This is a genomic window from Rhizobium sp. RM, from assembly GCF_013390595.1.
Taxonomy (GTDB): Bacteria; Pseudomonadota; Alphaproteobacteria; order Rhizobiales; family Rhizobiaceae; genus Agrobacterium.
Genome location: NZ_JACAWV010000023.1, coordinates 1 through 114,265 on the forward strand (window position 1 = coordinate 1; position 114,265 = coordinate 114,265).

Here is a 114,265-nt window from a genome sequence, read left to right on the forward strand (position 1 = left end):
AATCCGTCCAACGTAATGTCAAACATGTGCATGAGGATGTCTTCGCTTTGTCGGATTGGGGATCTTCGAACAAACCGAAGACGGAAAGGTTCACGGACCCTATGACGTGATCCGCGCAAATTTCGACCTCCGAGCCACAGCCTGATCCAAGCCGGGGCAGCCTATGCCCAGACGGCCATCGCACGTAGCCATCATTCGCCGACCCATGAGGCAAGAACCCAAACATTCGCGTGCCAACTCATCATCGATGGCTACAGTGGCCTCATCGGATCTCAATTGCGTCATCTGGAAATGGGGCAGTGTCGCTCCTTCCAGCCTGATAGGGATCGACGACGAACGTCGTTTGTCGGACTGACGGGCAAGGCGCGCGTTCAGATTCAACTAGTTCAGCCATTCGCAGCGGTAGGCTAGAACCGGCTCAGCAAAACCTTTCAGCCGGAAGTGACTGCCCTCCACAGCCACGTCAACGCTACCATATTCCTGTAGAATCCTGTCCGAGAAGAGTATCTGATCACCATCTGCCGCAGCGCAAAGCCGTGCCGCCAGTTGTACTGTCGTTCCGAAAAAATCATTGCTGTCTTCAACCGGCTCACCACAGTCCAGCCCGATGCGAACGTGGATTGGTTCTCCATTGTCCCGGTTATAGCGATGAAACGCGCGCTGGATATCAATGGCGCAATCAACCGCGAATGGCGTCGTCGAAAACACGGCCATGATGCCATCACCCGTGTGCTTCACCACCCGTCCTGATCGTCGCGCAACGCATCCTCTCACAAGCGCATCATGTGCCCTGATAAGTTCGGCTGCCATGAGATCACCTAGGCGGGACGTCATTTCCGTCGAGCCGACAATGTCCGTAAAGAGTACCGCCCGGTGACCCGCATCCATCTTTCTTGAACCGGTGCAGCTTCCGACAGGATCCTGTATTCGCCCCAGAAATGCTTCGACAGCCGAAAGTGCGACTTCCACGACTTCACTGGCGATGAACCCGTGCGCCTCCCGATGCACGCATTGAGCAGTTTCCGCATCCGGCGCATCCATCAGGCAAAACGCCGTACCACGATGATCATCGAACCAGTAGGTCAGAAACCTGACGCCGTACTGATCCTGAATATTGAGGTCCTTGAGATGAGCTGCAGCGATATCTGCAGCAGAAACTCCGGCAAGATCGTGCCGGTCCATAAAGATAGGCATACGCTTCCTCCCCGAGAATGAAGTGCCTCTCCTACATCAGTTTACGACCTCTGAAAACAGCCGTCCATCGCCCGTCCGGGTGACCCTCAGAGCCACTCCCTAACCGAAATGTACGCCCCCGTTTACGTGACAATTTTGGGATCTCCGGCTATACTGCGTTCTATACGAGCATTCACTGGCGCGGATTTCTGTCGCCAGCCTTTGCCCGCCAACAGATGATTTGGGGGGAATGCAATGACACAGCTCGACGAAGCAAAACTCAACTCTTTCATTGGAAAAATGCTGGGCGATCTCGGCGGCGCCTTTAGCGTGCCGACCGTCAGGATTGGCCTGCGATTGGGGCTCTTTGACGCGCTGCACCGCTCAGGTCCCGTGACCTCAACGGGCCTAGCAGTGGCAGCTGGCAACCTTTCCGAGCGATACGTGCGTGAATGGGCCTTAGCACAGGCTGCAAACGGATACATAGATTACGACAGCGCTTCTGAAACCTTCAGTCTTTCCCCTGAACAGACAATGGTATTCGTCAACAAGGATAGCCCGGTCTACCTGGAAGGCGCCTTCGATCTGGCAGCCGCCATGATCGAGGGAGAACCAAAGGTCGAGAAATCGTTTCGAACCGGCGGCGGCGTACGCTGGGGTGATACTGCCGGCTGCCTTTTCTGTGCGACCGGGGCATTTTTCCGCCCAGGCTATGTCAACAATATCGTTCCCTGCTGGATACCCTCACTACAAGGGGTCGAGGAAAAACTCAGCAAAGGTGCGAAGGTGGCTGACGTTGGATGCGGCGTCGGTTTCTCCACCATCCTCATGGCCGAGGCCTACCCGAATGCAAGTTTCATCGGTTACGATTTCCATCAACCATCGATCGACGAAGCCAACAAGCATGCCAAAAACCACGGCGTTGGCGATCGCGTCAAATTCGTCGCAGCAACCGCCAAAGACATCATGGACACCAATTTCGATCTCGTCACCAGCTATGACTGCCTACACGACATGGGAGATCCGCGTGGATGCGCCGCGCACATGTCGCGGATCCTCAAAAACGATGGTACATGGATGATTGTTGAGCCGATCGCAGGCGATCGCCCGGCAGACAACATGAACCCGGTCGGCAGGCTCTACTACAACGCGTCGACCATGATCTGCGTACCGACATCACTCGATCAGGAAGTCGGTGAAGGACTGGGGGCCCAGGCTGGGGAAGCTAGGCTCTCCCACGTCATTCGTTCAGGAGGGTTCAAAAACGTCAGGCGCGCATTTACAGGACCGTTCAATATGGTCCTTGAGGCCCGACCGTGAGAGCACACTCAAAAGGCAACTGATCCATGCCAATGAAATGGATCGCTCGGACACGCTCACGCCGAAAACAACCGATCTCAAGAGGGATATCAACTTACAGACGAAAGTTTCGGACAATAAACGTGTGATTAAAACACTCCCACGAGGAGTACGCATGCCCGATAAACAAGACGATATTACCGAGGAAATCTTGATGCTGGCTTGGGCGATCACCGCCAAGCATCTGACACGCGGAGAAAAAGACGTCACCAGAATAGTTGCGGACGCTATCCTACAGGAACGATTGCGTTGGGAAAACCGTCTTCACCAACCTCAACAGGGATGAGACATCCACCGCACAACGAATGCATCGCACCTATGCTCAGTCATTTGCTTTAGCCGTTTCAAGCAGCGTGGCGATTGCCGACAGCCCACGCGCCCGGGCGTGGGCCAACGCATTCTTTCCGTCAGTGTCCTTGATGTCGACGTCAGCTCCGGCCTGCAGCAATGAGCGAACGATGCGCTGGAAGGTCGGACTACCATCCGTCAAGATCGCAACTTCGAGCAAGGCTGTCCATCCAAGCCTGTTGACATGATCGACATTAACCCCAGCCGCAATCAGCAAGTCGACTCCATCAGGGTGGCCCTTCTCCGCAGCAGGGATTAGAGCGGTGCCGCCAAATCGGTTTGTGCTCGTCAGATCGGCCTCGTGCGCGAGGATCATACGCAGAATGTCCACAAGGCCTTGAGCTCCGGCCACAAGAAATGGGCTATCTTGAATGCTGTCCTTGGCATTTACATCAGCTCCGGCGGCAAGGAGCAGACGCGCGGCATCGATATCGTTTTTCCAGACCGCCACCAGAAGTGCTGTTTGGCCCCGTGCGTTTTTCTCCTCGACAGAGCTGCCCATAGCCAACGCCTGCTCCAGTCCAAGACCGTCGCCACGTTCCACAGCACCCAACACCGTGGCTGACGCGTTACCGCCCAGTGCCATCATCAAAACTCCCACTATCAGAAATCGTCGCATTCTGTGCTCGACACGTCAGGCTGCGTTTTCGAGCTTTTCAAGATGCTCCTCGCAAACGATCTTCACCAGATCGAGCAGATGTCCAGTTCGCTCCACGAGTCACACGAGCGCGTCCTCGCTGATCTCGAAATGTTTTGAGTAGCAGGCTTTGACGTAGGCTTCGTTGAGGGTGTTGAACCAGGCCCGTTTCCGGTGCTGATCTCCTGGAAAAGCATCGGCCAGCCGGCGATCCTGCTCCTCTGCAAGCGACCGCAAAAACTTGATGTTGTGCGACGCGGGACCGTAGTTTGTCAGCGTCAGTAGAACACAGGAGTACGCCTGCTCCAACGATTGATGAAGTAGAAAGGAAGCTCTTTTTGCAAAGCCCTGTTCTCGCGCATGGATCGCGAGAGAGAAAAACTCATTGAGTGCCTCAAAGCGATCATCAAAATGTTCTCGTGCTACCCGCAAACGTTCTTCCGGCGTCAGCGGCTTCGGCTCGACCAGCGGCTGCTCATCCAGTTCATAGAGAGCAATGCCTTCCTTGCTAGAAGTACTGGCCTTCCCTGAGGTTGGTATTCACCTCGCGCAGCGAATGCACGATGAAGCTGACAGGCGTCTCGATAAAGCTGTCGCGGATCAGGCGGTCGGCTGCCTTGTACCAGTATTCGGCAAAGTCCGTGAGCTTGCGGTTGTTGACGATCACCAGCAGATCGAAGTCGGAGCGATAGCCTTTCATCGTATGCGGCTCGTCGACAAAACTGCCGCGCGCATAAGAACCGAACAGGATGATTTTCAAAATGCGTCCGCACTTCTTGACGCGTCAGATGTTCCTTTCTTCAGCGCGTCCTCAAACTCTTCGTGCAGGATCTCCAGCGCGCGCGTCAGTTCTCGCTGCTTTCGAGGCGGAATATGATCGAGGGAGGAATTCATCATGGGCAGAATATCTGATCAACTCTGGTGGAAATCATTGACGCAAATTGCTTGGTGCCCCGGACCTTACATGCTTCGTCCAAAAGCACAAATGACAGAAGTGCCAGCGAGATCTTCCACTGAGACAACGATAATTGACGATCGGATCGACGCGAACGGATCAACGCGAACGGACCGGTGCCGACCCTTTGCTTCTGGCAATCTCGGGTTTACAGCGTACTGCAGATAGCAGTGATCCCGCCATGCGCGCAAGCGTGCCATCCTTCAGGGCCAGTTGATGGAACAGCGCCATGACGATGTGCCCGGCAATCAAGGCTGACAGGCACCACGACAAAACCCCATGCAACAGGTTGGCAGGCGCCACCATCCAGTCGATCCTGACACCGGTTGCCGGTATCCACGGCATAAAGCCACGACCGTTGCCGTAGGCCCTTAGAAGCGCCAGCGCAGGAATGACAAATCAGCCCATAGAAACTGAAATGGACAACAGCGGCAGCCCGGCCCGACCAGCCTGAAGCGCGTTCCGGCCGTCTCCCGCGATTGATCCGCGTCCAGATGACACGAATGACGACAAGGATAATCGTCAGCAGGCCCACTGCTCCATGGCCCGGTCCGAACGATGTCACGCTCTTTACCCAGTCAGCCGGACCGAAGACACGCCACATGACGATAACGGCAAACTGCCAGATCAGCAAGTAGGCCATGCCCCAATGCAAGAGACGGCTGATCAGTCCGTAACGACCCGGCGAATCCAGCCACATGTTCATTGCTCTATCCTTCATGCGCTGCATCTACCCGCGAAGGCAGACAGAGACAATGCTGCCGACACCAACCCATGCCTGCGTCCCAATAAACATTGCTCATGGAGGTGCATTGAACGTCGCAGCGGTCTGGCGCTACTCGCACTTCTGTCAGTCGTCAGCCCCTCGACCCGGTGCTAGCCATGTCTGCGGATATCAAAAAGGGCGCACTTACGAGTTGGACCGGTCTTGCTCCTCACATGTGCGCCTTCCCCGGCAGTGGAGGCAGGCATGGCGATCTACCACTGCAGCATCAAGCTGATCTCTCGCGGTGCCGGCAGAAGTGCGGTTGCGGCCATCGCCTATCGCACCGCAAGTCGCATCAAAAACGAGCGCGAGAATGTGCTCTATGACTTCACCGCAAAGCGCGGCGTTGGCCACTGCGAAATTGTCCTTCCCGACGGTATGGAGGCACGTTGGGCACTTGACCGATCGCCCCTGTTGAGTGCGGCTGAGAACACTGAGCGCCGCCTTGATGCCCGCGTTGCCCGCGAGTTTGAGACCCCCTTCCGCATGAGCTTGAGACTGCCGCTAACACGCGCCTTTACCCGCTATCTCGCCAACAAATTTGGCACCGCCGTCGACTTCGCAATCCACGAGCCTGTCGAGACCTGCCAGGGTCAAAACGACGGAACATCAAAGCTCACGCGATGATGACCACGCTGACGCCTTCCACACCGCCATTGCAGACGTCATGGGCATCATAGCAACTGGTCAAACTCCAGGCAGAACAGCATAGCGAGCCAGCGCGCTTTCCACCATTGCCACGGTGGTCGGCTTTGCCGGTGCTGGCAAATCAATCGTGCGGGCCGCCACAAGGCACCTAGGCGGGCAAAGGGCAGATGGCACCTGCCACAGGCGGTGGGTGATCACGTTCTCCAAAAGAAGCGAGCCGGCGGTCTGAAACGAAGGACGGGACGATCATCAAATCAAAGTGCGTTGTCGCCCGGCAACTTCGACTTCAATGAAGCGTATGCGATTGCGGTTACTGAGTATATTGCCTGCCGGAAGCTCGCTCCACAGCAGCGCAAGGCTCATCATCAGGTTACCACAAGCCGTGGGGTTTCTCTTTCACGAGGTCCTCTTCAAAACGTCTAACTCGTAACCGCCTTGTTCTCGAAGCGCACCCGGAAATTTCGCCTCTGGAAATCTTCCTTGAAACAGACGAAAACCAGTTCTAGGTCCCTGGAAGCGTCGCGCTTGCCAAGAAGACTGAGCGACGCAACGATCACTTCATTGTAACCACGAGTCAGGCGAAAGGCAGCATTGCGTATCTCGGTCGCGTCGGGATCCCGGCGCTCTTCACGGCGTTCATAGACGATCCAGAACCTGGCATTGTCCCAGGCAAGCTGCAGCATCTCTCTGACCAGCGCATGAAATTCTTCGGCACTCATCGAAGGGGCCCATGACAATGGCGTCTCGCCCAAATCGCTCGCAGCATTGAAATAACCATCGTATTCATGATCGGCAGTGAGTGCCTGCTCGATCATTTCGAATGCCGCGCCTTCGGAGATTGGCGTCTTGAAGAATATTGCCATGCAACTGAACCGGCCTGCGATACGACTATTGAATCGAGACTACAGACAGCGGTGAAAAAGGGCAATATTTATGCCGAAAAGGTTGTCGCGTTTGAAGCAGTCGCTCACCGCCGAGATGCTTAAACTGAACGTCGCTCTCAACGGAGGAAGACCATTCAGAAGGCAAAACCACGCATGTTCATCGAGGTCGATAACGTCAATGCAGCGGCTTTCGACCAATGGGTCGTTGAGAACGACTACGAGAAAATAGCCCGCTTCAAGCGCTATCCCTCAAACGAGAACTTCATGATTGCCCATCGCAGCAGTCCGCATCTGGTTTAGCGACGTGATTGGCGGCGCGCGAACACCTTTCGAATGAAAGAGAGGCTAGACCTTACCGTCTAGCCTTTCCGTAACAAAATCGTGCCAGATCAATCCATCTGGACGTTGGCGTCTTTCACGACGGGCCCCCATTTGGCGATTTCCGCCGAAACATGGGTCTTCAATTCTTCAGGTGACGAGCCAACGATTTTCGCGCTGAAATCGGCCATACGGGCAGCGACGGCAGGGTCAGCCAGGGCCTTCTTTGCGGCTGCATTGAGCTTGTCGATCACATCGGCTGGCGTGTTGGCCGGCGCAAAAAGCGCATTCCAGGTATAGGTCTCATAGCCCGGCACCGTCTCGGCAATCGTTGGCACGTCCGGGAAGGACGATGCACGTTCGGCAGTCGTCACGCCAAGCGCCCGAAGTGTCCCCGATTTGATATGGCTGGAGGACGAAGGCAGATTGTCGAACATGATCGAGATCTGGTTGCCGAGAAGATCGTTCAGTGCTGGCCCGGCGCCCTTATAGGGAACATGCTGCATGCTGACGCCGGTCATGCTTTTGAAAAGCTCGCCTGAAAGATGAAGGGGTGTGCCGTTACCGGATGAGGCGTAGGCATATTTGTCGGGCTCCGCTTTGAGCAGCGCGATCAGTTCCGCGACATTGTTGACCTTGAGTTCCGGGTTGACGACCAGCACGTTCGGAACGACGACGAGCAGCGATACGGGGGCGAAATCCTTTTCAGGGTCATAGGGCTTCGTCTTGAGAATGAGCGGGTTCAATGCGTGGGTCGCGACGGTCCCCATCAAGATCGTGTACCCATCCGGGTCCGCTCGTGCCACACGATCGGCGCCGAGATTTCCACCTGCGCCAGCGACGTTTTCAACGACAATTTGCTGGCCAAGCTCATCCCCCATTTTCTGGGCGATGACGCGCGCCACAACATCCGTCGATCCGCCCGCTGCAAAAGGCACGACCAGCGTGATCGTTCGTTCTGGAAAACTTTGGGCGCTCGCTGGCATTCCTAGGAAAGATAACGATGCTGCTCCGGCGGCAAGTTTCAGCAACATCCGCCGTTTCGAAAACCGGTTATTCATGAACCCTCCTCGTGTGTGGCCTCCTCGCCACGCCGGTATAGTAGCCCAACTTGCCTCAAGGGCAACCCGCAGGAAGTCTTATGCTTCCCACGGGTCCGAGAGATGCCCGCTGAGGAAAGTGTGTGCTTAAGCCGCTATACGTTCTTCAATGACCCGCCAGTTGATCAGCTTGTCGAGAACCGCTGCAATGTGATCGGCCTTCCGGTTTTCATAGTCCACGTAATAGGCATGCTCCCAGATATCGATGCCGAGATAGGCCGGACGGCCAACGGCGACGGGATTGTTCCCGTCTTCGTATCCGATAAGCGCGAGCCGATCGTCGTCACCGCGCGTAAACCAGACCCAACCGGTTCCAAATACAGTGTCTGAAACGTCGACTGCGCGCTTGATAAAGCCGTCATATCCCCCGAATGCGGTTTCTATTGAAGTTGCAAGATCGCCTTGTGGTCTGTTCGGTCCACCTGGAACAAACTGGTCCCAATAGGCGACGTGGTTCCAGGCCTGGGCAGCGTTGTTGAAAATCTTGACATCGCCCTCGGCTTTGGACGTCGCAGACTGCCGAACAGTTTCGTCCAATTCCATATCAGCATAGCGGGTGCCTTGTGCGAGCGCATTGAGCTTATCGAAATAGGCCTTGTGATGTTTGCCGTAATGCAAACCCACGGTTTTGGCAGAAATAACCGGCGCCAAATCCCCTTCCCCAAACGGAAGCGGTGGCTGTTTCAGGGGCAAGGCCGCACGCGCGACATGGGGTTGGGAAAACATCGTGGAAGCTGCCGCTGCCACACCGGCTGCAAGAACTGTTCGTCTTGTGATCGTCATGGGGTCCTCCTGAGGAAACTAAGCCAAGGAGAACCAACAAAGTCAGCACAGGTTGCCTTCACGATCCCGTGCTGGTGTTATTCTGGACATTAAACGGCTATCGGGCACCGCCCTGGCTTCTCATCCAAGGGAGTGCCCGAAGCATGTTCGCCGAACTTACCAGCGATAATGATCGCGGCCGTCTCTCCAGTCCCTGCGGTCGCGCCATTCGCGCCACTCGCGTCGGGCCTGGCGTTCGCGCCACTCGCGACGGGCTTCCCAACGGTCTCGGCGATCCCAACCACGCTCATAGCGAGGAGGACCGTTCGGACGGCAGTAGCCCCGTGGCGACAGGTGAAACCCACGGCCGCATGCATAGTCCACCTTCTGGACGTGGGATACCGAAGGGGCAGAAGGTTGACCGACGAGCATCGCGTTTGCGGCCGTGCCAAACAGGGTGCCGAACAGCAATCCGGCGGTGATAAACATCTTATGCATCTCATCTCCCTCCTTGTGGGATGAGTGCGATTTAGCGCTACGGCCAGTGAACTGCAGGTGAATGAAAAGTGATCTTTTCGTGGCACAGCCACCGGACCGCCTCAGTTGCATCCGCGGCATTTTTCTGGTGGTGATCTTTGCCAGATTACCTGCGAATACTCCCTAGCGATTGCGAAACACGGTGCAGGATCCACCGCCGCTTTTGATCCGTCCGCACAGCTCGTTGGCCTCTGCTCGCGTCTCCCGACCAATGCGTGCGGCGTAACGCGGACGCGAACCGAAGTTCCCGCCGCGCTGGCGAACGAGGAGCGCACGTTCCGCATTCAACGGTTCGGGCAGCCTGACGATTGCTCGTGTAAAGAGACGGCTTGCGACAGACGGATTATAATGCGCCGAAAGTTGCACACCCCAAGGTGCCCAGTCTGCTGACGCCAACAGAACGGGGTCCCGCATGGTTCGGGTGACTGAGAGCCGGACACAGGCTTCAAGGAAAGGCCTGTTATCATCGAGGGCGGGAGCAACGCGCTCAGGCGGCGTATCTTTCCAGGTTTCGACGGGATAGCCGGTGATTGCGAAGACATAGTCGCGTGTCTCTGTGGGAAGCCGCCCCTTATCGATGAAGGTCCGTAGTCCCGCCTCGCCGGCGTTATACGCTGCGGCAGCCAGGCCGTAATTTCCGAACCTTGCGTTCAGTTCGGCAAGGTAGGCTGCTGATTTTTCCAACGCCTCGACAACGTTGAAGCTATTTTCAAGTCCGCGCAATTTCGCAGTCCCGGGCATAAACTGTGCGATACCTTCTGCCCCTTTCGGGCTGACCGCGTCGGCGCGAAACAGGCTTTCCCGCCATATCAGCCTCGCGAAATAATCCGGGGGCACAGCGTGGCGCAACGCCAGGACCTCGATTGCGTGACAAAGATCATTGTCATAGCTCTCTGCCCGGATGCAGAGCTCGGGAGCGACCTCATGTGTCGAAAGACAGGAACCTTCGTTCTCATTTTTTGGCCCCGAGGCCGCAGCATCTGTAACGATGACCAGCGCGCAGACGCTCAGAACCAGTAGGCTGCCTAGAACGCGATTGACCACGCCATCTCCCCTATCATTCAAGGCGCAACACGCTCACTATCCAACAATCTTCGGTGTCTGCCTAGTCTTTGCCAGCAACAGGGGCCCGGCATCCCATCTCAGAAACCCGCCCTTCCAGAACAAAAAACCGGACACGTTTCTTAATCCTCCCGAAACCGGCGTTTTCTATTATGAGCATATGCGAATAAGTACGATCACCAATTGGGCCTATGGCATAACCGTTGTCCTGACTGCCCTGTCGGCAGGGGCATTCATCATGGCGTCTCGAAGCGCCAACGATGAGCGGCTTGCTGTTGAGGAGCGACTGCGGCTCGACGAACTGGTCGAGGATCTGGAAATCGGCGCTGAAGTTCGCAGCGACGAAGCGCGTCTTTATGTAATGCGCGGCGAAAAGCGCCATCTGCAAGCCTTCGAGAGTGGCGAGAATAACGTGAAACGTCTTGAGGAAGCGGCCGCGCGGCTTGAGGAGCATGGCCTCAATCAGACCGAATCCAACGCCTTGAAGCAACTGACGGTCGATGCAGACGCTCTTGATGCCCTCGAGCGGTCTGCAATTGGAGCCTACGGGAACGGCGACACAACCGGCGCCCAGCAGACGCTTTTCGGTCCGGAGCATGAGAGGCTACAGTCCGATCTTCTCGGTCAGGTCAACACATTCCGGGCTCTTGTCGATGCGCGCACGGGTGCCGCCTTTAACACTGCACGCGAATTTGCAGATTGGTGGAGCCTGGCCGCTCGCGCGATCCTCGGCCTGACTGGCGCCCTCTTCCTGGCGGTGCTTTATTTCATCCTGAGGCGGCGCATCACCATGCCGCTCGCGCGCATGACCGGGATTGTAAGCCGTCTGGCAAAAGAGGATTACGCAGTCGAAGTACCACAGGACCGGCGGCTCGATGAGATCGGCGAGATGAACAAGGCGATCCTCGTTTTCCGGGAAAACGGACTGGAGCGGGAACGTCTGGACGCGGAGCGGCGTGCGGATCAGCAAACGAAAGACCTGCTGCTGCAAATGATGCACAGGCTTCAGGCCTGCCAGACGGAAGCCGAACTCGCAGATATTGTCGCCCGTTTTGCGCCGCAGATCTTTCCCGACCATGCCGGCGGCCTCTATATTTTGAGCAACGACAAATCGATGCTGAATAGGACTGGAAGCTGGCTAGACCCGCAACATTCAGATCCCGCCTTTACCACGGATGCCTGCTGGGCCCTGCGTCGCGGCCGCCCACATGTGAGCGGTGTCGCCGCCACAGATGTTCCCTGCCTGCACCTCCACGGCGAAGAGGCGGAAACCTTGTGCATCCCATTGACGGCAATGGGCGACATGATCGGGCTTCTCTATCTGGAGAGGCCAGAAAACAGGCCAACTGCCAATGCCGGTGCACAGCTTTATCTCGAATTGATTGCCGAGAATGTCGGGCTTGCCATCGCCAACCTGCAACTGCGCAACACGCTGACAGACCTCGCTGAAAGGGATGCGCTGAGCGGGCTCTATAACCGTCGATTCCTCAATGAGAGGCTCGAGCATTATAGAAAATCCACATCGGAAAACAGCCTCGCCTGCCTGATGATCGATATCGACCACTTCAAGCGTTTCAACGACATGTTCGGTCATGATGCGGGGGACATGGTGATCCAGCATGTCGCTCAGATCATCCTCAATACGCTCCGTGATCGGGGCACCGCCTTCCGGTTCGGGGGCGAGGAATTCACCGTCCTCATTCCTGATCGTGGAGAAGATGACTGTTACGCATTGGCCGAAGAACTGCGTGAGAACGCCGGCCGCGCACATCTTTCGCACGACGGACGCCCGCTCGGCCGGATTTCCATTTCGATTGGCCTAGCCATTTCACCCGAAGATGGACCTGCACAAACGCTTGTAAGCCGCGCCGATGCAGCGCTTCTGATGGCGAAGGCGAAGGGCCGCAATCAGACTGTCCGAGCGGCCGAAACTGGTGAGCTATAAAGCGAGGGCCATCTTTAAGGGTGATGCATTCTTGCAACTATATGTGCGAATTTCGTGGAAAACTAATATTTATAGCAGAATTCCTGCTTGGCAGGTCCTCTTCGCCACGCAAGTATGAGTCGACCGCGGACGTCTGTATGGAGGTTTTTATGACGTACGATTGGGACGGACGAAAGACACGCAGCCTGAGGGCCGTGAAACTGACGATCATCAGCCTGACAGCACTTTTCGTGCTGACGGCACCGATACTCGCCTACCATTGAGGCGAACCAATTCCGATTAAAAAATTCAGGCAGTCTGACGGCTCGTGGCTCTCGCCCTGAGCCGTTTTTTCAACCATGCCTGCACAGGTTGGTCGTACCAGACCGTAAGAGCCCATGAGAAAACCACAACAGCAGCAATAAAGGCGTAGCCGTAGAGGCTCGCGGCGTTGCCCTGGGTAAGGCTGGGCAGAAGGAACACGGTCCAGGCAAGGAGCGGGATATGCAAGACGTAAACCGCGTATGATGCCGTACCGAGAAACGATGAGAGGGCGCCGACAATCTTGTCCGGCACCGTTCTGCTCGCCAGATAAAGCAGGACCGGCCACCCAGCCACGACCATAGCCAGATCGTAGAACGGCCGCACGGCGCGCGATATCGGCAAAGCAAGCACGAGACACACAAAGGCCAGGTAGAGCAACGCGCTCACTGGCGCAAATTTGGGGACGTGGTCGCGAAAACGATAGATCAACACGCCAACCAGGAAGGAAAAGAACACCCGTCCCATGCCGGCGTACATTTCATGCCAACGGAAACCGGCGTGAAGCTTGCCGAATTCAATGGCGGCAACGACCAGCAGGCAAAGGCTAAAAAACACAATGCACAGAATGAAGCGCAAACTCGCACGCACACCCCAGCGCGCGTAGAAGGTGTTTACCACCAGTTCGTTGAATAGCGACCAGGCCGGGCTTACAAGAAAAAGCGCACCGTTGAGAGTAATCGTGAAGGGTGCCGGGAGGAAAAGCAGACCTGTCAGGAGCACGACCCCAAGCTCGGAAAGATTTATTGGCCTGTGGAGGTCATCAATCGGGGTCGGCAGTCCGAGCACATAGAGGCAGATGAAAAACGCTGCCATCAAAAGAAGTGAAAGAACATATAGCGGATAGAGACGGAAGAAACGCGCTGTCATGAATGTAGCGGGCGACGTCGTTCCGTCGGCAAGCTTCTTTCCGTAGGCATGTGCGAGGACGAAACCGCTCAAGGCGAAAAACAGGTCGACAGCAAGGTAGCTGGATTCCTCAGGCCTTCCGAAAAATAGCTCTGCATGCCGGTGTACGATAAAAAGGGCGGCCACGCCCCTAATCCCATCCAGCAGAACGAACCGTTCCGGCACCGATATGGCCATCTTCAAAAACCCGAAGCAGAAAGACTGTTGAACAAACGGCGAATGCCTACTTTCGGTTCATTGCACCGTCTCGACGGACGTTCAAGACACGATCCGTTGTAAATAAAAAAGACGCCGGAAACCGGCGTCTCATGATCTCAAGGGGCCTGTTGGCCGCCATGTCGCATCAGGGACAGTTTATCCCCGTTTGCGGAGTGTTCTGGTGCCGGTATCAACGAGGTTCTGAGCAGCCTCATCGACGCTTGCGCGCCCGAATGCGAGTGAATCGGCGATCGGCCGCATAACACCGCGATCAAATTCGTTTGCGCCGATCGGTGCGGGTTCCGGGTATGGATCAAGCTTTCCGGAGAGACCTTCAATATAGTCTACCGTCTTGCGCTCAGTCTCGTTGAGGCTCGGCAGTACGGCCTCGCGCACCATCTTGGAAGGTGGCACGCCACGCTCGACACCGAGGACCTTGCCCGCAGCAACGTCATTGACAAAGAAGCTGATGAACTTCGCCGCCTCTTCCGGTTTGGTTGAAGTGGATGAAATAGACCAGATCAGCCCGGGACGGTAATAGTGACCGGTGGGCTTGCCTTCACCTTCGCCTGGCAACATGCCCACCGAAAGCGTCTTCTTGTTCAACTGCTGATAACCGACCAGCTGATTGGAGTAGGCAAATCCGATTGCCGAATTGCCAAGTGTCAGGGAATTGGATTCGATCGTATTGTCATCGCGGGTCTGAATGTCGGCCGAAACGGCGAGACCGGCCTGCCTCAGATCTTCCCAATAGGCGAACCACTCTTTTGCGTCTTCCTTGTTGAACCCGATGGTTCCGTCCTGGAAGAGCAGCTTGCCGCGCTGGCGCAGCCAAACGTCGAAGACGTAGTGGTAGCGTCCACCATAGGGGACGGCCCAGTAATTGCGCCGTGCAGGCGCATTTTTCTTGTAGTCCTTTGCCAGTTCGGCAAGCGCCTTCCAGGTGATTTGTTCCTTTGGAATGGAAACGCCGCCCTCTTTCAGCGTCTCAGCGTCATACATCATGCAAAACGAGTTCAAGCCGAGACCGACGCCATAGAGCTTTCCGTCAATGCGGCAAAGGTCGACTTCTGTCTTGCCGAAACCTGACAGATCAAGCGAGGAACCGACGAACTTGTCGAGCTCCATGCAGGCTCCACGGCCGGAGTAGTCAGCGATCGTCGAGGGCTCGAGCTGGAAAATATCCGCCACATTGCGACCGGCCATAGAGGTTGCAAGTTTAGTCCAGTAGTCGGAGCCGGCGATCATTTCGCCGCTGATCGCCGTCTTAGGATCTGCTTTCTGATAAAGCGAGATCACCTCATTGGTGCGCCGGCTTCGATCGGCCGATCCCCACCAGACACACCGCAACCGGTTTTCCTGGGCCTGCGCATTGAAGGCGCCGACCGTTGCACCAAGCCCCAGGGCCCCTACCCCCATTGCTGCTGTCATCAAAAACTTACGTCTGTCGATAGTTTGCATCTGCTCCTCCCGCGTTTTGCAAAATTTGCATAAATAAGTTATTTCTTGCAAATTTTCTATCATTGCAATATTTGCATCATTATTGCTTCGTTTGCAAGCACAGGAGTCACAATGCCAGACGCCACCGATATCAACCGTCCCCGCCAGGCTGACATTGCCCAGCGCGCGGGTGTTTCGATCAGCACAGTTTCTCGCGTGCTTGCGGGAGAAAAGGGCATAAGCGCCTCTATCCAGACGAAGGTTCTCGGCGTTGCTGCCGAACTCGGATACCCGTTAAGACCGGCAAATTCTGGCGTGGCCATGCCTCTGGATGGCAAACGCATTATCGCCTTCATGTCTGCAGAACGGGCAACGGGCGATATCGGGGCGTTTTACCATGACATCCTCGACACGTTGCGCGGCCTTTCTCAAAGCGAAGGGTTCGAACTCGACATCAAACTGCTGCATCAGGCGCAGATCGACGAAACAATGATGCAGCGCGCCTGTGAGGCCGATGGTCTTCTCGCAATCGGCCTAGATCCCGAAGACGACAAGATCAGCCGTATGGCGCAGGGCGTGTTGCCGACGGTCCTTGTCAATGGTGCGGACCCAGCCATGGCGTTCGACTGCGTCTCTCCCTCCAACTTCTACGGTGGACGACTGGCTGGAACCCACCTGACGGAACTCGGCCATCGCAAGGTCGCCTATATCGGTCCCGACCATCGTCACACGGTGCGGGAGCGAATTCGAGGCTTCCGTCACGCCATCCGCACGACAGAAGGTACGGATTATAACGAAGTACTCCTTTCGACGACTGAGAGCGGCTTTGCGCAGGCTGGCGAAGCCGTCCGCCGGTTACTTGCCGAAAAGCCGGAAATCACCGGCCTTTTCTGCATGAACGATGCGATTGCTCTCGGTGCGCTCGGTGCAGTCCAGGAACTTGGACTGAGCGTTCCCCAGGATATTTCGGTGATCGGTTTCGACGACCTGCCATTTGCGGAGCTCTCTACGCCAAGGCTGACAACCATTCGCGTCGACCGTCGCGAAATTGCCCGTGAAGCAATCGACCTCATGCGACGCCGGCTGCTCGAGCCGTCCGCCAATTCCCGGCAGGTACAGCTCGCTGTGCATCTCGTCGAAGGTCAGACCGCAGATGTTGCGGGAAAGGCAAAAACCGATGACTGATCCCAACATCCGCTTCAACCCACTCCACGGAAATGCCTTGCAAAGCAGAGCCGACGTGAGGAAGGCGCTCGACGATTGCTTTGCACCGCTCCTTCCCTATTTTTCGGACGGAGCCGGGCGCGTGACGCTCAGCGGAACGGCTGCCCATTTCGATCGGGCGGCAGCGGATCTGGAGGGATTTGCACGTCCGTTATGGGGCATTGCGCCACTTGCCATCAGTGGCGACCATTTCGAACATTGGCCGCTTCTTGCCAAGGGCATAGCAAACGGCACCGATCCGAAACACCCGGACTATTGGGGCGATGTCCGCCAAAAGGACCAGCGGCTCGTAGAGCTTGCCGCAATCGGATTTGCGCTTCGACTTGCACCACAACACCTCTGGGAACCGTTATCCGATGCGCAAAAAGCAAATGTCAGCCATTATTTGCTGACGGCGCGCGAGCGGACCTATGCCGACAACAATTGGAAGTTTTTCCGGATCATGGTCGATATGGCGCTCGACCACCTCGGCATTGCGTTCAATCGCGACCTCACGGAGACGTTCCAGGCTGAGCTCGACGGCTTCTATATTGACGATGGCTGGTACCGGGACGGAAACTACCGCAGGATCGATCACTACATTGCATTCGCCATGCATTTCTACGGTCTGATTTATGCAAAGCTCTGCAAACCGGATGATGTCTACGGACAACGGTACAGGGAGCGGGCACGCCTTTTTGCCGGTGACTTTGCGCAATGGTTCGATGAAGACGGCGGTACGCTCGCCTTCGGTCGCTCGATGACCTATCGTTTCGCCTGCGGCGGTTTCTGGGCAGGTCTGGCCTTTGCCGATGAGGAGGCGCTCCCCTGGGGCAAGATAAAAGGTCAATATCTGCGACACTTGCGCTGGTGGGCGCAAAAACCGGTCGCCGATCGCGATGGCGTGCTTTCGATAGGATACGGCTATCCGCAACTTACCATGTCAGAAAGCTATAATTCTGCCGGCTCACCCTACTGGGCCTTCAAGGCGTTCCTGCCGCTTGCGTTGCCCGAGCATCACCCATTCTGGCAGGCGAAGGAGGAACCTATCGAGCGATCGCAAAAAGTGACGCCGCTTCTCCACCCCGGCATGGTGACGATGCGCTCGAACGGTACTGTCACGGCATTGAGCTGCGGCCAGGAAAACCTGATGATGCGTGGCGGGCCGGAGAAATATGCCAAATTTGCATACTCCTCCCGATATGGCTTCGGCGTGGAAGTTGACGAGCGGGGGTTCAAGACCAACGGCTTCGACAACATGCTCGCCTTTTCGGACGACGGTTTGCACTACAGGGTCAGAGAAACCAATGAAACTGCGGTCCTTGCGCAGACAAACTTGCGCGCGACATGGCGGCCCTATCCCGACGTTTCTGTTGAGACGACGCTTGTTCCAGCAGGCGATTGGCACATCCGGCTGCACAGGATCGTTTCCGAGCGACCTCTCTGGGTGACGGAAGGCGGATTTGCGATCGAACGCAACGATGGCGACCGCGATCCTTCGGTTGAGGCGACAGGGCGGGCAACAGCAGATTGCGGTTCGGACCTCTCGGCAATTGTCGATCTCGGCTCGACGATCGAAAGACAAGGCGTTGCCTTGAAAGCGCTGCCGAACACCAACCTCATTCACGCAAAAACCACGGTCCCGCAGTTGCGGGGAAAAATCCCGGCCGGGGAAAGTTTCCTAGCCTGCGCAGTCTTTGCCGCGAAAAAGGACACACAGAACGGTGACGCTTTGCCAGACGCCCCTGATCTTCCGGATTTGGAAGCGTTGGACAGGGTGTTTTCGCAAGACGGCAGAACCGTGAGCGCGATCGCCGTCATCGGGGATGGCACATGACGAAGAGGCTTGCCCGCCTGAGCTTTGCGATGGCTCCAGAAAGAACCAGACACGTCCTGGCGCCGGCGACTGTCGAGCGGCTTGCCCGGTCGGTGGATATTCTTGGGCACGCCGCCGTTACCGATTTCCACGATCCGAGATACCGGGCACAGCTTGAACAAACCGAAATCCTGCTGACCGGGTGGGGATGTCCGCAAATCGGTGAGCATGAATTGTCACTGATGCCCAACCTCAAGATGATTTCGCACGCAGCCGGGACAGTCAAATATTTCCTGTCACCGGTCGTATTCAGACACGGCATTATCGTCTCGAGTGCCGCCGAGGCCAATGCACAGCCTGTTGCAGAGTTTTCACTTGCGATGATCCTGCTTGCCGGAAAACGTGTGTTCAGCTTCCGGCGGATTTATGCGGACGATCGGGGACGGGAAAACGTCGACAGGCTGCAGTCGGAGGCTATCGGTAATCTCGGGCTGACGGTTGGGATCATCGGCGCGTCACGCATCGGGCGGCGCGTTTTGAAGTTGCTTCAGCCGTTTGATTTCGACTGCATTCTTTTTGATCCCTTCCTCACAGACAAGGACGCAAACGCCCTTGGTGCACGTCTGGTCACGCTCGACGAGTTGATGGCGACAAGCGACGTAATCTCGCTGCACGCCCCATCTCTTCCGCAGACACGCCACATGATCGGCAAAGCCATGTTGTCCCTGATGAAGGACGGCGCAACGCTGATAAACACGGCACGCGGCGCACTGGTGGATGACGACGCATTGCTGAGCGAACTTCAGAAAGGCCGTATCGAGGCCGTGATCGACGTAACAGACCCGGAGGTACCGCCGCGTTCGTCGCCCTTTTATAGCCTTCCGAATGTCTTCCTGACGCCCCATATTGCCGGCGCTGTCGGGCTTGAGCGGGCGCGCCTCGGCGAAATGGCGGTTGACGAGATCGAACGCTACTGTCGCGGAGAGGCGCTTGCGCAACAAATCCAGATCGAACATCTCGAGATGATTGCATGAGACCGTTCGAACCCGGCCTTTGCTCCGTTACCTTCCGCTCGATGGAGCCGCAAAAACTAATCGGCCTCGCAGCTGCAAACGGTCTTTCGGCGATTGAGTGGGGTGGCGACATCCATGTGCCTCCGGGCGACCTTGTCAAAGCGAGGGCGGTCGGCGCTCAGACGGCGGACGCAGGCCTTCGGGTATCGTCTTACGGTTCTTATCTTTTCGCGCCAGATTTCGAGTTTGCAGACGTCGACGCCGTACTCGACACGGCTGAGGCATTGAACACCCGTCACATTCGTGTCTGGGCGGGCAGCCGCAAACGCCCTTCTGCCGACTATCGCCCGAATGAACGAGAGGCTGCGACAACGGCCCTCGCAAAGATCTCTGAGAGCGCCGCCAAACGTGGCATGACGATTGGCCTCGAATACCATCCGAATTCGCTGACGGATAATCTGGTATCGTCGCTGCAACTGGCAAACGATCTGCCGTTCGACAATCTCTTTTTCTACTGGCAGCCCGCTCCCGGATTGCCCCTTGAAGAGGCATTAAAGGAGATTGCGGCGCTCGGATCACGTGTTTGCCATCTCCATGTCTTCGCGTGGCTTGCCGACGCAAGCAGGCTTGCCCTTTGCGAACATGAAAACTACTGGCGCGCCTGCATCGAAGCGATGCCTCAAAGCACCTGGCAATCGGCGGCTTATACCATGCTCGAATTCGTGAAAGGCGACGATCTCGCTCAATTCGAGCAGGATGTCGCAACGCTCAAGGCAATTCTTGGGCGATCCTGAGAGCACCGTCAACGCGCCAGGGTCGAACGGAGCGAAGACGCAACGCGGATCAACGCCGCGTTGCGCGTAACGAAGGGTATCAGGTCAGGCTGGCGAGGAAGCGATCGATACCGGCCTGCGCACACTGGCTATCCTGCGCGGGTGTACCGGAACTTAGCCCAATGCCGCCGACAACGTCGCCGTCCACAATCACGGGGAGACCACCGGCCACGACGAGAAGCCTTCCCCCAATTGCCGAATTGATGCCGTAAGCGGGCTGGCCGGGCTGACTTACCGTCCCGTAGCTTTCTGTCGATCTCTTAGCGCCGGCTGCGGTGTAGGCCTTGTCCTGCGCAATGATGCTGCTCGTAAGCTTGCCGCCATCCATGCGTTCGAATGCAATCAACTGACCGGATTCGTCGGTGACGGCAACGCACATCGGGACGCCGATCTCCTCGGCTTTTGCCACCGCACCCGCAATGAGGACGCGTGCATCCGCCAGACTAAGGCGCTTGATGGTCAGCATGAATTTCTCCTTGGTTCAAATGAAACGTCATTGGAGGGTTCAGGTTACAGGGACCGTCATGCCACGAATATTGGAGATAATGGAGATTGATTTGTTCAAATTCGGAAAGCATCAGCCGTCGCAGCGCTCTAATGTGGCGAGGCGTAGGCCATCGGTTTGCGACGCCGCGTCATGGTAACAGATCTTCATCTATCCACGTTCGGCTCCGACATCCGCGCTCTTGCGAGTGCGTCTGCCTGATCGTTGCCATCAAGGCCGGAATGCCCTTTGCACCACTCTATGACGATCTCAGGGTTCGAAAGGAGGAGCCTGTCCACCTCCTGCCATAGCTCTTTGTCGGGTATCGCCCGTTTGCGCACACGGCTGTTTGCGTTGATACGCTTCCATCCATTGCCTCGCCAGATAGAGCGCCAGCGTTGACATCCCTCGACAACATGACGGGAGTCCGTCCGAATGACAGCACCCGTTTTCTGAGCCTTGTCGTCCAGCCACGTTAGGGCTTTCAATACGGCCAGCACTTCGAAGCCATTGTTGGCGATGCCGGTCTCCGCTCCACTGTCAGAGTGGATTTCCTGGCCGTTTCGATAAACGACGAACGCCCAACCGCCCGATAAGGTGGCAGGTTTGCAGGAACCGTCGGCAAAGATAACGAAAGGGTCGGTCATCGAGGACGTTTTAGCGCACATATCAAGCCGCGCAATCGTCTGCGATCATGAATGCGACAAACCTCGATCGGAAACCTCGCGCCCGCGACCGCGCAGAAGCAGCGCAAGGCAATTTCCCATCGGTGGCCGGCAAGGTCCAGCCACCGAAATCTTTGCCTCAAGATCGTGAACGCTGCCATTCGTCAAAATGACGTGGCATTTGCGCTCAGATGCGCCGCCCATCTGCTCCGAACAGATGGGTCTGCGACAGATCAAAGGCAAAAGGTATCGTCTCGCCGATACGGATCTGCCTTTGGCCATCCAGGAGAACGGTTGCAGGCTGACCGTCCGGTGTGTTGGTGTAAATCACCGTAGAACCGCCAAGGTGTTCGACAAGCTGGATCGAAGCGTCACCGAGCGAAGCCGAATGCGACTGCGGGTTCACATGTTCCGGGCGCACGCCAAATGTCAGCGGCTCGTTCTCCTGTGCCATCACCGGTTTCTCGAGGGTGATACGCTGCCCGGCAACCTCGATCGTGCGATGTGAGCTGTCACCATTAGAAAGTCTGGCGGAGAGGAAGTTCATCTTGGGCGACCCGATGAAGCCTGCGACGAACTTGTTGGCGGGGTTGTTGTAGAGATCGAGCGGCCGTCCAACCTGCATGATCTTGCCGTCACGCAACACGACAATCTTGTCTGCCATTGTCATGGCCTCGACCTGATCGTGCGTGACGTAGATCATCGTGCTGCCGAGAGCCTGGTGAAGCTTGGCAATCTCGACACGCATCTGGACGCGCAGCTCGGCATCGAGGTTGGAGAGCGGTTCGTCGAACAGGAAGATCTTAGGCTCTCGCACGATCGCCCGGCCGATCGCCACACGCTGACGCTGGCCGCCCGAGAGCGCCTTTGGTTTGCGCTGCAGAAGCGGCCCGATCTGCAGAATATCTGCGGCCTTGTTCACGCGCTCTTCGATTTCAGCCTTCTTGTAACCGGCCGTTTCGAGACCGAAGGCAAGGTTCTTGTAGACACTCATATGCGGATATAGCGCATAGGATTGGAACACCATCGCGATACCGCGCTTGGAGGCGGCGGTCTCGTTGACACGTGTCCCATCGATTTTGAGGTCCCCGCCAGAAATTTCCTCCAATCCGGCGATCATGCGCAGAAGCGTGGATTTGCCGCATCCGGACGGTCCGACAAAGACAGTAAATTCGCCCGGTTCGATCTGCAGATCGATACCGTGTACGACAGTCAGTGCGCCGTAGCGCTTGACGATTTTCTCAAGAGTGATGCTGCTTGCCATGCTGTTCCTCCCGTCCCGCGTTCAAGGCCGCCAGGTGACGTATTTCGGATGGCCCTGGCCGATCGGCAAGGCAACATCACTATTGGTATCGTTGGAATGATAGACCGCCGCCAGAAGCTCCAGCGAACGATGAGCGTCAGCGCTGGTGACCGGCGGTTTTTCGCCCGTTTCCAACGCCTGATAAAAGGCCTCCATCTGCCCGTTGAAACGTCTGCCGACCGCGGGCATTTCTGAAAGCAGCGCATCGATCTTTTTCCCGACCTCTTCGTTGGCCGGAACGATGCGCCATGGTCCATCGCCCGGCGAATAGGGCGAGTGATTGCTTTCAAACGTCACGTTCTCAAATGCGAGATGCAGACGGCTCTCCTCCTCCTGCGCCCCAAGCGTTGCAGTTGCCGAGACAACGGCACCGCTCTGCATGAGAAGGCTTGCAGAGACGCAATCTTCGACCTCGATCGCATTGACCCGTGTGGTCGTGCGCGCAAATACCCGCGAGACTGGCCCCATGAGATAGGTCAGCATGTCATGAAGGTGGATGGCGTGGGTCATCATCACGCCGCCCAGCTCGGTGGCCCAGCGGCCCCGCCACGGGTTGTCGTAATAGTCTGCGCCACGGTTCCAGAAGGTCTCGGCTGTTGCAACGTAAGCCTTGCCGGCCAGACCGCTTTCGACGATGCGGCGAACTTGCTGTACACCCTCTCCATAACGGTACTGGAAGATCGGCATCAGAACCCCGCTTGACTTTTCCTCTGCGGCCATCACCTCATCGACCTCGGCGAGTGAGCCGGTCAACGGTTTTTCGCAGACGACATTTTTTCCTGCTGCAAGAGCCTGCAGGATCAGTCGCGTATGCGTCGCCGGTGGCGTGCAGATATCGACGATATCGACATCCTCCATCGCCATGATCTCGTCTGAGGAGAGCGTGCGGCGCGGCACGGAAAACTCATCTGCGACCGCGTTCAGGCGTTTTTCATCGAGATCGCATAGCGCAACCAGATCGAACTTGTCAGCGTGGGGTTGATACCCTTCGACAATATGCGACTTGCCGATGCCGCAGCCGATAACGGCAACCTTGTAACGTTTAGCCACGATAGGTTCCCTCCGCCATCTGCTGTGCCTTGAGTGCGACTTCCATGGCTGCAAAGCAGCGCGCCTGCGGCATCGCAGTCTCGGTGCGATTACGGATATCATGGAGAAGCTGGCCGCCATAGGGCAACTCGACGTTCGAGCAATCGATGTGCTGAACGCCCTTCTTGTCGGTGAGGAAGAGGTGATTACCACCATCTCGCCCGGCAACGTCGATGTTCTTGCGGATCTCTATTGCACCTTCCGTTCCCGTGATGAAGAGACGCCCGTCCCCCCAACTCGGCAAGCCCTCCGGCGTAAACCAGTCGACGCGAATAAAGCCGTCGGCATCGGCGGTCGACAAATGGATGTCCCCGCTGTCCTGCAAGCCTGGCCATTCCGGGTGAGCGCGGTTGGAAACGGTTGCTGACCGAATTTCGACGCTCTCGGCACCGGTGAAGAACAGGAACTGCTCGCACTGATGTGAGGCGATATCGACGAGAATGCCGCCATACCGTTCGCGTTTGAAGAACCATTCAGGCCGGGTTGGCGCACGCAGGCGGTGCGGACCGAAGCCTGCTGTCGAGACGACCTTTCCGATCGCTCCTGCGGCAACGAGTTCGCCTGCCTTCACGGTGGCACGATTTTCGAAATGTTCTGAATAAAGGATCGAGAAAATACGCCCGGTTTCTGCCTGGACGCGCCGCACATTGGCAAGTTCGTCCATCGTGACCATACCAGGCTTGTCGACCATCACATCTTTGCCCGCCCGCATGGCCGCAATCGCAATCCCTGCCCTGTCACCTGGAATGGCAGAACTGATGATAAGGTCGATGCTGTCGTCATCCAGGAAACGGCGTGCGTCGTCGGTACGGGGACCGCCGGGGAATTTCTCGCCATAAGCCCGGGCCAGGTCGTCTTCCTCGGCATAAAAGCCGACAAATTCGGCACCCGCATTCAGAAGGCAGTTGGTCTGCCCGTAAATGTGGTCGTGATTGATGCCGATCGTCGCAAATCTTACAGGTTTCATCGGAAATGCCCTGGCCTTTCAGCGTTTCATGCCGGTTGTCGCGATGCCTTCGATCAGCAACCGCTGGAAAAAGAGGAAAAACAGGAAGACCGGCACCAAAGAGAGATTGGACATGGCGAAAAGCGAGGTCCAGTCGGAGCTGCCGGTGGAGTCCACGAAGGATCGCAGACCAAGCTGAACGGTGTAGGTGTTAATGTCGTTCAGATAGATGAGCGGACCGAAGAAATCGTCCCAGGTCCAGATGAAAGAAAAGATGGCTGCCGTTGCAAGGACCGGCATCGACAAGGGCAACATGATCTTCCAGTAGATGCGGAACGGGCTGCAACCATCCATCACGGCAGCTTCGTCCAGTTCACGCGGAATGCCGCGGAAGAACTGCACCATCAGGAAGATGAAAAACGCATCCGTCGCCAGAAATTTCGGCACGATCAGCGGGAGCGATGTGTTCACCCATCCAAGCTCGAGGAACAGGATATATTGCGGGATCAGCACTACATGATAGGGCAGCATCAGCGTGCCGAGCATGAGCGCAAACCAGAAATTTCTCCCTCCGAAGCGCAATCTCGCAAAGGCAAAGGCTGCAAGCGAGCAACCGACAACGTTGCCGATTGTCGCAAAGATCGCAATAAGGGCGGAGTTCCAGAAGAACTGGCCAAAACTGACCTGTAGCCCGGTCCAGCCGCGAATATAGCCACCGATATCGACGGCCGAGGGAATAAGCGACGAGGTACCGAAGAGCTCGTCCTGGGGACGGAACGATCCTGAGATCATCCACAGGATCGGATAGAGCATCGCAAACGACACAATGATCAGGGTCGTGTGCAAGAGCACCGAACGCATCGGGGAACGTTGCGGGCCATCGCCTGGCCGGGGGGCGGTAACAGCATCAGTCATCGTAGTGCACCCAGTATTTCGCGCTGAGGAACGAGAAGGCCGTGAACAGCGAAATGATGATGACGAGGATCCAGGCAAGTGCCGAGGCATACCCCATGCGGAAGAAACCGAAGGCTTCCTGATAAAGATAGAGCGTATAGAACAGTGTCGAGTTGATCGGCCCGCCCGTACCTTCCGAGATGATGAAGGCAGGCGTAAATGCCTTGAAAGCGTCGATCGTCTGGATCACGGCGTTGAAAAAGATCACCGGTGTCAGAAGCGGCAGTGTAATCCGGAAGAACTGTCTTACCTTGCTTGCACCGTCGATCTCGGCTGCTTCATACATATCTTGCGGCACTTGGCGCAGACCCGCCAGGAAGATGATCATTGGCGAGCCGAACTGCCAGACCGACAGGATGACCAGCGTATAGATCGAATAGTCGGGGTTGGAAATCCAGCTCGGGCCTTCGTAACCGAATAGCTGCCAAAGAAGCATGTTGACGAGCCCGTCAGAGGCAAAGAGCTGGCGCCAGAGGACCGCGATCGCAACCGATGAACCGAGGAGCGATGGCAGATAGAAGATGGCCCGGTAGAGCGTCAGTCCCTTGATGCCACGATTGAATGCGAGCGCCAAAAGAAGCGCGAAGATCAGCTTCAGCGGAACCGAAAGCAGGACATAGGTGAAGGTCACCTTCATCGCGGCTGCGAATTTCGGATCATCGGTGGCAATTCGGACGTAATTGGCTGCCCCAACCCAATCGGGCGATTGCAGCAGGTCGTAATTGGTGAACGACAGATAGAGCGAGGCCAGCGCCGGACCGAGAGTCAGGCCAAAGAACCCGATCAGCCAGGGCAGGAGAAACAGGTAGGCGTGAATGTTACGGTCGAAAATTCGACGCGCGCCTCCCCGTTTCGGGAGAGCCGCAGCGCGGCTCTCCTCTACGAGAGTTTCAGATCGAAAGGCCATATATCACTTCCGTTTGATAACGGTTTCGGATTCCTTGACGAGCTTGTCGCCACCCTGCTCCGGCGAAATCTTGCCGAAACCGACTTCTTCAGCCGTCCGTTTCAGGACGAAGGCAAATTCCCCTGCGCCTGGAGGAGGAGCTGGCGGCAGGTTGCCGACGCCAGGGGTAATTTCTGCGATGTACTCAACCATGCTCTTGCTGACGTCATCGAGTTTCGCTGTCAGCTGGTTGCGCATGGATTCGGAGGCTGGAACGCCACGCTCGACCCCAAGGATATCGATGCCCTCGGGTTCGGCGACGAGGAAATTGATGAAACCGATTGCCTGTTCGATGCCAGCGCTACCATTGGCAACACTGATGAGCATCGACGGCTTCAGATAGTGACCCGACGGCGCATCTTTCGAAACCTTCGGATATGATGTCATGGCAAGCTTCGACTTGTTGAGTGCCTGGTATCCAACGAACTGGTTGGAGTGGGCGAACGCTGTGGCAGCCTTGCCGGTCGTCAGCGCATTGGTTTCAATGTTGAGCTGATCGAGCGCCTGGATATCGGCTGGAACACAAGCCTTGCTCTTGCGAAGATCCGCCCACATGGTGAACCACTTCGTCGCATCCGCTGTATCGAAGCCTATACCACCGTCTTCGGTGTAGAGAGCCTTGCCTCCCTGCCGCAGCCAGTTTTCAAAGCTCGGCTCGACACCACTGGCATCTGCGGTCGCATAATAATTGGGTTTCGGCTTCTTCTCGGCGAATTTTGCACCGTTTTCGGCAAACTCTTCCCATGTCTGACCGATCGTCGGCGGGGTAATGCCCGATTTTTCCCAGGCAACCTTGTCGAAGAAGACGGCACTTGAGTTTACGCCAAGATTGACGCCGTAGAGTTTGCCGTCGACCCGACCGGAATCGATGTTCATCTTGCCGAAGTCGTCGATCTTCAGGCCCTTGCCGATATGGTCGTCAAGTGGCGCCAGCGCACCGCGCCGGGCGTATTCGAAGATGTAGCGATAGTCCATCTGGATAAGATCGGGCGCGTTTCGGCCTGCAACCTGTGTTGCCAGGCGCGGCCAATAATCGCTCCATCCGGCAAACTCGCCAGCGATTTCGAGATCGGGCTTGACCTGCTTGTAGGCGGCGATTGCCTTGTTGGTACGATCGGCGCGTTCCTGCGATCCCCACCACAACATACGCAGGCGGGCGGCCTGCGCTGACGCGGAACCTCCCCCCAATGTTGCGAGTGAAAGGGCCGCAAGCCCGGCCGAAAGCACAGTACGCCTCTGAAGCATCACGGACATTGGCAACTCCTCCCTATTGACTGCCAAATTAATGATGAGAGCAAACGACACTTGCCGTTTTATAACTAATTGGTTACATGGGAACACCGATCGTTAGCATTGTCAAGCGGGTGCTGAAGTGGAAAAAACAGAGAAAACCATCCCGAACGAACCGGCATCGGAAGAAACGCCTGCGGCAAAGCGCAAACGTGCCGTCACGCAGACCAGAAACCCGGAGCGAACCCGGGCAGCCATTCTCGAGGCAGCCCGTCGCGAGGTCGCAGCGAAGGGTCTGGCTGGCGCGCGAATCGATGTCGTGGCTCGCCGCGCCGGAACCAACAAGCGAATGATCTATCACTATTTCGGTGACAAGGACGCACTCTATCTCGCTGTTCTGGAAGACGCTTACCGCCACATCCGCCATGCTGAGCGACGCCTCGATCTGACACGCAAGGCGCCGAGCGAAGGCCTGCGGGAACTGGCGCTTTTCACATGGCACTATTATCTCGATCACCCGGAATTCCTGAGTATCCTCGCCACAGAAAACCTCAACAGAGCGCGCTATCTCAGGCAATCTCAGGCAATTGCCGAGATGCACTCGAACTTTATCTCCGAACTGGAGGACGTGCTTCGCCGTGGCAGGGAGACCGGCGAATTCCGCACGGGGCTCGATCCAGTCGATGTCTATCTGACCATAGCGTCACTCGGTTTCTTCTATCTGTCCAACCGCTTCACGCTCTCCACGATCTTTCAGCGTGACCTCGGCGCCCCGGCTGAGCTCGAAAGATGGGGTCAACATATCGTCGACACCGTGCTTGCTGCACTGCGTCCAACTTGATCGTTGCGCAGCAAATTCCCCTTTCAGGCCAAGGGGAAGAGAGCGTGTGCGGTTGCGAAGGACATCAGGATTTCTCCCATAACGTTTAGTTGGCGGTGCTGGAAACGGCTCCGCCTTTTTTCATTTTTGCGCGTAAATGCGCCTTGACAGATCGCCCCCATCGCGATCACAAATAACCAAATGGTTACAAATATCCGTTTTGGGAAAAACCGCAGCCAGCGGTAGGCGAGCTGTCTTGGGAGGACAATTCATGAAACGTATCGGCGTCATCATGCACGGGATCACCGGCCGCATGGGCTACAATCAGCATCTCGTGCGCTCAGTACTGGCCATTCGTGACCAGGGTGGCGTGACACTGAAGAGCGGCGAAAAGGTCATGCTCGACCCGATTCTCGTTGGTCGAAACGCAGAAAAGATAGAGGAAATCGCCAAGCGGCATAACGTTGCCCGCTGGACAACAGATATCGACGCAGCACTTGCCAATCCGGAGGATACGCTGTTCTTCGATGCCGGAACCACACAAATGCGCGGTAGCCTTCTGGAAAAGGCCATCAAGGCCGGCAAGAACGTCTATTGCGAAAAGCCAATCTCCGACACGATGGAGGAAGCGATCGCCATCGCAAAACTGGCAGAGAGTGCCGGGATCAAGCATGGCGTTGTCCAGGACAAGCTGTTTCTGCCGGGACTTCGCAAGCTCGCCATGCTGCGCGATAGCGGCTTCTTCGGGAAGATCCTCTCGGTGCGCGGAGAATTCGGCTACTGGGTTTTCGAGGGTGACTGGCAGCCAGCGCAACGCCCCTCCTGGAATTATCGCCTGAAGGATGGCGGCGGTATCATTCTCGACATGCTGTGCCATTGGCGCTACGTGCTCGACAATCTCTTCGGAAAGGTTCAGTCGGTCAGTTGCCTTGGCGCAACCCACATTCCCCAGCGCTTCGATGAGCAAGGCCGTCCTTATGCGGCAGACGCAGATGATGCGGCCTATGCCACATTCGAGCTGGAAGGCGGCGTGATTGCCCATATCAACTCATCCTGGGCAGTGCGCGTGCGCCGTGACGATCTCGTGACCTTCCAGGTCGACGGCACCCACGGTTCGGCAGTGGCGGGCTTGACGAAATGCTGGACGCAACATCGTACAAACACGCCGAAGCCCGTCTGGAACCCAGACCAGCCACAGACAATCGATTTCTACAAGACCTGGCAGGAGGTTCCTGACAACGTCGTCTACGACAACGGCTTCAAGGCGCAGTGGGGAATGTTCATTCGCCACATCGTCGACAACGAACCCTGGCCTTATGGCCTGATGGAAGGCGTGAAGGGCGTGCAGCTTGCCGAACTCGGGATCAGGTCGTGGAAGGAGCGTCGCTGGCTCGACGTTCCGGAAATCGTCTGAGGAGATCGAACATGAGCGAACTCCAGCTTCCCAACGAAGATCGTACGATCGGTCTATACAAACTCTCCGGCACTCCCATTGCTCTTGAGAAGCGGGATGCAGCCGATTTCAATCGTGTCGCCTTCGCCGCCGCTCACGTGGTGGCGGACCCCTTCGCCGACAATGACCCATGGCTGACGCCCGCCATCGATTGGGATGCCACCTTGCGTTTTCGTCACCGGCTCTGGGACCTTGGGCTTGGCGTTGCAGAAGCAATGGATACAGCACAGCGTGGCATGGGCCTGGCGTGGCCGCAGGCTCAGGAGCTGATTTCCCGAGCGCTTAAGGAAGCCGCGACCAGAAAAGATGCGCTGATCGCCTGCGGCGTCGGAACCGACCATCTCAGCGGCACGGATTACAGCCTCAACCAGATTGTTGACGCTTATCTGGAACAGCTTGATTTCGTTCAAGGACAAGGCGGTCGCGTTATCCTTATGGCAAGCCGCGCTCTTGCCGCCGCCGCCCGCTCACCGGACGACTATCTGGAAACGTATTCGCGCGTACTAGCGAAGTCTGACGACAAGGTCGTGATCCATTGGCTCGGTGAAATGTTCGATCCAGCCCTTGAGGGATACTGGGGCTCGGCCGACCACATGACGGCCATGGATACTTGCCTAGCGATGATCGAAGGCAATGCCAGCAAGATCGATGGGATCAAGATTTCGCTTTTGTCGAAGGAGAAGGAAATCGTCATGCGCCGCCGCCTGCCGGAAGGTGTGCGGATGTATACGGGTGACGACTTCAATTATGCCGAACTGATCGCGGGCGATGACCAGGGCCATTCGGATGCACTGCTTGGCATATTTGACGCGATTGCACCGGCGGCCTCAAAGGCGCTTGCGAGCCTGAAGCGCGGGGCAGATAACGAGTTCTTCGACATTCTCGAACCGACGGTCGCGCTTTCGCGGCACATCTTCAAGGCGCCGACGCGTTTTTACAAGACGGGCGTCGTCTTCCTGGCCTACCTCAATGGCCTGCAGGATCACTTCACCATGGTCGGAGGGCAGGAAAGCACCCGTTCCACGCAACATTTCGCCGAACTCTTCCGGCTGGCTGACAAGGCGAATGTCCTCTCGGACCCGGATGAAGCCACCCACCGCATGAAGGCGTTTCTCGCCGTGAGGGGTATCCATTGAAATGGCCGCTCCCTACATCTTAAGAGCTGTCGACGCCGAAGTTCTCGAACGCGGTGTGACAATGCGTATGCCGTTTCGTTTCGGGGCTGCGACCGTCACCGAGGCACGGCAGATCTTTCTGCGCCTAACCGTTGAAGACCACACCGGTCGGACAGCGAACGGCTACGCCGCCGAGTTGATGGTACCGAAGTGGTTCGACAAGAACCCGGCTCTGAGCAACACCGACAATGAGCGTCAGTTACGGCGCTCACTCGAAATTGCGGTTTCACTTGCGCTTGCGGCAAAGGCCGCAAGCGCATTTTCCATTCATGCCGAGTTGGAACCACAACAGCACCAGAACGCTGCAGAAGAGGGCTTGAACGGCCTCATCGCATCTTTCGGGCTCGCCCTGGTCGACCGTGCGATCCTGGACGGGCTCTGCCGTCTGACCGCCCTACCGGTTGCCGACGCGGTGCGCCAGAACCTGCCCGGCATCGATACCAGCACTACGCCTGATCTTGACGGCTTCGATGTCGGTTTCTTTCTCCGCGACCTGTCGCCAAAACCAACGATCATGTTGCGTCACACGGTGGGCTACATCGACGCTCTGACACGGGGCGAAGTCAAAACACCACCGAGAAATGACGGTTTGCCTGAGTGCCTTGAAGACGAAATCCGGGCCTATGGGCCACGATACTTCAAGCTGAAGGTCTCCGGCAGGCCACAGGACGACGTGGAGCGGCTATCGGCCATTGCGTCTGTCCTCGACACGCTCCCCGATTATCAGGCAACCCTCGACGGCAATGAGCAGTTTGAGAATGAAGATGCCTTGATCGACCTCATCGATCGCATTGAGGCATCGCCGTCGCTCACGCGTCTACGCCAGTCTCTGTTATTCGTGGAGCAGCCCTTTGCCCGTGCGAGCGCTCTTTCCGTGCCCGTCAGCAGAGTTGCACGTCGAATATCAGTCGAAATCGACGAGTCCGACGGTACCAAAGACGCATTTCTCGAGGCGAAAAAGCAGGGTTATCGCGGTGTTTCGTCCAAGTCCTGCAAGGGTATCTATCGCTCCATCCTGAACAGAATGCGGGTCGATGCCTGGAACGAGGAAAAGGATGGCGGCTTCTTCATGTCGGCAGAAGACCTGACAACCCAGGCCGGCATCGCGCTCCAGCAGGATCTCGCGCTCGCATCGATCATCGGTCTGACGCATATCGAACGCAATGGCCATCATTACGTGGACGGCATGCAGGGTGCCTCACCTGAAGAAGGCCGGATATGGGTGTCAGCGCACAGCGACCTCTATCGCGAAGAAAAGGGCCGCCCGAGGCTTCAGATCCGCAACGGAGAAATTTCGCTCGAGACTACGCTGCGGGCACCCGGCCTCGGCATCAACGATGCTGCGGCTCTTGCCACGTTCAAAACACTTCAGGAAAAACGGGAGGATGCCGCATGAGCCTGGAAGGTCTTTCGATCAATTTCGCTACCGTCCGCCAGGGCGGTTCATTCGGTGCCATCGTGGACGCTTGCCTTGCGCACGGGATTACGGCCATCTCTCCGTGGCGTGAACATGTTCATGGCGTCGGTCTTTCTGAAGCAGCCCGCATCGTTGCAGAAAACGGACTGCGCCTGAGCGGTCATTGCCGCGGCGGCTTTTTTCCGGCACCGGATGCGGAAGGGCGTCGCAAGGCGATCGATGACAACAAACGCGCAGTAGACGAGGCTGCCGCCATGAAGGCCGACTGCCTGGTCCTCGTTGTTGGCGGTTTGCCTGCCGGCTCACGCGACATCAAGGGGGCACGGCAAATGGTGGAAGACGGGATGACCGAGCTTTTGCCTTATGCTCGAGCGGCAGGTGTCCCGCTTGCGATTGAACCGCTCCACCCATTTTACGCAGCAGAGCGGGCCTGTTTCAACACGCTCAAACAATCGCTGGATCTTTGCGACAGACTTGGCGCCGGAACAGGGGTTGCCATCGATGTCTACCATGTCTGGTGGGATCCCGAGCTTGAGGCTCAGGTAGCGCGCGCCGGGCGCAACGGACAGATCCTTGCGCATCACATCTGCGACTGGCTGGTGCCAACGACCGATCCCCTTAATGACCGCGGCATGATGGGCGACGGCGTCATTAATCTGAAGGCGTTTCGTACCATGATCGAGGCGGCCGGGTTCTTTGGACCACAGGAGGTCGAGATCTTCTCGCATCGCTGGCAGGCACGGCCCATGGACGAGGTCCTTTCAACCTGTGTCGAGCGTTTCAAAACCGTGTGTTGATTTTGGTCCGGGAGAGCTAAAAGCCCGAGAGGATCAAACAACGCTGACACTACACATCGCACACGTTCACGCGCCCAACACATGCCAATGACGGCTGCATTGCGGTTACGTCACCGCCCCCAAAATCGCATTGCCTCCGGCCCGTCTGCATTGTGACGAGGCCGGAGGGATACGATCGAGAGTTTTATTCAGCGGCTATTGCAGCCTTGCCGCTATTGAGCGCAATCAAACGATTGGCTCGCTCGAGGCTTTGCGGCTGCTCGGAACGGTAACGCCGCCCGATCTCCATCATCAGTACGGTTTGCGGCAGGAAGGTCAGCTCCGAAAAGATATCGTCCCAGTCGATATCGCCCCAGCCAAGCGGCATATGCAGATCGCCGATCCCGAGCGCTGTGTTTTCCTGCGGATGATAGGCCGTATAAAACCCCTGCGGACGCCCGAATGAATCATGGACATGCAAGTGACCGGCCACGGGCGCCATGGCGCGAAGCTGGTCACGGAAATCCAGCCCGCGATAAGTGGACTCGATGTAGGCGTGGCTGAAGTCGATGAGCGCGACAAGGTTCGGATGATTGATGGTCCGAACGGTCTCTGCGACCTCTGCAGGCGTTTGACGATATTGACCGGGCTGCGTCGAGAAGATGTTTTCCAGCGCAACACGAACACCATGTTCTTTGGAAAACTCGGCCAGCTCGACGAGCGCGTCACGCTCACGTTTGTCGGCATCGGCACGCTCGGCAATCTGGTCAGGACGCAGTGCACCCCCATGCTGGACGAGAATGCCGGCTCCGATGCGTTCACAAAGCACTGCGAGCGCTTTTGCTGCATCGAGCTGATAACGGCAGGTCACAGGATCCATGAAATTGGAAGAGACAAGGCCGTGTACCGTGTATCGGAAGTCGAACTGCTTGACGAGTTTGACGAAGCGCTCGGCGCGCTCTTCGATGATACGGCCGCCCGCCACGATATCGAGACTTGTCACGCCGATCTCAACGGTGTCGCAGCCGATATCTGCAAGCGCCCTCAGATCGCTTTCAAGTGTTGCCAGTTCACCGTCGTCCGAACCAGCGTTGAAGCCGGTGCCAATTAGATTGCTCATCTTCGTTTTCTCCAGGTGTAGGACTATGCTGTTTCGGTAAGCGTGGCGCGCAAACAGAGTGCGAGATCCGGACTGTCGCTGGTCAAGTGACCGATGCCGCGTTGCAGCCAGTCGCGGATCAGACCCTCGTCGTTCAGCGTCCAGACGCAGAGACGCGACAGCGGCAGTTTCGCTGTGATGTTCGACCATTCCTCGTCCATGAGCTCATGGTGTATTGCAACGATATCGACGAGGCTCTCAACTGTGTCGATAAAGCTCGAAAGGCCACCCTGTCTTTGAGCCCAGTCACGGTTGACGGAAACAAGCCGGGCGATACCCGGGGCTTCAAGACGGCAGTCTTCCAGGATCGATGTGTCGAAGGAGGTCAGGTGGCAACGACCGCCAACTTTGAACCTCTCAATCTCTGCAGCGACTTTTGCGGCAATCCCTGGATAGGGTTTTCCCACTTCATCCACCTTGATCTCGACATGCAGATCTTTTCCTGAAGGCGCGAGAACCTCGAGCACCTCCGATAATGTTGGAACAACGTCCTGACTATCCTTGAGGCGGGTGGCAATGCGATCTTCTGGAGAAAGCAGGCGGACAGCTCCCTGCCCTTCGGTTGTCCGGTCCAGGGTCGCATCATGGATCACGATCAACTCGCCTGCATCGGTCAAATGGACATCAAACTCGATCGCGTCGACGTCAAGTGAAAGAACGTTTCTGAAGCCGGTCAGGCCATTTTCGGGCCAGAGATTGCGGGCGCCACGGTGGCCGGTGATTTTTGTCATGGGCATATCCTGATCAGGTTGAGGTCAGCGAAGTGTTGGGTCGAGTTTGTCGCGCAACCAGTCGCCCACAAGCGAAATCGAAAGCGTCGTGACCATGATGACAAAGGCGGGAGCCAGCATGATCCATGGCGCGCGGGTGAGATATTCACGGCCAAAGCCGACCATGTTGCCGAGGCTTGTCTCCGGCGGCTGAACGCCAAGGCCAAGGAACGACAGGCCGCTTTCCATGAGGATGATTTCGGGAAACGTCAGTGTCATGGATACGATCAGGGTCGAAGCGACGTTGGGCAGGATATGCTTGAGGTAGACGCGCGACGGCGTTGCTCCAAGCTGCACGACGGCTGCGGCGTAACCTTGTGCACTGGCAGAAATCGCCAGACCACGCGCAATACGGGCGTATCTCTCCCAACCGTAAAATCCCATCAGGCAAATCAGGAGAGGCATGGACGATCCAAAGAAGGCGAGTACCGCAAGCGACATGATGAGAAACGGCAAGGCTGCCTGAAAATCGGCCAGCACGAGCACGAAGTGCTCCACCGTTCCGCGGAACTTGGCCGCCAGGAAACCGAGCGTCGTTCCGAAAACTGCGGATATGATCGTTGCGCCGAATGCAATCACCAAAGAGACACGGATCGACTGGATCAGGCGCGAAAGGACATCCCGTCCAAGCTCGTCTGTGCCAAGCAAATGCGGAAACGTGCCCGGCATGGCAAGACGGGCCCGAAGGTCCATGGCCGTAATCCCATAAGGACGAAGCTGATCGGCAAAAATCGCCACCAGAACCATGAGGCCAAGCCAGAAGAAACCGAAGCCAACGGAGAACGGCAGTTTACGAAGGCCTTTTCCGATCCGCACGAGCATATGGTTTTCGGATTTGGTGGGAAGTGAAGTGTCTGCAACCGTCATGATCACACTCCTCAATGGCCGGACTGGCTGCGAAGCCGGGGATCGAGCCAGCCATAAAGCAGGTCGACGACGAGGTTGGAGATGACCATTGCAGCGGCAATGACAAGCAGGATGCATTGCACGACCGCCAGATCGCGGTTGGTGACCGACACGACCAGAAGCCTGCCGATGCCTGGCCAGGAAAAGATGGATTCCACCACCACGGCACCTGCAATCAGGGAGCCGACCATAAAGCCGACAATGGTGACAATCGGTACGGCCGCATTCGGCAGCGCATGGGTCCAGACCACATCATTCCACTTCAACCCTTTTGCGGAGGCCGTCCGGATGAATGGCTGGCTCATGACTTCAATCATTGCTGAGCGGGAGAACCGGGCAAGAATACCGATACCACCAATGCTCATGGTCAAAGTCGGCAGGATACCGTGCTGCCAGGTGTCCTGTCCGCCCGATGGAAGAAGACCAAGCGTGATTGAGAAGATCAGCACCAGCAACAGTCCCATGACAAAAGACGGGATTGTGAAACCGAGAATGGCGCCAAAGATCACGCCGCGGTCGATTACGCTCTGACGATGCAGGGCGGCATAGACGCCAGCCGGAATACCGATGACCAGTTTCAGAAGCAGCGCTGGTATTGTCAGTTGCAGGGTTGCCGGAATGCGTTCGACGACGAGGTGAATGGCGGATGCCTTGTCGCGCATCGACACACCGAAATCACCGGTAAAGATCGATTTCATGTAAGCGAGGTATTGCACCCAGAGCGGCTGATCGAGCCCCCACGCGGCGCGAAAAGCCCGCAAGGATTCCTCGGGCACATCGGGCCCGAGCATAACCTGCGCTGGATCGCCGGACATGCGCAACACAATGAAAGCGAATGTCAGCACGGCAAGTATGGTCACAAATGCGCGCAACAGGCGGATAAGAACATAACGTATCATCGTCTCTATTCCTCAGGCAGCAACGGCAAGTGCCGGCACCAGATGACATGCAGCCGTGCGTCCCGGCGCGATCGCGCGAAGCTCCGGCACCGTATTGCGGCACTGCGCAGTTGCCATCGGACAACGGGGATGGAACGCACAGCCCGTTGGCCTGCTCGCCGGATTTGGCGGTTCGCCTTGCAGGATCACACGCCCTTCGAGCGGTCTGCCGGGAACCGGAACACTCGACACCAGCGCTTTGGTATAAGGATGCTGGGGTGTCCGGAAAATCACGTCGGAGGATGCTTCTTCGACAATACGGCCGAGATACATCACGGCGACACGGTCAGCGATATTGCGAACGACCTTGAGATCGTGGCTGATGAAGACCATCGCGATATCGTGATGTTCCTGTAGATCGCGCAACATGTTGACGACCTGTGCCTGGATGGAGACATCGAGCGCTGAAACTGGTTCATCACAAACAAGAAGCCTGGGACGCGACGCCAGTGCACGGGCGATGACGGCTCGCTGGCGCTGGCCTCCTGAAAGTTCATGGGGATAGCGCCCTGCCTGATCGGCACGCAGACCGACCGCACTCATAAGCTCGCTAACGCGTGAAGCAACGTGCTCTTTCGGAACAAGAGAATGGATCTCCAGAGGCTCGCCGATCTGCGCAGCGATCGTCAGGCGCCGGTCGAGGGCCGAAAGCGGGTCCTGGTAGACGAGCTGCATTTTTGCACGCAGCTTGCGCCATTGCGGCGTGCCGAAAGCTGGCATCGACTGTCCCTCAAAAGAGACGTTTCCCCCCTGTGGCGCGTCAATTCCAAGCAACATCCGACCGAGTGTCGATTTTCCAGATCCGCTTTCACCGACAATCCCGAGTGTTTCACCGGGACGAACCGAGAGCGACACGCCGTCGACTGCCCGCACGGGTGTCTGTTTTCCAAAGACGCCACGCCGCACCTGATAGGTTCTGACCAGATCCCGTGCTTCAATCAGATTTGCCATGTCAGAACGCTCCTTCAAGGACCGGGCTCCGGCTCATTTTTGGCGTTGAACCGAGCGGCCGAAGGCAGGCAATTCTGCGGCCATCGGACGCCGCCGATATTTCCGGCCTTTGTGTTCGACAGGCATCGACGACATTCGAACAGCGGGGCGAAAACGCGCACCCTTCCGGCAGGTGCCGTGGATCGGGGACGGTTCCGGGAATGGGAACAAGGCGCTTGCGTTCACCATCGAGGCTGGGAAGTGCATCGAAAAGACCACGGGTGTAGGGATGGCGTGGGTTGGCAAACAAGGCGGAAATTTCGCCCTGTTCAACGACGCGACCCGCATACATCACGAGTGCACGCTCACAGACCTGCGCAACGGCGCCAAGGTCGTGGCTGATGAACACCGTCGCCATGCCGGTTTCGCGGCGAAGTTCAATAAGAAGGTCGAGGATCTGCGCCTGAATGGTTGCATCGAGCGCAGTCGTCGGCTCATCGGCAATCAGGAGATCAGGTTCGCCGGCTAGCGCCATGGCGATCATCAGACGCTGACACTGGCCGCCGGAGAATTCATGCGGAAAAAGGTCGATACGACGACGTGCATCGGGAATTCCGACCATATCCAGCAAACGCAACGCTTCAGCTTTGAGCGCTTCGCCCCTCAAGCCGCGATGAAGAGACAGCGCCTCGGTGATCTGGCGCCCGATGCGAATGACAGGATTGAGCGACGAAGACGGATCCTGGAAAATCATGGCGATCTTACCGCCACGTACGGCCTCAAGTGCGGCGCGCGGTTGTCCAACAAGCTCGCGACCTTCGACGCTCACCGAACCGGTAACGCTCGCCTTACCGGGCAAAAGACCAAGAGCTGCAAGCCAGGTGACGGACTTGCCACAGCCTGATTCACCGACGAGACCAATCGCCTCGCCGCGTTTCACATCGAGATCGATGCCATGCAACACCTGAACGCCATCGAAGGAAACCTTGAGGTTACGCAACTCCACAAGATTGGACGTCATCGCGCTCACCTTTCCTATTGTTAGGAATGTTCAAACCGTCTTTAGAAACGGCAATAGAAATGCCGGCCGCTCTTATCGGGCGGCCGGCGCAATTTTTGATCGATCAGGTCGACCAGTTGTTGGAGCGGAAGTCCATTGCGAAGGCGGGCGCGGCCTTCCACTTGAGCGACTTCTTCATGCCGGTGAAGACGGCGTTCTGGTGCAGAACCTGATAGACGGGATCTTCGCGCTCGCAGATTTCGAGCATGCGCGCGAAGGCCTTCTTGCGCTGATCGTGATCGGTCGAGGTTTCCATAACGACGGAGAGCTTGTTAACCTCCTCGTTTGACCAGTCCTTCTTCTGCTGCACTTCACCGTTCGGACCGAACTGCGTGACCATCGGCGTGATCGGATCGTTGATGGAGTTTCCGGCTGACCAGTCACGCACGCCCTTGACGCCCTGCGGATCGTGAATCTGAGCCCAGTTTTCCTTCATTTCGATCTCGACGTTGAGGCCGACCTGTTTCCACATCTCGACCATGATCTGCGCATTGGCAGTCTGGTTGGTGTAGTAGTTGTTGAGCAGGCGATATGGGATCGGGTCGCCTTTGTAACCGGCTTCCTTAAGGAGCTTCTGCGCCAGTTCCGGATTGAACTCCGGAGCGGCCCAGCCATCGACGAACATCTTCGTCGCGCTGTAGGAATCGAACTGGAGACCGGCCGGGATAACCGTCTGGCCACCCCAGAGCGCCTCGACGATAGCCTGACGGTCGATCGAATGGGTCATTGCGCGACGCACGAGCGGATTTGCAAGGATCGGGTTCTGGGTGTTGAAGACCGAAATACGATGGTTCCAGATAACGGAATTCTGTACTTCAAGGCCTGGCGCTGCCGCAACGGTGGCGATCTGGTCAGGCGGCAGATCGCAGGCGAAATCATACTCGCCTGAGAGCAGGCCGTTCACGCGCGACGCAACTTCCGGAACCTCGACGAAACGGATTTCCTGAAGTGGCGGACGGCCGCCCCAATATTCATCGAAAGCAACGAGCGTCAGCGAAACGTCGGGCTTGTATTCGCCGACCATGTAAGGGCCTGTGGTGACTGGCTTGCGCGCCCACTCCGCATAGGACGCAGCCTCATCCCAGGCGCGACGGTTGGCGATCTGGCTGCCACCGGAGTAGAGACGTCCTTCCAATGTGACGTCCGGCGTGGCGTTGTGAAAACGCACGGTATATTTATCGACGGCTTCAACACCTGCCAGCGCCGGCCAAAGACGCCGTGCTGCACCAGGCACAACGGCCGGCAATTCCTTGACGGTCGCAGGTTTGTTGTCGGCCTCGAAGATCGTCTTGCCGCCCTTCGGCTCAGTGTTACCGAACACCCGCTCCTTGGAAAAGGAGAACACCACGTCTTCAGCCGTCAATTCGTCGCCATTGTGGAACTTGACGCCCTGGCGAAGCTTCAGTTCGAGGGTCTTGTCATCGATGCGCTTCCATTCCGTCGCCAGTCCGGCAACAGGTCCCTGATTGCCCATCCAGTCGCGCAGGATCAGGCCTTCCCAAAGGTTCGGGTAAAAGACCCGCTCACCGACGTTCGACTGTTCGTACCAGACATCGAGTGTGTTGTTGTTGGTGATCTTCTGCACAGCGATCGTTACCGACGGCCGCTGACCCTGGCTGAATGACATGCGTGGCAAGATGAGCGTGCCTGCGGCAGCGCCCATCAATCCAAGCGCGTGGCGACGATTGATGGAAAGCATCGTGATTTCTCCTTCGAGAGATGACAGACGACGATGGGCCGAAACGGAAAACCCGTCTCTGCACCGTTTTGATGAAGGGCTTTTTACGGCCCGGTGAAGTTTTGATGACGGCCCCGCGCGGTTACCGCGAAGGGCAGATTTCAGGTGTGAACAGTTGGCCAACCGAAAAAATTACGGACCTTGAGAACACTGTCACAATCGAAAGTTACGAGGTTCATGTGGTCGCCGTTTCGGAGGGCCGCACTATGCTGGATCATTGATTCGGGAAGCGTGGGCTCTTGCGAACCGGATGGGCTTGACCACGCCTCCCTCTGCGGCCAATGATTAAGTTACAAATGTTACGCACATGTGACAATTGATACGGGGGATGGTTTGGATAACCGGGATATGATGGTGAAGGCGGCGTGGCTCTATCACGTCGAAGGATTGACGCAGGCGCATATCGCGGAGCGAATGAACCTCACCCGCAGGCGCGTCAACGAGTTGCTGGCGATGGCCCTGGATCAGGGTATTGTGCGTATCAGCTTTGCATCCCCACTTGCCGAGAGTGTCGAGCTCGAATCGAAGCTTTGTTCGGTTTTCGGGCTCGAAGAAGCTGCGGTTGTCATGACACCTGCAGACCCCGGCCAACTGCAGACAGTCATCGGTCGAGCAACGGCAGCCTTTCTCGATAGGCTTATCCAGGTTCGCAAACCGGCCTCGCTGGGTGTCGGTTGGGGCACGACGTTGCGCGAAACCGTCGAGCACATGACGCCAGTCAACGCGCCCGACATTAAGGTTCGATCAATGATGGGTGGGCTGACAAGAGGTTCAGAAATCAACACCTTCGAAATCGTACGGCGCTTTGCCAAGGTTCTCGGTGCGGAATGCCATTATCTCGCCGCCCCGATTTATGTCGACAGTGCAGGCTCTCGCGACATCATCATGGCGCAACCCGCCTTCCGCGATCTTTTGCAGGAAGCCGCGAATGTCGAGGCATCGTGCCTCAGCGTTGGGGACCTGACGAAGGAATCACTCCAGGTGCGCTATGGCCTGCCTTCAAAACAGGTCATCGAAGAGTTGCGGGCAGCCGGCGCGGTGGGAGATATCATCGGGCATTATCTTGATGGGCGCGGCAATCCCGTGGACCACGGCATGAATGAGCGGGTGATTGCGCTCGATCTTGAGGAGTACAGGCAGATACCGTGCCGGATCATTACCTCTGGGGGCGTTCACAAATACAACTCGTTGCGGGCAGCCTTGTCAGCAGGCCTGGCAACGGTTCTCGTCACAGACACCGAGAGCGCAAGGTGGCTTCTTGAAAATCCCGCTCCGCCTCCCGCATGAGCGAATGTACGCTCTCAAATTCGCTGTTAATCAGCCAGACGACAGTGCCGCGACCGGATCGAGACGTGATGCGTTGCGAGCCGGCAGGTAACCGAAGACGACGCCAATCAGGGTTGAGCAAACAAAAGCCGCGACGATCGAGGTCCCCGAGTAAACAAGAGCAAAATTACTACTGAAGAGGCTGAAGGCTGCGCCGAACCCAAGGCCGCCGAGAATGCCGAGCCCCCCCCCGATGATGCACACGAGTACAGCCTCGATCAGGAATTGCCTTAGAATATCGCTGCGCCGTGCCCCGACCGCCATCCTGACGCCGATCTCGGAGACACGCTCTGACACTGACACGAGCATGATGTTCATGACACCGATGCCGCCGACGAGAAGAGAAATCACCGCGATGGCAGCAACGAGGATCGTCATGGTCCGCGTGGTGCTGGTGATCGTTTCCCTGATGTCGTCAGTGTTGAGAATATAGAAATCCTTGGTGCCGTGGCGTTGTGTCAAAAGGGACGTCACCGCTTGTTCCGCCAATGACGCCTCTATATCGTCGCTCACCTGTACCGTGATACTGCGCAATGAAAGACTGCCGAGAAAGCGGGACTGGACGGCGGTGTATGGGAGATAGAGCGACAGGTTCTGGCTCGAACCGAAGCCGCCCTGCTGCGCCTGGGTCACACCAACAATGCGGGCTGGAACCTTGCCGATCAGAATGACCTGCCCGACAGGGCTACCGTTGAAGTCGGCAAAGAGCGACTTACGGGTATTTTCGTCAATCACGACGTCCTGCGCCTTTTCGCGGACACTCGCCGCGTCAAAAAAGCGGCCCTCCGACAGTTTCGTGCCCTTGGCAGCAAAATACTGGTCACTGACGCCGTTGACGAGCGCGTTTGCTTCCTTCGCCCCGAAGCGGACTGTGCTTGATGTCGATACGGTAGGTGTCACCGCAGCAACATAGGGCTGGCCTGCAAGGGCATCCGCGTCGGAAACCACCAATGTTGTGATTTTTCCCGACCGAATGTCGCCGAAATCCTTGCCTGCGAAGATTTCCAGCGTATTCGTTCCAAGGCTTGAAATATTCTGTAGCACGCGCTGTTGCGATCCTTGCCCAAGCGCAACGACACCGATGACGGAGGCGATACCGATGATGATGCCCAGCATCGTCAGGAAAGTACGCAACTTGTGTGCCCGCATGGAAAGAAGCGCCATGCGGAATGCTTCCTTTAGGGATGACCAGATCCCACTTAGGCCACCTTCTGAAGCAGGTTCGAGTTTCGCGGCTGGGGCCCCTGAGACAACCCTAATTTTCGCGTTGTCGCCCTCCGGGCGATCAGAAATGATTTCCCCATCGCTGATTTCAATGATGCGGTCGGCGCGCCTGGCGATTGCCATATCGTGGGTCACGATGACAACTGTGCGCCCTTCGGCGTGCAATTCGCTGAGGATGCGCAGCACTTCCTCGCCGCTCGTGCTGTCGAGAGCGCCTGTCGGCTCGTCAGCCAGAATAATACCGGCGTCATTCATCAAGGCGCGGGCGATGGAAACGCGCTGTTGCTGCCCGCCGGAGAGTTGGCCCGGGCGATGATCCAGTCGCGCGCCCATACCGAGGCGGTTTAACAGCTTCGCAGCATTGCTTTTGCGTCCAGCCTGGGATTGCCCCGCATAGATCGCAGGGATCTCCACGTTGCCGAGTGCCGACAGTTCGCCGAGAAGGTGATAGCGCTGAAAGATGAACCCCAGATGTTCGCGCCTGAGCGCTGATAATGCATCCGCATCGAGATTGGCCGTTTCCTGACCCGCTATCGCATAGGTTCCGGAGGTCGGCCGGTCGAGGCAGCCAAGAATATTCATCAGCGTCGACTTGCCGGAACCGGACGCTCCGACGATGGCGACCATTTCACCGGCCTCGATCGTCAGATTGACGTTCTTGAGCACGCTGATTGTGCCATCTCCGGAGGGGTATTCGCGGCTGACCGCCTTAAGCGCAATGAGTGGCTCGCCCATGGCTCAGAATCCCATCGGCGGCGGTCCACCACCTGGGCCACCGACTGCAGTCGTCGTGACCTGAGATGACGCCTCGCCCGTTACCACACGCTCGTGTTCGGCAAGGCCGGAACGAACCTCGACCGTAACCTTGTTGTTCAGTCCGGTCTCGACCTTGCGGTCGACGACTTTGCCATCGTCGGCGAGGACACGAACCGAATAGGCGCCATCTCCAAGCTGCGCACCGAGAGCAGCAGCAGGGATGGTCAGGACGTTTTTGGCATCTCCGAGGACAATGTGAACCTCGGCAGTCATGTACGTCCGAAGCTTCCCATCCGGGTTCGGCACGTTGAAAACGCCATTGTAATAGATCGCCTCGGACGAAGAGGTCGAACTCGACGAGGAAGACGACGACGTTGAGGAACTGGATGAACTGAAGCTGGAATCGCTGCGCACAGACTCTGGCGCAGGCTCGATCGAGGCAAGCGTCGCCTCGTAGCGTTTGTTGGGTTCTCCGAGCACGGTAAAATAGACAGGCAGATCTGGCTGAACGCGGGTGATGTCGGCTTCGGATATCTCCGTACGAACGGTCATGCTGTCGAGCTGGCCAAGAATAACGATGGTCGGTGCAGATTGCGTTGCATTAACCGTCTGGCCTTCCTGGCTGACGATAGAAAGCACAGTACCGGCGATCGGTGCAGTAATCCTTGTGTAGTCGAGATTGGCTTGTGCTGTTTCGACGGCAACCTGCGCTTCTTCGATCTGCGCGTCCAGCGCCTGGATTTGCGCTTCGGTGACAGCAAGAGCAGCGGCTGCGCTTTCCAGATCCGCGCGAGATGTCGTATTTTTTGAGGCCATGTCTTTTTGGCGGGCAAGGCTTTGATTGTTGAGAAGCAGCGTTGCTTCTTTTTCAAGGCGCTGAGCCTTAACGTTTGCAAGTGCCGCCTTCGCGGTCCTGAGACTGTTCAGCTGTGTTACGGAATCAATCTCGGCGATCAGATCGCCCGCTTTGACGACGTCGCCAAGAGCGATCTTGACTGCAGTAATGCGGCCTGAGGCCTGGGCGCCGACGGCAACCAGGCGAGATGGCTTCAGGGTGCCGGTCGCAAGCACAGTCTGCTCAACATCTCCTCGCGTCACCGCAGCCGTCATGACATTTGGTGTCGCAGCACTGCTATATTGCGAAGAGATCCAGAAGCCGCCTGCCGCGAGGATCGCGAGAGCGATGAACGCGCCTGTCTTGCGTGCCGTTTTCATGTGTCTTTCCTGTCCGATAATTATCGGGTAGCCGCTCTTTTCGAAACTGCCTTGGTGCAGTTGGCTTGGGCGGTCTTTCCATTCGCCATCTTCTGCTTGGCCTTTGTGCAGACAGAAGCTGGCTGTTTTTCCTCCTGGCGTGTCTTGGCCGGAGTTGGCGAAGAAGGCTTGTCTTTCGCAAAGGCAACCGACAATGCGAGGCTCAGACCGAAGAGAGACGCCAGTGCGCCGTAGAAATATTTCATCCTGATGTCCTTTTGAATTCGCGCGGGGGACCGCAAGTCCGCGATCCCCCGGCTAGACCGTTTCCGGCCGGGTTCCTCCTTTACTGGGGGGCAGTTTTAAAGGAGGAATTTCTGATTTAGTCAGCCTCTCGGCCCGTCGTTATCATCCCAATCCGCATCACTGGAGGGCGACCCCTGCATTGGATCCTGCATCGGATCTTTGGGGCCCATCAGGGCGGGACCAGGAGGAGGCGTAATCATCCTCTCTATTCCGGCGAGCTTCGCCAGTTGGTCCGATGTCAGGACTGTGCGCAACGTTTGGACTGCACCTTGCAGGGCCTTGGCCTTTTCAGCCTTGGCAAGGATTGCACCCGCCAGCCGCTCACCAGGCAGACCGGCTTCAGAAACTTCGTCTGTCCGGAGCTGCGCGGCAGGCAATTTCTCCCTGCCGGACGCATCCGCTGCGAAGTCAGGCAACGGCCGCGGCGGTCTGGGACCAAGGGAAAGTACGTCCTGCAAAGCGGTCGTATACGAGCGCCATGGACCGAGCTGATCCGGAGTGATGCCGATATAGACTTCCACCGCAGAAAGCTGCGCTGCGAGCCCAAAGGTAAAATGAACGGCGACGTCGTCCATCCGCGCCGGCGGTGGAAGGTGGTCTGGACGGACAGGGGTTGCCTGCTCTTTCGTTCCATTCTGCGGAGGCACATCCTGCGCTACGGCAGGCAAGACCACGGCGGCGCCACATATGACGGCGGAGACGACGGCAGTAATCAACAGAGGCTGTTTCATCTTTCTTTCCTTCCCTTGTGGGGCATGGAAAGAGATTATGGGGGCAGAGTTTCCCTCCTTCGTCCCAATGTTTCTGGTCTTGGCCCGTTTGGCCATTTTTGTAAACGAATGTTTCCGGACGAGCGTCAGAAAGCTTTCGTTGCAAAAATCCGGCTTTTATTTCTGCCGTTTCGATATAGTGCCGCCAAAAGGTTGGATAAAATGACGGCTAACGCACCCACTCACATATTGATTGTTGACGACGATCTCGAAATTCGCTCGCTTCTTGCAAAATACCTTGGTTCGCAAGGCTTCAGGGTCTCTGCGGCAGCGGATCGCCGCGAATTTGAAGAACGTATTTCAAGCTCTGATCCGGATCTCATCGTTCTGGATGTCATGCTGCCAGACGGTTCCGGCCTCGATATCTGCCGCGACCTCCAGGGCCGCAAGACACGCACACCTGTTATTCTTCTCACAGCGCTGAAAGAGGACGTGGACCGTATCGTCGGACTTGAAATCGGCGCAGACGACTATCTCGGCAAACCCTTCAACCCACGCGAACTGACAGCCCGCATCAAGGCAGTGCTTCGCCGTTCAGGCGCGCAGGAGCCTGCGGCGCCAGGTGCAAACGTCTATAGCTTTGCCGATTTTTTTGCTGACCCTGAACAGCGCTCGGTTATACGCACAAATGGCGAAAAGATCGATCTGACAGGTGCCGAGTTTGATCTGTTGAAAGTATTTCTGGACAGGCCCGGTCGTCTGCTTTCACGCGACCAGATCCTTGACCTGACGCAAGGCAGGGACCGCGGACCGTTTGACCGGTCGATCGACGTCCTGATGAGCCGCCTGCGCAAAAAGCTGGATATGGATGATGCTCCGCCTATTTTCAAAACTGTCCGAAACGGCGGTTACCAGATGACCGTATCCGTTAAATCCCAACCGGTGCAGCGATGAATTCCCTCAGAAACCGGATAGCAGCGCTCCTCATCGCTGCTATCATTGCTGTCGTGGCGCTTGCGACATTCACGGCGCAACAAACGCTGCAGCCACCCTCACCTCTCTCTACGATAGATCCGATCGCGCGCCTGCTTGGATTGGCTGTCACCATCGCAGAGCGCGAGCCGGCATTGCTGCCCGACGAAGGCCTGTCAGTCCAGGCCGAACCACCGGCAGGCCATGTAGACAGGATGCTCTCCGAATTTCTTGGCAAGGCGCTCGCGATCCAGGGGAACGGTCGGGCCGCAATGGTGGTCCGCGTCGAGAACCATCCGGCACCGGTTGCCGCTGTCGCGCTCGAGAAAGGCGGCTGGCTGGTGGCAGAGGTCCCTAATCTTGGCCCTCCTCCCGGCGGCTGGAAAACGTTTGGCATGTGGATCGTGCTGATCGTCCTGGGTAGCGCTCTTGTTTCGATCTTCGCCGCGCGAAAAATCACGCGCCCGCTCGACCTGCTGGAAAACGCGGCGGAGAGCATCGGGCCTGACGGATCTTTGCCACATCTGCCAGAGACTGGACCCGGTGAGATACGCGCCACGGCGCGTGCCGTGAACACGTTGACGGCACGCCTCAAGACAGCCGTTGAGAGCCGGATGCGCCTCGTTGCCGCTGCAGGACACGACCTCAGAACACCAATGACCCGCATGCGGCTTCGAGCAGAGTTCATCGAGGATGATGCCGAACGGGCAAAGTGGCTCGCAGATCTCGAAGAACTCGACGCGATTGCAGATAGCGCCATCATGCTGGTTCGCGAAGAGGTCAGTCAGGACCCGGTTCGCGACGTTGATGTCGGCAAGATGCTGGAGGAAATCACCAGCGAACTCGGTGACCTTGGACACCAGGACGCAATCGACTTCCATAAACCGGATAACTCGGCCGTAATCCAGGCTGCTCCGCATGCGCTGAAAAGAGCGCTGCGCAATCTCATCTTGAACGCTGTCACCCATGGGAAGGGTGCCGATATCCATCTGACACAGGATGATAGTGAGGTGGTCGTGATAATCACCGACGAAGGTCCTGGCATTCCCGAGGAGCTGATCGGACGCGTGTTCGAGCCATTTTTCCGCGTCGACCCTGCGAGGCGAAAATCAGTCCCGGGTGCAGGACTTGGGCTGGCGATCGCCAAGGAGATTATCGAGCGTTTCGGCGCGACAATCTCGATCGCAAACCGCAAGAAGACGGGCCTGGCGCAAACAGTGATTTTCCCAAAGTCTGCAAAATAAAAAGCGCCGGGTTTCCCCGGCGCTTCCTTGAATTCAGCTCAGATGATGGCGTTGTTGCAAGCCGTAGACGGGGGTATCGAGCCCCACCTGACGTGCCTTGAGCTGCAGGGACAGGTATTGGGAGTAATGGCGCGACTGGTGAAGATTTCCGCCGTGAAACCAGAGGGCCTCCTGCTGGGTCGGCTTCCACATATTGCGCTGCTCGCCTTCCCATGGTCCCGGGTCTTTTGGCGTGTCGGAGCCAAGCCCCCAGCACTTTCCAACCTTGTCGGCAACGTCCTTGGAAATGAGGTCGGCGGCCCAGCCATTCATGGAACCATAGCCGGTCGCGTAGACCACGAGGTCTGCCTTGAGTTCGCGGCCATCTTTCAACACAACCGCATCCTCCGTGAGATGTGATACGTCTGAACCGGACTTCAGTTTGATTGAGCCGTCGATGACAAGATCGCAGGCACCGACGTCGATGTAATAACCCGACCCGCGCCTCAGATATTTCATGAAGAGACCGGAGCCGTCAGCACCCCAATCCAGCATGAAGCCGGCTTTCTCGAGTGCCGCATAAAAATCGGCGTCTTTCTCACGCATCCGATCGTAAAGCGGTATCTGAAACTCATGCATGATCCGGTAGGGCAGCGAAGCGAAAATCAGGTCGGCTTTCCTCGTCGTCATGCCCGCGGCAACCGCCCGTTCCGAATAGAGATCACCCAACCCGATTTCCATCAGGGAATCTGAACGGACAATATGTGTTGAAGACCTCTGCAACATCGTGACATCGGCTCCAGCCTCCCACAGTGCTGCGCAGATATCGTGGGCGGAGTTGTTCGAGCCGATGACGACAACCTTCTTGCCGGCATATGCGTCTGGTCCTGGATGCTGTGACGAATGCTGTTGCTCGCCCTTGAAGAGATCCTGCCCAGGTATCTTTGGAACATTAGCCTTGCCCGACATGCCGGTGGCAAGCACCAGTTGCTTCGGCCGCAGCACGACGTCCTCGCCGTTTCGCTCGACGACAACCGTCCATTCCCTGGCGGCGTCATCGTAGGTAGCCGATTTGCAGCTCGTTGAGCCCCAATAGTTGAGCTCCATAACCTTCGTATACATTTCCAGCCAGTCGCCAACCTTGTCCTTCGGGGTAAAAACTGGCCAGTTTTCCGGGAAGGGAATATAGGGGAGATGGTCGTACCAGACCGGATCATGCAGGCAGAGTGATTTGTATCGCTTGCGCCAGCTATCTCCCGGCCGCTCGTTCTTTTCGATGATGATCGCCGGGACACCCAATTGGCGAAGCCGGGCGCCGAGAGCAATACCACCCTGTCCGCCGCCAATGATCACAACATAGGGCTGCGTCGTGTAACCGAGTTCTTCAGTTTCCTTCTCGCGCTTTTCCTTCCAGTTCGTCCGGTTTTTGCCATGACCATGTTCCGCCCCCATCGGACGGCGAAGCCCCTTTGGTTCTTCATGCCCCTTGATTTCGCTCATCGTCGTCAACAACGTCCAGATCAGGCCGTTTTTCAGACGAATATGACCGTAACCACGTGTCGTCGCCGTTTCGAATTCAAACCAGCCATCCGTAACGCCGCCAGCGTCACCTGCGGCTTCGTTGGTATCCTGTACGAAATTGCGAGGTTTGATACGAGACAGCTGGCTCTGCAGCATGTCCCTGACCTGCGGTCGCCCTTCCATGGTTTTCAGGTTCCAGGTGAACGTCACGAGATCGCGCCAGTAGCACTCCTCCTGAAAGAGGTTGACGGCGGCTTCGACATCTCCTCTTTCCAGGGCCTCACTCAACTTGGAAAGTACGGCATCGATTTTTGTCGCAGGGCTAACGTCAAGCATATCATCTCCTCCATGCTTGCTTGATGGACTTCTTAAGTCGTCGTCCGTTTCGCGGGCGCCGACCAAAACCTTTGACCACAAGCGCCGGGCTCCTCTCCCGGCGCTGGTAGCATGATGCTTACTTCGAAAGATCGATCAGGATTTTGAGATGCGTTCCGGCCGGATCAAGCAAGGCATCAAACCCCTCTTTGACGGCGGTATCCAGCGTGATGCGTTTGGTGACGACCTTGCTCGCCGGAAGTAGTCCAGAGGCAATCAGCCTGATCACCCTGGGCCAATAATGCGTGGGATAGGCCCATGAGCCTTTGACCTCCAGATCGCGGAAAGTAACCTGGAACCAGTCGAGCGGGTTTTCGTGCGGATGCAGGCCGGTTTGAACGACGACACCCTGCTTGCGCACCGCGTCCACACAAGCCTTCAACGCGTGTTCGTTGCCAACGCATTCAATGGCAACATCACAACCTACATTGCCCTCGGTCCGGGAACGAACGACATCACCAACGTTGTCGCGCTTTGGATTGATGGTAATGACGTCCGGCAAAATCTCTCGTGCGTAGTCGAGACGTTTATCGTTGAGGTCTGAAACGAAAAGCTGTGCGGCACCAGCGGCACGCGCCGCAAGCAGGGTCAGCATGCCGATCGGACCGGCTCCAGTGACCAGCACACTATTGCCGGCGGTGACGCCACCGCGATCGCAGGCGTAGACGGCAACGGCGGTTGGCTCAACCAGGGCTGCCTCCTCATCTGTCATGTCATCCGGAATCTTCTGGACGTTATAGTCATTGACGAGCGCAGCTTGCGCCATCCCTCCGCCGATCCAGCTCAAACCGACCAGGGCCAATTCAGGGCTAAGGTGAAACAATCCGCGATCCGAGAAATAGTCACCGGACCGGGGCATGACGAGTGGCTGGATCGACACGCGATCGCCCACCTTGACGTTGCTTACGCCCTCGCCAACTGCCTCGACAACACCACCAAATTCGTGGCCGAGGACCTGGGGACCATGGGCGCCGGTAAACGGATGTGGTTCTTTGGGAATGAAAATTGGGCCGTAGCTATATTCATGAAGATCTGTTCCGCATATTCCGACGAACCTGTTGCGGACAACGACCTGACCGGGACCCGGCTTTTCCGGCTCGGCAATATCTTCGATCCGCAGATCCTTGGCCGCATGAAACCTGAGCGCGCGCATGTTGTCTCCCATTGGCTGCTTTTAATGCCAATTGGGCAGCAAGAGACATGCCAGCAGGCCTGAGAGGCCGAAAACCCCTTCCCCGCTGGCCAATCCGGATCATTGATAGTTTTTTTGGATCACCGGGATTGCAACAACTGTGGCGCAACAGGTGTTGCAGTCTGCATCAGTGGAGCCTTCCAATGCCGTATCGCTTCATTTGCCGATGAATCGTCGAACGATCGATGCCGAGGCGGCGCGCCGCCTCGGAAATATTGCCTTGGCAGGCCGACAATACTGCCCGCAGTTCCTGCTCGCGGTTGCCCTGTGCATTGACCGGTTGATGTGGCATGACGCTTTCGGGGAGATCCTCCACCTCGATTACACCGTTTTCACAAATTGCCCCTGCAAATGCGATGACGTTGTCGAGTTCACGGATATTACCCGGCCACGGATAGGCAGAAAGTGCCGTCTCCGCGTCGCTCGACAGGGAGAGCGGTCCCCGTCCGGACCCATGTTTTTCCAGCAGGCGTTTAACTACCCAATGGAAATCGCTCCGCTCGCGGAGCGATGGGAGGGTGAGAATTGCCGTGTTCAGCCGGTAATAAAGGTCGCCCCGAAAACGGCCATCCGCTATCATGTCCGCTAATGGCCTGTGGGACGCCGACATCACACGGAAATCGACCTTCCTGGCGACCGACCCACCGACCGGTAGCACCTCGCCTTCGGCCAGAACACGCAGAAGCCGGCTCTGCGCAGCAAGCGGCATGTCACCAATTTCGTCCAGGAAAAGCGTTCCGCCCTCCGCCTCCTCGATCAAACCTTTTCGTCCTTTTGCAAGCGCCCCGGTGAAAGCACCTGGCAGATATCCGAACAGCTCACTTTCGATCAATTGTTCGGGGATTGCGGCGCAATTGACAGCCACAAAGCGGCCAGTGACACCGCTTGCCTCGTGCACGATGCGAGCAAGATGTTCCTTGCCGGTTCCCGTCTCTCCCTGAATCAGGATCGGCAAAGCTGTTGGTGCGAGCTTTCTCACCTTGCGGCGCAGCGTCTCGATGTCTGGTGTCTGACCACCGAGGCGGTCCATGGCGGACAAATGCGGCACACCCCGCCGAATTTTGACGCCGATCGGGCGCTGTTGCGGTTCGATCGCATGCACGTAAAGCGTTGAACCATCGCGGACCGCGATGCGTCTGTCCTGCGGCAACCGGCTTCTGGTCAGGGATGCGAGGTCGTCGACCTCCGCTTCGAAAAATCGAGACACCGGTTGCCCGATCAGCGCGTCGATGTTTCTCCAGTCAAGACCGCATGACGACGCCAGGATACGGGCCCCGCCGTGCGTCATGCCGGTGATGAGCCCACCGCCGTCCAACGAGATTGCCGCCTCTGGGTCCACATCGAGGAATTCCGGTGCGCCAGCAAACCGCAAGACAAGGTCGTGGCGGCTATGCGCCATCAAGTTCGCAAGTTCGATGCGCCGGACGGTAGACGAAACGAGATGGCGCGCCATGTTCTGGCTCGCCTTGAGGATCGGTGAACTCAGAAGCGAGATGTCTAAAACCGCGGCCAGCGATCCGTGCATGTCGTAAATCGGCGCTGCTGTGCACGAGAGTGGCGTATGGGTCATGTCGAAGTGATCCGACTGATGGATTGTCAGCGCCTCGCCTGTTGCGATGCACGCTCCGACTGCACAGGTTCCTGCACGCGGCTCGGACCATTCTGCGCCAAGATAAAGACCTGCCTTTCGCAAATTGTTATTGAAAGACGGATCTCCCAAAAACTCGACAGTGACACCCTGACGATCAGAAAGAAGCAGAACGTAATTCTGCTCTGCGACCTGACGGTAGAGCCTTTCCAGGCCCGATCTTGCGATGTGGACGAGATCCTCGGCCTGCTGGCGATGTTCACGCAGGCGCGTCTCGGAGACGATGACCGCCTCGCGTGCCTTGGCAGGATCAAGGCGGTATTCTTCCAGACATCGCCGCCACGACTCGACAACAACGTCATCACGTCCGGTATTTGCACCATGCCCGACGTTTTCGATTTCCCTGATGTGATCAGCAAATTGCATCGAGACTGTAGCGGCTCCTCCCGAAAGCCACTCTCCCTTTCAATCCATGTCTCTCGTCTAGCACAGATGATGCACCATGGCGACGGCCGCATTCTCTCGGTTGACTGAAGGGATTATGCCGCCTCTTCGTCGAGGTAGCGTTCCACGAGACGTGCCCACATTGCGGCCCCGGTCGTCAGGCTGCCATCGGCGAAGTCGTATTTCGGATTGTGCAGCATGGCTGAATTCTCGCCGTTCCCCATCCGCAGGAAACTCCCCGGCTTGCGCTCCAGGAAATAGGAGAAGTCCTCGCTTCCGGGAATGAGATCGGAGGTCGCTACCTTGTCGGCACCGACCAGTTCCTCTGCCACCAGACGCGCAAATTGTGTTTCGGCATCGGAATTGACGACAACAGGATAACCACGCTCATAGTCCACCTCGACAGTTGCCCCGTGCCCCTCTGCAACTGACTGTGCAAGCCTCTTGATACGCTCTTCGAGGAGATCCCTGATTTTAGGATCAAACGAACGGATGCTGAGCCCCAGTCTTGCGTATTCGGGGATGACGTTGACCACTTCGCCGGCATGGATGGTTCCCACCGTAACGACAGCGGTCTGTGTCGGATCGATACTACGCGAGACAACTGTCTGCAGTGACACGACGAGATTGCAGGCGACTACGATCGGATCGACAGCCAGATGGGGGCGCGACGCATGACCACCCTTGCCCCGGATTGTGATGTGCGCCGTGTCGGACGAGGCCATCATCGGACCAGACCGCAGACGGAATGTGCCTTCCGCAAACCCCGGATGATTGTGCAGGCCAAAAATCGCGTCGAACGGAAAACGCTCAAACAGGCCGTCAGCAATCATCTTTTGCGCACCACTTGGTTTCCCCGCCTCCTCGGCTGGCTGAAAAACCAGTGTGACCGTACCGTTAAAGCGCCGGGTTTTTGCAAGATACTGGGCTGCACCGAGGAGGACCGTGGTGTGGCCATCATGCCCGCAGGCATGCATTACGCCTGGTCTCGTGCTCGCATAGGCAAGGCCCGTGTCTTCTAGAATTGGCAGCGCATCCATATCCGCACGAATGGCTATGCCCTTGCCGCCATTTCCTGCACTGAGACGGGCAACAACACCGTGCCCACCGATATTGCGCGTCACCTCATAACCCCAACCTTCCAGCTTGTCCGCGACATAGCGCGCCGTCTCGGCCTCCTCGAAAGAAAGCTCCGGGTTGGCATGAAGGTGCTGGCGGGTCTCCTTCAGCTCCGCTTCCATGTCGTCGAAATCAGAAAGACGCGCATAGCCATTGTCAAATGTCGGCATTGGATCCCAGCTCTGGTTAGCGATTCCGGTTCTCCCTCGTACCTTTGCCGCTGAACTCCGCTGGATCAAACAAAAAGCATCATGCCTTGCCTCGAAAATTCAACCTGCGAGCATTCGGCACCACAAATACATGATAATAATACTCATGTTTATTGCCATCCTGCAAGTTTTCACCTATGGACCGCTCAACAGCACAGTCTTTTCCGTTCGGAACCCGCCTCATGTGGAGCAAACCCACGTCCCGCACCCTCATCGATGACGCTCTGCAGCTTCACTATGAAGACCTTTGCCGGGCGATGGTCCGGCGTGGGCATACGGCGGGTATCTCGCAGGAGATCGTCCACGATCTGTATTTACGTCTGACCGGAAAACCTCGATTGCCTGAAAACCGTTCGCTGATACGCGCATTTCTGGTTCGGGCCTGCGCCAATCTCGGCATTGACCGCCTTCGCCGCGAACAGTTCGAAAGGAAGCTCTTTTCCGGGAGCGCCGAGGAGGCACTCGCTGTTCCCCAACCCGTAATCGATGCCGAAAGTCTTGCGGACAGGGAGCACCGGCTGAACATTTTGCGTCAGGCAATCATGAAGATGTCACTCCAGAGAAGACAGGTCTTCCTGGCGAGCTGTATCGGCGGCCTCAATTCGGAAGAGATTTCAAAGCGAAGCGGCATTACAAAAAACATGGTGGATCGCCACCTGCGCAAAGCCTACCTCCATTGCCTGGAGTGCCTAGAGGACACGTTATGACAGGCACATCAGTGAAAACAGCGACCGCACTTCGCGCGCAGGCTATCGACCTCTTCCTTCAGCAGCGTGACCGGCCGGATGACATAGTCCTTGCCGCAGATCTTGAGGCATGGCTTGCAGCCAACGAACAGCACGCGGCGGCTTTTGAGCGTGTTCGATGTCTTATGGGCGATGCGGGTCTTCTGGTGACGAACGACCATGCCTTTGTTGTTCGGGCAACGCGTAAGAGCAGCCTCACCAATGGCAAGATCGCGACAACCCTTGCATTCGGCGTTACGCTCGCCGCGGGTCTTTATCTTGCCGACATCCCGATGCGGTTGCGTGCGGACCACATGTCCGAAACGGCGGAACGGCAGATCGTCACGACGCCAGATGGGTCGACTATAACGCTTAATGCCAACTCCGCCATTGCCTTGCGCTTCACCGCAACCGAGCGTCAGGTTCTACTATTGCGCGGAGAGATTTTTGCCCAAGTTGCTCCCGATGCTATGCGACCGTTCTCGGTCGTGGCGGCAGGTGGCACGACCACCGCGCTCGGCACCGCCTTCGACGTCAACATGCACGAGGGCATGACAAACGTTGCTGTTCTTGAGCACAGCGTTTCTGTTGATCTGGCGGGACAGCATGATGTCAGCCGACTGCAGGAAAACCAACAGGTGAGCTACAAATCGGATGGAACGATTGGCGCGATCGAAGCGGTTGATCCGACATCGATCGGTGCGTGGCGACACGGCCGCTTTGTTTTCGAGGACAAGTCGCTGGCGGAGGTTGTCGGAGCGTTCCAGCGCTACATTCCAGGTCGCATTATCGTAACGCAGGAAAAGCTTCGTCAAAAACGCCTGTCGGGTAATTTTGACTTGTCGGATCCGCAGGCAGCTCTCATCGATCTGGCCACAGCGCTAGACGTGCGTGTGATGACAGCTGGTCCCTTCCTCACAGTGCTCTATTAATTTTTTCCTCGGGGTGTCCTTAATGAACCGGCTCATTCGTTCGGAAAGCAGAAACATATCTGCTTCACCCGAAAGGTGCCCCTGATGAAAAGAAACAAGCCAGTTGCAAGCCGCAAGAGCGTAGCAACTCTTTTTCCGCTTCTGTTTGCCAGCGTCGCAATCTTGGCCGTTCCACACAGCGCCGATGCGCAGCAAATGCAGACGGTTGCCATCGACCTGCCAGCTGGCACCATGGCAGGCGCACTCAACCGTCTTGCCAGCCAGTCCGGGCTACAGCTCGTCTATGATGCATCGATCGCAAACGGCCTTCGAAGTGCTCGTGTCAGCGGAACAATGACACCGACAGAAGCGCTCGACAGACTGCTTTCAGGCACCGGTATTCACTACCGCGTCATCGGTGGCAAAACGATCAAGATGGAGAAAACAGCGTCTTCCGCAGATACATCCGCCGAAACCGGCGAGACGGCTCTTGCGCCAATCACGATCAAAAGCGGTCGTGTCTTCAATGGTGATGCTCCAAGTGTCAGCGAAATCAGTTCAGAAAAAATTGAGGCGGCCCAGGCCAACTCCCTGCCACAGCTTCTGTCACGCACGCCAGGCGTGACCGCCGGGGGCGGTGTCAGGGCGCAGGGGCAGACCTTATCCATTCGTGGGTTCGCGCGCCAATCCGACACACGCATCCTGCTCGACGGTGCGCCCAAGAACTTCGAACGGTATGATCAGGGAACTGTCTTTATCGATCCGGAACTCTTAAAGCGCGTAGAGATCCAGAAAGGCGCAACGTCCGTCCGTTATGGCAACGGTGGCTTCGGCGGCACCGTCATCATGGAAAGCAAGACAGCCTCGGACATGCTGAACAAAGGTCAGACGTTCGGTATGTGGGGCAAGACAAGTTATCAAACCGCAAACCGCCAGTTTCTTGAATCCGGTGCCATTTATGGAAAATCGGATTTCGGCGGACCTGTGACCTACGACGCACTGGCATCCGCGATCTGGCGCAAGAGCGATAATGTTCGCGTGGGTGGCGGCCAGGTCTATGACGCATCGAACGACAAGCTGACGTCCTTCTCCGCTAATGCAGGGGCCGCCTACGATGGTCATGAACTGCGTGGTTCGGTGATTTACGGAAAATCTGCTGACTACGGCCCACTTGCGGCCAATCGCGGCGATCTTGGCGTGACCGCTTTCAGCATTTCACGCTACGGCGCTGAGCAAGCAAGATTGCGTGCGTTGGCTTGGCGCGACATGAAAGACTTCTCCTCCACCTTGAAGTATGCCTACGACGGGGACAGCGACCTTGTGAATTTCAAGGCGATGGCAAGCTTCTCGGCGACCAGCCTCGATATGACACGCCCGACAATTGCCGGTTTTGTACCTACCGCCTCACTTGGTGGCATGAACGACGAGACGAAATATACAGACTTCAAACTTGAAGCAGAAAACACATCCAATTTCGAACTCGGTGGTGTCTCGCACGTCGCCAATTACGGCGTCCAGTACATGCGCCATGACCGCGATTCGCTGATGTATGACATCGGCAACCGAACGAGTGCCCAGTACAACTATGGACATTATGCGTCCTGGATCAAACCTGAGGGCACGCAGGAGACGATCTCAGCTTTTTTCCGGGACGAGATCGGCTTCACCGACACCTTCAAGCTAACACCGGGGATACGCTTCGACCACGTTCGCTCCGAGGGTGTTCCGAACGCAGCCCCCCGTTACAACAATCCTCTTGCTGGTCATGATTACTCCGCCGTCTCCCACAGCGGGGCGACGCCAGCACTCAGCGCCCGTTGGGAGTTAACACCCAATGCGACATTCTATGCTGACTGGGCATACGCGATGCGCGCGCCGGTCATTGATGAACTCTACTCAAGCCAGAGCGTGGCAAGCACGGCATCTGCGACATCGCGCAATTTGGAGGTCGAACGAAACAACAACTTCAATCTGGGCGTCTCCCAGCAGTTCGACGATGTATTCACCAGTGGCGATACCATACGTGCATCGATTGGTGGGTTTTACAATCACGTCACGAACCCAATCACGCGCCGTTTCGGTAGTGCTAACCTCGCACGTGTAAGCAATGTCCCGTTCTACTGGAACACGCCTTCTTACAAGATTTACGGACTCGAGTTCTCGACCAGCTACGATTCGGAATATGTGTTCGGAAATCTTGGTCTTTCATGGATGAATGGATCGCGCCATGGTGCGATCAACGATGTCTACGGTCCCGATACCTACGCAAATGATCTTTCGCCGTTTACGGCGACAGCGCAACTTGGCTACAAAATTCCGGATTGGGATCTGTCACTAAGCTGGAATGGTCTGTTTGTGGCCCATCAAGAACGCACTCCCGTCAATCAGGGTACGGGGTACTTTTACGCCCGCCCGGAAAGCCTCGGATATGCAGTGCACGGCATTTCGCTCGACTGGACACCAAAGGAGGGTAAATTTGCCGGCACCGAGGTCCATGCCTCGATCGATAACATCTTTGACAAGTATTATATGCCTTATCTGAGCGATGGCATCGCTGCGATGCCAGGGCGCAATTTCAAACTGTCGATCAGCCGCAAATTCTAGGTCGTGCAACAAAACGACTGGCCGAACATGAACTGCGGAATCCACTTCCGCAGTTCCAGTCAAAACGCCTCCCTTTCACGACAAAACTCCCCGTCGGCGCGCACAGGAGATCGTTTACCGAAGCGTCCATGCACCTTTCCCGACGAGTTGCTCGTACGAGCAGCCGATGTCCCTAGTGAACAGATCCCGTGGCATCGGCAACATTCTGCGCAACGAATGTCATAAAATCGGAAACGAAGAATTTGGACTGTTGTTACCGAGCATATCACATTTCACAACGACACCGTTCTCGCGAGTCAAGCACCAATTGTGACTGAAGGCTAAGGTCTAGCCGTGCACAACCTGCTTTTTTTGCAAGGTCGACAGACATGGTAAGGATCACTTGAGAATTAGAGGCCCGGAAGCCGAACCCACTATTTGCTCGCTGAATAATCATTTTCGAGGCATATCAATTTTCCCTGCTCGTGCATCGTTCGGCCTCAAACTTCTTTACTCGTTCCGGCCCGAAGCAGTCCGTTCGATCATTTCCCAACGTACCAGCCGGTCGGCCGAAGACGACGTTGTCGTCAGGGCGATCCGAAGGTGCCGGGCGACATTCCCACTTCGGATGTTCATCGAAGAAAAGAAGCGCCTGAATGTCGAGGACGTTGAGCGAGTTCTGCATGACTGCCGCTGCCTCAGCGACCTTGAAGCGACGGGTAAAGCGTTCAAACGCTATGGCGAGTTTTTCGATCTGTTCGGGCAAAGGTTCTCTTGGCTTCACCAAAAGCGTTGTGTACTCTCGCCTGCATATCATCTTGGAAGATGAAGCTCCCGCCGGACGCAAATACTTGCAATGCGGGAATGTCCTTCTTCAGTCAAACTGTGGAGGGACTCTTGTGAGCCTAAATTTGAGAATTCGTTTTGTCCCAGGTCTCTATGCCGTTTCGCGTTTAGAGGCAAAAGAGGATGTTCCCGCTTGGCTAAGCGGCCCGGGTTTCAAGGCCGTCATATATTCAGATGACGAGGTAACTCTCGTCTGCCTTGAGGAACGCGTGCCTAGCGGGATCACAGCCGAGACGGGCTGGGCTTGCCTACGCACTATTGGCCCTTTCCCGTTCGACGCGGCTGGCATCGTTAAGTCCCTCATCACTCCGCTTTCTGACAACGGAATTGGTGTGTTCGTTATTTGCACGTTCGACGGAGAGCATGTGTTGATCCCTGCAAGCGAGGCGAACAGCGCAAAGCGTTTCCTCGAAATCGCCGGACACACGGTGGAAAATGACTAGAATACTTTTTCTTCCGGGGTCAGTCGGCAGCGCGGCATTTTGGAAGCCGGTGGCCAGGCACATGGAGCTGGATGGTGTATTTTTCGATTGGCCTGGCCTTGGTGATGAACCGGCCCGAACTGATGTCGGCAATATCGATGGTATTGGATCGCATGAACGAACCGGTCAACATCGTCGCTCAATCGATGGGCGGCATCGTTGCCATCAAAGCAGCATTGGCGGCACCTCGAAAGATAGTTCGTCTCGTATTGACAGTCACCTCCGCTGGCGTGCCTTTTGCGGACCTTGGTGGATCGATAAGCAACGTGTTTAAAAGCAATTTTATGGTCGCGGGGTTTTACCTTGGCGTGACAGATCCAGCTGTAAAATTGGTTGGCTGGGTAAGATCTCATTTTTCTCCAACAAGTGATAGATGGTAAGCAAAATTGGCATGTTGCGCATTTGGGATAGCTTCGCCAGGCTGTTTAGTAATGCGACAGGTGGCTGAATAAGGCCGGTTTTGGCCCGAAGCGGTCATTCGTGGCCAAATCGGATCCCAATTTGGTCAGGATTCGACGAACCATTGAGAAGGTCCCATTACTCTTTCCGTCGTCCCGTGAGGGTCTTTATTAAAGGATGCAGCCTTTTGCAGTCTGCGTATTCCATAGCCACCGCTGTCTAATGTGTCTGAGGGCTGGTAGCCAACCGGTATCCTGAAGAAATTATTGATCTGCCAAAAGGCACAGTTATCTCTCGCGGTGCGTAGCTCAACAACCACGGTAAACATTTCGTCCATGCTGATACGCATGAGACCGTTCGTCCCGAGCAAGGCACTGTCGTCGAGACTAATCTTACATACCGATATAGGTGTCTTTCCGATTGTGTGGGTTGTGATTGTGATCTCACGAAACCGCTTATCTGGCCAATGCAGATTTATCGTTCGGCTCGCCGGAATGTTATCGGTCGGATAGATCAGGCTGTGGTTCTGCGAGCTGCCGTCGACGATAAACGCGTTTTCGGTACGTCTAAGACCAGATACGCCAACATAAGAATGAGCGATATCATCGACCTCGATATGGAGGCGACTATATGTGATCTCGGCCATGCCCCGTGCGACCGCTGTTTCGCAATAGTAGTCATTTAGCACCGCGTCAGGGATTGTTCTGGTCAAGTATCTCCGGATTTTATCCACGCGTCCACTTTGACCCGCCAGCATGATTGACGAAAAGTTCCGTTTGTAGGCGACGTCGGTTTTTTCAGCTTCCTCGTTAGTCTCGCCGATGATGTCGTCGTGCTCTCGTGCAAAACTGATGCAATCCTCGACACATTTCACGTATCTCTTGAAGAGGTTGATTGTCAGATCATTTAGATCCTTCCGAGTGACCTCTATGTGTAATGGTTTGACGACGCCACCCGCGAACTCAACGTCCTCAAGCGAGATGGTGAAGGCCTCTGTGGTAGACAGCGCAACTTTTGCGCGCTCTACCTCTCGCTCTAAGCTGAGCTCAGAATAGCTTATTACGGGCGACACACCGAGCCGCCTAGATTTGATCAACCCAACAACAAAGTCCTTAAGCGCAAGATCAAAATCGATACCTCCGAGCTTTGCATCGCCACTCGACGCAAGAACCTTAAATTCGATGCGCCTAGTGAGAGCATCCTCACTATTGAGGTCGATACTCAGCGCATCGTCTTCGAGTTCCCATTCTATATCCTCAACCTTGGCGTAAACCACTGCCACGTCAAGCGTGCCCCCTCCCATATCGACAACCAAAACATGTTTATCGGAGTAAGACACTTCACTGGCGCGCTGTCCGGTTTGGAAGGAGGATAAGACGTTGAATGCGGCAGCCGTCGGTTCAGGTATGATTCTTTCGACCCGAACGCCGGTAGCCTGGACGCAATCGACAATTCGCGACACGTCTAGAATATTGTAGTCGGTTGGAATTGAAAGAACGCAACGCCGGGCTTTTGTTCCCGTTGTGTGCTGGAAGGTGTCAATGAGCGAGCGTATGACAAGCATTGCATACTGATCGGGTCGCAGCCCCTTATCGTCAGCTGCGTCTTCGAAAACGCGCGATAACAAACGCCTCTTCGCATATCGGGATGTAACACCAGAAAAGTGGTCAACGCCAACCTCGTAGTTCCCATCCCCAAAAAACCTTACCGTGGAAGGCATGCAAATTTTGCCGCTACCATCTCTGATAAACTCGTAGCCGGAAGCCGTTCCATATGCCAAAATCGATTTGGTCGTTCCAAAATCAATAACTACAGGTAACGGGAAGTCTGGAAGAAATGTCTCCTCCTGCCTGAGCTTCACCTCTCGGCCCACCCACGGTGGCAAATAAAGGCGATCCGAGAGCTTCGATATCGGGAGGACGAAATCTCTAGCATTATCGCCCAAGATCGAAACTGGCGTTTGAGAAGGAATACGTAGCCGAGCGCAGGTGCTGGGCACGTGCCTTGCCAAAAAGTCTCCGAGTTCGTGCAATCGGCGGCAGTCAAATTCCAGTTCAAGCGCTTCTGATAGACAGTAAGTAAAGACACCCCCTTCAATATTGCCGTGCTCGCGAGCCGCCGCCCTAGCATCCGTAGAGAAGAACACCGCGAGGTTCGAACCTTCCGCGAATGAGATGAGTGGAATTAGCGGTTCAGTCGCTGCCGGATAATTGAAGTTATCCCGGCAGGCATCAATGAAAACGAGAATCGTCTTTGCGTTGATCTCGCAACATTTTCGTATCAGTGTGGCAAGTGAAATCGACGTTTCAGGAAGGGCGCCATAAACTGCGTCCTGAGGGATCAGATAGTCTTGACCTTGATCCGATCGGAAGCCGTGTCCACTGAAGTAGAAAACGAAAGCCTCCAGCGGTGGACCATTCCGAAACTGTTCGAACGCATCAAGACGCTTAAATATGGTGCTGCGACTTGACAAAAAATCTATCTGATTATTATCGCTCGTACAACAAACCGCAGCCTCCTTGTCGAAGCTCGAGGTTTTAATGAATTGTCCGCGCGCCTTTCTTGCGTCGGCGTCGGCGTACGATAGAGATGGTATCCGAGGGTCACTATATTCAGCGACACCGACAAAAAGGCCCGCCCTCATTGGCAGAACCTCAACGAGGGGCTAGCTTTACTTCTATTGCTCCTTTCGCTTCCGCGCCTGCCGCAGCGACGAGGCGTACTTCCCCTTTGACCGTGATCTCAAATTTTAAAGAGATTTCTTTCAAAGTCAGGCTTTTAGCACCAAGCTCAGAGCTATCGAATACGGTAGAAACTGTCTGCAAGGCTGCTCTGAATTGATCCCTCAATGTTTCGGAGCTGATTTGGGTGAGAACACCCTCAGCGCCTCGCTGAGCCATTGATTTTGTGCCTTCATTATCTGCACCGGCAATTACGTTTATCATCGGCATATTAAAACCTTCTCGTTTGGCTGGCTTTTGTCTATCGTGGGATGAGTAAAATCGAATTAAACACGCGCTGTGATTCTATGCAAAGCAGATGATATCTTTACGAGGTTTGTAAAGCCCAGGCGATGCAGATCGTGTGACACCGGCGATTGGGTTGCAAGGCATTGCCAAGTGTTCGCACCAAAGGCCGGGCATTTCTTGGCAGACCGGCGATTTATTCCTTCGAAGACCAATGTAAATTTCGAAAAATTAGCCGCCAGATTCTTGGACTGATCCTCGAAGCTCGGCTAGAAGACCAGGTCCGCTTCTTGCGCATCCCGGCCAAGCCGAAAAGGTTGCCAAATCGCGCAAAAACCCCGCCCAATCAGTCATTCTGTCTCATCGGGCGTAGGTCCACTTTCAGAGAATTTGGAATAAAACTGGACGACAAAATCGAGGGCACGGTCCAGCCAATAGGGCTGTTGGAACAGATAGGAAGTCCACATTCGGCCCTGCCGACTGAATATGAACTGCGGAAGGCACCTCCCGCAATTCAACTCAAGGCACGATGTCATCGCAGGCGCAAACTTTCCGCGTAAGCCATCATCAACGGCCCCACGCCTTTTGCATCGTCAGAGACAACCGGCTCAGTCAGATAATATTCCGGAGTACCGCTCCGGTAGTTGCCTTCGAAGCCACCTAGTCCAGCCACATGCACGATGCCGGACAGCCTTGTGATGCCGTCCTCATCCTGGACCAGTTTCGTGTCGAGGAGTGCGTCGAGCGCACGTCGGCCAGCAACGATTACCGCTTTCGCCTCGTCCCCATCGACAAGATTGAGACGGGCCGCTCTTAACAAGGCGTATGAGAACATCGCAGATGCAGAGGTCTCTTCATAGTTTCCGACCAAATCAGGCGCGTCGAGCACCTGCATCCAGAGACCATTACTCGTCTGCCGCGCCACGATATCCGCAAGAAGGTGACGTGTACGCTTCCGCAGGGACGCCGTTCCCGTATCGTCAGGCAAAATGGCAAGTACGTCGACAAGCGCCATCGACAGCCAGCCAACGGCACGTGCCCACAATGCCGGAGAATGCCCGGTGATGGGGTCAGCCCAGCGCTGATCGCGGCTCTCGTCGTAGCCATGCACATAAAGCCCAGCGGGATTAGCGGTCAGGGCGAGCGCTGTCGAGAATTGCTGCAAGGCATCGACGATGAGCTCGGGCCGGCCGGTCGCCTGGGCATATTCGATCTGGAACGGAAGCCCCATATAAAGCCCATCCAGCCAGACCTGATGCGGATAGCGTTTTTTGTGCCAGTAATTTCCCGAGCGGATACGCGGATGATTTGCCAGCTGTCCCGCCAGGTGATCGGCCGCTGCGAGATAGCGTGGATCCTTTGTTTCTTCCGCCAATGGGAAGAGTACCCGACCGGCGAGAATATGGTCAATGTTGAACTCCTCGGGCGAATATCCCGCAAGTTTACCGTCTTCGGCTATCTGCGCGTCAGCGAGGCGATGCAGATGGTTCTTCCAGCGTGCCTCGCCCGTCGCATCGGCGAGAAACTGGAGTCCGCGATAAACGCATCCGTCCTCGTAACACCAGCTCCCGCCTTTGTAATGCTGGTAGCGATTGGCAAACTTGTCAAAGTAATCAGTTGGTTTCATATCTTTGCTCAATCATTTTCTGATGTAACGGTGGCAGAACTTAGCAATGCGGGATCATCGCATCTGACCTCCGCCTGTTCGAAGACGATTGCCTCGTGCTGCATTGGACGGATCCGGTCCGCCATGATGGGGGGCATCGGTACAGCGGATGGGTCACGAGACAGAATGGTGAGGCCGCGAATATCGACGTTGCGAATGGGGGCTTCCGGAAGCCCGAGAAACGCACCCGCAGCGTGAGCGAGCGTTTGGATTCTGACATCCTCGACAACAATACCGTCAATGACCGGCGTTCCCTTGCCGACGGCAGCCGGTTCTCTGGACTGTACCCAATCATCATGCCCGTCAGCATCGCAATGGTAATGCGCATTGGCTGACAAGGCGGTTTGGACACCGTTCAACAGCACGCGCCGCATGGCAATATTGGTAACGGAACCGCCTCGCCCACGCCGTGTCTTGAGACGAAGGCCCCGATCGGTCCCGATCATTTCACAGTCCTCGATTGTCACGTCGTGGACACCGCCCGACATTTCCGAGCCAATCACCAGCCCGCCATGGCCACGCTCCATCAGGCAGTGCTTGACGTGCACACCCCGCGTCTCGGCCAGATGGTCATCTTCGCCATTTGGCCCGCGCTTGCCTGCCTTAACGGCAATGCAATCGTCACCGACAGAGAAACGAATGCCGGCAATCGTGACGTTACGGCAGCTCTCGGGGTTGAAACCGTCCGTGTTGGGGCTGTCGTGAGGTGCCAGGATGGAGAGACCGGCCGCGGTGAGGTCGTTGCACCCTTGAGGATGGATCGTCCACGAGGCTGCGTTGCGAATGGAAAACCCGAAAAGCTTTACGTTACGGCAGGAAACAAGGTGCAGTCCGCGTGGGCGGCGCGCGCCGTTGCGCGTTTCCTTTGGCCATTGCCACCAGTCTCCCTTATCGCCGGAGCCGTCGAGAACACCATGGCCTTCAATCGTAAGGTTCTCTGCGGCGACGGCATGAACGGGTGCGGCAAAACAGGCATCAGGAAGCCCTTCCCAGCTTCCAAGCATCCTGCCGTGTTCGTCGCGTGCCGCCAGAATTGGCCACCCGTCACGGAGAGACGGTGCGCGAAGCACGGCATCCTTTTGAAGCCGCAGGGTCATGTTGCTTTTCAGCCGGATGGGAAAGGCCGTCCAGTTTCCTGGGCCAAGGCAGAGTGTGCCTTGAGCGGGGACACTGGAGACCGCCTCCTGAAGAGCTACTGTGTTTTTTCGTGCAGCCTCAAGGTCATCGAGCGCGATATCGGAGAGAATTCCAAAGTCTGTCGCATTGACAAGACCGGCGCAGGCCGATGTCGAAAAATAGAACGGCTCTAACCCATCCGCTTCGAACAGATATTGCGTCGACGGCTCAAGGTCGTGCAGAAGTATGATGACCGTATCTGCCTCACCCAGCCGCTCCTCACTTTCTCGACCCGGCACGCTAAGCCGCCACGCCATTTTTGAAGGCAGGGTGTAGAGTGCACCAGGTACCGGTAGACATAGAGCTGCCGTTCGCGCGGACTGCGCGATTAAAGTAGGTCGAAGCATGATTTGGTCTCGTGTTTTCCCTTATGGGCTTCCACAGTCCCGCCACGGCTTCCCGTGGCGGGACTGTTCTGCCTGTGTCAGTCGAACTTCGCCAGAACGTCGTTGACCGTATCGATGATCTGTTCAGCTGCCTCGTCAGCCGGGATCTGGCCGTAAGCGTACTCCTCGAGCGTGTCGATGAACGCGGACCGGATTTCCGGATGCTCGTTGAACGGTGAGACGGTTGGACCAGATGCTGCCATAACGATTGCATTTGCGGCGCGCACTTCCGGCTCGCCCTTGTCTCCGAGGCGTGCAGCTGCAGCCTTGGAGGCTGGAAGGCCACGCGACGTCCCGAGTGCATCAATGCCCTCCGGTTCGTTCAGCAGGCAGTTGAGGATCTGGGCCGCGGCCTCCTGGTTCTTCGAGTTTTTCGATATCGAAAAGACCATGGAAGGCTTTCGGTACACGCCTTCCGTGACACCGTCTGTGAGTTTCAGCATTTTAACCGGCTTGAGCACCTGACCGTCCTTCAACGGGTCGGCATATTTCGAATAGGTGGAATCCCATTCATAGGATCCGGCAATTTTGCCCTCCGACCATGAGGGTTTTTCGAAGAGGTTGACGTTGCCGTCAGCAGCCTCTTCCTTTTGAGACCGGATCGCGCCGGTTTCGACCAGCTTGCCAAGGAAGGAAATGCCCTCCGCCAGTTCTTCAGGTGTCCAGGCAACACGGTTGGTCTTTGTGTCCACCAGATCCTTGCCGGTCTTCTGGACGACTGCCAGCGTCACCAGAAGCTGCGCCGTTTCCTTCACGGCATTGAAGGTATAGTGGTCCTTGCCTAGCTTCTCTTTAATGGTCTTCGTTGCTGCAAAGAACTCATCCCAGGTCGCTGGAACGGCAACACCCGCCTTTTCAAAGGTTGTCGCGTTGAAGAAGAACACGCGACCCGTTGTCGAGACGGATAGGCCTTGGAGAACGCCGTTCATCGATCCTGCGTCAAGATCGGAAGCATCCCACTGCGACAGATCCAGCGGTTTCAGCTGACGTAGATCGGCAAATCCTTCGCCATTCTTCGAAAAAAGCGGTAGCCACGGCCAGTTGACCTGCACAATGTCCGCCTCGGTCTTGCCTGCCATCTGAGTAGTCAGCTTTTCAAGGTAACCATCAAAGCCCGTAAATTCACCTTTGACGGTGTGACCGTATTTTTCGCCGCAAGCGGCAATCGCCTTCTGCGTCGCGACGTGGCGGCTTTCGCCACCCCACCAGGACATGCGCAGCTCAGCTGCACTGACAGGGCTCGAAACGGCCATTGCCGCATAGGCGACACCCGCAAGCATTGCCATCGTTTTTGCTATTTTCATTGTGTTTCTCCTCCACGAAATATCAGGCACGCAGGTCTCTTCCTCACAGCGAGACATTGCGGCCGTCGGCCTTGTCAAAAATATGCAGTTTCTCCGGGTCGGGTCGAAGGTGGACGACGCCGTCCGAACCGAGCGCCTCGAATTCCGCTGCCCCGACGACGCTCACGAGCTTCTGGCCCTGTAGATCGGCATGCAGATAAACCTCATGGCCCATGAACTCTGCATTGGTCAGCTTAGCGCTGAGGACGGGACCGTCGCCTTTTGCAGCAAGCGAAAAATGCTGCGGGCGGATCCCGATGACAGCATCGGCAGGACGGCGCGAAAGTCGATTTTCGAGGTGTTCCCCAATCGGCAGGCGTTGACCGGCAATAACGAATTCTCCGCCTTCGATCCCGATGTCGATGAGGTTCATTTCGGGGCTACCGATGAAACCTGCGACGAAGAGATTGGCCGGATGATTGTAGAGCTCTTTCGGCGTCGCAACCTGCATGATGCGACCCGTCTGCATAACGCAGATACGATCACCCATCGTCATGGCTTCGGTCTGATCGTGCGTCACATAGATGACCGTCGATGAAAGCCCTTCCGCCTTCAATTGACGATGCAGGTCGGTGATCCGCACCCGCATGGAGGCGCGGAGTTTCGCATCGAGGTTGGAAAGAGGTTCGTCGAAAAGGAAGACCCCGGGCTTCTTGATAAGCGCACGACCGAGAGCTACGCGCTGGGCCTGACCACCGGAGAGTTGCTTCGGTAACCGGTCAAGCAGCGGTTCAATCTCTAGAATGCGGGCAACATTGTCGATTGCCTTTTCGATGTCCGGCTTGGCAACGCCTGCGATCTTCAGGCCGAAAGCGAGATTTCCGCGCACCTTCATGTGCGGATAAAGTGCGTAATTCTGGAAGACCATGGCAATGGATCGCTTGCCCGGTGGCAGGTCGTTGACCCGCTGGTCACCGATGACGATATCCCCGCCGCTGATTTCTTCGAGGCCCGCGACCATGCGCAGCGTGGTAGACTTCGCACAACCGGATGGACCGACGAACACCATGAATTCGCCGTCCTCGATATTGAGATTTATGCCATGCACGGCCTTGAAGCTGTTGCCGTAGGTCTTTTCGAGGTTTTTGAGTTGAACGCGTGCCATTTTAACCTTTGACCCCGCCAGACGAGATCCCTTCAATGAAATACCGTTGGGCTGCGAAGAAGACGATCAGCGCAGGTGCGATCGTCAGGACCGACATCGCCAGGATGCGGTTCCATTCGAACGCCTCGGTGGTATCGATGGAGAGTTTGAGCGCGAGGCTCACCGGATATTTGTCGACCGAAGACAGGTAGATCAGCGGCCCCAGGAAGTCGTTCATCGTCCACATAAACTGGAACAGACATACTGAAATCAGCGCCGGCGCCAGCATTGGTACGACAATGTAGACGAGGGTCTGCAGACTGTTTGCTCCGTCCACGCGAGCCGCCTCTTCCATGTCGGACGGGAGAGAACGAAGAAATTGCACCAGCATGAAGACAAAGAACGCGTCACCGGCCATTGCCGAGGGAACCCAAAGCGGAAGGAAACTGTCCAGCCAGCCGAGATCGCGGAAGAGGATATATTGCGGGATACGTGTGACGACATTCGGCAGAAGCAGAATGGCGATGACCGAGCCGAACAGGATCTTCTTCAATGGAAAATCGAAACGGGCGAAAGCATATGCTGCCATCGTGCACGAAATCGCCGTTCCGATAACCTTCGGCAAGATGATCAGGAACGAGTTCCAGAAGAACCTGCCGAACGTATAGGGCGTCGAGGTTTCCCAGCCACGGATATAACCCTCGAGGGTCGGATTTTCAGGGATGAAGCCGGCTCCGGAGAAGATCTCCGAATTGGTCTTGAAGCTTGCTCCCACCAGCCAGATGAGCGGGTAGAGCATCAAAAGTCCGACCGCAAACAACAGCACATAGCGAATGCTGGTGGAAATCAGGTTCAGCTTTGCGCGGCGGGCGGCCTGGACTTCGTTGAGGGTTAAAACATCCGTCATGAGATCAGTTCCGCTTGTCGCCGGCGTAATAGACCCACTTCTTCGAAGACCAGAAGGCAACGAGGGTCAGCACGGTGATGATGGTGAAAAGGACCCATGCGATGGCAGAGGCATAGCCCATGTTGAACTTCTTGAACGCCTCGTCATAGATGTAGAGGGGTAGAAGATAAGTCGACTTCAAGGGTCCGCCCTGGGTGATGATGTAGGGCCCGTTGAACTCCTGGAACGCCTGAACCATCTGCATGATGAGGTTGAAGAAGATCACCGGCGTCAGAAGAGGCAAGGTTATGAAGATGAATGTCCTGACCTTCCCGGCACCGTCGATCGCCGCCGCCTCATAGAGCGACTTGTCGATGGATTGCAGCGCCGCCAAAAAGATCACCATTGCCGAGCCGAACTGCCAGCAACGCAGAAGCGTGATGGTAAAGAGCGCGTTTGTCGGGTCACCGAACCAGTCGACCGGACCCAGTCCGACATAACCCAGCGCCATGTTGACGAGCCCTTCTGAGGCAAACATGTAGCGCCACAACACGGCAATCGCGATCGAGCCGCCGAGGATCGACGGAACGTAGAAGGCCGTGCGGAAGAAATTGATGAACTGCAATCTGTAATTGAGTATCGCGGCAATGAAGAGCGCGAAGGCAAGCTTGAGCGGCACGGTCAGAAAGACGTAGAACAATGTCACGTTCAACGACTTTATGAAGGTGCGGTCACGGGTAAACAGGCGCTCGTAATTCGCAAGCCCCGCCCATGTTGGGTCGCTCATCAGATCGTAGCGCGTGAAGCTGAGGTAGAGGGAGCCGAGAAACGGAATTGCGGTAAAGACCAGCAGTCCGATGATATAAGGCGCGAGATACCCCAGCCCCAGTAGGCGTTGAGATTTCATAACGCTCCCCCCCGCGCCTCGAAGAGGCACGTATTCCTGAATACAATTTCGTACAAGTGATTCTCCCGAAGCGGCCAGCGAAGCACATGCCAATGCGCGGTTCGCCGCACTCCATCTCCTCCCGGATCGATGCAGCGCTGATAGGCGGTTTATGTTGTATAAAAACCAAAATTCGCTAGGAAGGTGAATTAACAAAGAGGAGGAAAAAGATGGACGAAATCGAAGGTGGAATTCTATCCACCATTCCGCCTGCCGCTCTCACGCTCAACCTGACGCGTGCCACGATCAAGATGGAACATTCACGTACCTGGCAAATCGACAAGTCCAATCAGGTCGATGACCTCATCATCTGCCTTGAAGGACAGGGACACTATCTGGTGGACGGTGAGCCGCGTGTGCTCGAGCCAGGTGACGCCATGTTGATTTCCAGGGGACAACGTTTTGTCGGCTGGAATGAGAAGACGACGACCTATCGGGGTATCGCCCAGCATTTCACGCTGGACATTTATGGCCGGCACAACCTGATCGCGCAGATGGATCTGAAGCCAAAGTTTCACCTCAGTCGCTGGCCGTTGCTCGAACCACTTGCCCGCCATTATCGCCAAAGCGCACCGCCGTCCTCCGTCACCCTTCTCCAGCACCATCTCTTCATGGTGCTGTTGATCGCATTCATCGATGATGCGTTCCTCGGCTGGATCGACCGCCCGAGCTTTCAGCCGGAAGGGGCGGAAGCACTTGATCTCGCCGTCATGAAAGCTGTCACGATGATCTCGGCCAACCCGCTCGATCCGGACATCGCTTTAACTGCGACCGAGGCTGCGCCGTACAATCGGGACTATTTCCTGCGGGAATTCCAGAAGCGCGTCGGGAGGACGCCGAGAAAATATCAGGAGTTCAAACGTATGGAACGTGCCATGCATTTCCTCGAAGCGGGGCTTTCAGTTGCTTCGGCGGGAGTGGAGGTCGGCTACACCGATCCCTATTATTTTTCACGTATGTTCAAGAGAACACTTGGGCTCAGCCCACGCGACCATATGAACAAGATCAGACGAAGCAGGCACGGTAACCTTTTGCAACTCGACGAGCGCGAACAACAGGAAGCGCTGGCCCAACAAACTGAAAAAGCCCCGCTGGTTTAGCGAGGCTTCTGATTTGAAGTCGATAATGGCTTACCGGAAAAGTGAGGGAAGCCAGAGCGAAAGCGCGGGGATATAGGTGACGGCAAGAAGAACCGCGACGCTTGCCCCGAAGAACGGCCAGATGGTGCGCATCGCCTCGCGGATTGAAATGCCCCCCACGGCACATCCGACGAACAGAACCGTCCCAACGGGCGGTGTGTTGAGACCGATACCGGCGTTCAGGATCATGACGACGCCGAAATGAACCGGGTCAATGCCGAAGGCTTTGACGACCGGCAATAGAACCGGTGTCGAAATAATCACCATCGGTGCCATGTCCATGAACGTTCCCAGCAGAAGCAGGATCACGTTTATGACCAGGAGAACGATGATCGGATTGTCGGAGATCGCACTGATTGCCGCAATCATCAGCGTCTGCACCTGGAGGAACGCCATCAGCCAGCCGAAGGATGCAGCCGTGCCGATGACAAGCAACACCATTGCAGTTGTGCGCACGGCGCCCATGACGGCTTCGACAAAACCGTGCCAGTCCAGCTCCCGATACACAAGCATCGCGACGAGAAAAGCATAAAGCACGGCAATGCATGAGCTTTCCGTCGCAGTGAAGACGCCGGAGCGTACACCACCGAAGATGATGCCAATCAGAAGAATTCCTGGGAAAGATGCCAGGAGATAATACATCAGCTTCGAAAAGCCCGGGAACGGCTCAGACGGATACCCCTTGCGACGCGCAACGATATAAGCCGTGACCATGAGCGCCAACGCCAGGAGAAGTCCTGGAACGATGCCTGCCGTGAAAAGATCGGCAACGGAGACGTTACCGCCCGCGGCAATCGAATAGAGGATCATGTTGTGGGATGGCGGGATCATCAAGGCAATGATGGCGGCGTTAACAGTGACGTTGACGGCATAGTCGCGATCGTAACCGCGCTTGGCCATTTGCGGGATCATCAACCCACCAACGGCCGATGCGTCGGCAACGGCTGATCCCGAGATCCCGCCAAAAAGCGTCGAGGCCACGATGTTGACCTGTCCAAGTCCACCTCGAAGATGGCCGACGAGCCCGGCTGCAAACCGGATCAGCCGGTGGGCGATACCGCCACGAACCATTAGGTCGCCTGCGAAGATGAAAAACGGGATCGCCATCATGGCAAAGACATTCATCCCGGAATTCATCTGCTGGAACACCACGATGGGTGGCAGCCCGAGATATAGGACCGTGGCAAAGGAGGCGATACCCAGGCAAAATGCGATCGGAGTGCCGATCAGCATCAGCAAAGTGAAGACACCGAAAAGGATAGCGTAGGCCATTATGCCGCCTCCTGCACGAGAACGTCAGCTGCAATATCTTCACCGATGGCGAGATCGACGAAACGTTCTGCCGCAAATAGCGCAATCAGGAAGCCACCGCCAATCAGGGGGAAGAAATCAACTCCTCCCGGCCAGCCCAGAACCGGGATCGTCGCCGTCCAGGTCCCCATGGAAAGCGACGTGCCGTACCACGCCATGCCGACGCCAAAAAAGAAGATCAGCGCAAGGCTTGTCATGTCCATACCGACCTGCACGCGTGGCGGCATCAGATACCGCACGATATCCAGCCCCAGATGGACGCTCTCACGAACGCCTACAGCGGCACCCAGCATGATGAACCATGACATCAGATGCAGGGAGAGCGGTTCGGACCAGCTTGGAGAGTCATTCAGGATGTAACGAGCAAAGACCTGCCATCCGACGATCAGCGTCATGGCGATCATGCCGATCCCGGCAATATAAAGGGATGCTCGGCTAAGGACACCAAGCACCGGGCGTATCGCCCTCATAAAATGTCGCATTGTGTTTTTCCTCCTCTATTGAGGCACGCCAAGAAAAAACCGGCCCTGTCCCCAGAGCCGGCTTTTCTGTGATCACTTGACCGCTTTGACGCGTTCCAGAAGATCTTTCATCTTCGGATCGGTGACGAACTTGTCGTAGACCGGCGCCATCGCGGCGGCGAACTCCTCCTTGTTCACCTTGATGACGTTGGCGCCACCGGCACGAACCTTCTCCTCGGACGCTTTTTCGCGGGCGCTCCACAATTCGCGCATTTTGCCGACAGAATCCTTGGCAGCCTGACGAACAAGCGACTGGTCTTCAGGCGTCAGCTTGTCCCAGGTGACCTTGGAGATGACGAGAATTTCCGGATTAAGCGAATGTTCCGTCAGAGTGTAATTCTTGGCGACTTCGTAGTGACGCGCGGACTCGTAGGACGGCCAGTTGTTTTCAGCACCGTCGACGACACCTGTCTCAAGCGAAGAATAAACCTCACCCATCGGCATCGGCGTCGGGTTGGCACCAAAAGCCTGCATCATCGAGATCCAGAGGTCTGACTGCTGGACCCGGATTTTCAGGCCCTTGAGGTCTGCCAGTTTCTCGATCGGCTTTTTCGTGGTGTAGAACGAGCGCGCACCGGAATCATAAAACGCAAGACCGATAAGGCCATGCGGTTCGAACGCTGCAAGGACCTCGTCACCGATCGGACCATCCACTGTGTTGTGCATGTGCTCGGTCGAGCGGAACAGGAACGGCAGACCGAGGACGGTTGTTTCCTTGACCAGGTTGTTGAAGGGCGCTGCGTTAACGCGGTTCATATCGATGACGCCGAAACGGGTCTGTTCGATCGTGTCCTTTTCACCACCAAGGACGGAGTTGTTCATGACCTGAACCTTGATGCGTCCCTTGGATCGCTCGGCGAGGAGCTCACCCATGTATTTCACCGCTTCGACTGTTGGATAACCGTCAGGGTGAATGTCGGCGGAGCGCAAGGTAATTTCCTGCGCCTGTGCCGAAATGCTGGAAAGCGCCATCCCCATGGCGACACAAAGCATGCCTGCTATCTTTTTCATTTTCTTCCTCCTCCGTTGTACGGCCAGACCCTCCCCAGGGTCAGTGACCGAATTTTCCCGCCCGTCCGGGCCGGTATGCAATACCTTTCATAAAAATTCGCCGGTGGAAGCCATTCCCCTTCCACCGGTATCAAAATCCATCAAACCGCCGAAAACGGCGGCAACTTGAACAACGCTTCCGGGTTCTCCACCAGTGCCAGATGTCGCGCCTTTTCATCCGGCAGCCATCCGAGGACGAGATCTGCCAAGCGCGCGTCATCAGGATAGAGCGTCGTCTCCCTGATCGAATTATGTGGCCAGTTGGTCCCCCAGACGATCCGCTCTGGTGCGTGGCGGGCGATCCGGCGCGAAAACGCGGCGACATCGTCATAGGGCCAGGCCTGGCGTGCGCTCTCGTAAACGCCGGCGAACTTGAACCAGACATTTCCGCGGTCGATCAGCTTCAGAAGCGCTGCAACCTCCGGGCCATCCGGGTCGATCCCCTTGAAGAATTTGCCATGGTGATCGAACACCCAACGTGCACGCACATTCTCCAGCCGCGGCAGATGTTCGAGAAGATTGTTGCCGTCGAACTGGATCGCAATCATCCAGTCTGCCGAAACCGCCCGTGCATCGACGGTTTCCAGATAGGAAAGATCTACCGCTCCTCCCGGCAAATCCATGATCCGGGCACCAACTGCGCCGGCAGCCGAAAGACGCTCGATATCGGCATCCGTCGTCGTGTCATCGATGATCACCACGCCCCGTGCAACATCCCCCATAGCCGCAACGCAAGCCAGAGTGTTGTCGTTGTTGCGCTGATGGGCGTTGCCCTGCGTGATAATCACCCGGTCAACACCGAGCCATGTCATCAGCTTGCGATAATCGTCCGGCTGCGGTAACGCGCCCGGCGGGAGGCCTGGACCGCCGGCAAGCGCCGGATATCCGGGAAGATACATATGCATCTGTGCGTCGACCGCCCCCCTCGGAAAGGCAGGGGACGGTGCAACGCCAGAGAGTTTGCGTTCGAGAGCGCTCATGCGTCAGGCATCCTGAACTGTTGAAGTGCCTCGCGATTGATCTCAATGCCGAGGCCAGGCGCATTCGGGATGGCGACAACACCGTCCACAGCCTCAATTGGCGTCTTCAGGATCGCCTGCCGGAAAGGATTATGTGTGCGATCGAATTCCATGATCGGTTCGATCGGGTTAACGCGAACCGGGTCCGGCGTCATGGCTGCCATGAATTGCAATGCGGCCGCAATCTGCACGCCCGTGCCCCAGACGTGCGGCACGATACGCACACCGTGCAGTGTCGCAAGTGTCGCTATTTTCTGCGTCTCGGAAAAACCGCCACATCCGCAAAGATCAGGCTGCAGAATATCGACGGCGCCGCTCGAAAGAGCCTGCCACATGCCGTAGCGGGAATGCCACGTCTCGCCGCCTGCAACCGGAATTGGCTGTCCGGCGCGAACGCGAGCATAGGCATCGAGCTGCTCGGGAACGACCGGCTCTTCAAACCAGTCAATGCCATATTCCGCTGCCCGGTTGCCGACCGTGATGGCTTCCTGAACCGTATAACCGTGATTGCCGTCGATCATCAGACGCATATCGGGACCGATTGCTTCGCGCACAGCCTTGATCACCGCCAGATCTTCTTCAAGACCGAAACCGATCTTGATCTTGCAGGCATGAAACCCCTGTTTGCGGCGTTCGGCCATTTCGGCCGCGTTGTCAGAAACGCGGTCGACACCATCGCGCTTGAAGCTTCCGGTCGCGTAGGCCTTTACACTTTCACGCCAGCGACCGCCAAGCAGCATCGAAACGGACGCACCGTAATGTTTGCCTTTGATATCCCAAAGCGCGATGTCGATACCGGACAGCGCAGTCAAAGTCAGACCGCGCTGCCCCTGATCACGTAGGGCATTGTAGAGGATTGCCCAGATCTTTTCTGTCTCACGCGGATCCTTGCCGATCAGCCAGCCGGAGTAGGCTGCGACGGTGGCCGCATTCGGACGCGCCGGACCGAGGCATTCGCCCCAGCCGACGGTTCCGTCGTCGCATTCGATTTCCACCAGGACATGGGCCCGCCGATCGAACCGCATGGATGCGCTTTCGAAAGGCGTATCCAGGCGGTGTTCGAGCAAATGCGTACGGACAGCGGTGATCTTCATGGGCTCTCCTCCCCTTTCACCCCTATCAGGCCTTGCGCTTGTGCGCGCCGATCAACTTGTCGAGCATGCCGACCTCTTCTTCCGTCAGATCCTTGAGCGGCGAGCGCACTGGCCCGGCATTGAAGCCTTGCAGGCGCACACCTGCCTTGATGGCGGAAACGGCATAACCCTTGGCGCGATTGCGGATCGCCATGAAAGGATAGAAGAAGTCAACGAGGATACGCTCGCACGTCGCACGGTCGCCGGCGCGAAGTGCCGCGTAGAACTCGTTGGCAAGACCCGGAACGAAGTTGAAGACAGCCGAGGAATAGGTGGTGAAACCAGCACCAAGATAGGCTTCGGCAAACAGTTCAGCCGTTGGCATGCCGCCGAGATACATCAGACGATCACCCATTTTTGCGGTGATCTGGCGGACCAGGCCGATATCGCCGGTACCGTCCTTGAAACCGATCAGGTTCGGGCATTCATCGCAAAGGCGGGCAAGTGTATCTGCCTGCAGCACCGAGTTGTCGCGGTTATAAACCATGACGCCGATATCGATCGACTGGCAGATCTTCTTGATGTGAGCGTAAAGACCTTCCTGCGGCGCATCGATGAGGTAATGTGGCAGAAGCAGGATGCCATCTGCACCGACCTTCTGGACCGACTGAGCAATATCAATTGCGATGTCCGTGCCGTAGCCGCAACCCGAAACGATCGCCGTTTCGCCTGACACTTCTTTTGCAGCCGAAACGATGCCAGGAATTTCGCTGGGCTTCAGCGAGAAAAATTCGCCCGTGCCGCCGGCAGCAAAAAGCACCGGCGCCTTGTAGCCCGCAAGCCATTCGACATGCGCCCTGTAGCTATCCCCGGCAAAACGGCCTTCAGCATCGAAGTGCGTTACAGGGAAAGAGAGGAGGCCGGAGCCCAGCGCGGCCTTGATCTGTTCAGGGGTCATTTCAGAAGTCCTTTGTAAATCCACTCGCCGCAATTAAGCAGCCTACCCTACCTTTGTCAACAACTCATCATACAACTTATATGATGAATTTTTTGTTGGCGCATCAACGCGCCAACCAGCCTCCGTCGACATTGAGAATTGCGCCGTGAATGTAGTTCGCAGCCGGCGAGGACAGGAACACAGCCGCACCGGCGATATCTTCGGGACGACCCCACCGGTTGGCAGGGATACGCTCGAGAATGGCCTTGCTACGCGCAGCATCGGCACGCAGGGCTTCGGTATTGTTCGTTTCGATGTAACCTGGCGCGATGGCATTGACGTTGATGCCCTTGCCCGCCCATTCGTTTGCAAGGAGCTTGGTCAAACCGGCGACACCATGTTTGGCAGCCGTATAGGCTGGAACACGGATGCCACCCTGGAACGACAGGAGCGAGGCAATATTGACCACCTTGCCGGTTTTCTCCGATGCCAGAAGTTCCTTTGCGAAGGCCTGGGTCGTGAAGAACAACGCCTTGAGATTGACGTCCATCACGTCATCCCAATCCGCCTCCGAATATTCGACCGAATCGGCACGCCGGATGATGCCAGCATTGTTGATCAGGATATCGAAACCAGCGCCTTCAAAGACATCCTTCGCCGCAAGCGGGTCAGCGAAGTCAATGAGGAGCGCGCTCGCCTTACCGCCCTCTTTGGCAATGATCTCGAGCGTCTCGTCGGGCGCACGGCGCGCAGCGCAGACCACCTCCGCACCGGCAGCCGCCAATCCGATCGCTATCGCTTGCCCAAGACCGGTGTTTGCACCTGTTACAAGCGCCTTACGCCCTTGAAGCGAAAAGGTATTTGTCATTTCAGGTCCCCTGGCTGAATGAAGTCCATGTCGGTATAGTCGACGTTATCGCCGGCCATGGCCCAGATGAACGTGTAGGAGCCAATGCCCGCGCCGGAATGAATGGACCAAGGCGGCGAAATCGCACCTTCTTCGTTGGAGATGAAGAGGTGCCTCGTCTCCTGCGGCTCGCCCATCAGATGCAGCACGCGAGACTTCTCATCCATGCCGAAATAGAGGTAGGCCTCCATGCGGCGATCATGCACGTGCGAAGGGATCGTATTCCAGACCGAGCCCTCTTCAAGCATTGTGTATCCCAGCACGAGCTGGCAGCTTTCCATGACGAGCGGGTGGATGAACTGGTTGATTGTACGCTTATTCGATGTTTCGACCGCACCCAGTTTGACTTCCTTGCTGTCAGCAATGGTGACGAGCTTGGCCGGAAGACTGCGGTGGGCCGGGCATGACGTGATGTAGAAGCGACCTTGGCCAGCAAATGTTACGGCACCGGAGCCTGCACCAAGATAAAGGACATCACCGCGGTGCAAGGTGTAGGTTTCACCGCCAGCACTCACGGTTCCGGTCTCGCCAACGTTGACGATACCCATTTCGCGCCGATCCAGGAATGACGGGGTCTTCGTTTCTTCGACCTTATCCAATGTCAGCGACGCACCATCTGGCACCGCGCCACCCATAACGAAGCGGTCGTAATGGGTATAAATAAGCCGGATTTCGCCCGAGCGGAACATGTCATTTGCGAGGAAATGCTTGCGAAGCCCTTCCGTATCGAGCGTTTTGGCAAACTCTGGATTGACGGCCTGCCGCGTTTCGACGGTTAGCATGAAACTCCTCCTTGGGGTTGTTGCAAGAAACACATAATATATGTTATCCACTTATTGTACGATATATATGACAAGGTCAATAGGCCCACTGGACCGAATGACCGCATCCTGTTTGCTGGAGGAAAATTGCAATGAAACGGCTTCTTGTTACCGGAGCGGCAGGTCAGCTTGGCCAGGTTATGCGACAGCGCCTCGCACATCTTGCCGACGTCATCCGGGTTGCCGACATCGCACCTCTGGAAAAGCCGGGCCTGAATGAGGAATGTGTTCAATGTGACCTTTCCGATGCGGCCGCGGTCAAGGACATGGTGGCTGGTTGCGACGGCATCATCCATTTCGGTGGCGTTTCGGTGGAGCGCCCCTTCGAACAGATCCTTCAGGGCAACATCATTGGCCTTTACAATCTTTATGAAGCTGCACGGGCGCACGGACAGCCTCGTATCGTGTTTGCAAGTTCCAATCATACGATTGGCTACTACGCGCAGACCGAGCGGCTGACACACGACGTTCCGTTTCGCCCTGACGGGCTCTATGGTGTTTCCAAATGCTTCGGCGAGGCGCTGGCGCGCATGTACTTCGAAAAATTCGGCCAGGAGACCGCACTGGTGCGGATCGGTTCGTGCACACCCGAACCGGCAAATCACCGGATGTTATCGAGCTGGTTTTCACACGATGATTTTACGTCGCTGATCGAAGCCGTGTATCGCGCACCCATTCTCGGCTGCCCTGTCATCTGGGGCGCATCCGCCAATGACGCCAGCTGGTGGGACAATTCGCATGTCGGTTATCTCGGATGGAAACCGAAAGACAATGCGGAAAGCTTTAGACAGCACATCGATGCAACTGTACCCAGACCGGCTGCAACGGACGCTGTGGCACGGTTTCAGGGCGGCGTATTTATCGACAATCCGATTTTTACCGAGAATTGAAACCATGACCACACGCGTCTGCGGCATCGGAACGAAGACTTGAGTAAAATTTGCAGCGACTGAAGATTGCGCGTCGTGGCGCGATTGGCGTATCCGAAGGCTTCAACGAACCCTGTTCCTCCATGAAACGGCCCTGACCATGACAAAAGCGATCGTATCCGAACCAGTAGCACCGCAAGGCAGGACCCTTGTGGTGAAGGTGTCGGACGAACTGCGCAGCCAGATTGTCAAAGGCCGTTACAAAACCGGTGACCGCCTGCCGTCCGAGGCACAATTGACGCAGGAGTTTGGCGTCAGCCGGACCGTCGTCCGTGAGGCCATCGCCGCCTTGCGGTCTGATGGTCTTGTTGAGCCCCGTCAGGGTGCCGGAGTTTTTGTGCTGGAGCCGCCAGCTGCCGAACGCCGCCCGTTCGACAATGTGGACCTCGCTCGTGTCTCATCGTTGATTGAAATGCTGGAACTGCGGACAGCCGTGGAAGGTGATGCTGCAGGTCTTGCCGCAGTTCGCCGTTCTCCCGCGCAGGAAGAGAAGATCATCGAGGCTTTTGACGCCTTTCGCAGCAGCGCCGCAAAAGGATCGCCGACAGCAGAGGCAGACTTTGCCTTTCATCTTGCCATCGCGAATGCAGCCAATAACCCCCGCTTCAGCGAGTTCCTCGAAGTCCTCGGAGCGACACTAATTCCGCGCCGCGCCGTCTCCAAAGACGGCGCCGAAAAGGTGCTGTCACCTGAGGACCTCGAACGCCTCGTTGGCGAACATGAAGCTATCCTGATCGCCATTCAGGATGGCGATGAGGAAGCGGCCCGCGCAGCAATGCGCCTTCATCTGAAAAACAGCCAGATGCGGTATCGCGCCATGCTGCGAACACCGCGTTCGATTTGATCAGCATTTCTATAGAGGAGAATGAATATGCAGCTTCCCGCCTTCCCGACGGTGTCCCCGGATCAGGGTGTCCAGCGAACCGTACTCTCGGAAGCGGCCGAATTGATGGTCGTTTCGTTTCGTTTTGAAAAGGACGCCGAAGGCAAGTTGCACAGCCATCCCCATGTTCAGTCCACCTATGTTGCCAGCGGTCGCTTCCGGTTTTTCCGCAATGGCGAAGCCTACGAGCTGAAGCAGGGCGATAGTCTGGTTATCCCTGGCAATGTCGAGCATGGTTGCCTCTGCCTGGAACAGGGCGAACTGATTGACTGCTTCACCCCGCGTCGGGATGACTTCCTGTAAGACGTCATAAAAACGTAGCCTCAGCGCAGAGAAAGATCTCTCAGGCTACGTGGCAGGCTCGTCATGCATTCGGCCCCGGTGGCCGTTATGAGGAATTGATCCTCAATCATCAGGGCACCCAGCCCTTCGCCGTAAAAAGGCGCTTCAACAGCAACGACCATGCCGGGTTCGATGATCTCGGCATTGTCGCTCGAGAAAAACGGCCACTCCTCGATACCAACGCCGCCGCCAACCGAATGGCCGAAATGCCCCCGGAAATACTCACCAAACCCATTGCTCCGCATGGCCGTCAGCATTGTGGCATGGACGGCGCCAAAACTGTTGCCTGGGCGCAGCGCATCAACGCCGTCTGCAAATGCATCTTCCAGTGCTGCGAAGACATCCGCGGCAAGAGAGCTGACCGGACCGAAGGAGAAGGTTCTCGCGCCATCCGACGAATATCCGTCGACCAGCGTTCCGACATCCGCCTTGATCAGCGCGCCCGGCGTGACAACTGCCGTCATGTCAGACAAGGCAGGTCCAACCGAAATATAATCCCAATGGCCACTCAACGAAAATCCGTTCTTGCTGGCATAGGCTTGCGCACCGGCTTTCCACGCGGCTGAAAGGCTGGAGAGCGTCGCACCTGGGCGGACTTCCTCTGCCAGGCTGACGAGACCCGCTTCTGCCGCACGCGCCGCCCGCCGCAGACGTTCTATCTCCACCGACGATTTTATGACACGCAAACGGCGCAGTGTTTCTGATCCATCGACCCAGACAACGTCGGGCAGAGCACGTTTCAGCGCATCGAAATCAGCCGCTGGCATGAATTCGAGATCAGCCCCGATACGCCCCTTTGCAAGCCCACGCTCGTTGAGCACCTCGCGTAACAGCGTAAAACAAGCCGAACGGTCGAACGTCTCAGGCCGAAAGCCACCACTGTGGGAACGCCGGTAGGCGTCATCGATCTGCGCCAACTCTTCAACACCGGAAAAGTCGACGATATCAATCCAGATGCGATGGCTGCGAATGTCGACGTTTGGCGCAACCTTTCGGACTGATGGAGCAGCATGGTCGCTGACAATGGCTGCGAGAGGGGCGGTCGCATCGGAAGGAACGAGTGCAATGGCTGAGCCTGCCCTGCCCCACATGGTTGCGACACCAGCCTGGGCACCAATTGCATAACGGAAAGCCTCTGGCTGGAAGAGCACCAGCGCATCAAGCCCGGCTTCGCGCATCAAGGTTTCGGCACGGTTCCGGTTGATATCGCTCATGAAGCCTCCGCAAGCCTGTTCTACTCGCAGCGCGAGCAGAGTTCATCCGGCTTTCGCTTTAGCAGCCATCAGAAATATTAAAAAGGCGGGAGATCGCTCTCCCGCCTATTGTTTTAAGCCGCCAGGCGTTTGAGCTGATCTTCGGTTAGGCTGATGTCGAGTGCGGAAAGGCTATCCTCCAGCTCGGCAATAGTGCGTGGGCCAATCAGCGGGATAACCGGGAACGGCTGAGCAATCACATAAGCCAAGGCAATGTGGATCGGCAGGCGACCGAGTTCCTGCCCAAGCTCGATTGCCCTGTCACGACGCTCGAAATTGCGATCCGAATACCAGACACGCACGATTTCCTCGTCGTCCCGCTTGTCTCGACCGGCCCGATCCGTGAAGAAACCGCGCCCTTGGCTGGACCATGCAAAATTGGGAACGTTGCGGGCGTTCAGCCACGTTTTCCAGTCGTCATTGGATGCGGCTACACATCCGGCCCAGATCGGGTCCAGCATCTCGGCGAGTGAAAAGTTGTTGGAAAGTGCGGCCGGCTGCTGCTTGCCATTCTTCTGGGCGTAGGCAGCCGCTTCGTCCATCCGCTCCCGCGTCCAGTTCGAGCCACCGAAGATGCCGCGAATGCGTCCACGCCTTACCTCGGCGTCCATCGCGTCGACGAATTCACCGACCGGCACCTCAAGATTATCGCGATGCATGAAATAAACATCGACGTAGTCCGTCTTCAACCTTTCCAGTGACTGATCAAGTTGCTTGGAGATCATGTCAGGATAGCAAAGCGGCGAATGGGCGCCTTTGCCGATCAGGACAATCTCCTCGCGCGGCACGTTCCGGCTCGTATGCCAATCGCCAAAGATCGCCTCGGTCTTGCCACCACCGTAGACGTAGGCGGTATCAAAAAGATTGCCGCCTGCCTCGTAAAAGGCATCGAGTGTCAGCGAAGCGGATGCAAAATTCGGGAAAAATTCAAATCCGAGCGCGACGACGGAAGCCGGTTTTGAAATCCCCGGGATCTGGCGTTTCGGCACGGCGTTGCCTGCTTCGACCTTGCCTCCGGCGATATTGGTGGTCCGCATGGACGCCTTCTCGACCCCGTATTCAAGTCCAACGGCTGCACGCCACTGATCCATGACCCTGAGATTGCCGAGGGTGTCCGCCCATGTCATGCCGGGGGCTTCAAACTCCTGCCTGCCCTCACGGATCGCCTTGCCCGCAGCATCGACCTCAAATGAATAAAGCCAACGATCCTCCGGCACCTCTATGGTTTCCGTCTCCGACCCCTTGATGATGTCGATCCGGCCAACGCCACCCTTATGACCCGAGGCAAACCAGAAGTCCTTGACCTCGATGCGCCCCTCAGACCCGATGATCCGAAGCACGTTATCCTGTGAAGCCATGATCGAGCATGAGACCTCCGCGACAATGCCATTTGGAAATTTCAAAACCGCCGAGGCCCATTCATCAACGCCGGATTGGCCGAGATAAGCCGCGCCAGAAACCTTATCCGGCTCTGCAAAAGCTTTTCCATCGGCAACTCCAGCCACAAGTCTTGCCATCGACACGGGGTAGCCACCGACATCGAGGATACCTCCTCCGGCCATCGCGTTGGCAAAAAGCCTGTGGTCAGGTCGGAAGGTGCCCATATTGAAGCCGAAGCTCGAGCGGATGATGCGGATGTCGCCGACAGCACGCTTCCTGATCAACTCGACCAATTTGGCAGTCTGTGGATGCAGGCGGTACATATAGGCCTCACCTGCAAAGACGCCGGCCTTTTTCGCCTCGTGGAAAATCGCGTCCGCATCATAGGCTGAAAGCGCGATCGGCTTTTCGACAAGGACATGTTTGCCCGCCCTGATTGCCTTGATTGCCCACTCCGCGTGGCCCGTATGGGGCGTGGCGATATAAACGGCGTCGATCAGCGGATCAACGAGCAGAGCCTCATAGCCCTTGATGATGCGGGCACCGGCGAAAGCCTCTGCGAGCCCCGGCTTATCAGGGTTGCGTGTCGCTATTGCCTCAAGCTTACCCGTAGTGGAGTGCGCTATACCGTCTGCAAAAGTCCGCGCGATGGTACCTGGACCAATAATGCCCCAGCGGATCGGTTGGTCGGTCGTCATGAAAAACCTCGTATGTTCCTGGATGGTTCTTGGGAAAGTTCAGCGCAAACGCGCGCCATTGCTGTCGAAAAGAAATGTTTTGCGAGCCATCAGGCCCACGGTCAGTTGATCGCGCTTGCCAACGTCGCGCGATTCAGGCCGTTCAACGATGAGTGGCTCACCGCCTGCCGTACCGGCATAGACATAGCTGGTATTGCCGAGATGCTCGGCCACATCGACATGAAGCGGGAGGTCGGCATCGCCAGAACCGGCTTCGGTGAAATGTTCGGGCCTAATTCCCAATGCAACCTTTGTCCCCTCGGGGATTGGGCTTTCAACAGCAAGCGAAAGCCGCACTGTGGGGTCGCTCGTCAACGCGACGGTCGCATCATTCATGCCGCTGGCAATGACTGTCGCATCGAGGAAGTTCATTTTTGGCGAACCAACAAAACCTGCAACAAACCGGTTGGTGGGATCATCGTAAAGATCGAGTGGAGCACCCACCTGCTCGATATTTCCGGACCGCAACACGACGATCTTGTCGGCCAGTGTCATGGCTTCCGTCTGATCGTGGGTGACATAGATCATCGTCGTGCCGAGTTGCTTGTGCAGGCGCGAAATTTCCACCCGCATCTGGACGCGCAGTTCTGCATCGAGGTTTGATAACGGCTCATCAAAAAGAAAGACCTGCGGTTCGCGGACGATCGCTCTGCCAATCGCCACACGTTGCCTCTGACCGCCAGAAAGCTGTTTGGGCCGGCGTTCCATCAACTCATTGATTTGCAAAATCTCGGCCGCGCGTGCGACACGCTTTTCGGTATCGGCTTTCGGGTTGCCGTTCATCCTGAGGCCGAAAGAGAGGTTTTCCCTGACAGTCATGTGCGGATAAAGCGCATATGACTGAAAGACCATGGCAATGCCGCGATCAGCCGGATCAGCATCGTTGACGGTCCGTCCAGCGATGCTGATATCGCCGTCCGAGATATCCTCCAAACCGGCAATCATGCGCAGCAGCGTCGACTTCCCACAGCCGGACGGGCCGACAAAAACCACAAATTCACCATCCGCGATTTCCAGATCGGCACCATGGATAACCTCAAGCGCACCGTAGCGCTTGATGACCTTTTTGAGCGAAAGTTCCGCCATGCGGCCTCCTTCTTACTTGACCGCACCGGCGGAGATGCCGGCGATGAAATGACGTTGCAGAAAGACGAACACCACGAGGATTGGTGCGGTGAGCAGGACAGCCCCCGCCATGATGCCGCCCCATGAAACCTTGGTGAGCCCGATGAGGGTGCCAAGAGCCACGGGTGCGGTCATCATTCCTGGGCGGGAATTGATGAGGAGCGGCCAGAGGTAGTTGTTCCATGACGCCAGAAAGAGAATGATCGATAAGGCAGCCATGGTGGGCCGTGCGAGTGGCAGGGCAACGCGCAGGAATATCTGCCATTCCTTTACACCTTCGACACGCGCCGCATCGAAAAGCTCAGTCGGCATCATGGAGAAGGATTGGCGCATGAAGAGCACGCCAAGCGAGTTGAACAGAGGCGGTACGATCAATGCCACCCATGTGTTGGCGAGCTTGAACTCGCGCGCCACCATGATGAACTGCGGGATGACGACAACGGCGAAGGGCAGTGTGATTGTCCCGAGAATAATTGCGACGACAACCGTCTTGCCTGCAAAGCGGTAGCGCGCCAACGCCCAGCCCGCCATTGATGTCAGGAAAACAGAAAGGATCGTATAGATCACCGCGACGGTGATCGAGATGAACATGGCCCTCAAAAAATTCGTATCTGCCTGAAGGTTTCTGAAATTCTCGAGGAAGTTCGTGGAGGGCACCAGCACGATATCGGGGCTGAAAATGCCGTAGTCCGGCATCGTTGAAAACACGAACATCATCCAGAGCGGAAACAGCCAGATAATAGCAAGAGGCGTCAGAACTGCATGCAGACTGAGTTTCTGCCAGAACAGGGATTTCGACTTCGATCTCATTTCGGCTCCCTCCCGATCCATAGGTTGAGAAGCGAAATGGCGATGGCAAGCGCTGCCATTGTGTAGGCGATCGCAGACGCGTAGCCGAAATTCAAAGAGGTAAAGCCCTGTCGGTAGAGGAAGAGCCCCAGCGTTTCGGTACCGCCGCCTGGTCCGCCACGATTGGTGATCAGGAATGGCTCGGCGAAGAGCTGCATTGTGCCGATGACGGAAAGAACCACGCAGAACAGGATGATCGGCTTCAAAAGTGGCAGCGTAATGTGAAAGAACTGCTGTCTCTTGCTGACCTTATCGAGTGTGGCTGCCTCGTAGACGTCGCCTGGAATGGATTGCAGCCCGGCCAGAATGATTATGGCGTTATAACCTGCCCAGCGCCATGTAACGGCAATAATAACAAGTGCCATGGCAGCGTTGGCATTGTCGAACCAGGAGATGGGTGACAGGCCAACGGAGGTGATCAGCTTGTTGACGATACCGAAATCGGCACTGAACATCAGCCGAAACACCGCAGCGTAGGCAACCTCACCGACGACGACAGGTGCAAAGAACGCAAAGCGATAGAGTGGACGCACTTTCAGCAATGGCGAATTCAGCAGCACCGCCATGACCGTCGCTAGTGCGATCATCACAGGCACCTGAATGACGAGTATGATCAGTGTGTTGTAGAGAGCATTGTAAAAGGCCGGATCGGCAACGAGCCTCCCCCAGTTGAGCGAGGGCGCGAACCGCCATGGATTGATGCGCGTGTTCTGGAACGACAGCAAAAACGAACTGATGATCGGCCAGAGCCAGAAAGTTGCGAAGATCAGAAGATAGGGCGCAAGGAACGCGTAAGCGATCCTGTTCCTTGACGGCATGACGACCTCCCGTTGCCGGTTCAGTAGATTGGGCCGGATGAATGACTTCGAACGCGGCGCCTGCCCGTATGGGAGCAGGCGCCGTCCAATGTCATTGCGTCTGCGGGAGGCCTGTTGCCGTTTCTATCTGCTTGGCGGCATCATCGAGTGCAGCCTTTGCATCGGGATAACCACCAGCGAAGTACTTCGTCTGTGTGGCCTTGTAGATTGCGTCGGCGTCAGACTGGAACGCCGTGCCTCGGCTCGGGACAATTTTCGGCAAGGTCGCGAGGATATCGGTCCAGACAGCCTGGCCGCCCCAATAGGGCTGCGCCTGTTTGACGAACGGATCATCAATGGCCGAGAGAAGCGATGGTACCAGACCGAACGACTTCAGCATCGTCACCTGGCCTTCGTTCGTGGTAAGTGCGTAGTCCACGAACTTCCATGCTGCTTCCTTGTTTTCAGACACGGAACTGATGGCGAGTGAAGAGCCACCGAGATTGGCCGCATGCGGACCATCCGCCGTCAGGCTGGGCATGAGATAGGTGCCCCATTTTCCGGAGAGATCGGGCGAGCCGGAACGCACCGTGCCCTCATACCATGCACCGTACATCTGGCTCGCTGCCTTGCCGGCAGTGTTCGCCTGGATTTTTTCGTCCCAGATTGCCGCCGTGATAATCCCGGCGTCTTTCATCTCCTTCACCTTTTCCAGCGTCGCAACGCAGGCAGGCTGGTTGATGGTGATGTTTTGTCCGTCAGTCGAAAAGTAACCGCAACCCTGCTCGTTGGCGATCATGCGAAACCATTCGCTGTCGCCATTGAAATCCGCCTGTGCCATGACCGTACCAGGATTGGCAGCCATGACCTTCTTTCCGGCAGCGATGAAATCGTCCCATGTCTTGATGGTTGCAGGGTCGACGCCCGCCTTCTCATAGAAATCGCGACGATAGAAAACGGCGACCGGGCCAGAATCCCACGGAACCGCATAGGCTACACCGTCGACCTCAAGTTCCGTTCGCTTGAAATCCGGGAAAAGGGCTTGTTTCTCAGGCGTGTATCCGAGTGCCGTTACATCGGTGAAACAATCCGGAAAGCGGCTCCAGAAGAGTTCGGCCTCAAAATTCTCAACCGTCACGATATCGGGCAGGCCATCGCCGCCAGCCGCACACGCTGCAAGCGTCTTATCGAAAACCTGATTGTTTCCAAGATCTTCAACAACGATCTTAATGTCAGGATTTTTCTTATTGAACCCTTCGACTGTGGACTTCAACGCAGACGCGGCGACGTTCCAGCTCCAGATCGTAACAGTGGTCGATTGCGCAAATGCCGGAGCGGCCAGCAGCATTAGAGCTGTCGACGCGCCAAGAAATTTAGAGCACATTGAAAACCTCCCTTTTTCAATTGCCGTTCTTTAGCGAACGTGGGCAGATTAGCGACGGCAGGAAATCTGTCTCGTAAAAAGGGAACATCGATTTGGCGGAAAGTAAGATTGCCGAAAGAGCGGTTTATCAACCCGGCGCGAGCAGCATCGAAGGCATGCCGACAACCCTGCAGTTCTTCCACAATCACCCGCCGATCATGCTGAGACCCCACTGGCATGCGCAGGTTGAGGTGAATTACGTGATGGAAGGATCGGTCCATTACCGCATCGGTGACCACAATTTGAAACTGAACGCGGGCGAGATCTGTCTCTTCTGGGGCGGGCAGCCACATCAGATGGACGACTCATCGGACGATTCGCTTTATGCCGGGGCGCACCTGCCGCTTGTACACTTCTTTCGCATGCGGCTGCCTGCTGCGGTATCGGGCATGTTGATGGGAGGTGCGACCATGGTTACGTCAGCAACAGACGGAGCCGACCGGGAGAATTTTCCTCGTTGGTTCCGTTACGCAACGTCCGGCGATCCGGCCAAGGCGCAGCATGCGGTCGAAGAACTCCGGTTGCGCGTAGAGCGCATGTTCCTGGAGCCCTACTCCATTGTGTCATCTGCGGCGGACGGAAAGCGCGCGAAAGACGATGAAGGCATGGCACCATCGGCCGGAGTTGTGCGCATGTGCGACTATATCGCGGCAAATTTTCTCGACGATATCGATGCAGCAGATATCGCGCGCGCAGCATCACTGCATCCGAAATACGCGATGAACCTCTTTCGCAAATCGACGGGCATGACACTGATCAAATACCTTACGCTGCTCAGACTTTCGCGTGCGCAGGCAATGTTGATGAATGGCTCTGACAATATCCTGCAGATCGCCATGGAAAGCGGTTTCGGTTCTGTCAGCGCGTTCAACAAGGCCTTCCGCCAGATTGCCGGCATGTCTCCGTCAGATTTTCGTCGGGACATGCGTGCGACGGCGGCCTGATTTTCCCGTCTTGCTCGAGCTACTCAGGCATCCGTCATAGAGATTGTCTCGCTTACTGTCCGTTTTCCGTAGGCGCGCGGGGAACTCCCCAGCATGCGCCGGAACATCGTGGTGAAGGCGGAGATGTTTTCGTAACCGGCGTCAAGCGCCACAGTTGTCACCGATTCACCTTCTGCAAGCCGTGGAAGCGAAGCGAAAATGCACGCCTGCTGGCGCCAGGTTACGAAACTTACGCCCAGCTCGCTACGGAAAAGCCGTGTAAACGACCGGCGGCTGATCCCCATTGCTGCCGCCCAGTCGTCAATCTCGATCTTCACGACGGGTCTCTTCAGGAAATCCCGGCAGAGCGCCGCCAAACGTGCATTTCGCGGGAACGGCAAGCCGAGCGGACGCTCCGGCAAACCATTGATTTCATCCAGCAGTAACGCCCTGACAAGACCTTGCCGGTGGAACGCTGACGGTTTTTGTTCTTCGCTCAGCAATTCGAGGATCAGGCTGGAAGCCAATCCGGTAATTTCCACGACCTTGGGCGTTTCCGGAAAGAAGAGGTCCGGATGCACGTAGATTGAATACATCTCCACCGTGCTGATTGCATCCGCCTCATGTTTCATGCCTGCGGGAATGATCAGTCCATGATCCGGTGGTATCATCCAGCGCCCGCCGGCAGTACTGACCAACACGACACCCTTGCGGGCACACCAAATCTGCGCCCGCGCGTGATGATGCAGTGGCGTATGGTGACCGCTCTGGTAGATCCGGTGCAACGCCAGCACAGGTTCATTCGTGCCCTCGATCAATCGCAGGCTGGTTTCGTGGTCAACAAGGGTCAGGTCTATCATTTCGCGCGGCTTGATTTTCGTCATTTGGCCCACTCTCGAAGATAACAGTCCAAAACACAAAGGCAGGCCAGAAACAATAGCGATAAAAGCAGATCGAAATAAAGATGTACTCCCGCCAGCCAGGCGGGGAGCCGAAAGAGGAAATACAATGGCTACCGTGACCGGCACTGGGTTCAGCCCCCAACGCACGACGTTTTCCATCATTGCAGCGGCGAGCTTCTGCCACATGCTCAACGACATCATGCAATCGCTGCTGACGTCGCTTTATCCGCTATTGAAACAGAATTATGCGCTGGACTTCGTGCAAATTGGCCTTCTAACCTTTGCCTTCCAGGTTACCGCGTCACTGCTCCAGCCTGCTGTCGGTCTCGTCACCGACAAGTACCCCATGCCATTCTCCCTGCCGGTGGCAATGCTTTCGACCTGCGCCGGTCTGATCACACTGGCCTTCGCGCATAGCTTTGCTGTTCTGGTCGCAGGCGCCTGCCTGATTGGCATCGGTTCGGCGATCTTCCACCCTGAAGCCTCCCGTGTTGCCCGTGTTGCTTCAGGCGGCAGACACGGACTGGCTCAGTCGTTTTTCCAGGTCGGTGGGAACACCGGCACGGCAATTGGCCCGCTGCTTGCAGCCTTTATCGTCATTCCGCTCGGCCAGCAGAGCCTAAGCTGGTTTTCGTTGATTGCGCTGGCTGGTTTTGCCGTACTTTCCTGGGTGGGCGTCTGGTACAGCCGTCATCGCCGGACCACAGCCGGCAAGGCGACGATCAGCCGCGCATTGCCACTGTCGCGCGGAACCGTGATGATGACGCTCGGCGTTCTCGTGGTCCTCACTGCGACGAAGAATGCCTATCTTGCAAGTCTCTCCAGCTACTTCACCTTCTACACGATCGAGAAGTTCGGTATCGGCGTGCAGGACGCACAATTGCTTCTGTTCCTGTTCCTTGGAGCCTCTGCAGCGGGTGTATTCTTCGGTGGTCCCATCGGTGACCGATTTGGATCGCGCGTTGTCATCTGGTTCTCGATCCTCGGTGTCATTCCTTTTGCGCTGCTTCTGCCCTACGCAAATCTGTTCTGGACCGCGGTTCTCGTCGTTGTGATCGGTTTCGTATTTTCTTCGGCGTTCTCCGCGATCGTTGTTTTTGCCCAGGAACTGGTTCCAGGCCGCGTCGGTCTGATTGCCGGCATGTTCTTCGGCTTCGCCTTCGGCTTCGGCGGTATTGGCGCAGCCGTACTCGGTATCTTCGCGGATCGCGAAGGCATCGAATTCGTCTATCGCATCAGCTCATACATGCCTCTGCTTGGCTTGCTGACGGTGCTCCTGCCGAAGTTGCCGAGCCACCGCTAAAAAACGCGGGTAGGAGATCAAGTGTCTCCTACCCGATCTCCGTTCCTGTCGAAGACATGAAGACGTTCCTGCGGGAACCCCACCCACAAAGACTTTCCTGGCTGAAGAAGTGCACGATCAGAAGAGAATAGCTTGAAGGGCAGGCCGTGCACTGTCAGGTGCAGGATAACGCCCAGTCCTGTCGGCTCGACGAGATCGACGGCCGCCTCGACGCCGTCATTAGAGGGCGCCACCGAAACATGCTCAGGCCTGATGCCGAGCGTAACCTGCTCCTCGTTGCCGACCGGCACAACGCGTCCAAGCGCCAGACGCGTGCCATTCGGTAGAACGACGAAACTTGTGCCTGCTTCGTGAATGCAGCGGCCTTCAAGAAAATTCATCCCGGGCGACCCGATAAAACCCGCAACGAAGAGATTGGCGGGACGATCATAAAGATCGAGCGGCGCGCCGATTTGCTGGACGTAACCTGCGTTCATGGCAACGATACGCGATGCGAGCGTCATTGCTTCGATCTGGTCGTGTGTCACGTAAACGGATGTTGCACCGAGGTCGGCATGCATGCGCTTGATTTCAGCGCGCATCTGTTCGCGAAGGCGGGCGTCGAGGTTCGAAAGCGGCTCGTCGAAAAGAAATGCCTTCGGTTGGCGCACAATGGCCCGGCCCATGGCGACGCGCTGCCGCTGGCCTCCCGAAAGCGCCTTTGGACGCCGTGCTAGGTAAGGATCAAGCCCAAGCTTTGCAGAAGCGCCGGAGACGGCAGCGGCGATCTTTTCTTTTGGACTCCGTCGCAGCCGCAACGAGTAGCTCATATTGTCCGCGACGCTCATGTGCGGATAAAGCGCATAGGACTGGAATACCATGGCGATATCCCGGTCTTTTGGTTTGCGGTCGTTGACGCGTTGACCATCGATAGAAAGTTCCCCGGACGAGATTTCTTCAAGGCCGGCGATCATACGAAGCAAGGTTGATTTTCCGCAGCCGGATGGACCGACAAGAACAATGAACTCGCCGTCATCAATCTTGAGGTCAACTCCGTGAAGGACCGGATGGTCGCCATATGTTTTGACGATCTTCTTCAGCTCGATTGAAGCCATGGGTAATTATCCTTTCACCGCGCCGGCCGTCAGGCCCTGCACGAGGTAACGTTGAATGAGCAGGAAGAAGAGGCAGGCCGGAATGAGTGCCAGCACGCCCGCAGCCATCATCTGCCCGAAATCGACGGAGAATTTAGAAACGAAGGTCAAAAGTCCGACCGGGAACGTCGCGCTTTGGTTGCCTGAAATCAGCATGAGGGCAAACAGCAACTCGCTCCATGCGGCGGTAAAGACAAAACCAAGCGTTGCCGCAATCCCGGGAAGCGTGAGTGGAAGGATGATTTGCCGAAACGCCACGAAGCGGCTTGCACCGTCGATCATGGCCGCCTCTTCCAGATCCTTCGGAATGCCATCGAAGAACGATTGCATCAGGAAGGTGGCGAACGGTACGTTGAAGGCGGTATAAACGATGACGAGGCCGGTCAGACTGTTGGTTAATCCGAGCGGCGACAGCATTTTGAAGATTGGTGCTACCAGCATGACCAGCGGGAACATCTGCGTAATCAGCATCAGGGCGACGATCCAATACTTACCCTTGAAGTGAAAACGAGACAGAGCATAGCCCGACAGCGAAGAGAGTAACGTGACGGCAAGTGCCGTTGAGCCCGCAACAATGACACTGTTCTTAAAAAACGTGGGGAAGGCACTGTTTTCTATGACGAAACGGTAATGATCCAGCGTCGCTTGCGACGGCCAAAGTCTTACCCCTTCGCTGTAGAGGAGGTCATTTGGCGTCACAGACACCTTTAGCAGCCAAAAGAGCGGGAAAAGCGCAAAGACGATATAGGCAAGAATTGCCAGGCGATGCGCCAGTGTGAGGAAAATCCGGCTAGCCATCGTCTAGTCCTTTTCAATCAGGCGCTGACGCATGATCACGATGACCATCGAGTATGCCAGCAAGAGCACCAGCAAAACGAGCGCGATTGCCGATGCGTAACCGAAGTCCAGGCGCTTGAAAGCCTGCGTGAAAATGTAACTTGCAACGATCTGCGTCCGGTCCGCTGGTCCGCCATTTGTCATAACGATGATGAGATCGGCGAAATTGGCAATCCATACGGTTCGAAGCAGGACGGTGATCGCAATCGTCGGCGCGAGAAACGGCAAGGTGATCGAGGTAAAACGCTGCAACGGATTGGCGCCATCGATTGAGGCTGCCTCGTAGAGGTCGCGCGGGATTGCCTGTAGCGCTGCCAGAAGGGTGATTGCGAAGAATGGAATTCCCCACCAGACATTGGCGATGATCGGGCCCCACATGGCAAGCTGCGGGTCTGCAAGAATATTGTTGGGCGCTGACAGCAGACCAAGCGATACCATCCAGTGCGGCAAAGGTCCGATAACGGGGTTAAAAAGCCACGCCCAGTTCAGCCCGGCGAGAAATGTCGGAACGGCCCAGGGAAGGAAAACGAGAGCCTGTGCAATTCCCCTGCCCGCAAATGGCTTGTCCAGCAGCAATGCCAGGATGAGGCCGAAAAAGAACTGCAGGAAGACCGAAGCGCCCGTCCACCAGAGGGTGTTTTTAAAGGCGCGATAGAAAGCGGCATCCTGGGAGAGCGTCTTCAGGTGCTCGAGCCCGACAAATCCGCCGGAAAACGGGTTGAGGAGCTGCACATCCCGGAAGGCATAAGACAGGCCCAGCACCAACGGTACCAGCATGACGGCAACGATCAACACAAGAACGGGCGCACTGTAGAGCCAGGGCTCTGCCCAATCGGCAAAACGCTTGAGCGCCGGTTTGCGCGCGACCACTGGCCCAGCGCCAAGGGCATAAGACATAGTTTCGCTCCCCGATCGGCCATCGGTCGAGAACGACTGATCCAGCGATCAACCGTGCCGATCTACAAAATCTGGAAAATGAGGCCGATGGCCCGAGGGCCCCGGCGAGAGGGCCACACGGGGTTGGAAAACCCGCGCGGCCGTTATTGTCAGTTACTTGGACGCCAAAAACTTCTGTTGCGCCTTGGTCATGTAGTCTGCCCACTGTTTGGCGAGGTCTTCAGGCGTAATATCGCCAAGCAGCGCTTCCTGCGACGTCTTGATGACGAGCGAATCCTTGAAGAAGGCAAACTCCTCCAGATAGGTCGGCATCGTGGTCGGCACGGCATTCTTGTCAGCAAGCTCATCGAACCAGCCCTTGAACTGTTCGCTCGCATAGAAAGGATCCTTTTCAGCCGACTTGTGCACTGGCAGAGCACCCGTCTTCTTGTTCCACTCGATATTGCCTTCCGGCCCTTCGAGGGTTTCGATCAGCTTCCAGGACAAGTCCTTGTTCTCGGATTTGGCCATCATTGACCAGCCCGCAAAACCAATCGTCGGGAACGTCTTTCCGTCTGGGCCCTTTGGCATGGTCATCACACCGAAGTCCTCGGCCTTCATGCGCTGAGCAATTGCGATCAGTGCGTCAGGATCCTGATCGAGGAATGCGCAGGTGCCAGAGTAAAAACCGGCGACGATCTCGTTGAAGCCCCAGTTTACGCTGTCCTTTGGAGCGTAACCGTTCTTGTAAAGATCAACCACATAGGTGAGACCCTTTACCCAGCCTGGGCTGTCGAAGGTCGACGTTCCATCCTTGGTAAAGAACTCATTGGAGCCAGCCATCGAAGCGCCGAACATCACCCAACCGTTCAGTCCGCCAGGTCCACCGCGCATGCAGTATCCGTATTTGCCTGGCAGGGCGGCAACCTTCTTCGACGCGTCGGCAAATTCGTCCAGCGTCTTCGGCGGCTCTTTCACACCGGCCTGCTCCAGGAGTTTCTTGTTGTAGAACATGGCCCTCAGATAAAATCCGTAGGGCAACATGTAGGCCGTGTCCTTTACATCGCGGCCAAGCTCAAGTGTCCGGTCACTGAGGCCCGGCGTATGCTCCCATTTGGCGAGGTAAGGCTCCAGGCTTTCGAGCATGCCATTGTTGGCGTAGAGCGACAGCCAGGTATCGGGCATTTCCATGACATCCGGTACATCTCCGGCCGACACCATGGTTGCGAATTTCTGGAAGGCTTCGCTCCAGGGCAAGGAGATGATTTCGACCTTTGTCCCCGGATTGGCGGTTTCAAATTTCGAAACGATGCCTTTGAGCGTTTCCGTGCGCTCTGGGCTTGTAATGACCTCAACTAGTTTCAAGGTCGTGTCCGCCATAGCCGTTCCGGCCATCATGGCGGTGAAGAGTGCTGCGGTTACCAGTTTTTTCATGTTGTTCTCCCCTTTTGTCGTCAGTTTCAAGAAGCGGTCAGGCGGCTGAGGCCTCCTTGATCGCCGGTTCAAGGTCCTTCCAGAGTGCCTCGGTGCCTTCGAGCCCGACATGCAGGCGCACCGAACGTTCGCTGATGCCGAACGTATGGGCAGAGTTTGGCTGCGCCTTCTGTTCAAGCACCACTTCACCGGGGACGATCAGGCTTTCGTGTCCTCCCCAGGAAACACCGAGTTTGAAAAGCTTGAGCTGGTTCGCGAAAGCGCGCACATCAACTCCAGGCTTGAAGATGAAAGAAAACAGACCCGACGTTCCGTTGAGGCCGGGCGGCAGACGGTTGGCGAGGCCTGGGTGGCAAACCGTTTCAACCACATCGAGCGCTTGCAAGCGGTTGGCAATTTCCAGTGCCGATTCTTGATGCGCCTTCATGCGGATAGGCAGTGTGCGCAGCCCTCGGATGAGGAGCCAAGCATCGAATGGTGACATCTTGCCACCGAGATAGGGGTAGGTTTCGGCGCGAATGCGATCAATCATCGCCTTGGAGCCTGCGACCACACCGGAGACGACATCGCTATGGCCGCCAAGATATTTCGACGCGGAATGCAGAACGAGGTCGACGCCGAGCGAGATCGGTTTTTGGAAGATGGGGCTCGCCCACGAGTTATCGATGACGGTTATAGCGCCGTGACGGCGTGCGATAGCAGCAAGCGCGCCGACATCATGCGCTTCCATCACCCAGCTTGTCGGACTTTCCATGTAAAAGAGTTTTGCGCCCGGCATCGCTTTTTCAACGGCAGCCTCATCGCGACCATCAACATAGACGACCTCGATATTCATGCGCTTCATGTAGGTGCCGAAAAGACGGAACGCATCGGGGTAAACATGGCGAACCGCCACGATGCGATCACCCGGGGAAACAAACGACAGGACGGTCGATGAAATGGCCGACATGCCACTTGCAAAACCGAGCGCATCCTCCGCACCTTCAAGCTTGGCGAGCATTTCCTCAAACAGACGGACGGTCGGATTAAGACCACGCGTATAGACGGGACGCGTCTTTTCACCGCGATAGGTCGAGACCATCTCGTCATAGCTGGAGAAGGTGAATAGCGACGTCTGCACGAGCGGTGGCACCACCGCTTCGAAAGCATGGGTCTCATCGTGTGCAACGATCAGGGAGGCGGGATCAAAGAGATCGTTGCCTTGGCTCATTTCGACATGTCCTTGATATCTTCCTCGACCACGGCGAGGATTTTAAGTGTTTCTTCGCGGGCAGCATCAGCATTGCCGGACGCGATTGCGTTAAAAAGCGTCCGGTGAAACGGAAAGGATCGCCCTGCGAAATCCGGACGATCAAAAGGCTTGGACCAGAAGCGTTCGAACCCTTCACGCATTTGCTCAAGTAGCTGTTTGAAAAGCGGGTTGTGCGTGGCGTCATAAATCGAGAGGTGGAAGGCAAGGTCTGCTTTGCCGGAAGTTCCTTCTGCAAGATGGACACGTTCCATCTCGTCGAGCCGCGCTTCCATCGTTGTGATATCATCAGCCGTGCGCCGGCGCGCCGCTGCCATCGAGGCTTCGACCTCGATGCCACGCCGAACCTCGAGGGTCATCAGCAAGGCATCACGGAGGCTTTCGGCCTCAATGGAAATAGGCATATGCACGGTGGCCGCAGAGATCGGCTTGAGCAGATAATTGCCGCTACCCTTACGGCTATCGATGACACCCAGCGCCTGAAATTTGCGAATAACTTCACGGATTGTGGAACGGCCAACACCAAGTGCTGCCATCAATTCTCGTTCGGCTGGAAGCCGATCGCCGGCTTTAAGATCAGCCCGCTCGACATAATCGGAAAGGGCAGCTTCGACCTGGCGCACACGGTCGCTCGGCGGTATCGGCTGCATCAATTCCCGGCTGCTGGTCCTGTCCAAGACGACTCCTTAAATTGGTCTGACATCTTACCATTTCAAACAGAAAATCGGTTGTCAACTGGCAAGCGTGATGCAGTAAGCAACTCTGGCTAGGCCCGAAACTCGGGTTTCGTGTCCCGAAAGGAAGTCTCACGCGCCGCAAAGTGATTTCGGTGTTGGTTTGCACGCAGAACTGATCCGGTTAAGCGCATAATTTCCATTGAGAATTGAGCCATGTGAACCTTCCCCCAACGCGGAGAGCGACGGGGGCAACGGAGTGAACCACATGGGACTTTCAAATGTCATCCGTCGGATGGCGCTGCGTGAGAAGCAGTCGATTTTCCGACAAGTTGGCGGCCTGGCTGAATACAGAGGCCGGAATGTCGCGCAAGCAGCGACGAACACCGAAGCAGATTCTTGCCGATCCGGTGGCTCTCGGCTTTACCGGCTTTTATGGTCGGGTTGCCGCCTTCGCCCGTGATTGGCGAGCAGAACGACAGCGTTAGCACCAGACGACGGGCCGCGGCATATTCGTTCCGCTGTCCTTCCGCGGCCATTAGCTCGAAATTTAACGACTTTCAAAATCTCAACGTAATCGCCGCCACCTATAATTGTGACCTGATTGATTTTTCACTTTTGGTCATCGCGTCTTCGGCGGCCGCCTTCCTTGCGGGAGGCGCATATTCTCTGGTTCCACGTGAATTGTATGATCCCGAATGCAATATCAAAGGCAACAATCATTCGTACTGAATTGGCGAGCGGTGGTTCTGTTCCGAAGCAGAGCGCGCGAGGCTGGTTGGAGGAAAGCGTCGAGATGATAGTCACAAGGGGCACGATATTGCGAAGGGTCATTGGGTTCTTTTGTTTTATGGCAATAGCGTTTGGCGCTTTAACCCAAGTGAGGGCTGACCAGTCCCATTTTACAGGGAACTGGCAACAGATCGTTTCAAATGCCGGGCAATGCGACCGTTGCCAGATTGCCATCGAGCAGCAAGGCTCTGTGTTGCGAATAACGTCAAGTAATGGCTGGTTTGCTGTTGTTGATGTCGATCAGAGCGGAGCCTCTGAGACAGTGAGTGGTATAGGGCGATGGAAACCCGGGCATGGAGGCGTTTACGGCAGCGCGCCATTTACTGTTGATTTCACAATGACGGATGGACAGCTTTATATGAACATGAGCGTCCCGGACGCAGACAAGCATACCCGTGTTATCAAGGCGATTTTTGATAAATTGCCACCAACCAACAGTGACCTTAGCCCGTCGATCAAGGCCTAATGGTCGGCCGTTAAATTGGCATTGTTTCACGGTTTTCTCCAACAGACCAAGCCTCAACCGGCGATGAGTGAGAACCACGTTGGTGAGGATTTTTACCTACGCAGCGAGTTCAAACCGCGCTGGCAGACCAGCCCAACCCATTGGAAAAGAAGGATATCCAGCCACTCGGTCAAACCACGGCTTCGTTGGGCGAGCCCGGTTCCTATTAAACATCGCCTGCGGAAGAAATGGATCAGAAGAAAAACTATCTGGTGGGGATCGTGGTGCCTCGGAACCGAACGACCCACTATCCGTTTTGCCTTGAAAGGATTTCTCGGGAGAAAGGTCATGAAACTCAAGCTGGTTCTGAGCACGATAATCGGCCTCACCTGCGCGGCAACTATAGCCGAAGCACGGAACGACTGGCACCTTTACGGCGCGGTCCAAGTTGCCGGTGATCGCGTACTTGAGACGGCATATCGAAACGCGCTTTATCAGTGCGGTTACGACGGGTATCCTTCACCCACTCGCATCGGCGCTTATCACAACCCGAATGCCTCTCCAGAGATGCGCATATGCCTGTCCCGCATGGGGTTCATCCTGGAATATGGTGTACCCTTCGCCTACCCCGTACGTAAAGTGGTTTACCACTCCACATATTGATCCCCCGGATCACATTGGGTGGCTGCGTTTGAAGTGAAATGGTCCTGGCGACAGGCTGGCGTCGACGCATACGACACCAACGGAGCCCTCATGTCCTCATCCCTGAAGCCTGTCTGATGTGCTGAGCGCTGCTGCATATTGAAAAATGTGCCGGGAGTGCCGACCTACAGGATAGCCTGGAGGTCAAGATGTTTTACGTTTCCCTAGCACTATGCGCTGTCGTCACGGCATTTTTTGTTTGCCGATACTATGCCGCAAAGACACTCCTTGTCGAAAAAGATATCGAGAAAGCTATCTCGCGCAAACTTGCGTCGAGCGGGATAAAGCTCGAGCTGGCAAATGTCCAAGAGGAAAACGCCGTAATGCGGAACCTCTTGCTTGACCTTCTCGAGAACGAAGCAGCGTTACCGATCAAGCAATCCACTGTGTCTAGGGATGAGTTCGTTCGCATGAAAACAGCCAAGATCCAGCGGTACCGTGAGATTTTGGCAGAAAGTGCACATGTTTTGCGACAGAGCCAGGCCAGCCATGTTGCCCAGCCCTCCAGTTCGATCAATTCCGACGATCGCAGCCCATGAAGTTTAGCGGATATTACGGTGTCGTAGACTGGTCAAAATGCAGGCCCCAAAGGCACCTAGGTTGCAATGGAGACAGCATCCGGCGCCGATAGGTGGAGCCCAATATGAGCGAGTAGGATCAATAACGCAGAAGAACGCAACCTCAGCTGCCTTCGAAACGAAGGCAACTAAAATCGTTCCTCTTTGCTCATCGCATTTGCAGATACATCGTTCAGAAAGTTCTGATGATCTTGCCCACTTTCGCTGTAAAATCGTCTAGAATTTTTCGCTGTTCGACCCGCTGCCCCTCGATTGAAGTGAGCTTGTCTTCCAGAAGGTTCAGCTGCTTGTCGAAGCGATTTTTAGTATCGCCGTCTCCAACAGCCTGCAGATTTTCGCGAACCCTCGCCTGCTCCTGCGATGCCCGGTCGTAGTCCTGATCGAGCAACTGCAGTCTCAGTTGAGCGTCATTCTCGCTCCGGCGCGCATCTGCCAGTTCTATGAGCTTCGCCTTCGTCTCGTCATCGACAGCCGCTTCTTGCCAGGCGACCAAAGTGAACGCGTCCGCGTCGACGAGGGAAATGGTTTCATCGTTGATCAATTCAAACCGTGTTGAGACAGTCTTCGTCTCGGCGGCTTTCAGTTTTGTCTTTATTCGATAATCACTGACGGTTGGATCATCCTGTCCCTCGGCCTTGAACGTCCAGCCGCTCCGTTTTGGAACCTCAATCATGACGGTACGCTCACCATCCTGAGCGCCCGTGATAGTGTAGGTCGCCTCTTCAACGGTTGATGACTTTGCGTGCATCATGCCATCGATGACCTTGAGATTGACGATGTTCTGGCTGGTCTTAACCGCTGTGTCTACATTCACCTTCTGATCGACCGCAAAGCTCACCGATTGTTTTTCGTCCCGTGGCAGTCCATTTATTTGCGCGTCACCGACATATCCGACACTCTCATCATAAACAGTCATGATGCCGGGCGGCAGACTGATCCCGGCATTGTTTTCAATCAGTGCAGCCGCTACCGGGTGGTCACTCACCATTCCGGCCCGATAAAGTGAGACCATGTCAGCCTTCACTCCCTGATCGATGATCGGAACCGAAATCGTATCGCCGTTCTTGATGTCGTAAGTGCCATTCAAAGCGAATGTCGACGTAACATCCTGTTCGGCAGCGCTCGCTTCTTGACCCGCAGCTATTGCGAAAGGAGCTGGCGCGGCCTCACCAGCCATTGCATCTGCGGCGGGCGAGGAAAGGAGATTTGAAATCTCAAAGTTGTGTCTAGCCATCATTGGTTTCGCCATAACTCCGCGCGGAAGACTGGCTGCCGCCGTATCAACTGGCACCTCGGTGCGCTCACGCATGAAGTGTCGATGAAGCGCTTGCTTGAGGGTGACCGGCTTTCCGGAAGAAAGTGTCACGCCGACACCGTTCCAATCTTCTCCTGACGCATTTTCGAATACTGCCCAGGCCTGGAGGCGGACTTCACCATCCTTGCTCGTTACAAGGCGGTATGAAGTCTTCCAGATCGGAGCTGGTACGACATATGAGATATCAACTTCCCGGGAAGCAGCGCCGTCCAGCTTCAGGGTTACAGTGCGCGCTCCATCTGTATTGCCTTTTGCAATCACGTCCATCGCGGTCTTGAGTTTGGCTTTGACAGAAGGGTCCAGAATTTCAACCTTGGTGCCCGGCAACGGAACCATTGCAACTTCACCGTTGTCCATCATCAGGGATAACTGCCAGCTTTTGGATGTTTTTTCATTTTCGCTCGCCGTAACACCAAGAACGACGCCATCCTTATCCCCTGCCCTGACCCGTGCTCCCTTGATCGCATCCAGTAGCCTGGGCATTGAAGTAAGGTCAGACGCCTTGAACGGCAGTGTACGGAAAGTCTCTTCAAGCGGGTTGGGTCCAGCAAGTGACAGGTTCTTGACCCCACCTTCCTTATCCCGGACAACGAGGCTTTTAAGGACATCATCGATCTGATCGAGCGGCACCTCGATGGTCACCTCGGAATCCTGACCAACTTCAGCGGACCTGACAATTTCGGCTAGCCCACCAGAAGACAAGGTCACGGATTTAACTGGTCCGTTCACGGCGGCAAAGGCAGTTGATGAAACGAGTAAAAAGAACAGTGCTGGCAGAACGCTCTTGGTGGTGGTCATAAGATCTCCCTGGCCGGCTTATGGCAGAGTGCCAGGCAACTTCCGGCTGCAATTCATCGACTATCGTCGTCGTTTTGGAGCAATTTGAGGCGAGCCTTGCATAGCCGCTGATTTTGCAGCGCTCGTTGCAAGGCGATCCCCTGACGCACTCGACGGCTAGATCAAAACAAGCGTCTTTTCATCACGTCTTCCGTGACAGAAGTGCTGGAGGGCTTGTTCGTACAATGATCCGTCTCGACTGATGGCCGCGAACAAGGTCATAGATGAACAAAATTTCAAATCGTCTGGTGACCCGAGAATGGTGGTGGCGGAGCGACTAGAATGCCGCAGCATGGCCTGCGTACATTCGGCAAGCCGTGGTCCGAGGACAACGTGATCAAGATAGGCTTGCGCTTCATCGCGGCCAGACAGCGCGTAAAAGCGCGCAATATCAGAACGACCAAGGCCCTTTATCTGCGGAAAGATGAACCACATCCAATGTGAGCGCTTGGAACCGGCCAGAAGCTCATTTAGGGCAGTGCTGTAAACGTCGCGCTGCGCCAGGACAAATCGCTCGAGATCAAATGACGGCATGGGCTACTCCCACGTTTTGTCAGTCAAGCGACCAACACGAAGCCTCCTGCGAGCAGAAGACATTCAAACCAATTTCGATAGAATAGCGACATGAGCACATTTAACGAGACTGAAACCGCACTTTTCGAGCGACTTCGCGCCTTGAAAGCGAAGCCGGAAATGGCAATCAATCTTTACGACATTGGCGTACCGATGACCGCCGCAGGCTTTACGGAAGACGAAATCATGAGCGTCCTCACAGCTCTTGAACAGGACAAGATCGTCGCATTCTCACCGGGGAACCGTCTGCTGATCCTGAAAGATCTTCCCGATACAGTATGAGAATACGCAAGTCGCAGCACAGGACTGAAAGTCGGGTGACGCCAATCACTCAGAACTTGTAACGAACGCCAAAAACATTGGCATTCGTTGCCCCCTTCATGTTTCCAAGTGTTTTTCCCCCACCGGACCGATGATGGAGGCGCCAGAAGAACTCGGTCGAAGAATCCTCGCTGAAGGAGACGTTGATTTCCGGGCCGAGATAGAAAAGGACATTAGCGTTGCCGTCGTCCTTGATCTCCTGCTCGCGTTCCCGGCCTGGTTGCGCATCTGTGACAAGACTGAGGCCGGCTGTAAAACTCGGTGTTATGAAGAGCCGTTCGCCAAGTTTGATCTGCTCATAGCGCGCAACGGGACCTGCCCAAATTTCGCCGGTAAAACCTTTGCCAAACCTCGCGGCTACCCCGATTTCCCCTCCCAGTCTCAGATTGCCGATCTGATAGGGATAGAACTGATAACCGCCGCCGAGAATGGCATTGCGCTCGTAGTCGACCGGGACAAGGGCCGCACTCTTCAGCATATCTTCCGTGGTCAGCGCGCCGGCAAAACCGAAAATTGCCTCTTGGGTCGGTTCTGCCATGTCCTCGGACGCAAAGGCTTGCGTTGTCGCCATCGTTAACATGGTTGCCAGCATCAAACCGTGCACAATCTTCATGTCTGTACTCCTGAACGTACCCGCATAGGCATGATCCAATAGGGACATTTCCATGATCCTAACATCCCGCAACCGAACACAAAAAGTTCAATGCCGAACGAAGGAATGGTTTCTCGAACCAAACTCAGTCGTGCATCAGCGCAGGAATGTCCTGAAACGTCGCAGGGCAAGGTAGAACATGACACCACCGATCGCCGCAAGCGCCATGAGTTGCGGCCAGACGATGTCAATCCCCGCCCCCCTGAACAGAATGGACTGCGCAAGGATGACGAAATGGGTATTGGGTGCGAGCAGCATAATGTACTGAATGATGTCGGGCATGCTCTCTCGCGGCGTTGTCGCGCCTGAAAGCACCTGAAGCGGCAGGAGAACCAGGATCAGCAACATACCGAATTGCGGCATGGAACCGGCCACAGTCGCCATGAAAATACCCATTGATGTCATGGCGAACAGTTGGAGCGCAGTACCCAAAAGAAAGAGCCAGAGCGAGCCCTCAATGGGGATGCCGAGCAGCCCTTGGACCACGACGAAGAGAGAAAACGCCGATGCCACGAGGACGACAAGTCCCATCGACCAGACTTTGCTCAGCATAATCTCCAATGGCGTGACTGGCATGACGAGGAGATGCTCGACCGTGCCGTGCTCCCGCTCCCGGATCAGCGCGGCTCCCGTCAGCACGATAGAGAGCATCGTGATGGCAGTGATGATGTTGTTGATCGACCCGAACCAGGATTTATCCAGTTCCGGGTTGAAACGCGCCCTTAATGTCAGATCCACCGGGACAGACGTTGCGCCTCTATAACGGTTCACATATTCCTGAACTTCACTCGAGATGATGGTCTGGACATATCCACCACCGCTGAACGCCTGGCTCATACGCGTCGCGTCGATATTGAGCTGGATCGCCGGCTGCTGGCCTGCCATCAATCGGCGCTGAAAATCGGGCGGGATGTTCAGAGCAAACGTATCGAGACCCGCATCCATACGCTTGTCCATTTCGGCAATCGAAATCTGTTTTGGAGGCGCAAAGTATGGCGGGTAGAACGCGGTGCTGATACGTCCGGAAAGCGGCGACTGATCCTCGTCGACAATGGCAATCGCCGCATTGTTCAGCGTTTCCGGCAGGGCACTCGAGCCGGTGTAAATCTGCAGCGTGAAGGCATAGACGATCAGGACAAGCAACATTCCGTCGCGGGCAAGACCACGCAACTCCTTGATGCCCAGTTGAAAGATGTTGGAGGAAAAAAACGTCATGACGCCTGCTTCCTCAAAAGTGCGGCTCCGGCAACAAGCAGGACCGGCACGGCAATCAGCAGGGGCACGAAGGACCCGTATAGTCCGGCAAAATCAAGTGCCTTCGAGAAAGTGCCGCGTGAAATCGTCATGAAGTAGGTCGCGGGATAGATCTCGCCGATAACAGCGCCAGCTCCGCGCAATGACGAGACGGGATCTATCATGCCGGAATACTGGGTCGCAGGGATCAGTGTCAGAAGTGCAGTCCCGAAGATCGCGGCAATCTGGCTCTTCATGAACGACGACATGACGAGACCGATCGATGTGGCGATGATGACGAAGAGCAGCGCCCCTGTCGCATAGGCGAGATAGCTTCCAGTAAACGGTACCCGGAAAATAAAGATCGCAAAGGCCGTCAAAAGCAGGAAGTTCAGCATGCCGAGAGCGACATATGGTAGCTGCTTGCCGATCAGAAACTCCAGTCGCGTCGTTGGCGTGACGTACAAATTGACGATCGACCCCAGTTCCTTCTCGCGTACAACGCTCAATGCCGACAACATGGCCGGAATGAGCATGAGGAGGAGCGGAATGACTGCCGGCACCATGGCCACCAGGCTCTTCACATCAGGATTATATCGGTAGCGAGTTTCGATGCTGAAGGAATTCTGTGTCGCAGCACTACCATAAAGTTCAGTCGCTTTGCGCGTCAGCCACCCTTGGTGCATTCCCTGAACGTAACCGCGCACGGTCTCCGCGCGTTGCGGCATGGCGCCATCGATCCACGCCCCGACTTCAACCGTTTTGCCACGCAAAACGTCACGCCCGAAACCAGGCGGAATTTCAATGGCTAGGCTCAGTTCACCATCGCGCATTCGCCGGTCCATATCGGCATAGTCACGAATTGGCTCTTTCTCGATGAAGTACCGGGAACCGGCGATATCCAGGACATAATCTCGACTGATCGTGGAATCATCGCGGTCCAGAACAGCAAAGGTCAAATCCTCGACATCGAGGTTGATGCCGTAGCCAATAACAAACATCAGGATCACGCTGCCAAGGACGGCAAGTGTGCCGCGGATCGGGTCGCGTTGGAGTTCCAGAGCCTCGCGACGGGTATAGCTGAACATCCGCCTGAAATCGAAAAACCGCTTTTTTGAAGGGGGTGCGTGGGTTGTCTGGACAACGGCGACTGGAGGCGCGGCAGCGGCGTCCGTTTTCGTGATGCCCGAAGCATCTTCAAGATAGGCGATAAATGCGTCTTCGAGCGTCGCTGCATTGCGGCTTTTCGTGATCCCTTCCGGGGTATCACTAATCAGCACCTTGCCGGCATGCATCAACGAAATGCGGTCACACCGTTCCGCCTCGTTCATGAAATGGGTCGAGATGAAGATCGTCACATTGTCGTTGCGGGACAGCTCGGCAAGGATTTGCCAGAAACCGTCGCGCGCCACCGGATCGACGCCCGACGTCGGCTCGTCAAGGATCAGGATGTCGGGAGAGTGGATCATGGCAACAGCAAGAGACAATCTCTGGCGGATCCCGAGTGGCAGGTCATCCGGAAGATTTTCCATGACGTCACCGAGATCAAAGCGCTTCGCCATCTCCTCTATGCGGGGCCCAATGGTTTTTTCCGGCAACTTGAAAAGTCGCGCATGCAGATCGAGGTTTTGACGTACCGTTAGCTCTGAGTAGAGTGAAAATGCCTGACTCATGTAGCCGACGCGGTGGCGGATCGCCATGTCGCTGGCATCTACGGTGTGGCCGAACAGCTTCGCTTCGCCCTCGCTGGCGGCAAGCAATCCCGTTAGCATCTTCATGGTGGTGGATTTGCCGCAGCCATTCGAGCCAAGAAAGCCGAATATCTCGCCGCGCGGGATTTTGAAGCTGACATTGTCGACCGCTGTAAAATCCCCGAAACGCATGCTCAAATGCGAGGCTTCAATCGCATAATCGCCGTCATCTGACGCCTGGCGCGGTGCAATATGCACCTCCTGGTACCCCTGTCGCTTCGTCTCTGGCAGAAGGGCAATAAATGCTGCGTCGAGATTGGCGGCCGACGTGCGCTTGAGGAGTTCGTCTGGCGAACCCGTAGCCAGGATTTTGCCCGCATCCATCGCGACAAGCCAATCGAAGCCGGCGGCTTCCTCCATGTAGGCGGTGGCGACAATCACGCTCATGCCTGGGCGACCAGCGCGAATTGTGTCGATCAATTCCCAGAATTGCCGGCGCGAGAGCGGGTCGACACCTGTCGTCGGTTCGTCGAGGATCAGAAGGTCCGGATCGTGGATCAGGGCACAGCAAAGACCGAGCTTCTGTTTCATGCCGCCAGAAAGTTTCATGGCTGGCCTGTCGGCGAACGGTTCAAGTCCGGTACTTTTCAGAAGATCGGCAATACGCGCCTGGCGCTCCTTGCCGTCCTGGCCAAAAAGCCGGCCGAAGAAGTCAATATTTTCGAACACCGACAATGTTGGATAGAGGTTCTTTCCAAGGCCCTGCGGCATGTAAGCAATGCGTGGGCAGGTATCTTCGCGGTGGCGGGCGCTCGACATATCACCGCCCAGCACCTCAACCTTACCGGCTTGGATAGCCCTCGCACCCGACACCAACGACAGAAGAGACGATTTTCCAACGCCATCGGGACCGATCAGGCCAATCATGCGTCCGGCTGGAATTTCGACGGAAATGCTGTCGAGCGCCACTGTATTCTTGAAGGCCAGCCGCACACCACTCAGTCGCGCGACCGGTTCAATTTCCATTTTCGCTTCCAAACGCTCAGCCATGGCGGAAACCATCACTTGACGAGGTTGCGTTCAAGGTTCTCCGGCCAGGCGGCATTCGGATCAAGCCGGACGTAAGCCATGCCAGGCAGACCTGTTTTCACGTACTGGATATATTTCTGCAGCAGTTCCAGGGGAATCTGGGCACGGACGCGGAACGTCAGTTTCTGGCGCTCCTCCTCGGTTTCGACCGTTTTTGGTGTGAATTGCGCGACATCCGCCACGAAAGACACCTTGGCCGGGATCGTGTATTGCGGCGCGGCATCCAGAATGAGGCGAACATCGGAACCGATCGATGTCCGACCAGCCTCCGCTGTCGGGAGGAAGAACGTCATGTAGACATCGCCGAGGTCGACAAGATTGAGGACCCGCCCGCCGGCCGAAAGAACCTCGCCGGGCTGCGCGATCCGGTACTGGACGCGGCCATCACGCGGCGAGACCAGCGTAGCATCCTTGATATCTGTCTCAATGCTTTCGATATCAGCCTGTGCGGCGTCAACGGCCGCCTCAGCATCGACAATCTGAGCCTTGGCTGCATTGATTGCGGCATCGGAGGCTGCAAGCGAGGCCTCTGCCGAGGCGAGCGTAGCACGTGCCGAGAGCTCGGCCGCCTCGTTATCATCGACAATCTGTTGCGAAACCGCATTACCGGTCAGCAACTGTCTGGAGCGCGTGTAAGTCTTTGAAGCAGAATCGAGCTGCGCCTTACGTTGCTCCACCACAGCCAAAGCTGATGTCTTCTCCGCTTCCCGCTGCGCAACAAGGCTATGGGCTGTATCGATCGCGATTTTCGCCCGGCGAAGCTGGGCTTCCGCCTGTCGTTTCTTGGCTTCGAGCTGGGCAGTATCCATTTGCGCCAAAACCTGACCGGCCTTGACGAAATCACCCTCGCGCACAACGATATCCTGAAGGCGTCCTGCAGTTTTCGTGGAGATGTCGATTTCGACTGCTTCGATACGGCCATTGCTGGCAATGAAGCCGGAAGGTAATCCCTCACCTGTCAATTTTGACCAGGAAACATATGCGACGGCAGCAAGAACAAGAACTGCCAGACCAATGAGCAAGCCTTTTTTCGACATTCGTCTTCCCCAAAAACCCCTCGGAATTCAACCATAGTACGTTAAAATCCGAGAAGCCAGCCACCATAGCTTTTAAAATCCGCCTCCAATTCCTCATCCTTTTCATGGTGAGGAAGGTCCTTCGAATTTTGTCTAAGCCGTGTTCTGACGCATCACATTGACACAAGTCAAAATGGGCTGCGGTTTTTAAAAGTATCAGACCGTGCTCGTGGAGGCCCTTTGAGACGGGCGCATCAGGTAATGACCGACACCCCAGACATTGCCGTTCTCATGACCGAACAATCCGGCCGTCGCAAAGAAGAACAGTCGCCACCGGCGGTTCCAGAGTACAGCGTCTTCGCCGTAGGTTTCATTCAGTATTGGCTCGATCTGCGCTGCTTTTCGATCGAAATTCTCAAGCCAGTGCAGCGCTGTGCGTTGATAGTGGACACCAGACCAGCGCCACTCTTCCTCGACGCGAAAGAGATCGCCAAACCGGCGCGGCAGATCGAAAGCGGGCATGATACCGCCTGTGAAAAAGTGGCGAGCGATCCAGTCTGCGGGATTGTTATGGTCGAACCGGTAGGACCGATTTCTATGGTTGAATACGTGAAGGAAGAACTTGCCCTCCGGCTTCAGCCAGCCATGGACCCGTTCGAACAACGCCCGCCAGTTCGACATATGTTCGAACATCTCGACTGAGACGACCCGATCGAATTTTCCCTCTGTTGCAAAGTCATTCATATCGGCCGTCACCACGGAAAGATTTGACAGCCCGCGTGCCGCGGCGAGGTCGAGGATGTATCGACGCTGAGATTTGGAATTCGACACAGATGTGATACGCGCATTTGGATAGCGGGCAGCCATGTAAAGCGACAGCGAGCCCCATCCACACCCAAGCTCCAGGATATCCATGCCGTCAGCGAGACCGGCGTGATCCACGGTCTCTGCCAGTGCCGCAATTTCAGCTCCGTCAAGGCTGGTGGTCTCATCGGCATAGAAGCAGCAGGAATATTTGCGATGCGTGCCGAGTACTAGCGAAAAGAACTCCGGCGGGACCTCGTAATGCTGCCGGTTCGCGTCATTGGTATGGGTCGCGACAGGAAAGCCTGCCATGCCGACAACAAAAGCAGCTTCGGCTTCGGGAGAAATACGGGCAAGCCTTCGCTTCGTTCTTGCACAGAGATAATCTATTCCGGCAAGGGTCACGCTATCACTTAAGGGGGCGCGTTCAGCAGCGTTGATGGCAAAAGCAAGCATGTTCATGGACGACCTCCGGTCTTGCGTGGTCCAGGGAAAAAGGCATTCACACGACTTTGCAGGTCACGGAACCTGGTGCCGCGGGATTTCAGCATATGCTCCTCCAGAGGCGGGATGCCGGAAACATGGACCAGCAGCCAGTACATCATCAAAGGAGCGGCGAGCGAAAGCCATGACAACGGCTGAGCACCGACTGCCAGAAGCGGTAAACTGCACCAGAACAACCATTCAAAAAAGTAGTTTGGATGTCGGGAATACCGCCAGAAGCCAGTCTCGCATATCTCGGTTTTTGCCTGCGGTGTTTTCTTGAAAGCCGATAGCTGGGCATCGGATGAAGCTTCGCCGGCCACTGCGAATGCTCCGATCAGCAGCGCGGTGATATCGATGAGCCGCGGAAATGCAGCTGTGTTTGAAGCAGCGAGGTAGACCGCAAGAACCAGAACGAAGGCAGCCAGCGCCTGCACCTGCAGGAAAAAGAAGAGCCGCATGCTAGCTTTCTCGCCCCACTCCTCCAGCAAACGTGCATAACGTGGATCTTCGCCACCGCCGCTGGTGCGCGTGCCGATGTGACTTGCGAGCCTTAAGGACCAGGCGATCACGAGCGCAAGAACAGCGAAATTTCGCCAGTCCGCACCTTCTGCAAGAACAGCAGCCACAGCACCTGCAAAACCGACACCGGCAGACCAGATTGTGTCAATCCAACCGCTTGCGCCTGTGATCCGTTGAACCGCGAATGCCGCCGCCATGAGGAGCGACAGGAATATCGCGAGAGATGCCAGTACCTGCCAATCCATTCCTTCACCACTCTACTTGAGAGCATCCGATACCGCTCCTGGTGCAACACATACGGGAATGGGCGCTAACAGGTTTCAGGCAGCGCGAAAAAAAATCAAAAAACGTTCCGGCCCATGAAACTCATCAGACCAGTTCCTCGTAGTTGTTCTTGCATATGCGCAAACACTTTATGCGTGACCAAGAGGACCCCATGACCGAAACTGGAACGTCCGATCAGAAACGAGGCCTTAAAATAGCGGTCATCGGTACGGGTATCTCCGGCCTCTCTGCCGCGTGGCTGCTCTCCAAGCGTCACCAGGTGACGGTGTTTGAGGCCGCGAGCCGGATCGGCGGCCACAGCAACACTGTTGATTTCGAAAGTGTGAGTGGCCCGGTTTCGGTCGACACAGGCTTCATTGTTTACAATGAGGTGACATATCCCAATCTGACGGCTCTTTTCAAAGAACTCGACGTCCCAACGACGGCATCCAACATGTCCTTCGCCGTATCACTGAACGAAGGTGCGTTCGAATATGCTGGCGGAACCCGTTTTGGGCTCTTCGCACAAAAGAGCAATTTGCTGCGGCCACGGTTCTGGAACATGCTGGCAGATCTCTTGCGGTTTTACCGCGATGCCCCCGGCGACCTGCCAGAGATGGGCAATATGTCAATCGACGAGTATCTCACACGCCATCGATATGGCTCTGCATTTCGTGATGATCATCTCTATCCGATGGCAGCTGCCATATGGTCTACACCTGCGATGGACGTCGGGCGCTACCCGGCAGCGCAGTTCGTGAAGTTCTGCCACAACCACGGCCTGCTTTTGCTGCGCAACCGCCCCCAGTGGCGCACTGTTACCGGTGGAAGTCGCGAGTATGTCAGACGCATCACCACGGGTTTTAGTGACAGGATTCGGCTTTCGACCCGCGTGACGGAGATCCGCCGGACACCGGATGGTATTGCGATAACAGACGGTTTCGGACGAAGACATCAATTCGACGACGTGGTGATCGCAACCCATGCGGACCAGGCGCTTGAGATGCTGTCGGATGCCACACACGCCGAAAAGAACATTCTTGGGGCCTTCAGCTACACAAAAAACCGCGCAGTTCTGCACACGGACGCGGAACTGATGCCCAAACGGCGGGCCGCGTGGTCGAGTTGGAATTACGTCACCCATACGAACAACACCAACCGCCAGCCGACCATCACCTACTGGATGAACAGGCTCCAACCTCTGGGCCACGCGCCCGAGACGTTCGTCACACTCAACCCCGTTCGCGAACCCTCGGCGCAGAGCGTCGTTTGCGAAGAGATTTACGATCATCCCGTATTCGATGAACACACCGAGCGCGCACAACGTCATTTGTGGGCTCTTCAGGGCTACCGGAACACGTGGTTCTGCGGCGCGTATTTCGGTTCCGGTTTTCATGAAGATGGCATTCAGGCAGGTCTTGCCGTCGCTGAAGACCTTGGCGGCGTCAGACGCCCCTGGCAGGTCGCAAACGAAAGCAGCCGCATTGTCCGGCATCCCATTGCTGGAAGGCCAAACCGCGAGGAATGGATGGAGGCACCGGCATGAGCGAGCCCCTCGCCTCAGCGATTTTTCCAGGACATGTCACGCATGTGCGGTT

The 114,265-nt window shown here is 56.3% G+C and carries 106 protein-coding genes and 3 pseudogenes (1 of these 109 cut by a window edge); 36 read left to right on the plus strand and 73 right to left on the minus strand.

The window, feature by feature from the left end:
• Positions 1-381: 381 nt before the first annotated feature.
• Positions 382-1,194, minus strand: a complete 813-nt coding sequence (locus HWX89_RS22690; RefSeq protein ID WP_138792579.1) for a nickel-binding protein — start codon at positions 1,192-1,194, stop codon at positions 382-384.
• Positions 1,195-1,428: 234 nt separating this feature from the next.
• On the opposite strand from HWX89_RS22690, the gene HWX89_RS22695 reads away from it, so the two are divergent.
• Both HWX89_RS22695 and HWX89_RS22700 read left to right on the plus strand, forming a co-directional pair.
• The gene (locus HWX89_RS22695; protein ID WP_138792580.1) at positions 1,429-2,493 is read left to right on the plus strand and encodes a class I SAM-dependent methyltransferase; all 1,065 of its coding nucleotides are present in this window, start codon (positions 1,429-1,431) and stop codon (positions 2,491-2,493) included.
• 154 nt (positions 2,494-2,647) lie between these two features.
• Positions 2,648-2,818: a hypothetical protein gene (locus HWX89_RS22700; protein WP_178340899.1), complete on the plus strand. Its 171-nt coding sequence runs from the start codon at positions 2,648-2,650 to the stop codon at positions 2,816-2,818.
• 36 nt (positions 2,819-2,854) lie between these two features.
• On the opposite strand, the gene HWX89_RS22705 is transcribed toward HWX89_RS22700, so the two are convergent.
• The 4 genes and pseudogenes from HWX89_RS22705 to HWX89_RS26570 form a co-directional block, all read right to left on the minus strand.
• A complete protein-coding gene (locus tag HWX89_RS22705; RefSeq protein ID WP_138792581.1) occupies positions 2,855-3,469 on the minus strand; it encodes an ankyrin repeat domain-containing protein in 615 nt (204 codons plus the stop codon).
• 45 nt (positions 3,470-3,514) lie between these two features.
• A pseudogene (locus HWX89_RS22710) lies at positions 3,515-4,414 on the minus strand (nucleotidyltransferase and HEPN domain-containing protein).
• Between the two features lie 157 nt (positions 4,415-4,571).
• On the minus strand, positions 4,572-4,817 hold the full coding sequence (locus tag HWX89_RS26565) for a cytochrome b (protein ID WP_353505718.1): 246 nt from the start codon (positions 4,815-4,817) through the stop codon (positions 4,572-4,574).
• 64 nt (positions 4,818-4,881) lie between these two features.
• Positions 4,882-5,202, minus strand: a pseudogene (locus tag HWX89_RS26570) (cytochrome b); the annotation flags it as partial.
• A 240-nt stretch (positions 5,203-5,442) separates the two neighbouring features.
• Between HWX89_RS26570 and HWX89_RS22720 the strand changes: the two are divergent.
• Positions 5,443-5,865 carry a MobA/MobL family protein gene (locus tag HWX89_RS22720; RefSeq protein WP_138792583.1) on the plus strand — a complete coding sequence of 141 codons (423 nt, stop codon included), beginning with the start codon at positions 5,443-5,445 and terminating at the stop codon, positions 5,863-5,865.
• Positions 5,866-6,305: 440 nt separating this feature from the next.
• Here the strand turns inward: HWX89_RS22720 and HWX89_RS22725 are convergent, their stop codons facing one another.
• Entirely contained in the window at positions 6,306-6,749 is a 444-nt protein-coding gene (locus tag HWX89_RS22725; protein ID WP_138792584.1) for a hypothetical protein, read from the minus strand.
• 174 nt (positions 6,750-6,923) lie between these two features.
• Between HWX89_RS22725 and HWX89_RS22730 the strand changes: the two genes are divergently transcribed.
• Entirely contained in the window at positions 6,924-7,070 is a 147-nt protein-coding gene (locus tag HWX89_RS22730; protein ID WP_178340901.1) for a hypothetical protein, read from the plus strand.
• Positions 7,071-7,159: 89 nt separating this feature from the next.
• Here HWX89_RS22730 and HWX89_RS22735 read toward each other — a convergent pair whose 3' ends face one another.
• The 4 genes from HWX89_RS22735 to HWX89_RS22750 all read right to left on the minus strand — a co-directional run bounded on the left by HWX89_RS22735 (position 7,160) and on the right by HWX89_RS22750 (position 10,483).
• Positions 7,160-8,149 carry a Bug family tripartite tricarboxylate transporter substrate binding protein gene (locus tag HWX89_RS22735; protein ID WP_138792585.1) on the minus strand — a complete coding sequence of 330 codons (990 nt, stop codon included), beginning with the start codon at positions 8,147-8,149 and terminating at the stop codon, positions 7,160-7,162.
• Positions 8,150-8,275: 126 nt separating this feature from the next.
• Positions 8,276-8,971: a superoxide dismutase gene (locus HWX89_RS22740; protein WP_138792586.1), complete on the minus strand. Its 696-nt coding sequence runs from the start codon at positions 8,969-8,971 to the stop codon at positions 8,276-8,278.
• Positions 8,972-9,127: 156 nt separating this feature from the next.
• Positions 9,128-9,448, minus strand: coding sequence for a GCG_CRPN prefix-to-repeats domain-containing protein (locus tag HWX89_RS22745; RefSeq protein WP_138792587.1), 321 nt, complete (start codon positions 9,446-9,448; stop codon positions 9,128-9,130).
• A gap of 162 nt (positions 9,449-9,610) precedes the next feature.
• Positions 9,611-10,483, minus strand: coding sequence for a transglycosylase SLT domain-containing protein (locus HWX89_RS22750; RefSeq protein ID WP_502707617.1), 873 nt, complete (start codon positions 10,481-10,483; stop codon positions 9,611-9,613).
• Positions 10,484-10,709: 226 nt separating this feature from the next.
• On the opposite strand from HWX89_RS22750, the gene HWX89_RS22755 reads away from it, so the two are divergent.
• Positions 10,710-12,494, plus strand: a complete 1,785-nt coding sequence (locus tag HWX89_RS22755; protein WP_138792588.1) for a diguanylate cyclase — start codon at positions 10,710-10,712, stop codon at positions 12,492-12,494.
• A gap of 288 nt (positions 12,495-12,782) precedes the next feature.
• Here HWX89_RS22755 and HWX89_RS22760 read toward each other — a convergent pair whose 3' ends face one another.
• Together HWX89_RS22760 and HWX89_RS22765 are read right to left on the minus strand one after the other, a co-directional pair.
• A complete protein-coding gene (locus tag HWX89_RS22760) occupies positions 12,783-13,880 on the minus strand; it encodes an acyltransferase family protein (protein WP_138792589.1) in 1,098 nt (365 codons plus the stop codon).
• 177 nt (positions 13,881-14,057) lie between these two features.
• The gene (locus tag HWX89_RS22765; protein WP_138792590.1) at positions 14,058-15,362 is read right to left on the minus strand and encodes an ABC transporter substrate-binding protein; all 1,305 of its coding nucleotides are present in this window, start codon (positions 15,360-15,362) and stop codon (positions 14,058-14,060) included.
• 111 nt (positions 15,363-15,473) lie between these two features.
• On the opposite strand from HWX89_RS22765, the gene HWX89_RS22770 reads away from it, so the two are divergent.
• From HWX89_RS22770 to HWX89_RS22785, 4 genes are read left to right on the plus strand one after another with little or no spacing between them, the layout of a single operon-like run.
• Complete coding sequence (locus HWX89_RS22770) at positions 15,474-16,526, plus strand: LacI family DNA-binding transcriptional regulator (RefSeq protein WP_138792591.1); 1,053 nt, start codon at positions 15,474-15,476, stop codon at positions 16,524-16,526.
• A complete protein-coding gene (locus tag HWX89_RS22775) occupies positions 16,519-18,381 on the plus strand; it encodes a DUF2264 domain-containing protein (RefSeq protein WP_178340902.1) in 1,863 nt (620 codons plus the stop codon). Before HWX89_RS22770 ends, HWX89_RS22775 begins: the two co-directional genes overlap by 8 nt.
• Positions 18,378-19,394 carry a hydroxyacid dehydrogenase gene (locus HWX89_RS22780; protein WP_138792593.1) on the plus strand — a complete coding sequence of 339 codons (1,017 nt, stop codon included), beginning with the start codon at positions 18,378-18,380 and terminating at the stop codon, positions 19,392-19,394. The genes HWX89_RS22775 and HWX89_RS22780 overlap by 4 nt, the downstream gene beginning before the upstream one ends.
• Positions 19,391-20,167, plus strand: a complete 777-nt coding sequence (locus HWX89_RS22785) for a sugar phosphate isomerase/epimerase family protein (protein WP_138792594.1) — start codon at positions 19,391-19,393, stop codon at positions 20,165-20,167. The genes HWX89_RS22780 and HWX89_RS22785 overlap by 4 nt, the downstream gene beginning before the upstream one ends.
• Positions 20,168-20,246: 79 nt before the next feature.
• Here the strand turns inward: HWX89_RS22785 and HWX89_RS22790 are convergent, their stop codons facing one another.
• The 8 genes from HWX89_RS22790 to HWX89_RS22825 all read right to left on the minus strand — a co-directional run bounded on the left by HWX89_RS22790 (position 20,247) and on the right by HWX89_RS22825 (position 27,847).
• On the minus strand, positions 20,247-20,672 hold the full coding sequence (locus HWX89_RS22790) for a GlcG/HbpS family heme-binding protein (RefSeq protein WP_138792595.1): 426 nt from the start codon (positions 20,670-20,672) through the stop codon (positions 20,247-20,249).
• A 185-nt stretch (positions 20,673-20,857) separates the two neighbouring features.
• Positions 20,858-21,337 carry a ribonuclease H family protein gene (locus tag HWX89_RS22795; RefSeq protein WP_138792596.1) on the minus strand — a complete coding sequence of 160 codons (480 nt, stop codon included), beginning with the start codon at positions 21,335-21,337 and terminating at the stop codon, positions 20,858-20,860.
• Positions 21,338-21,542: 205 nt separating this feature from the next.
• Positions 21,543-22,619, minus strand: a complete 1,077-nt coding sequence (locus tag HWX89_RS22800; RefSeq protein ID WP_138792597.1) for an ABC transporter ATP-binding protein — start codon at positions 22,617-22,619, stop codon at positions 21,543-21,545.
• 21 nt (positions 22,620-22,640) lie between these two features.
• Positions 22,641-23,708 carry a Gfo/Idh/MocA family protein gene (locus HWX89_RS22805; RefSeq protein WP_138792598.1) on the minus strand — a complete coding sequence of 356 codons (1,068 nt, stop codon included), beginning with the start codon at positions 23,706-23,708 and terminating at the stop codon, positions 22,641-22,643.
• Positions 23,701-24,714, minus strand: a complete 1,014-nt coding sequence (locus tag HWX89_RS22810) for a Gfo/Idh/MocA family protein (protein WP_138792599.1) — start codon at positions 24,712-24,714, stop codon at positions 23,701-23,703. Before HWX89_RS22810 ends, HWX89_RS22805 begins: the two co-directional genes overlap by 8 nt.
• 18 nt (positions 24,715-24,732) lie before the next feature.
• Positions 24,733-25,608 (minus strand): carbohydrate ABC transporter permease, encoded by an 876-nt coding sequence (locus tag HWX89_RS22815; RefSeq protein WP_138792600.1) that lies wholly within the window; start codon positions 25,606-25,608, stop codon positions 24,733-24,735.
• Positions 25,601-26,554: a carbohydrate ABC transporter permease gene (locus tag HWX89_RS22820; RefSeq protein WP_178340904.1), complete on the minus strand. Its 954-nt coding sequence runs from the start codon at positions 26,552-26,554 to the stop codon at positions 25,601-25,603. Before HWX89_RS22820 ends, HWX89_RS22815 begins: the two co-directional genes overlap by 8 nt.
• Before the next feature lie 3 nt (positions 26,555-26,557).
• Positions 26,558-27,847, minus strand: a complete 1,290-nt coding sequence (locus HWX89_RS22825; protein ID WP_138792601.1) for an ABC transporter substrate-binding protein — start codon at positions 27,845-27,847, stop codon at positions 26,558-26,560.
• A 118-nt stretch (positions 27,848-27,965) separates the two neighbouring features.
• On the opposite strand from HWX89_RS22825, the gene HWX89_RS22830 reads away from it, so the two are divergent.
• The 5 genes from HWX89_RS22830 to HWX89_RS22850 all read left to right on the plus strand — a co-directional run bounded on the left by HWX89_RS22830 (position 27,966) and on the right by HWX89_RS22850 (position 33,485).
• On the plus strand, positions 27,966-28,664 hold the full coding sequence (locus HWX89_RS22830; protein WP_138792602.1) for a TetR/AcrR family transcriptional regulator: 699 nt from the start codon (positions 27,966-27,968) through the stop codon (positions 28,662-28,664).
• Between the two features lie 250 nt (positions 28,665-28,914).
• Positions 28,915-30,057 carry a Gfo/Idh/MocA family protein gene (locus HWX89_RS22835; RefSeq protein ID WP_138792603.1) on the plus strand — a complete coding sequence of 381 codons (1,143 nt, stop codon included), beginning with the start codon at positions 28,915-28,917 and terminating at the stop codon, positions 30,055-30,057.
• Positions 30,058-30,068: 11 nt separating this feature from the next.
• Positions 30,069-31,232: a dihydrodipicolinate synthase family protein gene (locus HWX89_RS22840; RefSeq protein WP_138792604.1), complete on the plus strand. Its 1,164-nt coding sequence runs from the start codon at positions 30,069-30,071 to the stop codon at positions 31,230-31,232.
• A 1-nt stretch (position 31,233) separates the two neighbouring features.
• Positions 31,234-32,667, plus strand: a complete 1,434-nt coding sequence (locus HWX89_RS22845) for a mandelate racemase (protein ID WP_138792605.1) — start codon at positions 31,234-31,236, stop codon at positions 32,665-32,667.
• Positions 32,664-33,485, plus strand: a complete 822-nt coding sequence (locus tag HWX89_RS22850) for a sugar phosphate isomerase/epimerase family protein (protein ID WP_138792606.1) — start codon at positions 32,664-32,666, stop codon at positions 33,483-33,485. Before HWX89_RS22845 ends, HWX89_RS22850 begins: the two co-directional genes overlap by 4 nt.
• Before the next feature lie 184 nt (positions 33,486-33,669).
• Here the strand turns inward: HWX89_RS22850 and HWX89_RS22855 are convergent, their stop codons facing one another.
• The 7 genes from HWX89_RS22855 to HWX89_RS22885 all read right to left on the minus strand — a co-directional run bounded on the left by HWX89_RS22855 (position 33,670) and on the right by HWX89_RS22885 (position 40,926).
• Positions 33,670-34,584: a TIM barrel protein gene (locus HWX89_RS22855; protein WP_138792607.1), complete on the minus strand. Its 915-nt coding sequence runs from the start codon at positions 34,582-34,584 to the stop codon at positions 33,670-33,672.
• A 23-nt stretch (positions 34,585-34,607) separates the two neighbouring features.
• Complete coding sequence (locus HWX89_RS22860) at positions 34,608-35,354, minus strand: glycerophosphodiester phosphodiesterase family protein (protein WP_138792608.1); 747 nt, start codon at positions 35,352-35,354, stop codon at positions 34,608-34,610.
• 24 nt (positions 35,355-35,378) lie between these two features.
• Entirely contained in the window at positions 35,379-36,215 is an 837-nt protein-coding gene (locus tag HWX89_RS22865) for an ABC transporter permease (RefSeq protein WP_246705271.1), read from the minus strand.
• 56 nt (positions 36,216-36,271) lie between these two features.
• On the minus strand, positions 36,272-37,198 hold the full coding sequence (locus HWX89_RS22870; protein ID WP_138792610.1) for an ABC transporter permease: 927 nt from the start codon (positions 37,196-37,198) through the stop codon (positions 36,272-36,274).
• A 12-nt stretch (positions 37,199-37,210) separates the two neighbouring features.
• A complete protein-coding gene (locus tag HWX89_RS22875) occupies positions 37,211-38,188 on the minus strand; it encodes an ABC transporter ATP-binding protein (RefSeq protein ID WP_138792611.1) in 978 nt (325 codons plus the stop codon).
• Between the two features lies 1 nt (position 38,189).
• The gene (locus tag HWX89_RS22880; RefSeq protein ID WP_138792612.1) at positions 38,190-39,188 is read right to left on the minus strand and encodes an ABC transporter ATP-binding protein; all 999 of its coding nucleotides are present in this window, start codon (positions 39,186-39,188) and stop codon (positions 38,190-38,192) included.
• 103 nt (positions 39,189-39,291) lie between these two features.
• Positions 39,292-40,926: an ABC transporter substrate-binding protein gene (locus HWX89_RS22885; RefSeq protein WP_138792613.1), complete on the minus strand. Its 1,635-nt coding sequence runs from the start codon at positions 40,924-40,926 to the stop codon at positions 39,292-39,294.
• Between the two features lie 104 nt (positions 40,927-41,030).
• Between HWX89_RS22885 and HWX89_RS22890 the strand changes: the two genes are divergently transcribed.
• Entirely contained in the window at positions 41,031-41,186 is a 156-nt protein-coding gene (locus HWX89_RS22890; RefSeq protein ID WP_178340905.1) for a hypothetical protein, read from the plus strand.
• 112 nt (positions 41,187-41,298) lie between these two features.
• Positions 41,299-42,252 (plus strand): sugar-binding transcriptional regulator, encoded by a 954-nt coding sequence (locus HWX89_RS22895; protein WP_138792614.1) that lies wholly within the window; start codon positions 41,299-41,301, stop codon positions 42,250-42,252.
• A gap of 30 nt (positions 42,253-42,282) precedes the next feature.
• Here HWX89_RS22895 and HWX89_RS22900 read toward each other — a convergent pair whose 3' ends face one another.
• From HWX89_RS22900 to HWX89_RS22915, 4 genes are all read right to left on the minus strand, one after another.
• Entirely contained in the window at positions 42,283-44,250 is a 1,968-nt protein-coding gene (locus HWX89_RS22900) for a MacB family efflux pump subunit (RefSeq protein ID WP_138792615.1), read from the minus strand.
• Between the two features lie 3 nt (positions 44,251-44,253).
• Positions 44,254-45,486, minus strand: coding sequence for an efflux RND transporter periplasmic adaptor subunit (locus HWX89_RS22905; RefSeq protein WP_138792616.1), 1,233 nt, complete (start codon positions 45,484-45,486; stop codon positions 44,254-44,256).
• A 20-nt stretch (positions 45,487-45,506) separates the two neighbouring features.
• Positions 45,507-45,731 carry a hypothetical protein gene (locus HWX89_RS22910; RefSeq protein WP_138792617.1) on the minus strand — a complete coding sequence of 75 codons (225 nt, stop codon included), beginning with the start codon at positions 45,729-45,731 and terminating at the stop codon, positions 45,507-45,509.
• A gap of 120 nt (positions 45,732-45,851) precedes the next feature.
• Positions 45,852-46,502 carry a hypothetical protein gene (locus tag HWX89_RS22915; RefSeq protein WP_138792618.1) on the minus strand — a complete coding sequence of 217 codons (651 nt, stop codon included), beginning with the start codon at positions 46,500-46,502 and terminating at the stop codon, positions 45,852-45,854.
• Positions 46,503-46,703: 201 nt separating this feature from the next.
• On the opposite strand from HWX89_RS22915, the gene HWX89_RS22920 reads away from it, so the two are divergent.
• Together HWX89_RS22920 and HWX89_RS22925 are read left to right on the plus strand one after the other, a co-directional pair.
• Positions 46,704-47,435, plus strand: a complete 732-nt coding sequence (locus HWX89_RS22920) for a response regulator (RefSeq protein WP_246705261.1) — start codon at positions 46,704-46,706, stop codon at positions 47,433-47,435.
• Entirely contained in the window at positions 47,432-48,697 is a 1,266-nt protein-coding gene (locus HWX89_RS22925; protein WP_138792620.1) for an ATP-binding protein, read from the plus strand. The genes HWX89_RS22920 and HWX89_RS22925 overlap by 4 nt, the downstream gene beginning before the upstream one ends.
• Positions 48,698-48,730: 33 nt before the next feature.
• Here the strand turns inward: HWX89_RS22925 and HWX89_RS22930 are convergent, their stop codons facing one another.
• The 4 genes from HWX89_RS22930 to HWX89_RS22945 form a co-directional block, all read right to left on the minus strand.
• A complete protein-coding gene (locus HWX89_RS22930) occupies positions 48,731-50,533 on the minus strand; it encodes an NAD(P)/FAD-dependent oxidoreductase (protein ID WP_138792621.1) in 1,803 nt (600 codons plus the stop codon).
• A gap of 118 nt (positions 50,534-50,651) precedes the next feature.
• Entirely contained in the window at positions 50,652-51,725 is a 1,074-nt protein-coding gene (locus tag HWX89_RS22935; protein ID WP_138792622.1) for a 2,3-butanediol dehydrogenase, read from the minus strand.
• 166 nt (positions 51,726-51,891) lie between these two features.
• Positions 51,892-53,778 carry a sigma-54-dependent Fis family transcriptional regulator gene (locus HWX89_RS22940; protein ID WP_138792623.1) on the minus strand — a complete coding sequence of 629 codons (1,887 nt, stop codon included), beginning with the start codon at positions 53,776-53,778 and terminating at the stop codon, positions 51,892-51,894.
• A gap of 113 nt (positions 53,779-53,891) precedes the next feature.
• Positions 53,892-55,085 (minus strand): M20 aminoacylase family protein, encoded by a 1,194-nt coding sequence (locus HWX89_RS22945; RefSeq protein WP_138792624.1) that lies wholly within the window; start codon positions 55,083-55,085, stop codon positions 53,892-53,894.
• A gap of 221 nt (positions 55,086-55,306) precedes the next feature.
• On the opposite strand from HWX89_RS22945, the gene HWX89_RS22950 reads away from it, so the two are divergent.
• The 3 genes from HWX89_RS22950 to HWX89_RS22960 all read left to right on the plus strand — a co-directional run bounded on the left by HWX89_RS22950 (position 55,307) and on the right by HWX89_RS22960 (position 59,364).
• The gene (locus HWX89_RS22950; RefSeq protein WP_178340906.1) at positions 55,307-55,831 is read left to right on the plus strand and encodes an RNA polymerase sigma factor; all 525 of its coding nucleotides are present in this window, start codon (positions 55,307-55,309) and stop codon (positions 55,829-55,831) included.
• Positions 55,828-56,781 (plus strand): FecR family protein, encoded by a 954-nt coding sequence (locus tag HWX89_RS22955; protein WP_138792626.1) that lies wholly within the window; start codon positions 55,828-55,830, stop codon positions 56,779-56,781. Before HWX89_RS22950 ends, HWX89_RS22955 begins: the two co-directional genes overlap by 4 nt.
• 84 nt (positions 56,782-56,865) lie before the next feature.
• The gene (locus HWX89_RS22960) at positions 56,866-59,364 is read left to right on the plus strand and encodes a TonB-dependent receptor (protein ID WP_246705262.1); all 2,499 of its coding nucleotides are present in this window, start codon (positions 56,866-56,868) and stop codon (positions 59,362-59,364) included.
• A 448-nt stretch (positions 59,365-59,812) separates the two neighbouring features.
• Here HWX89_RS22960 and HWX89_RS22965 read toward each other — a convergent pair whose 3' ends face one another.
• On the minus strand, positions 59,813-60,109 hold the full coding sequence (locus HWX89_RS22965; RefSeq protein ID WP_246705263.1) for a hypothetical protein: 297 nt from the start codon (positions 60,107-60,109) through the stop codon (positions 59,813-59,815).
• Between HWX89_RS22965 and HWX89_RS26575 the strand changes: the two genes are divergently transcribed.
• Together HWX89_RS26575 and HWX89_RS22975 are read left to right on the plus strand one after the other, a co-directional pair.
• Entirely contained in the window at positions 60,081-60,632 is a 552-nt protein-coding gene (locus tag HWX89_RS26575) for an ACT domain-containing protein (protein ID WP_353505722.1), read from the plus strand. The genes HWX89_RS22965 and HWX89_RS26575 overlap by 29 nt on opposite strands.
• 71 nt (positions 60,633-60,703) lie before the next feature.
• A complete protein-coding gene (locus HWX89_RS22975; RefSeq protein ID WP_210271516.1) occupies positions 60,704-61,051 on the plus strand; it encodes an alpha/beta fold hydrolase in 348 nt (115 codons plus the stop codon).
• A 125-nt stretch (positions 61,052-61,176) separates the two neighbouring features.
• Here HWX89_RS22975 and HWX89_RS22980 read toward each other — a convergent pair whose 3' ends face one another.
• From HWX89_RS22980 to HWX89_RS23015, 8 genes are all read right to left on the minus strand, one after another.
• Positions 61,177-63,714, minus strand: a complete 2,538-nt coding sequence (locus tag HWX89_RS22980) for an Hsp70 family protein (RefSeq protein ID WP_138792629.1) — start codon at positions 63,712-63,714, stop codon at positions 61,177-61,179.
• Between the two features lie 10 nt (positions 63,715-63,724).
• Positions 63,725-64,021, minus strand: a complete 297-nt coding sequence (locus tag HWX89_RS22985; RefSeq protein WP_138792630.1) for a Pepco domain-containing protein — start codon at positions 64,019-64,021, stop codon at positions 63,725-63,727.
• A 547-nt stretch (positions 64,022-64,568) separates the two neighbouring features.
• On the minus strand, positions 64,569-65,663 hold the full coding sequence (locus HWX89_RS22990; protein WP_138792631.1) for a glycoside hydrolase family 88/105 protein: 1,095 nt from the start codon (positions 65,661-65,663) through the stop codon (positions 64,569-64,571).
• 8 nt (positions 65,664-65,671) lie between these two features.
• On the minus strand, positions 65,672-67,225 hold the full coding sequence (pglA, locus tag HWX89_RS22995; RefSeq protein WP_138792632.1) for a polygalacturonase PglA: 1,554 nt from the start codon (positions 67,223-67,225) through the stop codon (positions 65,672-65,674).
• Positions 67,226-67,302: 77 nt separating this feature from the next.
• Positions 67,303-68,568 carry an ABC transporter substrate-binding protein gene (locus HWX89_RS23000; protein ID WP_138792633.1) on the minus strand — a complete coding sequence of 422 codons (1,266 nt, stop codon included), beginning with the start codon at positions 68,566-68,568 and terminating at the stop codon, positions 67,303-67,305.
• A gap of 43 nt (positions 68,569-68,611) precedes the next feature.
• Positions 68,612-69,712 carry an ABC transporter ATP-binding protein gene (locus HWX89_RS23005; RefSeq protein ID WP_138792634.1) on the minus strand — a complete coding sequence of 367 codons (1,101 nt, stop codon included), beginning with the start codon at positions 69,710-69,712 and terminating at the stop codon, positions 68,612-68,614.
• Between the two features lies 1 nt (position 69,713).
• The gene (locus HWX89_RS23010) at positions 69,714-70,598 is read right to left on the minus strand and encodes a carbohydrate ABC transporter permease (RefSeq protein ID WP_138792635.1); all 885 of its coding nucleotides are present in this window, start codon (positions 70,596-70,598) and stop codon (positions 69,714-69,716) included.
• 4 nt (positions 70,599-70,602) lie between these two features.
• The gene (locus HWX89_RS23015) at positions 70,603-71,484 is read right to left on the minus strand and encodes a carbohydrate ABC transporter permease (RefSeq protein ID WP_138792636.1); all 882 of its coding nucleotides are present in this window, start codon (positions 71,482-71,484) and stop codon (positions 70,603-70,605) included.
• A 209-nt stretch (positions 71,485-71,693) separates the two neighbouring features.
• On the opposite strand from HWX89_RS23015, the gene HWX89_RS23020 reads away from it, so the two are divergent.
• On the plus strand, positions 71,694-72,623 hold the full coding sequence (locus tag HWX89_RS23020; RefSeq protein ID WP_138792637.1) for a helix-turn-helix domain-containing protein: 930 nt from the start codon (positions 71,694-71,696) through the stop codon (positions 72,621-72,623).
• A gap of 30 nt (positions 72,624-72,653) precedes the next feature.
• Here the strand turns inward: HWX89_RS23020 and HWX89_RS23025 are convergent, their stop codons facing one another.
• From HWX89_RS23025 to kduI, 8 genes are all read right to left on the minus strand, one after another.
• Positions 72,654-73,934 (minus strand): TRAP transporter large permease, encoded by a 1,281-nt coding sequence (locus HWX89_RS23025; RefSeq protein ID WP_138792638.1) that lies wholly within the window; start codon positions 73,932-73,934, stop codon positions 72,654-72,656.
• On the minus strand, positions 73,934-74,455 hold the full coding sequence (locus tag HWX89_RS23030) for a TRAP transporter small permease (protein WP_138792639.1): 522 nt from the start codon (positions 74,453-74,455) through the stop codon (positions 73,934-73,936). Before HWX89_RS23030 ends, HWX89_RS23025 begins: the two co-directional genes overlap by 1 nt.
• 72 nt (positions 74,456-74,527) lie before the next feature.
• Positions 74,528-75,505 carry a TRAP transporter substrate-binding protein gene (locus HWX89_RS23035; protein ID WP_138792640.1) on the minus strand — a complete coding sequence of 326 codons (978 nt, stop codon included), beginning with the start codon at positions 75,503-75,505 and terminating at the stop codon, positions 74,528-74,530.
• Positions 75,506-75,645: 140 nt separating this feature from the next.
• Positions 75,646-76,524, minus strand: coding sequence for an amidohydrolase family protein (locus HWX89_RS23040; RefSeq protein WP_138792641.1), 879 nt, complete (start codon positions 76,522-76,524; stop codon positions 75,646-75,648).
• The gene (locus HWX89_RS23045) at positions 76,521-77,657 is read right to left on the minus strand and encodes a mandelate racemase/muconate lactonizing enzyme family protein (protein ID WP_138792642.1); all 1,137 of its coding nucleotides are present in this window, start codon (positions 77,655-77,657) and stop codon (positions 76,521-76,523) included. The genes HWX89_RS23040 and HWX89_RS23045 overlap by 4 nt, the downstream gene beginning before the upstream one ends.
• Positions 77,658-77,682: 25 nt before the next feature.
• Complete coding sequence (gene kdgD, locus HWX89_RS23050) at positions 77,683-78,594, minus strand: 5-dehydro-4-deoxyglucarate dehydratase (RefSeq protein ID WP_138792643.1); 912 nt, start codon at positions 78,592-78,594, stop codon at positions 77,683-77,685.
• Between the two features lie 103 nt (positions 78,595-78,697).
• Positions 78,698-79,441, minus strand: coding sequence for a 2-dehydro-3-deoxy-D-gluconate 5-dehydrogenase KduD (kduD, locus tag HWX89_RS23055; RefSeq protein WP_138792644.1), 744 nt, complete (start codon positions 79,439-79,441; stop codon positions 78,698-78,700).
• Positions 79,438-80,262, minus strand: a complete 825-nt coding sequence (kduI, locus tag HWX89_RS23060; RefSeq protein ID WP_138792645.1) for a 5-dehydro-4-deoxy-D-glucuronate isomerase — start codon at positions 80,260-80,262, stop codon at positions 79,438-79,440. The genes kduD and kduI overlap by 4 nt, the downstream gene beginning before the upstream one ends.
• 131 nt (positions 80,263-80,393) lie before the next feature.
• On the opposite strand from kduI, the gene HWX89_RS23065 reads away from it, so the two are divergent.
• From HWX89_RS23065 to HWX89_RS23075, 3 genes are all read left to right on the plus strand, one after another.
• Positions 80,394-81,191, plus strand: a complete 798-nt coding sequence (locus tag HWX89_RS23065; RefSeq protein ID WP_138792646.1) for an NAD-dependent epimerase/dehydratase family protein — start codon at positions 80,394-80,396, stop codon at positions 81,189-81,191.
• 139 nt (positions 81,192-81,330) lie between these two features.
• Positions 81,331-82,074, plus strand: coding sequence for a FadR/GntR family transcriptional regulator (locus HWX89_RS23070; RefSeq protein ID WP_138792647.1), 744 nt, complete (start codon positions 81,331-81,333; stop codon positions 82,072-82,074).
• A gap of 27 nt (positions 82,075-82,101) precedes the next feature.
• Positions 82,102-82,416 (plus strand): cupin domain-containing protein, encoded by a 315-nt coding sequence (locus HWX89_RS23075; protein WP_138792648.1) that lies wholly within the window; start codon positions 82,102-82,104, stop codon positions 82,414-82,416.
• Between the two features lie 20 nt (positions 82,417-82,436).
• Here the strand turns inward: HWX89_RS23075 and HWX89_RS23080 are convergent, their stop codons facing one another.
• From HWX89_RS23080 to HWX89_RS23105, 6 genes are all read right to left on the minus strand, one after another.
• Complete coding sequence (locus HWX89_RS23080) at positions 82,437-83,669, minus strand: M24 family metallopeptidase (protein ID WP_138792649.1); 1,233 nt, start codon at positions 83,667-83,669, stop codon at positions 82,437-82,439.
• Between the two features lie 113 nt (positions 83,670-83,782).
• Entirely contained in the window at positions 83,783-85,786 is a 2,004-nt protein-coding gene (locus HWX89_RS23085; RefSeq protein ID WP_138792650.1) for an aldo/keto reductase, read from the minus strand.
• 39 nt (positions 85,787-85,825) lie between these two features.
• Positions 85,826-86,911, minus strand: coding sequence for an ABC transporter ATP-binding protein (locus tag HWX89_RS23090; protein ID WP_138792651.1), 1,086 nt, complete (start codon positions 86,909-86,911; stop codon positions 85,826-85,828).
• Between the two features lie 12 nt (positions 86,912-86,923).
• Positions 86,924-87,760 (minus strand): carbohydrate ABC transporter permease, encoded by an 837-nt coding sequence (locus tag HWX89_RS23095; RefSeq protein WP_138792652.1) that lies wholly within the window; start codon positions 87,758-87,760, stop codon positions 86,924-86,926.
• On the minus strand, positions 87,757-88,617 hold the full coding sequence (locus tag HWX89_RS23100) for a carbohydrate ABC transporter permease (protein WP_138792653.1): 861 nt from the start codon (positions 88,615-88,617) through the stop codon (positions 87,757-87,759). Before HWX89_RS23100 ends, HWX89_RS23095 begins: the two co-directional genes overlap by 4 nt.
• 91 nt (positions 88,618-88,708) lie before the next feature.
• A complete protein-coding gene (locus HWX89_RS23105; RefSeq protein WP_138792654.1) occupies positions 88,709-89,980 on the minus strand; it encodes an ABC transporter substrate-binding protein in 1,272 nt (423 codons plus the stop codon).
• A 92-nt stretch (positions 89,981-90,072) separates the two neighbouring features.
• Here HWX89_RS23105 and HWX89_RS23110 point away from each other — a divergent pair, with 92 nt between their 5' ends.
• Positions 90,073-90,963, plus strand: a complete 891-nt coding sequence (locus HWX89_RS23110) for a helix-turn-helix domain-containing protein (protein ID WP_138792655.1) — start codon at positions 90,073-90,075, stop codon at positions 90,961-90,963.
• Between the two features lie 23 nt (positions 90,964-90,986).
• On the opposite strand, the gene HWX89_RS23115 is transcribed toward HWX89_RS23110, so the two are convergent.
• Positions 90,987-91,826: an AraC family transcriptional regulator gene (locus HWX89_RS23115; protein ID WP_138792920.1), complete on the minus strand. Its 840-nt coding sequence runs from the start codon at positions 91,824-91,826 to the stop codon at positions 90,987-90,989.
• A gap of 124 nt (positions 91,827-91,950) precedes the next feature.
• Here HWX89_RS23115 and HWX89_RS23120 point away from each other — a divergent pair, with 124 nt between their 5' ends.
• On the plus strand, positions 91,951-93,147 hold the full coding sequence (locus HWX89_RS23120) for an MFS transporter (RefSeq protein ID WP_138792656.1): 1,197 nt from the start codon (positions 91,951-91,953) through the stop codon (positions 93,145-93,147).
• Between the two features lie 17 nt (positions 93,148-93,164).
• Here HWX89_RS23120 and HWX89_RS23125 read toward each other — a convergent pair whose 3' ends face one another.
• The 6 genes from HWX89_RS23125 to HWX89_RS23150 all read right to left on the minus strand — a co-directional run bounded on the left by HWX89_RS23125 (position 93,165) and on the right by HWX89_RS23150 (position 99,326).
• Positions 93,165-94,241, minus strand: coding sequence for an ABC transporter ATP-binding protein (locus HWX89_RS23125; protein ID WP_138792657.1), 1,077 nt, complete (start codon positions 94,239-94,241; stop codon positions 93,165-93,167).
• A gap of 6 nt (positions 94,242-94,247) precedes the next feature.
• The gene (locus HWX89_RS23130; RefSeq protein ID WP_138792658.1) at positions 94,248-95,078 is read right to left on the minus strand and encodes a carbohydrate ABC transporter permease; all 831 of its coding nucleotides are present in this window, start codon (positions 95,076-95,078) and stop codon (positions 94,248-94,250) included.
• Between the two features lie 3 nt (positions 95,079-95,081).
• Positions 95,082-96,014: a carbohydrate ABC transporter permease gene (locus HWX89_RS23135; protein ID WP_138792659.1), complete on the minus strand. Its 933-nt coding sequence runs from the start codon at positions 96,012-96,014 to the stop codon at positions 95,082-95,084.
• 153 nt (positions 96,015-96,167) lie between these two features.
• Complete coding sequence (locus HWX89_RS23140) at positions 96,168-97,427, minus strand: ABC transporter substrate-binding protein (protein ID WP_138792660.1); 1,260 nt, start codon at positions 97,425-97,427, stop codon at positions 96,168-96,170.
• A 37-nt stretch (positions 97,428-97,464) separates the two neighbouring features.
• Positions 97,465-98,637, minus strand: a complete 1,173-nt coding sequence (locus tag HWX89_RS23145) for a PLP-dependent transferase (RefSeq protein ID WP_138792661.1) — start codon at positions 98,635-98,637, stop codon at positions 97,465-97,467.
• On the minus strand, positions 98,634-99,326 hold the full coding sequence (locus tag HWX89_RS23150; RefSeq protein ID WP_178340918.1) for a FadR/GntR family transcriptional regulator: 693 nt from the start codon (positions 99,324-99,326) through the stop codon (positions 98,634-98,636). Before HWX89_RS23150 ends, HWX89_RS23145 begins: the two co-directional genes overlap by 4 nt.
• 344 nt (positions 99,327-99,670) lie before the next feature.
• Here HWX89_RS23150 and HWX89_RS23155 point away from each other — a divergent pair.
• The 4 genes and pseudogenes from HWX89_RS23155 to HWX89_RS23170 form a co-directional block, all read left to right on the plus strand.
• A pseudogene (locus tag HWX89_RS23155) lies at positions 99,671-99,835 on the plus strand (IS21 family transposase); the annotation flags it as partial.
• 203 nt (positions 99,836-100,038) lie between these two features.
• Positions 100,039-100,608: a hypothetical protein gene (locus HWX89_RS23160; protein WP_138792663.1), complete on the plus strand. Its 570-nt coding sequence runs from the start codon at positions 100,039-100,041 to the stop codon at positions 100,606-100,608.
• A 327-nt stretch (positions 100,609-100,935) separates the two neighbouring features.
• Entirely contained in the window at positions 100,936-101,250 is a 315-nt protein-coding gene (locus tag HWX89_RS23165; protein ID WP_138792664.1) for a hypothetical protein, read from the plus strand.
• A 188-nt stretch (positions 101,251-101,438) separates the two neighbouring features.
• Complete coding sequence (locus tag HWX89_RS23170; RefSeq protein ID WP_138792665.1) at positions 101,439-101,828, plus strand: hypothetical protein; 390 nt, start codon at positions 101,439-101,441, stop codon at positions 101,826-101,828.
• A 211-nt stretch (positions 101,829-102,039) separates the two neighbouring features.
• On the opposite strand, the gene HWX89_RS23175 is transcribed toward HWX89_RS23170, so the two are convergent.
• Together HWX89_RS23175 and HWX89_RS23180 are read right to left on the minus strand one after the other, a co-directional pair.
• A complete protein-coding gene (locus HWX89_RS23175; protein ID WP_138792666.1) occupies positions 102,040-103,980 on the minus strand; it encodes a DUF4139 domain-containing protein in 1,941 nt (646 codons plus the stop codon).
• A 156-nt stretch (positions 103,981-104,136) separates the two neighbouring features.
• Positions 104,137-104,553: a DUF1810 domain-containing protein gene (locus tag HWX89_RS23180; protein ID WP_138792667.1), complete on the minus strand. Its 417-nt coding sequence runs from the start codon at positions 104,551-104,553 to the stop codon at positions 104,137-104,139.
• A gap of 90 nt (positions 104,554-104,643) precedes the next feature.
• Between HWX89_RS23180 and HWX89_RS23185 the strand changes: the two genes are divergently transcribed.
• The gene (locus HWX89_RS23185) at positions 104,644-104,874 is read left to right on the plus strand and encodes a hypothetical protein (protein ID WP_138792668.1); all 231 of its coding nucleotides are present in this window, start codon (positions 104,644-104,646) and stop codon (positions 104,872-104,874) included.
• A 49-nt stretch (positions 104,875-104,923) separates the two neighbouring features.
• On the opposite strand, the gene HWX89_RS23190 is transcribed toward HWX89_RS23185, so the two are convergent.
• From HWX89_RS23190 to HWX89_RS23215, 6 genes are all read right to left on the minus strand, one after another.
• Positions 104,924-105,526 carry a hypothetical protein gene (locus tag HWX89_RS23190; RefSeq protein ID WP_178340909.1) on the minus strand — a complete coding sequence of 201 codons (603 nt, stop codon included), beginning with the start codon at positions 105,524-105,526 and terminating at the stop codon, positions 104,924-104,926.
• 135 nt (positions 105,527-105,661) lie between these two features.
• Positions 105,662-106,780 (minus strand): ABC transporter permease, encoded by a 1,119-nt coding sequence (locus tag HWX89_RS23195; RefSeq protein WP_138792669.1) that lies wholly within the window; start codon positions 106,778-106,780, stop codon positions 105,662-105,664.
• Positions 106,777-109,515: a ribosome-associated ATPase/putative transporter RbbA gene (gene rbbA / locus HWX89_RS23200; protein ID WP_286086221.1), complete on the minus strand. Its 2,739-nt coding sequence runs from the start codon at positions 109,513-109,515 to the stop codon at positions 106,777-106,779. The genes HWX89_RS23195 and rbbA overlap by 4 nt, the downstream gene beginning before the upstream one ends.
• Positions 109,516-109,550: 35 nt before the next feature.
• On the minus strand, positions 109,551-110,615 hold the full coding sequence (locus tag HWX89_RS23205; protein WP_138792671.1) for an HlyD family secretion protein: 1,065 nt from the start codon (positions 110,613-110,615) through the stop codon (positions 109,551-109,553).
• Positions 110,616-110,810: 195 nt separating this feature from the next.
• Complete coding sequence (locus HWX89_RS23210) at positions 110,811-111,860, minus strand: SAM-dependent methyltransferase (protein WP_138792673.1); 1,050 nt, start codon at positions 111,858-111,860, stop codon at positions 110,811-110,813.
• Positions 111,857-112,648, minus strand: coding sequence for a DUF1295 domain-containing protein (locus tag HWX89_RS23215; RefSeq protein WP_138792674.1), 792 nt, complete (start codon positions 112,646-112,648; stop codon positions 111,857-111,859). The genes HWX89_RS23210 and HWX89_RS23215 overlap by 4 nt, the downstream gene beginning before the upstream one ends.
• A gap of 191 nt (positions 112,649-112,839) precedes the next feature.
• On the opposite strand from HWX89_RS23215, the gene HWX89_RS23220 reads away from it, so the two are divergent.
• Both HWX89_RS23220 and HWX89_RS23225 read left to right on the plus strand, forming a co-directional pair.
• A complete protein-coding gene (locus HWX89_RS23220) occupies positions 112,840-114,213 on the plus strand; it encodes an NAD(P)/FAD-dependent oxidoreductase (protein ID WP_138792675.1) in 1,374 nt (457 codons plus the stop codon).
• Positions 114,210-114,265, plus strand: the 5' portion of a protein-coding gene (locus HWX89_RS23225) for a DUF1365 domain-containing protein (RefSeq protein WP_138792676.1). 763 nt of this gene lie beyond the right edge of the window; only the first 56 of its 819 coding nucleotides appear in the window; its start codon is at positions 114,210-114,212; its stop codon lies beyond the right edge, outside the window. The genes HWX89_RS23220 and HWX89_RS23225 overlap by 4 nt, the downstream gene beginning before the upstream one ends.

Coding starts and splice junctions, on each gene's coding strand:
- HWX89_RS22690 (WP_138792579.1), bottom strand. CDS start 1,194: ATGCCTATCTTTATGGACCGGCACGATCTTGCCGGAGTTTCTGCTGCA.
- HWX89_RS22695 (WP_138792580.1), top strand. CDS start 1,429: ATGACACAGCTCGACGAAGCAAAACTCAACTCTTTCATTGGAAAAATG.
- HWX89_RS22700 (WP_178340899.1), top strand. CDS start 2,648: ATGCCCGATAAACAAGACGATATTACCGAGGAAATCTTGATGCTGGCT.
- HWX89_RS22705 (WP_138792581.1), bottom strand. CDS start 3,469: ATGATGGCACTGGGCGGTAACGCGTCAGCCACGGTGTTGGGTGCTGTG.
- HWX89_RS26565 (WP_353505718.1), bottom strand. CDS start 4,817: ATGCCGTGGATACCGGCAACCGGTGTCAGGATCGACTGGATGGTGGCG.
- HWX89_RS22720 (WP_138792583.1), top strand. CDS start 5,443: ATGGCGATCTACCACTGCAGCATCAAGCTGATCTCTCGCGGTGCCGGC.
- HWX89_RS22725 (WP_138792584.1), bottom strand. CDS start 6,749: ATGGCAATATTCTTCAAGACGCCAATCTCCGAAGGCGCGGCATTCGAA.
- HWX89_RS22730 (WP_178340901.1), top strand. CDS start 6,924: ATGTTCATCGAGGTCGATAACGTCAATGCAGCGGCTTTCGACCAATGG.
- HWX89_RS22735 (WP_138792585.1), bottom strand. CDS start 8,149: ATGAATAACCGGTTTTCGAAACGGCGGATGTTGCTGAAACTTGCCGCC.
- HWX89_RS22740 (WP_138792586.1), bottom strand. CDS start 8,971: ATGACGATCACAAGACGAACAGTTCTTGCAGCCGGTGTGGCAGCGGCA.
- HWX89_RS22745 (WP_138792587.1), bottom strand. CDS start 9,448: ATGCATAAGATGTTTATCACCGCCGGATTGCTGTTCGGCACCCTGTTT.
- HWX89_RS22755 (WP_138792588.1), top strand. CDS start 10,710: ATGCGAATAAGTACGATCACCAATTGGGCCTATGGCATAACCGTTGTC.
- HWX89_RS22760 (WP_138792589.1), bottom strand. CDS start 13,880: ATGGCCATATCGGTGCCGGAACGGTTCGTTCTGCTGGATGGGATTAGG.
- HWX89_RS22765 (WP_138792590.1), bottom strand. CDS start 15,362: ATGCAAACTATCGACAGACGTAAGTTTTTGATGACAGCAGCAATGGGG.
- HWX89_RS22770 (WP_138792591.1), top strand. CDS start 15,474: ATGCCAGACGCCACCGATATCAACCGTCCCCGCCAGGCTGACATTGCC.
- HWX89_RS22775 (WP_178340902.1), top strand. CDS start 16,519: ATGACTGATCCCAACATCCGCTTCAACCCACTCCACGGAAATGCCTTG.
- HWX89_RS22780 (WP_138792593.1), top strand. CDS start 18,378: ATGACGAAGAGGCTTGCCCGCCTGAGCTTTGCGATGGCTCCAGAAAGA.
- HWX89_RS22785 (WP_138792594.1), top strand. CDS start 19,391: ATGAGACCGTTCGAACCCGGCCTTTGCTCCGTTACCTTCCGCTCGATG.
- HWX89_RS22790 (WP_138792595.1), bottom strand. CDS start 20,672: ATGCTGACCATCAAGCGCCTTAGTCTGGCGGATGCACGCGTCCTCATT.
- HWX89_RS22795 (WP_138792596.1), bottom strand. CDS start 21,337: ATGACCGACCCTTTCGTTATCTTTGCCGACGGTTCCTGCAAACCTGCC.
- HWX89_RS22800 (WP_138792597.1), bottom strand. CDS start 22,619: ATGGCAAGCAGCATCACTCTTGAGAAAATCGTCAAGCGCTACGGCGCA.
- HWX89_RS22810 (WP_138792599.1), bottom strand. CDS start 24,714: ATGAAACCTGTAAGATTTGCGACGATCGGCATCAATCACGACCACATT.
- HWX89_RS22815 (WP_138792600.1), bottom strand. CDS start 25,608: ATGACTGATGCTGTTACCGCCCCCCGGCCAGGCGATGGCCCGCAACGT.
- HWX89_RS22820 (WP_178340904.1), bottom strand. CDS start 26,554: ATGGCCTTTCGATCTGAAACTCTCGTAGAGGAGAGCCGCGCTGCGGCT.
- HWX89_RS22825 (WP_138792601.1), bottom strand. CDS start 27,847: ATGTCCGTGATGCTTCAGAGGCGTACTGTGCTTTCGGCCGGGCTTGCG.
- HWX89_RS22835 (WP_138792603.1), top strand. CDS start 28,915: ATGAAACGTATCGGCGTCATCATGCACGGGATCACCGGCCGCATGGGC.
- HWX89_RS22840 (WP_138792604.1), top strand. CDS start 30,069: ATGAGCGAACTCCAGCTTCCCAACGAAGATCGTACGATCGGTCTATAC.
- HWX89_RS22845 (WP_138792605.1), top strand. CDS start 31,234: ATGGCCGCTCCCTACATCTTAAGAGCTGTCGACGCCGAAGTTCTCGAA.
- HWX89_RS22850 (WP_138792606.1), top strand. CDS start 32,664: ATGAGCCTGGAAGGTCTTTCGATCAATTTCGCTACCGTCCGCCAGGGC.
- HWX89_RS22855 (WP_138792607.1), bottom strand. CDS start 34,584: ATGAGCAATCTAATTGGCACCGGCTTCAACGCTGGTTCGGACGACGGT.
- HWX89_RS22860 (WP_138792608.1), bottom strand. CDS start 35,354: ATGACAAAAATCACCGGCCACCGTGGCGCCCGCAATCTCTGGCCCGAA.
- HWX89_RS22865 (WP_246705271.1), bottom strand. CDS start 36,215: ATGCTCGTGCGGATCGGAAAAGGCCTTCGTAAACTGCCGTTCTCCGTT.
- HWX89_RS22870 (WP_138792610.1), bottom strand. CDS start 37,198: ATGATACGTTATGTTCTTATCCGCCTGTTGCGCGCATTTGTGACCATA.
- HWX89_RS22875 (WP_138792611.1), bottom strand. CDS start 38,188: ATGGCAAATCTGATTGAAGCACGGGATCTGGTCAGAACCTATCAGGTG.
- HWX89_RS22880 (WP_138792612.1), bottom strand. CDS start 39,188: ATGACGTCCAATCTTGTGGAGTTGCGTAACCTCAAGGTTTCCTTCGAT.
- HWX89_RS22885 (WP_138792613.1), bottom strand. CDS start 40,926: ATGCTTTCCATCAATCGTCGCCACGCGCTTGGATTGATGGGCGCTGCC.
- HWX89_RS22890 (WP_178340905.1), top strand. CDS start 41,031: ATGACGGCCCCGCGCGGTTACCGCGAAGGGCAGATTTCAGGTGTGAAC.
- HWX89_RS22900 (WP_138792615.1), bottom strand. CDS start 44,250: ATGGGCGAGCCACTCATTGCGCTTAAGGCGGTCAGCCGCGAATACCCC.
- HWX89_RS22905 (WP_138792616.1), bottom strand. CDS start 45,486: ATGAAAACGGCACGCAAGACAGGCGCGTTCATCGCTCTCGCGATCCTC.
- HWX89_RS22910 (WP_138792617.1), bottom strand. CDS start 45,731: ATGAAATATTTCTACGGCGCACTGGCGTCTCTCTTCGGTCTGAGCCTC.
- HWX89_RS22915 (WP_138792618.1), bottom strand. CDS start 46,502: ATGAAACAGCCTCTGTTGATTACTGCCGTCGTCTCCGCCGTCATATGT.
- HWX89_RS22920 (WP_246705261.1), top strand. CDS start 46,704: ATGACGGCTAACGCACCCACTCACATATTGATTGTTGACGACGATCTC.
- HWX89_RS22925 (WP_138792620.1), top strand. CDS start 47,432: ATGAATTCCCTCAGAAACCGGATAGCAGCGCTCCTCATCGCTGCTATC.
- HWX89_RS22930 (WP_138792621.1), bottom strand. CDS start 50,533: ATGCTTGACGTTAGCCCTGCGACAAAAATCGATGCCGTACTTTCCAAG.
- HWX89_RS22935 (WP_138792622.1), bottom strand. CDS start 51,725: ATGCGCGCGCTCAGGTTTCATGCGGCCAAGGATCTGCGGATCGAAGAT.
- HWX89_RS22940 (WP_138792623.1), bottom strand. CDS start 53,778: ATGCAATTTGCTGATCACATCAGGGAAATCGAAAACGTCGGGCATGGT.
- HWX89_RS22945 (WP_138792624.1), bottom strand. CDS start 55,085: ATGCCGACATTTGACAATGGCTATGCGCGTCTTTCTGATTTCGACGAC.
- HWX89_RS22950 (WP_178340906.1), top strand. CDS start 55,307: ATGTGGAGCAAACCCACGTCCCGCACCCTCATCGATGACGCTCTGCAG.
- HWX89_RS22955 (WP_138792626.1), top strand. CDS start 55,828: ATGACAGGCACATCAGTGAAAACAGCGACCGCACTTCGCGCGCAGGCT.
- HWX89_RS22960 (WP_246705262.1), top strand. CDS start 56,866: ATGAAAAGAAACAAGCCAGTTGCAAGCCGCAAGAGCGTAGCAACTCTT.
- HWX89_RS26575 (WP_353505722.1), top strand. CDS start 60,081: ATGGCGAGTTTTTCGATCTGTTCGGGCAAAGGTTCTCTTGGCTTCACC.
- HWX89_RS22975 (WP_210271516.1), top strand. CDS start 60,704: ATGGTGTATTTTTCGATTGGCCTGGCCTTGGTGATGAACCGGCCCGAA.
- HWX89_RS22980 (WP_138792629.1), bottom strand. CDS start 63,714: ATGAGGGCGGGCCTTTTTGTCGGTGTCGCTGAATATAGTGACCCTCGG.
- HWX89_RS22985 (WP_138792630.1), bottom strand. CDS start 64,021: ATGCCGATGATAAACGTAATTGCCGGTGCAGATAATGAAGGCACAAAA.
- HWX89_RS22990 (WP_138792631.1), bottom strand. CDS start 65,663: ATGAAACCAACTGATTACTTTGACAAGTTTGCCAATCGCTACCAGCAT.
- pglA (WP_138792632.1), bottom strand. CDS start 67,225: ATGCTTCGACCTACTTTAATCGCGCAGTCCGCGCGAACGGCAGCTCTA.
- HWX89_RS23000 (WP_138792633.1), bottom strand. CDS start 68,568: ATGAAAATAGCAAAAACGATGGCAATGCTTGCGGGTGTCGCCTATGCG.
- HWX89_RS23005 (WP_138792634.1), bottom strand. CDS start 69,712: ATGGCACGCGTTCAACTCAAAAACCTCGAAAAGACCTACGGCAACAGC.
- HWX89_RS23010 (WP_138792635.1), bottom strand. CDS start 70,598: ATGACGGATGTTTTAACCCTCAACGAAGTCCAGGCCGCCCGCCGCGCA.
- HWX89_RS23015 (WP_138792636.1), bottom strand. CDS start 71,484: ATGAAATCTCAACGCCTACTGGGGCTGGGGTATCTCGCGCCTTATATC.
- HWX89_RS23020 (WP_138792637.1), top strand. CDS start 71,694: ATGGACGAAATCGAAGGTGGAATTCTATCCACCATTCCGCCTGCCGCT.
- HWX89_RS23025 (WP_138792638.1), bottom strand. CDS start 73,934: ATGGCCTACGCTATCCTTTTCGGTGTCTTCACTTTGCTGATGCTGATC.
- HWX89_RS23030 (WP_138792639.1), bottom strand. CDS start 74,455: ATGCGACATTTTATGAGGGCGATACGCCCGGTGCTTGGTGTCCTTAGC.
- HWX89_RS23035 (WP_138792640.1), bottom strand. CDS start 75,505: ATGAAAAAGATAGCAGGCATGCTTTGTGTCGCCATGGGGATGGCGCTT.
- HWX89_RS23040 (WP_138792641.1), bottom strand. CDS start 76,524: ATGAGCGCTCTCGAACGCAAACTCTCTGGCGTTGCACCGTCCCCTGCC.
- HWX89_RS23045 (WP_138792642.1), bottom strand. CDS start 77,657: ATGAAGATCACCGCTGTCCGTACGCATTTGCTCGAACACCGCCTGGAT.
- kdgD (WP_138792643.1), bottom strand. CDS start 78,594: ATGACCCCTGAACAGATCAAGGCCGCGCTGGGCTCCGGCCTCCTCTCT.
- kduD (WP_138792644.1), bottom strand. CDS start 79,441: ATGACAAATACCTTTTCGCTTCAAGGGCGTAAGGCGCTTGTAACAGGT.
- kduI (WP_138792645.1), bottom strand. CDS start 80,262: ATGCTAACCGTCGAAACGCGGCAGGCCGTCAATCCAGAGTTTGCCAAA.
- HWX89_RS23065 (WP_138792646.1), top strand. CDS start 80,394: ATGAAACGGCTTCTTGTTACCGGAGCGGCAGGTCAGCTTGGCCAGGTT.
- HWX89_RS23070 (WP_138792647.1), top strand. CDS start 81,331: ATGACAAAAGCGATCGTATCCGAACCAGTAGCACCGCAAGGCAGGACC.
- HWX89_RS23075 (WP_138792648.1), top strand. CDS start 82,102: ATGCAGCTTCCCGCCTTCCCGACGGTGTCCCCGGATCAGGGTGTCCAG.
- HWX89_RS23080 (WP_138792649.1), bottom strand. CDS start 83,669: ATGAGCGATATCAACCGGAACCGTGCCGAAACCTTGATGCGCGAAGCC.
- HWX89_RS23085 (WP_138792650.1), bottom strand. CDS start 85,786: ATGACGACCGACCAACCGATCCGCTGGGGCATTATTGGTCCAGGTACC.
- HWX89_RS23090 (WP_138792651.1), bottom strand. CDS start 86,911: ATGGCGGAACTTTCGCTCAAAAAGGTCATCAAGCGCTACGGTGCGCTT.
- HWX89_RS23095 (WP_138792652.1), bottom strand. CDS start 87,760: ATGAGATCGAAGTCGAAATCCCTGTTCTGGCAGAAACTCAGTCTGCAT.
- HWX89_RS23100 (WP_138792653.1), bottom strand. CDS start 88,617: ATGCCGTCAAGGAACAGGATCGCTTACGCGTTCCTTGCGCCCTATCTT.
- HWX89_RS23105 (WP_138792654.1), bottom strand. CDS start 89,980: ATGTGCTCTAAATTTCTTGGCGCGTCGACAGCTCTAATGCTGCTGGCC.
- HWX89_RS23115 (WP_138792920.1), bottom strand. CDS start 91,826: ATGACGAAAATCAAGCCGCGCGAAATGATAGACCTGACCCTTGTTGAC.
- HWX89_RS23120 (WP_138792656.1), top strand. CDS start 91,951: ATGGCTACCGTGACCGGCACTGGGTTCAGCCCCCAACGCACGACGTTT.
- HWX89_RS23125 (WP_138792657.1), bottom strand. CDS start 94,241: ATGGCTTCAATCGAGCTGAAGAAGATCGTCAAAACATATGGCGACCAT.
- HWX89_RS23130 (WP_138792658.1), bottom strand. CDS start 95,078: ATGGCTAGCCGGATTTTCCTCACACTGGCGCATCGCCTGGCAATTCTT.
- HWX89_RS23135 (WP_138792659.1), bottom strand. CDS start 96,014: ATGTCTTATGCCCTTGGCGCTGGGCCAGTGGTCGCGCGCAAACCGGCG.
- HWX89_RS23140 (WP_138792660.1), bottom strand. CDS start 97,427: ATGAAAAAACTGGTAACCGCAGCACTCTTCACCGCCATGATGGCCGGA.
- HWX89_RS23145 (WP_138792661.1), bottom strand. CDS start 98,637: ATGAGCCAAGGCAACGATCTCTTTGATCCCGCCTCCCTGATCGTTGCA.
- HWX89_RS23150 (WP_178340918.1), bottom strand. CDS start 99,326: ATGCAGCCGATACCGCCGAGCGACCGTGTGCGCCAGGTCGAAGCTGCC.
- HWX89_RS23160 (WP_138792663.1), top strand. CDS start 100,039: ATGATCCCGAATGCAATATCAAAGGCAACAATCATTCGTACTGAATTG.
- HWX89_RS23165 (WP_138792664.1), top strand. CDS start 100,936: ATGAAACTCAAGCTGGTTCTGAGCACGATAATCGGCCTCACCTGCGCG.
- HWX89_RS23170 (WP_138792665.1), top strand. CDS start 101,439: ATGTTTTACGTTTCCCTAGCACTATGCGCTGTCGTCACGGCATTTTTT.
- HWX89_RS23175 (WP_138792666.1), bottom strand. CDS start 103,980: ATGACCACCACCAAGAGCGTTCTGCCAGCACTGTTCTTTTTACTCGTT.
- HWX89_RS23180 (WP_138792667.1), bottom strand. CDS start 104,553: ATGCCGTCATTTGATCTCGAGCGATTTGTCCTGGCGCAGCGCGACGTT.
- HWX89_RS23185 (WP_138792668.1), top strand. CDS start 104,644: ATGAGCACATTTAACGAGACTGAAACCGCACTTTTCGAGCGACTTCGC.
- HWX89_RS23190 (WP_178340909.1), bottom strand. CDS start 105,526: ATGAAGATTGTGCACGGTTTGATGCTGGCAACCATGTTAACGATGGCG.
- HWX89_RS23195 (WP_138792669.1), bottom strand. CDS start 106,780: ATGACGTTTTTTTCCTCCAACATCTTTCAACTGGGCATCAAGGAGTTG.
- rbbA (WP_286086221.1), bottom strand. CDS start 109,515: ATGGAAATTGAACCGGTCGCGCGACTGAGTGGTGTGCGGCTGGCCTTC.
- HWX89_RS23205 (WP_138792671.1), bottom strand. CDS start 110,615: ATGTCGAAAAAAGGCTTGCTCATTGGTCTGGCAGTTCTTGTTCTTGCT.
- HWX89_RS23210 (WP_138792673.1), bottom strand. CDS start 111,860: ATGAACATGCTTGCTTTTGCCATCAACGCTGCTGAACGCGCCCCCTTA.
- HWX89_RS23215 (WP_138792674.1), bottom strand. CDS start 112,648: ATGGATTGGCAGGTACTGGCATCTCTCGCGATATTCCTGTCGCTCCTC.
- HWX89_RS23220 (WP_138792675.1), top strand. CDS start 112,840: ATGACCGAAACTGGAACGTCCGATCAGAAACGAGGCCTTAAAATAGCG.